Origin of the sequence: Ruminococcus sp. (assembly GCF_019423705.1) — a bacterium.
In the GTDB taxonomy this organism is placed as follows: domain Bacteria; phylum Bacillota; class Clostridia; order Oscillospirales; family Ruminococcaceae; genus Hominimerdicola.
Map to the genome: position 1 here is coordinate 1 of NZ_JAHZAX010000005.1, position 115,343 is coordinate 115,343.

General features: G+C 45.3%; 94 protein-coding genes (1 of these 94 running past the window's edge). 58 read left to right on the forward strand and 36 right to left on the reverse strand.

Going from position 1 to position 115,343, the window contains the following annotated elements:
* Window positions 1–153: 153 nt before the first annotated feature.
* Window positions 154–756 carry a TetR/AcrR family transcriptional regulator gene (locus QZ371_RS05160; RefSeq protein WP_295210342.1) on the reverse strand — a complete coding sequence of 201 codons (603 nt, stop codon included), beginning with the start codon at window positions 754–756 and terminating at the stop codon, window positions 154–156.
* Window positions 757–1,051: 295 nt separating this feature from the next.
* Here QZ371_RS05160 and QZ371_RS05165 point away from each other — a divergent pair, with 295 nt between their 5' ends.
* From QZ371_RS05165 to QZ371_RS05180, 4 genes are all read left to right on the forward strand, one after another.
* Complete coding sequence (locus QZ371_RS05165) at window positions 1,052–3,025, forward strand: diguanylate cyclase (RefSeq protein ID WP_366558700.1); 1,974 nt, start codon at window positions 1,052–1,054, stop codon at window positions 3,023–3,025.
* Between the two features lie 279 nt (window positions 3,026–3,304).
* Complete coding sequence (locus QZ371_RS05170) at window positions 3,305–4,633, forward strand: sensor histidine kinase (RefSeq protein ID WP_295210344.1); 1,329 nt, start codon at window positions 3,305–3,307, stop codon at window positions 4,631–4,633.
* Between the two features lie 317 nt (window positions 4,634–4,950).
* A complete protein-coding gene (locus tag QZ371_RS05175; RefSeq protein ID WP_295210346.1) occupies window positions 4,951–6,006 on the forward strand; it encodes a serine hydrolase in 1,056 nt (351 codons plus the stop codon).
* Window positions 6,007–6,041: 35 nt separating this feature from the next.
* The gene (locus QZ371_RS05180) at window positions 6,042–7,478 is read left to right on the forward strand and encodes a hypothetical protein (protein WP_295210348.1); all 1,437 of its coding nucleotides are present in this window, start codon (window positions 6,042–6,044) and stop codon (window positions 7,476–7,478) included.
* 68 nt (window positions 7,479–7,546) lie between these two features.
* Here QZ371_RS05180 and QZ371_RS05185 read toward each other — a convergent pair whose 3' ends face one another.
* The 5 genes from QZ371_RS05185 to bsh all read right to left on the reverse strand — a co-directional run bounded on the left by QZ371_RS05185 (window position 7,547) and on the right by bsh (window position 13,620).
* Window positions 7,547–9,142: an FAD-dependent protein gene (locus QZ371_RS05185; RefSeq protein WP_295210349.1), complete on the reverse strand. Its 1,596-nt coding sequence runs from the start codon at window positions 9,140–9,142 to the stop codon at window positions 7,547–7,549.
* A gap of 63 nt (window positions 9,143–9,205) precedes the next feature.
* A complete protein-coding gene (locus QZ371_RS05190; protein WP_295210351.1) occupies window positions 9,206–10,480 on the reverse strand; it encodes a CdaR family protein in 1,275 nt (424 codons plus the stop codon).
* Window positions 10,468–11,349: a diadenylate cyclase CdaA gene (gene cdaA / locus QZ371_RS05195; protein ID WP_295210353.1), complete on the reverse strand. Its 882-nt coding sequence runs from the start codon at window positions 11,347–11,349 to the stop codon at window positions 10,468–10,470. The genes QZ371_RS05190 and cdaA overlap by 13 nt, the downstream gene beginning before the upstream one ends.
* Window positions 11,350–11,714: 365 nt before the next feature.
* A complete protein-coding gene (locus QZ371_RS05200) occupies window positions 11,715–12,473 on the reverse strand; it encodes an SDR family oxidoreductase (protein ID WP_295210355.1) in 759 nt (252 codons plus the stop codon).
* A 172-nt stretch (window positions 12,474–12,645) separates the two neighbouring features.
* A complete protein-coding gene (gene bsh, locus QZ371_RS05205; RefSeq protein ID WP_295210357.1) occupies window positions 12,646–13,620 on the reverse strand; it encodes a choloylglycine hydrolase in 975 nt (324 codons plus the stop codon).
* Between the two features lie 302 nt (window positions 13,621–13,922).
* Here bsh and cls point away from each other — a divergent pair, with 302 nt between their 5' ends.
* The 7 genes from cls (at window position 13,923) to QZ371_RS05240 (ending at window position 21,592) form a co-directional block, all read left to right on the forward strand.
* Window positions 13,923–15,458, forward strand: coding sequence for a cardiolipin synthase (gene cls, locus QZ371_RS05210; protein WP_295210359.1), 1,536 nt, complete (start codon window positions 13,923–13,925; stop codon window positions 15,456–15,458).
* Between the two features lie 204 nt (window positions 15,459–15,662).
* Entirely contained in the window at window positions 15,663–16,340 is a 678-nt protein-coding gene (locus QZ371_RS05215; RefSeq protein ID WP_295210361.1) for a TetR/AcrR family transcriptional regulator, read from the forward strand.
* A 76-nt stretch (window positions 16,341–16,416) separates the two neighbouring features.
* Window positions 16,417–17,118: an ABC transporter ATP-binding protein gene (locus QZ371_RS05220; RefSeq protein WP_295210363.1), complete on the forward strand. Its 702-nt coding sequence runs from the start codon at window positions 16,417–16,419 to the stop codon at window positions 17,116–17,118.
* Window positions 17,118–19,844 carry an FtsX-like permease family protein gene (locus QZ371_RS05225; RefSeq protein ID WP_295210365.1) on the forward strand — a complete coding sequence of 909 codons (2,727 nt, stop codon included), beginning with the start codon at window positions 17,118–17,120 and terminating at the stop codon, window positions 19,842–19,844. The genes QZ371_RS05220 and QZ371_RS05225 overlap by 1 nt, the downstream gene beginning before the upstream one ends.
* Before the next feature lie 204 nt (window positions 19,845–20,048).
* Window positions 20,049–20,192: a cyclic lactone autoinducer peptide gene (locus tag QZ371_RS05230; RefSeq protein ID WP_295210367.1), complete on the forward strand. Its 144-nt coding sequence runs from the start codon at window positions 20,049–20,051 to the stop codon at window positions 20,190–20,192.
* Window positions 20,192–20,773 carry an accessory gene regulator ArgB-like protein gene (locus QZ371_RS05235; protein WP_295210369.1) on the forward strand — a complete coding sequence of 194 codons (582 nt, stop codon included), beginning with the start codon at window positions 20,192–20,194 and terminating at the stop codon, window positions 20,771–20,773. Before QZ371_RS05230 ends, QZ371_RS05235 begins: the two co-directional genes overlap by 1 nt.
* Window positions 20,774–21,148: 375 nt before the next feature.
* On the forward strand, window positions 21,149–21,592 hold the full coding sequence (locus tag QZ371_RS05240) for an N-acetyltransferase (protein ID WP_295210370.1): 444 nt from the start codon (window positions 21,149–21,151) through the stop codon (window positions 21,590–21,592).
* Window position 21,593: 1 nt separating this feature from the next.
* Here the strand turns inward: QZ371_RS05240 and QZ371_RS05245 are convergent, their stop codons facing one another.
* From QZ371_RS05245 to QZ371_RS05260, 4 genes are all read right to left on the reverse strand, one after another.
* Window positions 21,594–22,667, reverse strand: coding sequence for an ATPase (locus tag QZ371_RS05245; protein ID WP_295210372.1), 1,074 nt, complete (start codon window positions 22,665–22,667; stop codon window positions 21,594–21,596).
* A 354-nt stretch (window positions 22,668–23,021) separates the two neighbouring features.
* Window positions 23,022–23,855 (reverse strand): alpha/beta hydrolase, encoded by an 834-nt coding sequence (locus QZ371_RS05250; protein WP_295210374.1) that lies wholly within the window; start codon window positions 23,853–23,855, stop codon window positions 23,022–23,024.
* A gap of 121 nt (window positions 23,856–23,976) precedes the next feature.
* A complete protein-coding gene (locus QZ371_RS05255; RefSeq protein ID WP_295210376.1) occupies window positions 23,977–25,002 on the reverse strand; it encodes a D-alanyl-D-alanine carboxypeptidase family protein in 1,026 nt (341 codons plus the stop codon).
* A 205-nt stretch (window positions 25,003–25,207) separates the two neighbouring features.
* On the reverse strand, window positions 25,208–27,922 hold the full coding sequence (locus QZ371_RS05260) for a beta-glucuronidase (protein ID WP_295210378.1): 2,715 nt from the start codon (window positions 27,920–27,922) through the stop codon (window positions 25,208–25,210).
* A gap of 190 nt (window positions 27,923–28,112) precedes the next feature.
* On the opposite strand from QZ371_RS05260, the gene dprA reads away from it, so the two are divergent.
* Window positions 28,113–28,991: a DNA-processing protein DprA gene (gene dprA, locus QZ371_RS05265; RefSeq protein WP_295210380.1), complete on the forward strand. Its 879-nt coding sequence runs from the start codon at window positions 28,113–28,115 to the stop codon at window positions 28,989–28,991.
* Between the two features lie 56 nt (window positions 28,992–29,047).
* Here dprA and QZ371_RS05270 read toward each other — a convergent pair whose 3' ends face one another.
* Window positions 29,048–30,340 (reverse strand): adenylosuccinate synthase, encoded by a 1,293-nt coding sequence (locus QZ371_RS05270; protein WP_295210382.1) that lies wholly within the window; start codon window positions 30,338–30,340, stop codon window positions 29,048–29,050.
* A gap of 811 nt (window positions 30,341–31,151) precedes the next feature.
* Here QZ371_RS05270 and QZ371_RS05275 point away from each other — a divergent pair.
* From QZ371_RS05275 to QZ371_RS05345, 14 genes are all read left to right on the forward strand, one after another.
* Window positions 31,152–32,270, forward strand: a complete 1,119-nt coding sequence (locus tag QZ371_RS05275; RefSeq protein ID WP_295210384.1) for a hypothetical protein — start codon at window positions 31,152–31,154, stop codon at window positions 32,268–32,270.
* Window positions 32,271–32,606: 336 nt separating this feature from the next.
* The gene (locus QZ371_RS05280; RefSeq protein WP_295210673.1) at window positions 32,607–33,266 is read left to right on the forward strand and encodes an ATP-dependent Clp protease proteolytic subunit; all 660 of its coding nucleotides are present in this window, start codon (window positions 32,607–32,609) and stop codon (window positions 33,264–33,266) included.
* Window positions 33,247–33,384 (forward strand): hypothetical protein, encoded by a 138-nt coding sequence (locus QZ371_RS05285; protein WP_295210386.1) that lies wholly within the window; start codon window positions 33,247–33,249, stop codon window positions 33,382–33,384. Before QZ371_RS05280 ends, QZ371_RS05285 begins: the two co-directional genes overlap by 20 nt.
* Window positions 33,385–33,405: 21 nt before the next feature.
* Complete coding sequence (locus tag QZ371_RS05290) at window positions 33,406–34,272, forward strand: undecaprenyl-diphosphate phosphatase (RefSeq protein ID WP_295210388.1); 867 nt, start codon at window positions 33,406–33,408, stop codon at window positions 34,270–34,272.
* Between the two features lie 325 nt (window positions 34,273–34,597).
* Complete coding sequence (locus QZ371_RS05295) at window positions 34,598–37,204, forward strand: DNA translocase FtsK (protein ID WP_295210389.1); 2,607 nt, start codon at window positions 34,598–34,600, stop codon at window positions 37,202–37,204.
* Window positions 37,205–37,212: 8 nt separating this feature from the next.
* On the forward strand, window positions 37,213–38,166 hold the full coding sequence (locus QZ371_RS05300) for a ComEC/Rec2 family competence protein (RefSeq protein ID WP_295210390.1): 954 nt from the start codon (window positions 37,213–37,215) through the stop codon (window positions 38,164–38,166).
* 4 nt (window positions 38,167–38,170) lie between these two features.
* Window positions 38,171–38,386 carry a DUF3006 domain-containing protein gene (locus tag QZ371_RS05305; RefSeq protein WP_295210392.1) on the forward strand — a complete coding sequence of 72 codons (216 nt, stop codon included), beginning with the start codon at window positions 38,171–38,173 and terminating at the stop codon, window positions 38,384–38,386.
* A 94-nt stretch (window positions 38,387–38,480) separates the two neighbouring features.
* Window positions 38,481–39,353 (forward strand): MurR/RpiR family transcriptional regulator, encoded by an 873-nt coding sequence (locus QZ371_RS05310; RefSeq protein ID WP_295210394.1) that lies wholly within the window; start codon window positions 38,481–38,483, stop codon window positions 39,351–39,353.
* A complete protein-coding gene (locus QZ371_RS05315; protein WP_295210396.1) occupies window positions 39,350–40,585 on the forward strand; it encodes an NAD(P)/FAD-dependent oxidoreductase in 1,236 nt (411 codons plus the stop codon). Before QZ371_RS05310 ends, QZ371_RS05315 begins: the two co-directional genes overlap by 4 nt.
* Before the next feature lie 12 nt (window positions 40,586–40,597).
* Window positions 40,598–41,929, forward strand: a complete 1,332-nt coding sequence (cmk, locus tag QZ371_RS11565; RefSeq protein WP_366558701.1) for a (d)CMP kinase — start codon at window positions 40,598–40,600, stop codon at window positions 41,927–41,929.
* Window positions 41,930–43,888, forward strand: a complete 1,959-nt coding sequence (locus tag QZ371_RS05330; RefSeq protein ID WP_295210397.1) for a bifunctional 4-hydroxy-3-methylbut-2-enyl diphosphate reductase/30S ribosomal protein S1 — start codon at window positions 41,930–41,932, stop codon at window positions 43,886–43,888.
* Between the two features lie 237 nt (window positions 43,889–44,125).
* Window positions 44,126–46,348: a transglycosylase domain-containing protein gene (locus QZ371_RS05335; RefSeq protein ID WP_295210399.1), complete on the forward strand. Its 2,223-nt coding sequence runs from the start codon at window positions 44,126–44,128 to the stop codon at window positions 46,346–46,348.
* A 53-nt stretch (window positions 46,349–46,401) separates the two neighbouring features.
* Entirely contained in the window at window positions 46,402–47,520 is a 1,119-nt protein-coding gene (locus tag QZ371_RS05340) for a class I SAM-dependent RNA methyltransferase (RefSeq protein ID WP_295210401.1), read from the forward strand.
* 9 nt (window positions 47,521–47,529) lie between these two features.
* Window positions 47,530–48,201 carry an HAD family phosphatase gene (locus QZ371_RS05345; protein ID WP_295210403.1) on the forward strand — a complete coding sequence of 224 codons (672 nt, stop codon included), beginning with the start codon at window positions 47,530–47,532 and terminating at the stop codon, window positions 48,199–48,201.
* A 213-nt stretch (window positions 48,202–48,414) separates the two neighbouring features.
* Here the strand turns inward: QZ371_RS05345 and tsf are convergent, their stop codons facing one another.
* The 11 genes from tsf to QZ371_RS05400 all read right to left on the reverse strand — a co-directional run bounded on the left by tsf (window position 48,415) and on the right by QZ371_RS05400 (window position 55,853).
* Window positions 48,415–49,335, reverse strand: coding sequence for a translation elongation factor Ts (tsf, locus tag QZ371_RS05350; RefSeq protein WP_295210404.1), 921 nt, complete (start codon window positions 49,333–49,335; stop codon window positions 48,415–48,417).
* Between the two features lie 81 nt (window positions 49,336–49,416).
* Complete coding sequence (gene rpsB / locus QZ371_RS05355) at window positions 49,417–50,160, reverse strand: 30S ribosomal protein S2 (RefSeq protein WP_295210406.1); 744 nt, start codon at window positions 50,158–50,160, stop codon at window positions 49,417–49,419.
* A gap of 174 nt (window positions 50,161–50,334) precedes the next feature.
* Entirely contained in the window at window positions 50,335–50,625 is a 291-nt protein-coding gene (locus QZ371_RS05360) for a YlmC/YmxH family sporulation protein (RefSeq protein ID WP_295210408.1), read from the reverse strand.
* 85 nt (window positions 50,626–50,710) lie between these two features.
* Entirely contained in the window at window positions 50,711–50,848 is a 138-nt protein-coding gene (locus tag QZ371_RS05365) for a hypothetical protein (protein ID WP_295210410.1), read from the reverse strand.
* Window positions 50,832–51,278 (reverse strand): hypothetical protein, encoded by a 447-nt coding sequence (locus QZ371_RS05370; RefSeq protein WP_295210412.1) that lies wholly within the window; start codon window positions 51,276–51,278, stop codon window positions 50,832–50,834. The genes QZ371_RS05365 and QZ371_RS05370 overlap by 17 nt, the downstream gene beginning before the upstream one ends.
* Window positions 51,279–51,407 (reverse strand): hypothetical protein, encoded by a 129-nt coding sequence (locus tag QZ371_RS05375; RefSeq protein ID WP_295210413.1) that lies wholly within the window; start codon window positions 51,405–51,407, stop codon window positions 51,279–51,281.
* A gap of 249 nt (window positions 51,408–51,656) precedes the next feature.
* Window positions 51,657–52,298, reverse strand: a complete 642-nt coding sequence (locus tag QZ371_RS05380; protein WP_295210415.1) for a sporulation initiation factor Spo0A C-terminal domain-containing protein — start codon at window positions 52,296–52,298, stop codon at window positions 51,657–51,659.
* A 196-nt stretch (window positions 52,299–52,494) separates the two neighbouring features.
* Window positions 52,495–53,265 carry an RNA polymerase sporulation sigma factor SigG gene (gene sigG, locus QZ371_RS05385; protein ID WP_295210417.1) on the reverse strand — a complete coding sequence of 257 codons (771 nt, stop codon included), beginning with the start codon at window positions 53,263–53,265 and terminating at the stop codon, window positions 52,495–52,497.
* Between the two features lie 153 nt (window positions 53,266–53,418).
* On the reverse strand, window positions 53,419–53,652 hold the full coding sequence (locus QZ371_RS05390) for a hypothetical protein (RefSeq protein WP_295210419.1): 234 nt from the start codon (window positions 53,650–53,652) through the stop codon (window positions 53,419–53,421).
* A 3-nt stretch (window positions 53,653–53,655) separates the two neighbouring features.
* Window positions 53,656–54,807, reverse strand: a complete 1,152-nt coding sequence (locus QZ371_RS05395) for a phosphodiester glycosidase family protein (protein WP_295210420.1) — start codon at window positions 54,805–54,807, stop codon at window positions 53,656–53,658.
* Window positions 54,807–55,853, reverse strand: a complete 1,047-nt coding sequence (locus QZ371_RS05400) for a bifunctional glycosyltransferase family 2/GtrA family protein (protein ID WP_295210422.1) — start codon at window positions 55,851–55,853, stop codon at window positions 54,807–54,809. The genes QZ371_RS05395 and QZ371_RS05400 overlap by 1 nt, the downstream gene beginning before the upstream one ends.
* A gap of 238 nt (window positions 55,854–56,091) precedes the next feature.
* On the opposite strand from QZ371_RS05400, the gene QZ371_RS05405 reads away from it, so the two are divergent.
* Together QZ371_RS05405 and QZ371_RS05410 are read left to right on the forward strand one after the other, a co-directional pair.
* Window positions 56,092–58,266 carry a transglutaminase-like domain-containing protein gene (locus QZ371_RS05405; protein ID WP_295210424.1) on the forward strand — a complete coding sequence of 725 codons (2,175 nt, stop codon included), beginning with the start codon at window positions 56,092–56,094 and terminating at the stop codon, window positions 58,264–58,266.
* A 279-nt stretch (window positions 58,267–58,545) separates the two neighbouring features.
* Entirely contained in the window at window positions 58,546–59,355 is an 810-nt protein-coding gene (locus QZ371_RS05410) for a LytTR family DNA-binding domain-containing protein (protein ID WP_295210426.1), read from the forward strand.
* Between the two features lie 2 nt (window positions 59,356–59,357).
* Here the strand turns inward: QZ371_RS05410 and sigE are convergent, their stop codons facing one another.
* From sigE to QZ371_RS05455, 9 genes are all read right to left on the reverse strand, one after another.
* Window positions 59,358–60,095 (reverse strand): RNA polymerase sporulation sigma factor SigE, encoded by a 738-nt coding sequence (gene sigE, locus QZ371_RS05415; RefSeq protein WP_295210428.1) that lies wholly within the window; start codon window positions 60,093–60,095, stop codon window positions 59,358–59,360.
* A 44-nt stretch (window positions 60,096–60,139) separates the two neighbouring features.
* Entirely contained in the window at window positions 60,140–60,970 is an 831-nt protein-coding gene (locus tag QZ371_RS05420; RefSeq protein ID WP_295210430.1) for a sigma-E processing peptidase SpoIIGA, read from the reverse strand.
* A gap of 160 nt (window positions 60,971–61,130) precedes the next feature.
* Window positions 61,131–62,543 carry an aminopeptidase gene (locus QZ371_RS05425; protein WP_295210432.1) on the reverse strand — a complete coding sequence of 471 codons (1,413 nt, stop codon included), beginning with the start codon at window positions 62,541–62,543 and terminating at the stop codon, window positions 61,131–61,133.
* A 158-nt stretch (window positions 62,544–62,701) separates the two neighbouring features.
* The gene (locus tag QZ371_RS05430; protein WP_295210434.1) at window positions 62,702–63,361 is read right to left on the reverse strand and encodes a lytic transglycosylase domain-containing protein; all 660 of its coding nucleotides are present in this window, start codon (window positions 63,359–63,361) and stop codon (window positions 62,702–62,704) included.
* Window positions 63,351–63,956, reverse strand: a complete 606-nt coding sequence (gene coaE / locus QZ371_RS05435; RefSeq protein ID WP_295210436.1) for a dephospho-CoA kinase — start codon at window positions 63,954–63,956, stop codon at window positions 63,351–63,353. The genes QZ371_RS05430 and coaE overlap by 11 nt, the downstream gene beginning before the upstream one ends.
* Window positions 63,956–64,972, reverse strand: a complete 1,017-nt coding sequence (locus tag QZ371_RS05440) for an L-threonylcarbamoyladenylate synthase (protein WP_295210438.1) — start codon at window positions 64,970–64,972, stop codon at window positions 63,956–63,958. The genes coaE and QZ371_RS05440 overlap by 1 nt, the downstream gene beginning before the upstream one ends.
* Window positions 64,973–64,975: 3 nt before the next feature.
* Window positions 64,976–66,055 (reverse strand): peptide chain release factor 1, encoded by a 1,080-nt coding sequence (gene prfA, locus QZ371_RS05445; RefSeq protein ID WP_295210440.1) that lies wholly within the window; start codon window positions 66,053–66,055, stop codon window positions 64,976–64,978.
* 68 nt (window positions 66,056–66,123) lie between these two features.
* The gene (locus tag QZ371_RS05450; protein WP_295210442.1) at window positions 66,124–66,312 is read right to left on the reverse strand and encodes a DUF951 domain-containing protein; all 189 of its coding nucleotides are present in this window, start codon (window positions 66,310–66,312) and stop codon (window positions 66,124–66,126) included.
* A gap of 168 nt (window positions 66,313–66,480) precedes the next feature.
* Window positions 66,481–67,707 carry an LCP family protein gene (locus QZ371_RS05455; RefSeq protein WP_295210444.1) on the reverse strand — a complete coding sequence of 409 codons (1,227 nt, stop codon included), beginning with the start codon at window positions 67,705–67,707 and terminating at the stop codon, window positions 66,481–66,483.
* Window positions 67,708–68,075: 368 nt separating this feature from the next.
* On the opposite strand from QZ371_RS05455, the gene QZ371_RS05460 reads away from it, so the two are divergent.
* The 24 genes from QZ371_RS05460 (at window position 68,076) to QZ371_RS05580 (ending at window position 102,394) form a co-directional block, all read left to right on the forward strand.
* The gene (locus tag QZ371_RS05460; RefSeq protein WP_295210446.1) at window positions 68,076–69,350 is read left to right on the forward strand and encodes a diaminopimelate decarboxylase; all 1,275 of its coding nucleotides are present in this window, start codon (window positions 68,076–68,078) and stop codon (window positions 69,348–69,350) included.
* Window positions 69,351–69,536: 186 nt separating this feature from the next.
* On the forward strand, window positions 69,537–69,815 hold the full coding sequence (gatC, locus tag QZ371_RS05465) for an Asp-tRNA(Asn)/Glu-tRNA(Gln) amidotransferase subunit GatC (protein WP_295210448.1): 279 nt from the start codon (window positions 69,537–69,539) through the stop codon (window positions 69,813–69,815).
* Between the two features lie 25 nt (window positions 69,816–69,840).
* A complete protein-coding gene (gatA, locus tag QZ371_RS05470; protein WP_366558702.1) occupies window positions 69,841–71,289 on the forward strand; it encodes an Asp-tRNA(Asn)/Glu-tRNA(Gln) amidotransferase subunit GatA in 1,449 nt (482 codons plus the stop codon).
* A 14-nt stretch (window positions 71,290–71,303) separates the two neighbouring features.
* On the forward strand, window positions 71,304–74,177 hold the full coding sequence (gene gatB, locus QZ371_RS11570; RefSeq protein WP_366558703.1) for an Asp-tRNA(Asn)/Glu-tRNA(Gln) amidotransferase subunit GatB: 2,874 nt from the start codon (window positions 71,304–71,306) through the stop codon (window positions 74,175–74,177).
* Window positions 74,178–74,335: 158 nt separating this feature from the next.
* Complete coding sequence (locus tag QZ371_RS05485) at window positions 74,336–75,583, forward strand: family 10 glycosylhydrolase (RefSeq protein ID WP_295210450.1); 1,248 nt, start codon at window positions 74,336–74,338, stop codon at window positions 75,581–75,583.
* A 217-nt stretch (window positions 75,584–75,800) separates the two neighbouring features.
* A complete protein-coding gene (locus QZ371_RS05490) occupies window positions 75,801–76,634 on the forward strand; it encodes a sulfide/dihydroorotate dehydrogenase-like FAD/NAD-binding protein (protein ID WP_295210452.1) in 834 nt (277 codons plus the stop codon).
* Window positions 76,634–78,019 (forward strand): NADPH-dependent glutamate synthase, encoded by a 1,386-nt coding sequence (gene gltA, locus QZ371_RS05495; RefSeq protein ID WP_295210454.1) that lies wholly within the window; start codon window positions 76,634–76,636, stop codon window positions 78,017–78,019. The genes QZ371_RS05490 and gltA overlap by 1 nt, the downstream gene beginning before the upstream one ends.
* 94 nt (window positions 78,020–78,113) lie before the next feature.
* Complete coding sequence (yajC, locus tag QZ371_RS05500; RefSeq protein ID WP_295210456.1) at window positions 78,114–78,446, forward strand: preprotein translocase subunit YajC; 333 nt, start codon at window positions 78,114–78,116, stop codon at window positions 78,444–78,446.
* 116 nt (window positions 78,447–78,562) lie between these two features.
* Window positions 78,563–78,967 carry a TIGR04086 family membrane protein gene (locus QZ371_RS05505; RefSeq protein WP_295210458.1) on the forward strand — a complete coding sequence of 135 codons (405 nt, stop codon included), beginning with the start codon at window positions 78,563–78,565 and terminating at the stop codon, window positions 78,965–78,967.
* 99 nt (window positions 78,968–79,066) lie between these two features.
* A complete protein-coding gene (scfA, locus tag QZ371_RS05510) occupies window positions 79,067–79,210 on the forward strand; it encodes a six-cysteine ranthipeptide SCIFF (protein ID WP_013498654.1) in 144 nt (47 codons plus the stop codon).
* A gap of 130 nt (window positions 79,211–79,340) precedes the next feature.
* Window positions 79,341–80,714 (forward strand): thioether cross-link-forming SCIFF peptide maturase, encoded by a 1,374-nt coding sequence (gene scfB, locus QZ371_RS05515; protein WP_295210460.1) that lies wholly within the window; start codon window positions 79,341–79,343, stop codon window positions 80,712–80,714.
* A 447-nt stretch (window positions 80,715–81,161) separates the two neighbouring features.
* A complete protein-coding gene (locus QZ371_RS05520; protein ID WP_295210462.1) occupies window positions 81,162–82,220 on the forward strand; it encodes a hypothetical protein in 1,059 nt (352 codons plus the stop codon).
* Window positions 82,221–82,385: 165 nt separating this feature from the next.
* The gene (locus QZ371_RS05525) at window positions 82,386–83,132 is read left to right on the forward strand and encodes an EAL domain-containing protein (protein WP_295210464.1); all 747 of its coding nucleotides are present in this window, start codon (window positions 82,386–82,388) and stop codon (window positions 83,130–83,132) included.
* A 37-nt stretch (window positions 83,133–83,169) separates the two neighbouring features.
* On the forward strand, window positions 83,170–83,904 hold the full coding sequence (locus QZ371_RS05530; protein WP_295210466.1) for a hypothetical protein: 735 nt from the start codon (window positions 83,170–83,172) through the stop codon (window positions 83,902–83,904).
* 54 nt (window positions 83,905–83,958) lie between these two features.
* Window positions 83,959–84,621, forward strand: coding sequence for a signal peptidase I (locus QZ371_RS05535; protein ID WP_295210468.1), 663 nt, complete (start codon window positions 83,959–83,961; stop codon window positions 84,619–84,621).
* A 30-nt stretch (window positions 84,622–84,651) separates the two neighbouring features.
* Window positions 84,652–86,223: a hypothetical protein gene (locus tag QZ371_RS05540; protein WP_295210469.1), complete on the forward strand. Its 1,572-nt coding sequence runs from the start codon at window positions 84,652–84,654 to the stop codon at window positions 86,221–86,223.
* Between the two features lie 61 nt (window positions 86,224–86,284).
* The gene (locus QZ371_RS05545) at window positions 86,285–88,417 is read left to right on the forward strand and encodes a DUF2357 domain-containing protein (RefSeq protein WP_295210471.1); all 2,133 of its coding nucleotides are present in this window, start codon (window positions 86,285–86,287) and stop codon (window positions 88,415–88,417) included.
* 8 nt (window positions 88,418–88,425) lie between these two features.
* Complete coding sequence (locus QZ371_RS05550; RefSeq protein ID WP_295210473.1) at window positions 88,426–89,112, forward strand: signal peptidase I; 687 nt, start codon at window positions 88,426–88,428, stop codon at window positions 89,110–89,112.
* The gene (locus tag QZ371_RS05555) at window positions 89,109–89,561 is read left to right on the forward strand and encodes a hypothetical protein (protein ID WP_295210475.1); all 453 of its coding nucleotides are present in this window, start codon (window positions 89,109–89,111) and stop codon (window positions 89,559–89,561) included. Before QZ371_RS05550 ends, QZ371_RS05555 begins: the two co-directional genes overlap by 4 nt.
* Before the next feature lie 19 nt (window positions 89,562–89,580).
* Window positions 89,581–89,808 (forward strand): hypothetical protein, encoded by a 228-nt coding sequence (locus QZ371_RS05560; RefSeq protein ID WP_295210477.1) that lies wholly within the window; start codon window positions 89,581–89,583, stop codon window positions 89,806–89,808.
* Window positions 89,809–89,825: 17 nt separating this feature from the next.
* Window positions 89,826–90,821: a hypothetical protein gene (locus QZ371_RS05565; protein WP_295210478.1), complete on the forward strand. Its 996-nt coding sequence runs from the start codon at window positions 89,826–89,828 to the stop codon at window positions 90,819–90,821.
* Window positions 90,822–90,845: 24 nt separating this feature from the next.
* Window positions 90,846–100,649, forward strand: coding sequence for a hypothetical protein (locus QZ371_RS05570; protein ID WP_295210480.1), 9,804 nt, complete (start codon window positions 90,846–90,848; stop codon window positions 100,647–100,649).
* Window positions 100,650–100,680: 31 nt separating this feature from the next.
* The gene (locus QZ371_RS05575) at window positions 100,681–101,391 is read left to right on the forward strand and encodes a hypothetical protein (protein WP_295210482.1); all 711 of its coding nucleotides are present in this window, start codon (window positions 100,681–100,683) and stop codon (window positions 101,389–101,391) included.
* Window positions 101,392–101,416: 25 nt separating this feature from the next.
* Complete coding sequence (locus QZ371_RS05580) at window positions 101,417–102,394, forward strand: hypothetical protein (RefSeq protein WP_295210484.1); 978 nt, start codon at window positions 101,417–101,419, stop codon at window positions 102,392–102,394.
* A gap of 96 nt (window positions 102,395–102,490) precedes the next feature.
* Here QZ371_RS05580 and QZ371_RS05585 read toward each other — a convergent pair whose 3' ends face one another.
* The 5 genes from QZ371_RS05585 to QZ371_RS05605 form a co-directional block, all read right to left on the reverse strand.
* Complete coding sequence (locus QZ371_RS05585) at window positions 102,491–102,736, reverse strand: TIGR03905 family TSCPD domain-containing protein (RefSeq protein WP_295210485.1); 246 nt, start codon at window positions 102,734–102,736, stop codon at window positions 102,491–102,493.
* Window positions 102,737–102,748: 12 nt separating this feature from the next.
* The gene (locus tag QZ371_RS05590; RefSeq protein ID WP_295210487.1) at window positions 102,749–103,921 is read right to left on the reverse strand and encodes a malic enzyme-like NAD(P)-binding protein; all 1,173 of its coding nucleotides are present in this window, start codon (window positions 103,919–103,921) and stop codon (window positions 102,749–102,751) included.
* 246 nt (window positions 103,922–104,167) lie between these two features.
* Entirely contained in the window at window positions 104,168–105,040 is an 873-nt protein-coding gene (locus QZ371_RS05595; protein ID WP_295210489.1) for a PHP domain-containing protein, read from the reverse strand.
* A 196-nt stretch (window positions 105,041–105,236) separates the two neighbouring features.
* A complete protein-coding gene (locus tag QZ371_RS05600; RefSeq protein WP_295210491.1) occupies window positions 105,237–106,208 on the reverse strand; it encodes an RluA family pseudouridine synthase in 972 nt (323 codons plus the stop codon).
* An 11-nt stretch (window positions 106,209–106,219) separates the two neighbouring features.
* Entirely contained in the window at window positions 106,220–106,636 is a 417-nt protein-coding gene (locus QZ371_RS05605; RefSeq protein ID WP_295210492.1) for a hypothetical protein, read from the reverse strand.
* A 205-nt stretch (window positions 106,637–106,841) separates the two neighbouring features.
* Between QZ371_RS05605 and uvrB the strand changes: the two genes are divergently transcribed.
* From uvrB to QZ371_RS05635, 6 genes are all read left to right on the forward strand, one after another.
* On the forward strand, window positions 106,842–108,812 hold the full coding sequence (gene uvrB, locus QZ371_RS05610; RefSeq protein WP_295210493.1) for an excinuclease ABC subunit UvrB: 1,971 nt from the start codon (window positions 106,842–106,844) through the stop codon (window positions 108,810–108,812).
* The gene (locus QZ371_RS05615) at window positions 108,809–109,276 is read left to right on the forward strand and encodes a pyridoxamine 5'-phosphate oxidase family protein (RefSeq protein WP_295210495.1); all 468 of its coding nucleotides are present in this window, start codon (window positions 108,809–108,811) and stop codon (window positions 109,274–109,276) included. Before uvrB ends, QZ371_RS05615 begins: the two co-directional genes overlap by 4 nt.
* Before the next feature lie 9 nt (window positions 109,277–109,285).
* Entirely contained in the window at window positions 109,286–112,108 is a 2,823-nt protein-coding gene (gene uvrA / locus QZ371_RS05620) for an excinuclease ABC subunit UvrA (protein WP_295210497.1), read from the forward strand.
* Window positions 112,109–112,166: 58 nt separating this feature from the next.
* The gene (locus tag QZ371_RS05625; RefSeq protein ID WP_295210499.1) at window positions 112,167–112,730 is read left to right on the forward strand and encodes a site-2 protease family protein; all 564 of its coding nucleotides are present in this window, start codon (window positions 112,167–112,169) and stop codon (window positions 112,728–112,730) included.
* A 78-nt stretch (window positions 112,731–112,808) separates the two neighbouring features.
* On the forward strand, window positions 112,809–114,668 hold the full coding sequence (locus QZ371_RS05630; RefSeq protein ID WP_295210501.1) for a TIGR03960 family B12-binding radical SAM protein: 1,860 nt from the start codon (window positions 112,809–112,811) through the stop codon (window positions 114,666–114,668).
* Window positions 114,652–115,343, forward strand: the 5' portion of a protein-coding gene (locus tag QZ371_RS05635) for a TIGR03936 family radical SAM-associated protein (RefSeq protein ID WP_295210503.1). It continues 13 nt past the right edge of the window; only the first 692 of its 705 coding nucleotides appear in the window; it begins with the start codon at window positions 114,652–114,654; its stop codon lies off the right edge, out of view. The genes QZ371_RS05630 and QZ371_RS05635 overlap by 17 nt, the downstream gene beginning before the upstream one ends.

The following is a 115,343-nucleotide window of genomic DNA, read 5'->3' on the forward strand; positions in this document are numbered from 1 at the left end:
TGCTACGGCAGGGAGCATATGTATCTTGCATTGCAGCAGAGAAAGGCTGCCGGGAAAACTGACATTGACATTCCCTGTGAAGCTGTATGTGTCAAGTTTTATTATACAGGATTACTTCTTACTTTAAATTTTCAATTTGCAGTTTGCGATTTGCTATTTGCGCCGGATATCTTCCTGCCCTGTAATGTAAAGCATTAGGTGGCGCAGCAAAAACGTTATGTTGTCCTCCAGCGCCTCTTCGCAGAAAAGCTTTCGGTTCTCGATCATCAAATTAATGGTCTTGACCGTGTTCGCAACGTAACCAAGGTCAACATCGCTGCGGACGTTCTCGATAAATCCCAGCACAAACGCCGTTTCCTTTTTTGCGTGATCGCTTTCAAAGAAAACTTTTGTGTGCTCGTCATTTTTCAGCCAAGCGATATCATCGCCGCTGATGTGGCAGAAAAACGAGTTTTCAGGCGTGAAAAGACTGCTGTAAGTCTTGTAAAACTCCTCAGCAGGAACTTTCTTTTTGTCGCCCATTTCAGTGTATATCCGATCGTAAGCTTTCTGATCGTAATCGCTTATTATCGCATACGCCAATGCGCCTTTCGAGTCGAAAAAGCTGTAAAACGTGCCCTTTGCAATGCCAACGCTTTCCGCAAGCTCCGCAACCGTGGTGTTTTTTATGCCCTTTTCCTCGAACAATTTCATCGCCGCCGATTTTATTTCACCCTCGATCTCTTTTCGCCGATCACTTGAAAAAATCACAGGCATTTTCTCACCTCCAAGCCGCTAAATGACCAAACACTAAATCGGTCATTTATATATTAGCACTTCCTAACCAACTTGTCAAAGGGGGTTCGTAATTTTTTGTTGTGATGATATTATTTCACTGTAAGCAACAAATTAAAAATTCTATAAACTTTGAGTAAATTATATAACACTTAGCTCAAAAATTCATAGTATGTTATTTTTATCCTGTTGGAAATCCTATATAAATGGTGTATAATGAAAATGTAATATAATGCGTGAATAACTCGATCTCTGTCATAGAAAGTGGGGCAGCGTTGTGGAAGTAATAAGTGCGTTAAAGACTGATAAAGATGCAGGCACTCAAATGTCCAAAGAACAGGTCAAACAAGATATGAACGACCTTGGCAAGTTATTTGACTATGTCCGTCTGCTGAAAGCGGACGAGGTGGGCGGTGTTGCAAAAAAAACGCCTGTTGACGACAGGCTGAGACCCTGCAAGTGCTATGATTTTTGGAATAAGGAATCCCAATGCGAAAATTGCATTTCTATGAAAGCTCTCTATGAGAAAAGGCAGCGCACAAAACTTGAGATTATGGGCTCTGACGTGTTTCAGGTTTTCGCACGATATGTTGTCGTTGATGGCGAACCTTGCGTGATCGAGTATATAAAACGCCTCGATGAGGACTCTCTCGTAGGTTTTGATAATAATGAAAATCTGAAAAATAAGCTCTCGAAGTATCAGAAAGAGCTTTATCGTGACGCTTTGACAGGTGCTTATAATCGTCGCTATTTTGAGGATAAGATCAAAAATTCCCGTATGAGCGCAGGTGTTGTTATGATCGACGTTGACGACTTTAAGCTTTATAACGATACCTGCGGCCACGACGTCGGCGACCTTGTGCTTGATACGATCGTCAAAGTTATCCGAAAGTGCATAAGAAAATCTGATATCTTGGTGCGTTATGGCGGTGATGAATTTCTCCTCGTTATGCCCGAGATCAATGAAGAAGATTTCCCAATAAAGCTCAAACAGATCCAGCGCAGGATAAATAATTGCGACATTCCTGGCTATTCAAAAATACACGTTTCTGTAAGTATCGGCGGCGTGTTGGCCGATGATGAACCCCTTGAGGACGCTGCTACTCGTGCTGATAAGCTTATGTATCAAGCTAAGACGCAAAAAAATATCGTTGTAACCGAAAATACTGAGCTTAAACTCAAAACTGACAGTAAGAAAGAAAAAGTGCTGATCGTTGACGATTCCGAGATGAACCGTGAGATACTGTCGGAAATGCTCAGCAACGAATATGATATTTTGGAAGCTGCTGATGGCAAAGAGTGTCTGCAGCTGCTCAGTGACCTCGGTTCTGAGATATCCGTGGTTCTGCTGGATATAGTTATGTCGGGAATGGACGGCTTTGAGGTGCTGAATGTGATGAACGATCACCGCTGGCTAGATGATATCCCTGTTATAATGATATCAAGTGAGGACTCTGTTGACTCTATCCGCCGTGCATACGGCCTTGGCGTGTCTGATTATATAAGCCGACCGTTTGACGCAAAAGTCGTCTATCAGCGTGTGGACAATACCATAAAGCTTTATGCAAAGCAGCGTAAGCTTCTTTCTCTCGTAACAGATCAGATGCGTGAAAAAGAGAAAAACAACGAAATGATGATCGCAATTCTCAGCCATATCGTTGAGTTCAGAAACGGCGAGGGCGGCAAGCACGTTTTGCATATCAAATGTCTGACGGAAATGCTCCTCGACAGGCTGCTCCAAAAGACTGATAAATATATGATGAACTCATTTGAACGCTACCTTATCTCGCTGGCAGCTTCGCTTCACGATATCGGCAAGATAGGCATTGATGAGAATATACTCAACAAGCCTGCAAAGCTCACAAAAGAAGAGTTTGAGGAGATGAAAAAGCATACCGTTATTGGCGAGTCAATGCTTAAAGGGTTGGACTTTTACGCCGACGAGCCGCTTATACGGGTGGCGTTGCAGATATGCCGCTGGCACCATGAGCGTTATGACGGATGTGGCTATCCCGACGGCTTGAAGGGCGACGAGATACCGATATCGGCGCAGATAGTTTCCCTTGCGGACGTTTATGACGCATTGGTGAGCGAGCGTGTTTATAAAAAGGCATACAGCCACGAAAAAGCTATCAGTATGATACTTGGCGGCGAGTGCGGTACGTTCAATCCGCTGCTGCTTGAATGTCTTGCTGATATACAGGACAAGCTGAAAGTCGTGTTTGCCGATAATGATAGTAATGAAGAATAATGATTTTTACAGAGATAGACCAATATGGAGATATTGTGATATTCGTATTAATGTGTAAGACAATTCAGGAGTGAACAGAATGACGATAAAAGAGTGTTATGCGAAAATGGGTGCATACCCTCAGGGCGTGTGACTTGATCTCGGCTTTGACGATCTCTATGCGCCTAGTGCGTAGCTTACAGAAAAACTGAGAGGCAGAAAGCTTGAAGGTTATGAATCGCTGCACGGCACGGTCTGTGCAGCTTTTTTGTTTATACTGATTTGAAAGGGGCGGTGGCATTGCTGCTTAATGATGATTTTGTCTATAAAATAGTTTATTGTATCGCCTATGCCTTCAACGGCTTTATCGTTTATACATTTATGTCCACCTTTTTCGACACGGAATCTCTCCGTGTCCGCAAGGGTACAAGAGACCTTTGTTATATTGCATATGTTGTTATAACGAGCGCAGTTTATCTTATCTGGAATATAGCTATAGTGAATCTTGTCGCCAATGTGGCAGGGCTTATCGGGCTTACGCTGCTTTATTCCTCATCAAAGCAGGAGAGGATAACGGCGGCATTTTATACATACTTTTTCCTATTCGCCTCCGAGATCGTGGTGTATTTGCTGACGGGCTACAATATGATACCCGTCTTTGAACAGGGCTATTACCGTGATATCTTCGGCGCAATAATCTGCCGAGTGCTGTCATTCATCTGTGCCCTGCTGCTGAAAAACTTCAAAGCGCTGAAAAATAAGCAGAACGTGCCTGCTGTGCTGTGGTTCGCTTCGGTTTTCGTGCCGCTGTCAACGCTGATAATACAGACTATCATAATCTACTTTGTGGCAAACAGGTATGTGCTCATAATCTCAGTTTGTATGGTGGTGCTGCTCAATATCGTGTCTTTCACCCTTTATGATGGTCTTAATAAAATGTACACCGATAAAATGGAGAGCGCCCTTATCGAGCAGGAAAGAGAGCTTTATTATAACCAATGCCTTATAATGCAGTCCTCCGCCGATGGCTTGAAAAAGTTTCGCCACGATATAAGCAACCACCTTTCGGCAATTTACGAAATGCTGGAAAACAAAAGCTATGAGGACGCTGAAAGCTATGTCGGTTCGCTTATAAATATCAACAAAGCCAGCGTGGTGTATTCTCAGTCGGGCAATGTCATAATCGACAGCATTTTGAACTTCAAGCTCCAACAGCTTTCCGATATGGGCACGGACATAAGCTCTGAGATAACTATTCCGAAAGACCTGTCCCTTAATGCAGCCGATATGACCACCATACTTTCTAATATGATCGACAACGCAAGGGAAGCCCTTGAAAAGACCGACAATAAGACCTATTCTATCAGCATTGTTTATACCAAAGGCAGACTGATGATTCGTCAGCAAAATTCTTTCAGCGGTGATGTAAAGGTCGAAAACGGCAGGCTTGCCACCATTAAAAAGAACGCCGCTGACCACGGCTACGGCCTTGAAAATATCCGTGATACCGCAGAAAAATACGGCGGCTTTTTCAAGACCGATCATAGCGGCGACCTATTCACAACGGACGTGCTTCTGTATATAAAGCTGACAGATGATAACAAGGACAAGAATATGAAAACTGCGTGATAAGGCGATAAATGCCTTGACTTTATGCGCAAAATGTGGTAATATGTTTATTGATAACTATGTGCGAAAATTCTTTCGGCTTTGCGGGAGTTTTAGCTGAAAGTAATTCCGTAAGTATCAAAAGTATTAAAGGCAAAAGACCCGACATTGGCAGCGAAAAAAATGAGATATCAGGATTTAGATATGCTGCCTTAAAGTCGTAACGAATAGGGAGCAGATAAAGTTTGTTCACCCGGGTCAGAAAGAGAAAGAAGCTGACCTTGTTTTCAAAGTCTTTTTAGCAAGGCTTAAAAAAGACTTGTATAAAGAGGTTCGTTATGAAAAAGATAATTTTGGCGCTGTGTTTGTGCGTCGTAGCTGCGGCAGTTGGCTGCGGCAAAAGTGTAAGCTCTTCCAGCTCTGCGGATATAAAGGGAAGTTCTTCGGCAGTAATGGCCGAGGCTGATATCACCGATGATAGCGGAGTGGACAAGAGTGACAAAGATGATAAAAAACAAAAGCTTGAGAAATATGTAAATGAGCAAGTCGAAGAGGCTGTCGAGGATAATAAGCCCGAAAGCTTTAACGTTGACGGTGATTATAACTTCTATTACGATGGCTTTGACAAGGTTTATTCTAATGACAAGCTGAAAAAGTGCTTTGACAAGCTTGAAAAGATATGCGATGAGGCTGATTTTGATCTGTCTTTTTCGTATCAAAGTATGACCAGCAATGTAATCGTTTCCCACAACACTTATACGAGATATCTGACTTGCAGTACCATTAAAGCGCCTTATGTAAAGTCGCTTTTGCAGCAGGGTATCGACCTCGATACCGAGATAACTAGATATGATTGCTGGGACGGCGATGATGGCATGATAGCTCTCGAGCCATATGGCACAAAGCACACCGCAAAGGAGCTTATTGAGTATGCCATACAGGAATCGGACAACACCGCATATTACCTGCTGTGGAGGACTTTCGGCTATTATCAGTTCAACCAAAACCTGTATTCTCTAGGTGCGAATTGTACCCTTGGCGATAGCTGGATATTTACATATTGTACCGTAACGGATATGGCAAAGTGCTATAAGGATATTTACGATTTTGCTGAGGAAAACGAGCAGGGCAAGTGGCTTATAAGCCTTATGGAGGATACCGACCTTGAAACGCAGATAACTGCGGCGCTAGGCGGAAAGTATGATGTCGCCCACAAGTATGGCTCTGAGTTCAATGAATCGAATTTCCACGATTGCGCTATTGTCTATGCCGATTCGCCTTTCGTGCTTTGTATTTTCACGAATCAAATGCCCGAAACGGAAGAAAGCTGTAAAGTGTTTAAGGATCTTGCAAAGGTCTTTGACGATATAAACAATCTTATTGCAGAAAATTAGACGGGGGAACTTGTCTTAAAATGGGAGGAAAATTTATGAGCGAATACAAAATCTATTCTTTGCATATGGGCAAAGCAAAGTGCGCTGTCGATCTTGGCGACGGCTCTGAGAGAGGCGAGTATGTAAATCAGGATTACATTCTCAACAAAATGGGCAGACCGCATAGAAGCATTAGCCTTATGTACTGCTACTATCCGCTGGATAAGGAGTTCCCCGGAAGAATTTCCGAGGTTATGAAGGACGCTGATATCTCATTTGCTTGGGATTATCCATATGACGACTATTTCACATACAAGGGCGGCCTTGAGGGCAACACCGAGGGCGAGCCATTCACATTTATGAGAGACGTAAGACGTCACGGACAGGACGTTACTCTCACACTCACTATCGATCCACACGTTTCCGACGAGCAGCTTATCGCTATCGCCAACGATCTGAGACCATTCGGCAGACTGCTTCTTAGAATCAATCACGAAGCAACAGGCAACTGGTTCTCATTCAACAAGAGATGTACATATCAAGAAGTTGCAGATTTCTATTGCCGCTTCAACAAGATACTCAAGGAGCACGCTCCGAACGTTTCCACCATCCTTTGTATCGGCGGCGTTGAAGACCCTAACAAGAATGAGATCGAAAAGGAAGCTGAGTTCTCACAGGCTGTCAAGAAAACTGACATCTGGTCTGTTGACAAGTATATGGCGCTCCATTGGGGTTGGCCTTATGACGTTGCCGAAAGAGGCGGCACAAGCCATAAGAGAGACACAGTTAAGGCAACATACGATATGACAAAGCGTTCTTTCGAGAGATTCAAAGAGATCAACGGCGGTGTTGCAAAGCCAATGGTAATGAGCGAATTTAATGCCGACGGCGACGTTACAGGTCCATACGATCAGGCAGCAATGGTAAAGGAATTCTGCGATATGCTCAAAGCCGACGGTGAAAACTGGTTCTCTGGCTTTACATTCTATCAGTTCAGAGACAGAGGCCGTCTCGGACTTGAAATTCAAGACCCGAACTATGCAGATTGCGGTATCGAGCAGCCTGTTATGAAAACCTATAAGGAAATTATTCACGACGATTTCTTCAAGCCTTCAATGACAAGGGGCGAAGAGGTAACGCTCCCTTGCAAACTCCGCTGGGGCGGCTCAGAGGACGCAGAGGGTCTCGAGATCCCACTCCACTTTGAGAAGAACCCACACTTCTGCGAAGTTACATTTGATGATGATTCCAACATTATGATGGAGATCAACGGCAAATGGTTCTATAAGTCACCTGAGGCAAAGACTATCGACCTTATGGCAGCGTTCTTTGAGAAGCCGCTGGAGGGCGAAGCTGACCTCACTCTGAGACTGTTCGCACCTCCTGCAAGCGGCGAGAACGACCTCTCCATTGAGGACGGACTTATGAACAGCTATACAGAGATCAAGAAGCTCCCTGATATCCGTATCAGATTTGAACCTGTTGAGCTTTAATAAGCTAGTGAAAATCAAATAGCGAAAAATAAAAGGACGGCTTTGACCGTCCTTTTTTGCGTTATAAATTATTTATTATCACAAGGCGCTTGCCTTGCCATAATCTTCATAGCCGCCTTTAGCCCGTCAACAGCGGCGGACATTATTCCTCCAGCATATCCAGCACCCTCGCCGCAGGGATAAAGATTATCAGCGCTCAGCGATACCATATCAGCGTTTCGTGTAATGCGCACAGGGGAGCTAGTTCTCGTCTCAGGGGCGGTGAGCATTGCGCCGCCGTCGCCAAAGCACGCCATTTTTCCAGCGAAGTTTTTCAGTCCGCTCTCGAGCATATCCGTCACGAATTTCGGGAAAACTTCACGAAGCTCCACCGCCTCGCAGCCAAGACTGTAACTCTGTCTGACTGTTCCCTCAAGGCTTGGCAAACCGCTGAGAAAACCCGAAACTGTCGTGCCTGCGCCCTTGTATGAGCCCGTCAGCTTGTAAGCCTTGCGCTCAATGCTCCTCGCAAATTCCACGCCGTCAAGGGGCTTGTCGCCGAAATCTCTCGGCGTCACCGCAACCACCACCGCTGCGTTTGCGTTCTCGCCGTCACGGGCAAATTCGCTCATTCCGTTGGTGACAGTTCCGCCCATCTCCGAAGCCGACGGCACCACAGTTCCACCAGGACACATACAAAATGTGTAAACGCCACGTCCGTTCTTGTCACGCCAAGAAAGCTGATATTCACCCTTCGGCAGCAGGGGATTGCCGGCGTGCTCGCCGTAAAGGCTCTTGTCAACGTCCGCTTGCTTGTGCTCAATTCTCGCACCAACGGAAAACGGCTTTGCCTCCATAAAAATATTCTTGCGGTGCAAAAGCTCGAAAGTGTCTCTCGCCGAATGTCCTATTGCCAGTATCACCGCAGAGACTTTCTCCTCCTTGCCACCGGCGCAAATGCTGGCTATCCTGTCATTATCAAGCTTCAAATCGGTAAGTGCGCAGTCGAACCGCACCTCGCCGCCAAAATCGATAATGCGCTTTCTAATGGCAGTCACGATGTTGCGCAGATTGTCCGTGCCGATGTGTGGTTTTGCCTTTGTGAGGATCTCGCTGGGCGCACCGAAATCAACGAACCGCTCAAGAACATATCGGCAAAGTGGGTCTTTTATTCGTGTGGTAAGCTTGCCATCGGAAAAAGTTCCAGCGCCGCCCTCTCCGAACTGAACATTGCATTGCGGGTCAAGCTCACCCGTCAGCCAGAATTTCTGCACCGCCGCCGTCCGCTTGTCCATTGCGCTGCCACGCTCCAAAACTATCGGCTTGTAACCCTGCTCCGCCAACGCAAGCCCTGCGAACATTCCCGCAGGCCCGAACCCTGCGATAACAACACGCCCTTCAGCTTTTTTGGACGATATAACAGGCGCAAAGCCGCTTGGCTCAACATAGGTCAGCGACTGATTTTTTGCGCAAAGCTTCTTCTCAAGTTCGGCGCTGTCAAGTTCCGCAAACACCGAATGAACAAAGTGAATGTCGCTGCGCTTGCGTGCGTCAAGGGAAGTCTTGTGTATCTGACTGTTTTTGACGTGCCCAGCCCCAGAGCCAAGCTTTTTCATCGCCGCCGAGATTATCTCCTGCCCCTGCGCCCCAAGGGTCGATCTTATCTGATTTACTATAATTGGCATAAAGTCCTCCTGTGTTTTTACCGAAAAATAGGGACGAAAACTCGTCCCTATTTGTATGCGTTTTTATGAATCTGCCACAACGACCTGAATTTCATTGTTGCCATAGCCCCAAACGTTGTTGTAAGTCGGCGAATAGATTATTGCCTGCCTTGCATATGAGCCGGAATCGATAATGTCACTAAGGTCGATCTGAGCGTAAAGATCATCGTCCGAAAGCTTGTTTATAATGTCCTCAGGGCCGTAAACACGAACATTTGAAAGCTTCTTGGTCTCAACGGTGGTCTTTTTGCCGCTGGGCTTGCCCTTGACCACGATGTGATCTGAGGTGATAGAAAATTCCTTGTATGTGTAACCCGTCGGGTCAAATGTCACCTTCACCTGCTCATCGCCGTTCATATTGATCTCACCGGCGTTCAGCGGTATCTTGAAGCTGAAACTCTTGTCAAGGTCAATGTCGCTGAGGTCGATCGTTCCAACGTGGAGGACTTCCTTGTCCGAATCGTCAAGGTTCGGCGAAACAACGGATATCTCCGTCTCCGAAAGCTTCATCGGCAGGGAACTAACGTCAAAGCTGTCAAGGCAGTTTGTGATATCAACTTTAAGCTCCGCCGTCTTTTTCTTAAACACAACGAAGTTCACGTCAACGGACTTTGCGTCCTTTATCTCGAGCTTTGAGCTGTCCACAACGTTGTCGTCATCGTCATAGAATACGATATCCTGCGTGTTTATGGTGGTGTCTTCCGTGATCTTCTTTGACTTTGATATCTGCGCCACAGCCTTGCTGATGCTGTCAAGCTCGTTTTTCGGACCTTCAACAGTTATCTCGCTAGGCGTAACGTTTGTGTCCTTGAGGATATAGCCTTCCTCTGCGCTTATGAGCGGCGCTTCTGCGGAAAGCGGAACAGTCTTTGTTGTAAGCCTGTCAAAATCCACCGATACCGTGTCAGGGGTAACAGAAACCACAGTCACTTTGTCGGTCGAATGTGTGGACTTGACCTCAATGTCAAGATCGTAAGTGCCTTCTTTTGTAACGCCGTCAAGATTGACGCTCGCCACAAGGTCGGAAGCCGTGTATCCGCCTATCTCATAGTTCATACCCTTGATCTCAACGTCAACGGAAATATCCTTGTAATTGAGCGCCGAAAGCCCCTTGTCCTGAGCGGCCGTTCCGTCAAGAGAGAACACAACGGGCACGTTTGTGATAGTCTTGTTTATTGTAGGATACTGAGTGATCGAAAGTGCGAACCAGATTATCACGGCAATGATTATCGAAAGTATCCTAAGTCCGAAATCTGCGCCGTGCTTTCTTTCTTTTTTTGTCTTCTTTACTTTTTCCATTTTGAAATCACCCTTCCTGCAAAAGAATTTTCTCTAATGGAATTAGCGTCCTTCTCTGGGAGAAGTCTGTTGTCAAGAAGCTTTTTGAGAGAGTCCTTTGAATAACCTCTCGTAAGCTCGCCGTTCTCAGCCACGGAAATGTTGCCCGTCTCTTCCGATACAACAACAACGATAGCGTCCGAGTTCTCACTCATACCGATAGCCGCACGGTGTCTTGAGCCAAGCTGCTTGTTGATAAGTTCGTCCTTCTGCGGCCTCGGCAGAAAACAGCCAGCCGCAAGGATAATGCCGTCTCTTATGATAACAGCGCCGTCGTGAAGGGGCGTGTTCGGGAAAAAGATGTTGCCAAAAATAGCAGGGGAGGGGATACAGTTGAGCACCGTTCCCGTTGCGATCTGTTCGCCAAGCTTTGTCTTTCTCTCGCAGATTATAAGCGCACCTGTCTTTGTGGAAGAAAGGTTTGAAGTAGCGTCGCATATAGCGTCGATAGCCTTGCGCCAATGCTCCGTGTTATCGTCCGAGTCGCCTGAGCTGAAAAAGCTGAAGCCCCCAAGACTTGTTCGGCCAACCTTTTCAAGCACACGCCTAAGCTCAGGCTGGAAAAGAATGATAAGAGCGATGAAGCCCCATTGGAAACAGGTCTTGAGCAAAAATCTGATAGTTTGCAGATTGAAAAAGACAGCCAGCAAATAGCAGCCGATGAGGATAAGTATACCCTTTGTGAGCTGCTGCGCCCTTGTCTCACGAATAAGCTTTATACCGTGGAATATGAGAAAGGAGAGGATAGCTATATCGACAATGTCATTAATGCCAATTGATTTAAAAACGCCCCATACAGCGTTCAAAACGTAAGCGATACCGTCCAGCATATTTCACACCCTTTGCAATTTATTAGTAAATGCGCCGTCAAAGCGCAAGAATATTCACTTATAAATAGTATATCATATTTTATTAAAAAGTACAAGGGCAATAGCGAATTTTTTTTACATTTTTATTTGCCTTGCACAGCATTTTCAGAACAACAAAAAAGGACAGACCCGAAAGTCTGCCCTTAAAAATTGCTATTTTGCTTTTGCACAGTCGTATGTCAACGGGCGAACGCTGTTCGCCCCTACATATAAACAGCGTATTTACGCCAATTGTAGGGGACGGCGTCCTCGACGTCCCACTTTTGTCGGACTTTTTCAACAAGCTGAAGGACAGACCCGAAAGTCTGCCCTTAAAATTCTGTTTATTACAGCGTGCTGCCAAAGTCGGAAATGATTATCTGTCCCGTGATAGCCCTTGATTCGTCGCTTGCCAAAAACAGCAAAATGTTCGCAACGTCCTCAGGCATACAAGGCTGAGCCTTGAGATCATTGTGTGTCATCATTGCGCCGAACATATCCTTGTCAAGATTAGCAGCGTTCATTCCTGCAACCATCGGCGTAACGATAGTGCCCGGGCAAACAGCGTTGAAGCGTATGTAATCCTTTTGGAATCTAAGCGCAGCGTGCTTTGTAACGCCAATTATAGCCGCCTTTGATGAAACATAAGCCGCACCGCCGCAGCCCATTGCGCCTGCAACGGAAGCCACGTTCACGACGGAAGAGCCTGCCTTCATTCTCTTTGTGGCAGCCCTCATAACCTTCATCGTGCCTTTTTGATTTGTCTCAACGATCCTGTCAAGATCCTCGTCAGTAAACCTGTCGATGGGCTTTAACCCCTCTTCAAGAATACCAGCATTGTTTATGAGAACATCTATCTTGCCGAACTTTTCCATTACGGTCTCCATAAGCTTCTCAGGATCTTCGCCCTTGGAGATATCTGTCGGTACAGCAAGAACAGTTCCGCCGGCAGCGGTTATCTCACCTGCAACATTGTCAAGCGCTTCTTTTCTTCTCGCCGTGATAACAACAGTTGCGCCCTCTGCCGCAAAAAGCTTAGCAGTTGCAGCGCCAACGCCCGAATTTCCGCCTGTGATAACGGCAACTTTACCTTTTAAACGATTCATATAAAAAAGTCCTCCTTGTCTAACTTTTATATAAGTTTTCAACTCATACAATGCAAATTATACAATATAAACATCAGTTTGTCAAGAGCAACTTTCTGATAGTGTCAACGCTCTTGTAGGGGCGACCTGTGGTCGCCCGCCCTCGATACGTCTGTGATATGAGAAATTCGTGTCAATTCTGATAATCTATCTTCTCCACCGTGAGCATAGGATACCTGTAAAGCTCGCCGCTGTCAAGTCCGACCCTGTGCATATCCACCGCCGATATCTGATGACCGTCATAAGTGGTGTAGTAATAAATGCCCTTGTCAGCGTTGCAGCAGCTTGTGTATATCGTTATCTCAAACTTGCCCTCAGCCACCTCGCAGCAGCCCCTCTGCTGATCTACCGAGCCAAGAATGTGGAAAAACTGGCTCACGCTCTCTTCCTCAGAGCTTCCCGAGCGTGAATTCATCTTCACATAAGCCGCCCTAACAAATCTCGATTGTGACGAAAGATCGCCCGGCAGACCCATTGCGCCCATTCCACGGCTGTAAGCCGTAAGTTCCAGACCCTCGCCAAAAGTGTTTGCAGGCTGCTTGGGAGAAAGCCCCATAAAGTCTTTGAGCCTGAACATCTGCATATCAAATGGCGGATTGTTTGTGAGCACCCCAACAGGGTCGTCATAAACCTTGATGCCCTCTTTCACCGATTCCACCACGATACATTCGTCCCTGTCCGCAATTATCCAATGAAGCTGCCCAGCAGGCATTTGCGGACTGAACGTCGTCTTTGTAATGTTGATATTCCCGATAAGCGCCCTCGCTTCTTTCACATTTGCACACTTGCTCAGTATCCAAGGAATAAACTCAAACTGCGCCACATTGTCCTTGCCCTCGATATCGTCACGATAATAAGCATTGCCCACAAAGTTTAGCCCTGCCATGCAAAGCCCTTTCTCGTTTGCAGCGTCATAAAACAGGGGATACCCGCCGGCAACGTGTGCAACGCCTATCACCGCATAATGATCTGCGACCCTGCCCATATTAATAAAGTCCAAAGGGAACTCCCTCGGCATAATAACTATCTCCTCGCCGTAGGAGCTTTCGTAATCGAGGGTTCGTCCAAAGTAAAAATCATCAGTCTTGTATGTTGCCGCCGTGCACATTTATATCAGCCTCCGTTTATTTCTTGTAACAGAATGTCAAAAAGCAGCAAAATAATTGGCGACCACAGGTCGCCCCTACATAAAAATTGCTTATTTAAGCACATTGTAGGGGACGGCGTCCTCGACGTCCCATTTGTTTGACGCTTTTTTAACAAGCTCTACTTTTATCTTTAATAATAATATACCACTATTTCAGTATAAAATCAATACATATCTGAAAATATGTTGACTTATGTCAAAAATATTGCTATAATATTTTAAAACAACAAAATGTGGCAAGCTCCAAGAAAGGAGGAACACCTTTGACCTGTTCCAATGTGAAGAAGATTTTTTTCAGAGTTATCGCCGTTATCGTTCCCGTTGCGGTGCAGTTTCTTTGGTATCTGTTGATACTCAAATGGCTCAGCAAAGCCGCAGGCCTGCTCACCATCGTGCTGACAGTTCTTGCATTTATTTTTGTGCTGTATATAAATACCAAGCGTGAGGAAAGCAGCTATAAGACCCTTTGGCTTATCGTTATCCTGACCCTGCCTATGCTGGGCGCAGTAATGTATATAATTTTCGGCAATAATAACACCGCCAAAAAGCTTGAAAGGAGCATTATCAAAGCCAAACTTCATATGCTCCACTATGACCTGCCCGACGGTGATAAATGCCTTGAACACCTACGCCGAGAGGACAAGCGCTTTGCTCAGTCCGTGGCAAGAATAAGCAAAGCCACAGGCTTTCCAATGGTGAAGCTTGGCAGCGCAGAGTATTTCCCCATTGGCGAGGATATGTTCGCCGATATGTGCAAAGAGCTTGAAAAGGCTGAAAAATACATCTTCGCCGAGTATTTTATCCTGCAAAACGGCAAATTCCTCAATACAGTCGTCGATATTATGGCAAGAAAAGCCGCCCAAGGCGTTGACGTCAGAATTATGTATGACGACCTCGGCAGCATTGCAACATACTCACTTGCCGACGCCTTAAAGCTTGGCGAAAAGGGCATAAAGTGCGTGCCCTTCAACCCGTTCCTGTTTATAAAATCCCAGCTCAACAACCGTGACCATAGAAAAATAATGGTAATAGACGGCAAAGTAGCATACAGCGGCGGAATAAATCTCTCCGATGAATATATAAACATCGGCTCAAAGTACGGCCATTGGAAGGACATCGGCTTTAAGATAACAGGCGACGGCGTAAAAAGCTATACCTATATGTTCATCGAATTTTGGAACGCTTTTTCAAACGATATTATTCCAATGGAACTTGTGAGCGACACATTTGAATCAGAATACAGCGGCAAGACCGACGGCTACGTCCTGCCATATTATGATTCACCAATGGTCAGCGACAATGTCAGCAATACCTTTTTCTCTGAGATACTCTATGCCGCCACAGACTATGTGTGGTTCTATACCCCATATCTTATGTTAGGCGACAGCCTTTTTGACGCCTTTATCAGAGCCGCCCAGCGTGGCGTTGACGTGCGTATCATAATGCCTGGAATAGCTGACAAAAAGGTAGTTTTCCGCCTGTCAAGAAGCTATTACCGCCAGCTTATCGAAGCAGGCGTAAAGATTTACGAATACACTCCCGGCTTTGTCCACGCAAAGGGCTGCATATGCGATGATAAGCTTGCCGTCCTCGGCTCGGTCAATCTTGATTACAGAAGCCTTTTCCTGCATTTTGAGTGCAGTTCTATCTTCTATGACTCGTCGATCATCGACACCTTCAAGGCCGATATCCTCGACACCCAAAGCAAGTGCCGTCAGCGCACCCTAGAGGATACAAAGTCCAACCTCTTTAACCGCCTTATCGACGGAATTTTGAGGATATTCGCACCGTTGTTGTAAGACTAAACACCAAAGCTGCAATTTTCGCTTATGAAAAGTTGCAGCTTTTTTTTGTACACCCCGCCCAACCCAAAACATCTCAACGCCCACTATCTTATGCACATTGCAGAAATCCCCGCACCCCCATTGACAACCGCATAAAAGTATGGTAACATAACATTGTTATCAAAGATAACAGCGTTATGCAGAAGGAGGGTCAGAGAAGTGAAAGCAGATAAGGAAACAAAGGAAAAGCTCCTTGAAAGCGCAAAGAAAGAGTTCCTCGAAAAAGGCTATAATAAAGCCTCCCTGAGAAAGATCTGCGCCGACGCCGATTGCACAACAGGCGCTTTGTATTTCTTCTTTGAGGATAAGGAAGACCTCTTTGACTCTATCGTCCGCAAGCCTTTTGAAGAGCTTTCCGCAATAGTCGATAAGCACGTCGAGGACGATATCGAACTTCTTGGCAAGCCAAACGCCTATGAGCAGGAGGACGGCGACCACGACGACCTTGTGAAAAATCTCGTCCACCACCTCTATGCAAATCGTGACGCTTTTATGCTGCTGATAAATAAGTCCAACGGCACGTCATATGAAAACTGCGTTGACGGACTTGTTGAGGAAATGGAGCAGGGCTACCGTGCAATGGCGGAAAGTATGATAAAAAATATCCCCGGCGCAAAAATAAACGATTATATGGTGCATTGGCTCACCCATTTGTCTATCGAGTCGTTCACCCATTTGCTGGATCACGAGACCGACGAGGCCAACGCTATAATCTATATGAACAGCATAATGGATAATCTGGTCAAAAGCTGGTTCGAGCTTATCCTCACCCCAACAGCCGATGATTTGGCGAAAATGCAGGCTGAAAATTCTGATAATAAAACACAAAACAAGTAAACAAAAGCCGTCTGCGATACGGCTTTTTACATAACGCTGACATAACACTGTTATGCTGCAATAGGAGGTAAAGACAATGTATTTGGAGATCAAAGATGTAAAGAAAAGCTATGGTAAGGACGCAAGCTTTATGCAGGTGCTAAAGGGCGTAACAACAGGCGTCGAGAAAGGGCAGATGTGCGTTATTCAGGGCACGTCAGGTTCTGGTAAATCAACTCTGCTTAACTGTATCGGCGGACTTGATACAATGGATTCAGGATCAGTAAAAGTCGACGGCAAAGAAATTTTCGGGCTTAATCCCAACGACCTTTCCGATTACCGCCGTGATAATCTGGGCTTTATATTCCAGTTCTATAACCTCGTGCCGAATCTCACAGTCCGTGAAAATATTCAGGTCTGCCAGTATCTATCCGACAAGCCCCTCGATATGGACGAACTTCTCGACACTTTAGGTCTGACGGAACATCAGAATAAATTCCCCTCGCAGCTTTCAGGCGGCCAGCAGCAGCGCTGCGCTATCGCAAGAGCGCTTATCAAGAACCCAAAGCTCCTTCTCTGTGATGAGCCAACAGGCGCTCTCGATTCAAAAACTTCACGGGATATCCTTATCCTGCTTGAAGAGATAAACGCAAAATACGGCACAACAATGCTTATCGTCACCCACAATAATTCTATCAAGAATATGGTTCATAAGGTCATAATAATCAAGGACGGCCTTATCAAAAAGGACTATGAGAACGAAGTAAGAATACCTGCCGCAGAGCTGGAGGACTTGTAATGGGAAAAGTATTGAGAAAACGCCTGCTCCGTGATCTAAAGAGCAATTTTATGCGCTACGCTGCTCTCGTGCTGCTTATCGTAATGGGAATGTATATCGTTGTAAGCGTTTGCGGCGCAGCGGAAACTATCATAACAGGCACAGAAAATAAATGCGTCGATAACAATTGCGAGGACGGCCAGTTCACAGTTTTCGTCCCCCTTACAGACGACCAGCTTTCACAGCTTGAGGACAAAGGCGTTATCCTCGAAAAAATGTTTTCTTTGGATATCGAGGTTAGCGGCAACAAAGTCCTCCGTGTTATGCACACCCGTGAAAAGATAAACCTTATCGACCTTGACGAGGGCAGCCTTGCAAAGTCAAATGGCGAAGTCGTTTTGGAAAAACGCTATGCAGAGGAGAATAAAATCTCCCTCGGCGATACTGTCGAAATAGCAGGGGAGAGCTTTAAGGTAACAGGCATTGGCAGCGTGCCCGATTACGACCTGCCTGTAAAAAAGCTTTCCGATACCAGCGCTTCAAGCTCCGATTTCGGCCTTGCTTTCGTGACTGACCAGCAGTATGACGATATCCTCTCGGGAACTCAACAGAAAGCCGAAGAGTATACATATGCCTATACCCTCGGCAAGAAAATGACCGATGAAAAGCTCAAGCAGGCGATAAAAGACCTCAAGTTCGATTACACAGAAGTTGACGATAAATACTTCCAAGAAACTATCAAGGACACAGTCGGCAAAAAGGACGACCTTGTAAATGGCATTGCCGAGCTTAAAGACGGCTCAAAAGAGCTTTCCGACGGTCTTTCAGAACTTGGCGGACATAACTATGAGCTTCGCAAAGGCGCAGAAGAGATATTCAAATACTATCTCCTCCAAGCCAATACCACAGTAGATAATTTCGGCGTAACAAAGGTTCTTAAAGCCGATAACTATGCCGATATCTTAGACGAAGCTATCAAAAGCGCCGATGATGAAACATCAAAAGAAGCCCTCACCACCATAAAGTCCACCCTCGATGAGCTCAAAGCATATTCCGACGGCGTTTCAGATTATACCGACGGCGTAAGAACAGCCGCCGACGGCTCTGATGAGCTTTATGACGGCATAAGCGAACTCAAAAGCGAAACAGATAAATTCATCGACGAAGCTTTCGATATCGACATCGCAAATCTCACCTCATTCGTAACAGCCGCCGATAACCCGAGAATACTCGGCGCAAAGGGCGACCTCGTCCTCAATAAGCAGGTGAGCCTTGTGGCAGGCGTTATCGTGATGATACTCTTTACATACGTTATCTCCGTTTTCGTTATCCACCAAATACAGCGTGAATCAAGCGTTATAGGCGCACTTTATGCCCTCGGCGTAAAGAAAAAAGACCTTGTGAAGCACTATATGACCATGCCGACAATAGTTTCGTTCATCGGCGGCGTCATCGGCGTAATCATCGCATTCACTCCGATAGGCATTTCATACCAAATGGAAGATACCTACGCATACTCCTCTATCCCCGAATTCACCCCCTCAATGCCAGCGTATCTTATAGTTTACAGCCTTATAATGCCGCCTGTCGTTTCCGTGATCGTGAACCTGCTCGTCATCAATAAAAAGCTTTCACGCACAGCTCTTTCCCTTATCAAAAACGAGCAGAAGATAAGCACAGGAAAGAATATCGATCTGCGAGGCAAAAGCTTTGTAACAGCTTTCAGAATACGTCAAATGCTCCGTGAAGCAAGAACAGGCCTCACAGTTGTGTTCGGTATGCTCATCTCAATGCTTATCCTTATGATCGCCGTTGACTGCTACGTCCTCTGCGATAACGTGGAAAAAGAAACAAATTCCGATACGAAATATCAGTATATGTATTCTCTCAAATATCCCGAAAAGCAAGTTCCAAAAGGCGGCACAGCGGTCTATACCGAAAGCCTTTCAAAGACCTATCTCGGCTATACCCTTGACGTGTCCGTAATGGGTATCGAGGAGGGCAATAAGTATTTCAATTGCACCCCCGTCAAGGGCAAATCAAAGGTGGTGATAAGCCGTTCCGTTCAGCAGAAATACGGCATTTCCGAGGGCGATAAGCTTATCCTCACAGATAACGCCAACGAAATGGATTATGCTTTCACAGTCAGCGGCATAGCAGACTATTCAGCAGGCCTTGCAGTCTTTATGGATATCGACAGTATGCGTGAGCTTTTCGGCCAGTCTGAGGATTATTACAACACAGTCCTCTCCGATAAAGCCCTTGATATCGATGAGGGCAGGCTCTACGCCGTCACCACAAAGCAGAATATCGAGCGTTCATCAAGAGTGTTCGCTGACCTTATGATGCCAATGGTGGTAATGCTCACCATCGTCTCTGCAATAATCTTCTTTACCGTAATGTATCTTATGCTCAACGTGATGATAGACCGTGCCTCATTCGGAATCTCCCTTATCAAGATATTCGGCTTCCGCACCAAAGAGATAAAGAAGCTCTATCTTAACGGCAATTTCTATATCATCACCATAGGCGCACTTATCTGCGTGCCGCTCTCAAAGGCGATCTCCGACGCTATGTACCCCTACCTCATCTCAAACGCAAGCTGCGGAATGAACCTCGCCTTCCCTTGGTATCTCTATGTGATGATCTTTGGAGGCGTCCTACTGCTTTACTTTATCATCAATAGCCTTCTCGTAAGAAAGCTCGGCAAAGTCACCCCCGCTGAGGTACTCAAAAACAGAGAATAACACCATAATTTTAAGTTGAAACAAGCCCCCATCGCCGCACCATAATATGCGAAAAACGTCGCAACTAAGCGCTTTTTGCAGTATGGTGCGGCGTTTGTCTTGTAATACTATGGATAATGACGGCTTGAAGTTTAATTGTTACAAATATGCGCAGAATGGGTGTAATTATGTTATGCTTGTTACAACCTAAAGGAGGTAATGGATATGACAAACATCATCAAGAAGTACAGCACATTTATCGCAGCATTCGCAGTAACAGTCACAGCAATGGTCGCAAATTCAGCTTGCTGTTTCTGTATTAATCAGCCAAAAATGCCTGAGGGTTCAAAGAAACTCCGTAAGTTCTGATGTTCTCAAAACTTGCAGATAAGGTCGCAGATATCGTTGTGGAAAGCGGCAAGGCGGATAAAGAGTCAAGGGATATCTATTCCTATGGCATAAACCAGGCTCTCACAGTCGTCCTTGATCTCGTCACCACACTAATTATCGGTATCTGCTTCCATATGCTGTGGCAGATACTTCTGTTCGTCGGCGCATATGTGCCGCTGAGAAGTTTCTGCGGAGGCGTCCACGCAAAAACGCCACTGCGGTGTTATGCGTCCTCCGTCGTGTTGCTCATAGCTGTGGAACTTGCGGTGAAAAACTATATGCCAAGCGGCTATATCTTTATAGCGGCATATGTGATCTCAGCCCTGCTGATATTGACCCTTTCACCTGTTGAGGATCTTAACAAACCCCTTGATGACATTGAGCAAAAGGTTTATAAAAGAAGATCGCTTGTGATATGGCTTGTGGGATCGGTTCTGATCCTTGTGCTGTATCTGCTGAAATTCAAAACGGCCTCCCTGTGTATATTGCTTTCGCAAGCCGTGCTTGCAGTAATGCTGATACTGGGCGTCATCAAGAACCGTGTTATAAGTGCGAGGTGACAATAGCGTTTGCAGCCCCGATCGACCCACATCTACAAATTCAGATTCAGCAAAAATACATATAAAGCTGAGCGGGAGAAGCTAAAGAAAGTTCTGACAACACATAATATAAGGATAATAGATCAAAAAACCGGCGACGATCTCTGCTGTTGTATTATCCTCGCAGGAAGTGAGAGAGATTTTCAGCGTGTGGAGAAGGTCTTCCGATCATTTGAAGATTTCCATATCCTCAAATGATGAAATAACCAATGCTAAGTAATAATCCCCATATGGGCAAGTATCGCTTTGACCAAACCAGAGCGGTGCTTGCTTTTTTGTTGACTATACTCAAATTTTGTGCTATGATATTCATATCACATAAAGGAGAAAACAAAAATGATAAAAAAATTCACCCCAGCAGACAAAGCCGACTATATCCGCTTTGCCACAGAGTTTTACAATTCCGAAGCCGTTGATAAGCCCGTCCCTCAGTCACATTTTGAGGAAGGTTTTGACGAAATTATGCGCTCCGATATCTATGTACAGGGCTATATGCTGGTTTTTGATGACAAAAACGTTGGCTATTGCATAACAATGAAAACCTATTCTATCGAAGCAGGCGGCATAACCATTTGGATAGACGAGCTTTTCGTCCTGCCCGAATACCGCTCCAAAGGCCTTGGCAGAGAGCTTTTCAAGTTCATCGAGACCAATGGCGATAAAAAGCTCCGCCGTATCCGCCTCGAAGTGGAGGAAGAAAACAGCAGAGCCGTTTCGCTTTATAAGAAAATGGGCTTTGTACCAGCCCCATATGACGGAATGTGGAAAACTCTGCCTTAAATTATGGCTGGATAGTCCTCTCGTGTATCTCACGGGATATCATATCGCACACTTTGTCAAGAGCCTTGAAATCCATTGCCGAAATGTAGTGATCTTCAATTTCGTCGTGGATCTTCTTGGCTTTCTTTATTGTTGCGTAAACCTCTTCCGCAAGATCGACCGCCGTCACCCTGTTGAGCCTGAGCCTTGCTTTCAGCGCCGATATCTTGCCCTTGTCGTAAAATCTCGACATATTGATACATCTGTCAAAGCAATCAAGCTTGCTGATCGGCGTGTTCGCAACCAGCGCAATGCCGGCCTCGGGGATAAGCAAATGCTCATATACCGTGTTGTTGAATATCACCGCAGGGCAGATGATAACGTCATACCCACGCTTCATCGCCTCTTCCGACATAAGCTTCACCAGCATATGTGAAGCCGCATAGTATTCATCGTTCATCGCATAAACGTCAAGATAGCTCTCAAGGGTTTCCTTCTGGGTCATACAGCCGTATTCCGTCAAACAGGTGAGCTGCCTCATATCCGACTTGCCCTCGCCCGTGCCCTTGTTTCGGAATATCCTCTTTGCAAACCTATGTGCAAAGCCCTTTAGCTTCTCCACAAGCAAGCACCCCTCAGCGCAATTGTATGTGTCAAAGCAAACATTTGAAAGCGCCGTCGAAAATCTCTTCGACCTCGCTAATATCGATTTGTTTTTGTCCGTCACGTCGATTATCTCGTCCTTGAAGTCCGCAAGCTTTTTCTCATCCCAGTATTGCCCAAGGTTCACGATTTTCTGACAAACGCCGGGGTAATCACATTCCATAACGTGTGGCGCAGTTCCGTCGCAGATTATAGCCTTTGACCCGTGAAGCACCACAGCGTCCAATGAAGCAGGGTCGGAGGAGCAGTAAAACCTCGTGACGTGCTCCGTCGTCTCAAATTCGTTTGCGATCTTTTTCATAATGGACGATTTGCCCGTGCCTGCGCCCCCTTTAAGTATAAAGGTGAAAAAGCTTTTGTCCGCCATAATGCTGCGAAACTGCGTTGAAAAGCCCTGTGCGGTCATTGCGCCTAAAAAATATTTTTCTGACATAAATTTCCCTCCTGATCCGAAACGCATAAATTATTGACCAAAGCGTTTCTGTTTTCAGTTTTATAATATGTCAGAAAATCCCCATTTGTTCAAAAAAATCTTGAAGCCATATAACACACAATGACCGTGCAATACCATTCAAAACGTTGTGATCTAACGGGCGAACGTAAATTGTTGAGAGCTTTGTCGAACAACAATTTGCGCCCCTGCCTATGAATATTGTGTTATGAAATTGTAGGGGACGGCGTCCTCGACGTCCCATTTGTTTTCCACGTTTGCTTTTTTATTCACAAGTCATTGATTTAACTGTACAAAAAACGGACAAGCCGTCAAGCCTGTCCGCAAAATATCATATCAAAGTCTCTTTACCCAGTCGATAGCCGCCTGCGCCCAATGTGCCGCAACAGGCTGATTGTGACCGTCCCAAGTCGCCGTGGTCTCGTCACAAAGCGCAAGACCGTGTCCGCCGTATTCGTAAATGTGGCTCTCAAATGGAATGTGATACTTTGAAAGACTGCACATATACCAAAGAGTGTTCTCAACTCTAACGCATCCGTCATCAGCGCAATGCCAAATAAATGTTGGCGGCGTGTTCTCCGAAACTCTCTTCTCAAGTGACACAAGTTCTCTCAGCTCCGCCGATTGCTCCTCGCCGATAAGATTGAGTATAGAACCTTCGTGAGTGTACTCAGGGTCGGAAGTGATAACAGGATATCCAAGTATAGAACCGTTCACCTTGATGTCCTCAGCCGTGCAGCCAAGTGGCTTTGTAAGCAGCTCGCTGCTCCAGAAGTTCGCCATAGTCGCCGCAAGATGTCCCCCTGCCGAGAAACCGCAAACTATTATCTTGTCAGGGTCAATGTCAAACTTCTCCGCATTGTCTCTAACGTATTTCACCGCCCAAGCACATTCAAGTGCGTCCGTCGGGAACTTTTTCTTGCAGCAGGAATATCTCAGCACAAATGCGCAAATGCCTGCGCCCAAAAATCTGAATGCGATAGGCTCAGCCTCACGCTCAGAGCACCAGTCGTAACCGCCGCCGGGGCAAACGATAACAGCCTTGTGCTTCCTCCTGCCCATTTCCTCCGTGACCGTGTTGTAATAACAGTCCAGCACAGGCGCACAGCCCTCGCCCGAAAGCCCAGCCTTTTCGTAATCGACCTTTATCTCGATAGTCTCTTTGATCATTTTTCTTTCCTCCGATTTTCTATTGTTGAGCCATTGTGCAGAGCATCACTATGCGAAGCAAAATGGCTCTAATAAGGCAACACCCAAAGCCCAGCCCTGCGGTGTTGTCTGTATTTACAAATTATTCAGTCGCCACGCTCTCGTCTGTCGAAGCGCTGTTTGCAGCCTCGTCAGACATATTCACGCAAACGATATATCCGTCAACATTGTTGCCCGAAATGGTATAAGGCCTCTCGATATCACCACTCGTCAAAGGTATCGGCACATTTGTCGTGCTGCCCTTGTCAGCCTCAACGAAGTAAACCGAGTATACCGTGTCGTCAAATGCCGTGAAGCTCAAAGGCTTCTCAAAGGTGTAATCTTTGACAAAATCAATGTATTCCTCCAGCGTGAGCTGATTTGCCGTCATTATCTCAGCGTGTGGGATACCAACATATCTGAAATGATATGGCAGGGAAGCCACTCCCGTGATATCGCTCTTGTCCGCAGGATATCTCAGCACAAGGCCGTATTTCCAGCAGTTGTCCGTTATCCAGCTGTAATCGCCCTCCCCCGTGAATGACGAAAATGTTCCCGTGCTCGATTCATAAAGGTGCAGATCGAATGCAAGTCCCGTGTCGTGCTCATAGCAAACCGTGTCCTGCTGATCGTCGCCGCCCTCGCTGTCGTCCGAAGCCGTCGGCATAGCGGTGGATATCATAAGGGTCGAAAGCTTCTTTTCGCTGTAAAAATCGCAGCCCATCTTGTTGAATGCCTCAAAAGTCTTTTTGCAGGCCGCAAGCTCCGTGCTGCTCGTTGACATTATCTGACTGCCGTTCTTGTCAAACAGATAAGAATAGACCGTGTCCGTGTCCTCAGCCGTTCCCGTGAACGAGTGTGCAGAGTTCACAAGCACAAGGTCGCCGTTGACCATTGCTTCCTTGTTTTTGACAGTCTCGTATTTGTAATTTCCCGTAAGCTTTGGCGCAGCTGATGAACTGCTCTCAGCCTTTGATACCGACGATGAGCTTGAAGAGCTGTCAACTTTCTTGACAGTCTTTGCGCCGCCGTCCGAGCTGCAAGCTGTTGATATCGCAAGAATAGTTATAAGCAATATCGCTAAAGCTGCCGCAATATTTTTATATTTGTAACGCTTTACCTTTGGCATATCGTATCACCTTCCTGTATAACATACACCTAGATTATAACACATTTTCCCCCGTATGTGAACAGAATCACGTCCATTTATGTGTACTTTTGTTACAACAGCCAAATAGCAATAAACCGATTTATGCAACAAGCACAAATATTTTTCACCCAAAAAACAAAGGCTGCGCCGATCTCTCAGCACAGCCTTTGCTGTCATTAAATTATCAGTTTTTTACATAGTCCATAACAGACTTTATAAACGCACGACCCTCAGCCGACTGCACAAGCTTGTCAAAGTCGCAAGCGCAAACAACAACCTTTCCGCCGTCCTTTTCGTATTCATAAAGCAGCGAAAGATCGTGGTTTCGGTCAAAGTTGTCGATAGTCCTAACGATAACGTTCTTCTCACCCTCAAAGTCGTCAAGTATCACAGCCCTTGAGTTCTGAACGATCTCCCACCATTGCGGCGTGGAGTATTTCTCGCTTGCAAAGCCCTTGAGCGCAGGGTGTTCCTTGTCGATAACAAGACCCATAGTTCCCACAGGGTCAGGCTTGTTCATCATATGTGAAATAAGGCTGAACATATGATAGCACCAGAAGTCCTGACAGTAAAAACCCTCGATAGAGTTCTCCAGCTTGTCAAGCTGCGGCACGATAAGCACAGTATTGCCCTCGCCGAGAAGCTTCTGCGCCTCGCCGTTCACCTCGTCGAAAATATACGCACCCTCAAGATCGACCTTCTCAACTGTCGGTATCACCCAAAGCTCGTAGTGATTTCTCACGTCCGTGCCCTCTATCTCAATGCTGAGCACAGCCTTTGTGTTGCGCTGAACTTTTGGCAGCTTCACCTCAATATCGCAAATGTCAGCGTAATTTCCGCCCTTGGTGTCAAATCCGCTCTCGCCCTTTGCAATAACACCGCCGCAGTCAAATGCCCACTTCACCTTGCCGTCAGTCAGCCCCGGCCTGTAATCGCAAAGCTCGATGTGCGCCTTGAATTCGCCCTCAGCTTCCAGCACATAGCTGTCAAATCTCGCCATAAGCACAGCGTCATTGCAGAACTCTCTCCATTCGCTGTCGGAAATAAGCCCCTTGCTGTCCATAAATGCGTCCAAAACGCCTACCAGCGCCGTGCCTTGTCCGCTGAAATCCTGTATGTCAAGTATCTGGAAACCGCCAAGCAAACGTGATCTGAACACCGCTTCCATTTCCTCTTTATAGCATTGTACCGCCAGCTTGCCCGAACAGTCAAAATAATCTTCCGCCAGTCCGCCAAGCCCCTTTCCTTCAAGTCTCTCTCTGAAAATCTCGAAATTGCGTGCTTTCAGCGAACCCGTGTACTTCTCGATCTCCTTGAAATTCGGGTAAGTCTCATACTGTCCTATCTCGTGTGTAACGATCGGCACTTCTGGAATGAAGTCAGCGTCCGCCTCGCTCGCCTTGACTGTTTTCATCGTCGTGCCGTACTGTATCTGAACAGTTCCGTCCTCAGAAACTTCCGTTGCGCTTGCCTGCTTTTTCGGCCTTATAATGTTGTCATAATCGTGGTCAGCACTAGGCTTGTCCGTCTGAATATGTCCCAGCGGAGCGTCACACATCGCATAAGAACCTCTTATGAGCCTGTCGTTAGCAAGTCGCACTCCAACAAAGAAATCGTCGTTTTCGATAACGTTCGGGAACCATTGGAAATTATTTGAACCCTGCGTGTAAAGGTGTCTGTTGTCAAAAGCCTTGTAACCGCCGATAATATCATTGAGTATCTTCTTTGAACCCCAAAGTTCATTGCCCATCGACATCATACAGTACGAAGGGTGGTTGCCGAAAGCTTTCAGCATATTGAAGCCCTCTTCAACGAGAAAATCCTGCTCTTCTTGGTTGTGGTTCTCCTCGCCCTCTTCGGTGATCGTGCCCCAAAACGGAAGCTGCGGCTCCATATAAATTCCCAGCATATCCGCCGCAATAAACGCAGCCTCGGGCGGACAGCAGGTGTGATAGCGGTAATGGTTCATTCCGTATGACTTTGATATCTTCATCACACGCAGCCATTCCTCAACATCTGTCGGCGCAAAAGCAGTTTTCGGGAAGATCATTCCGTCGTGCTTTCCTCTGAGGAAAGTCTTTTCACCGTTTATGGTGAATTTTCCGCCATCGGTCTTGAATTCTCTCATACCGATGATGTGCTCGCTGATATCTCCGTCAATGTCGATCTTCAGCTTGTAAAGGGCAGGATTATGCTCGCTCCAAAGCAGGCAGTCCTTGCCCATTTGGTAAACCGCTTCAAGCTTGCCGCCCGTATATTCAAATCTCTGCTCAGCAGGTGAGTGACTTTTCTCGCTGTTGAAACTCGCAGCGCTTATAACAGCCACGCCGTCGCCGCCGTTCACGATATCCGCCGTGACCCTAACAGTCTTTGCGGCGATATCGCACCAAAGCATAACATTTTCCGCATAAGCCTTTTTGTATCCGATAAGCTCAATGCGTCCTGTAATTCCGTTCCAGTTGGTTTGTGTGTCGGGCGAGGTCAAATGACCGCCCTTGGTCTTGTAACCAACATTTGAAACACAAATAGTCACCTGGTGAACACCGCTGCCGATATACTTTGTCAAGTCATAAATGTGCGGCGTGCAAAGGCTTTCACGTCTGCCGATCTTACCACCATCAATGTAAAGTTCCGTTATCCTCGTCCGCTCAAGGAAGAGTTTCAGATTTTCACATTCCACCGCCGAGAAATCAACGTCTTTTCTGAACCAAGCAAAGCCCTCAAATTTATATGTGTCTGTGAGGAAGCCCGTCTCTCTTTCATCGTTGTATTCGCCTTTTTTGGCGTTGGAAGTGGTGTTTGGCAAGTTTATAACATCGTCGAATACAAGCCCTTCGCCCTTGCAGTCTTTGTCAAGGCAGAGCTTCCATTCTCCGCTGAGATCAAGTTTGTTTATCATTTAAGCGCACCCTTTCAAGTTCAAATTTTCAATATTATTATAACATATGCCTAAAAGCATTGCAACCAAAATCGGCGCTTTTTACTATATTACTATAAATTTTTGTTGTTTTTAACAAAAGAATATGATACAATAAGACTAAAAGAACTTGACCGCTATAAAAATCACGCACAAGGGGGAATATCAAAAAATGAAACTTGACTTTACCGACAGAAAAAAGCTTTGGCTGTGGCTCACAATGGCCTTTGGCTATGCAAACCCGAGAATGTGGGAGCTTCTCGAAAAATACGACAGCCTAGAAACTTTCTGCGACGATCTCGCAAATAAGCGCTGCGGCTTTGTCAACCAAGCAGAAGCCGAGCGTGCAGCGTACAGCTCATTTGCCCAAGCCTGCGCAGTCGCCGACCATTGCCGCAGGAAAAATATACATATCTTAACCTATGACGACGATCTTTACCCCGAACGCTTGCGACAGATAAACTGTCCCCCAGCCGTGCTTTTCGTCATCGGCGATGTCACAAGCCTAAGCGCAGACAACACCCTCTCGATGATCGGCACACGCACCCCAAGCGACTATTCCTCCGCCATAGCAAGAGAATTTTCGTCATATTTCACAAGTGAGGGCTTCACAATAATAAGCGGTTTCGCAATTGGCGTTGACAGTATCTCCCACCACGGCGCATTAGATGCAGGGGGCAGAACTATCGCTGTCCTAGGCAGCGGTATCGAGTACGATTATCCCCGCAACACAATGGATTTCAAGCGGCAGATAGCCGCCAATGGAGCAGTCGTCTCAGAATTTTTCCCACAAGCGAAACCTCTCCCAGAAAATTTCAAAGTCCGCAATCGTATCGTCGCCGCCCTGTCAAAAGCCGTCCTCGTGGTGGAAGCCGGCATAAAAAGCGGCACCCTCAATACAGTCAACCACGCCCTTGAACAGGGCAGAGACGTTTTCGTAATTCCGCCCCACGATATCTTTTCCGACAAATACGCAGGCCAATGCGCCTTGCTGAAAGACGGCGCCGAAGCCGTTTACTCGCCAAAAGATCTGTTAGAAATGATAAAATAAACACACAAAAAAAGGCTGTCCGCACAAAGCAGACAGCCTTAAAATTTCGTATAAAATTACTTGTTGAGAGGGCTTTCTCTGTAAATGATATCCTCTCTCTTTGGTCCGTTTGAAACCATTGTGATAGGGAAGCCGATCTGCTGCTCAACGAAGTCGATGTACTTCTTGCAGTTCTCAGGAAGATCTTCGTAATTCTTGATACCTCTGATATCAGTCTTCCAGCCGTCAAGTACCTTGAGTACAGGCTTTGCCCTTTCGAGCTTCTGAGTTGTAGGGAAGTCAGTCGTAACTTCGCCGTCGATCTCATAGCCAACACATACAGGTATCTTGTCAAGATATCCCAGTACGTCAACAACTGTAAACGCAACGTCAGTTGTGCCCTGGATACGGCAGCCGTACTTAGTTGCAACGCAGTCGAACCAGCCCATTCTTCTTGGTCTGCCTGTTGTTGCGCCGAACTCACCGCCGTCGCCGCCTCTCTTTCTCAGCTCGTCAGCCTCGTCACCGAATATCTCGGAAACGAATGCACCTGCGCCAACTGCGGAAGAATAAGCCTTTACAACAGTAACGATAGTCTTGATCTCATATGGTGGGATACCTGCGCCGATAGCGCCGTAGGCTGCCAGAGTTGAAGAAGAAGTTACCATTGGATAAATGCCGTGGTCAGGGTCTTTAAGAGAACCGAGCTGACCTTCGAGAAGAACGTTCTTGCCTTCCTTGATAGCGTTCCAAAGATAAGCGGAAACATCGCAAACATAAGGTGCTACCATTTCCTTGTATTCCATAAGCGTATTGAAAAGCTCGTCAGCGTCGATAGCAGGCTTGTGATAAAGGTGCTCGAGAAGAATGTTCTTAGTCTCGAGAACTCTCTTGATCTTCACCTTGAGGTTTTCCTCGTCAAACAACTCCTGCACCTGGAAGCCGATCTTAGCGTATTTATCAGAATAGAAAGGAGCAATACCCGACTTAGTTGAACCGAAACTAGCCTTTCCAAGTCTTTCCTCTTCGTACTGATCGAAAAGAACGTGATAAGGCATAACCATCTGAGCTCTGTCAGAAATAAGTATCTTAGGCATAGGAACGCCCTCAGAAGTTACCTTTTTCAGTTCGTTGAAGAATACAGGTATATTAAGTGCAACACCGTTACCGATAATATTAGTTGTATGGTCATAGAAAACGCCTGACGGAAGAGTATGCAAAGCGAACTTACCATAGTGATTTACAATAGTATGACCAGCATTAGCGCCGCCCTGGAATCTTACAACGATATCTGATTTCTCAGCCAACATATCAGTAAGCTTACCCTTACCTTCATCGCCCCAGTTTGCACCAACAATCGCTCTAACCATTAATTTTTTCCTCCTTGCCATAAAACAGCAAAATAATTGGCAGCAAGAAATATGTAACGCTCTGAAAAAACAGGAAGCAATACTGCCACTAGGATATTATAGCACAAAACTATTTCCGTGTAAACACCCTTTTAAACATTTAACAATTTACTCATATTTTAAAGGGGGGCGACAAATCAAATTTGCATACTTTTACATCGTGCGTTACTAACGGGCGAACGATAAATTGTTGTGAGCGTAGTCGAACCACAATTTTCCCCCCTACCATCTGTTGTGCATTATCACCAATTTCGATAGCGCCAATTTGTGCAAACAAATGATTTATAATTTAATTTGATAACATCCCTGCAATTGTTGCATTTTTAATGCAACTTATCACCAATTTTTCGGGATAAGTAGAAAGACATTTGTAGAGTGGCGAGGGAAACTTGTTGGACTGAGGTCTTAGGAAACCCGAAGGGAGGTTTTGTCCGGCGCATCTAAGGACTTGCACCCAAATGTTGAGACGAAATCATAAACCTGCGTGTGCGCACAATTTTAAAGCGCAGCTTTACGACGTAATCTCCGCCCAGCAACTTGAAAATTGAATATTGACCAGTAGGGGCGCACAGCGTGCGCACGTGGTTTGTCGCTTTATTTTGACAGACTGTCAATTGCGATAAATCGCCAAACGCATAGCGTATCACAATATTTGTTATAAAAATCGCAAAAGGGTGTTGCATAATTGATTGATTTGTATTATAATAGTATAAATATTTGATTTAAATTCTAACAAAACGAAATAAAAACGCAAAGAACGGAGACAAAAGCTATGAAAAGGATAAAAAAGGTCGTGGCTGTGACGGCTGCATTTCTGATAGCGCTTTCGGCAACTGCCTGCGAAAAGGACAGCGCCACAGCGCAGTCATCAGCTGTCTCTCAGATAAAAAACAGCAGCAACGCCGCCCCAACTAATACAAAGGTGGCAAGCTATTCTTTCCCCGAGTTTTTAGGGGGTATCAAGACCCTCGATGAGCTTTCCGTGCCGCTGTATCAAAGCTTTGACCCTGCACAGTATACAAAAGACGTTGACGAACAGCCCTTTGAGGACTATACCTGCGAATCGCAGCTTGTGGATATGTTCTATACATTCCGTTCGGGAAAGTTTGTCGGCCTGCTTGATAAAAACGGCGATGTGCTTATCGAAGCCGATGAGTATACCGAAATAACCGTGGTGACAAAGGGGCTTTTGCAGCTTTCTTATGATAAGGAAAGAAACGCTCCAATGCAGTATTATTCCTATTCCGATGACGGCAAGATCGAAAAGACTGAGCACGAAAAGTTCTCCACCGATAAGCTGGACGTTTTTATGTCGGATATCGACGAAGAGGGCAATACATATCAACAGCTTATCCTGCCCGACGGTTCGGCAGTCGTTGACGCAAAGGGCGACGGCAACTGGCATAATATCAAGGACGTTTCAATGTCGGATATCGCCACATCAAAGGCTTTCAAGGGCTATTATGTGCTGAAAAGAGGTTCGGCTGTATATTACGCCTGCTTTGATGATTTTTACAATTATACCATTTATGAGGCGGCTTATGCCCTCGTGAAGATCAAGGTGGATGGAACTTACGGCGAGTGTTACATAATGAATTATGACGATTATGCAGAGCTTGAAAAAATGATCGACAGCTTCGGCTATTCATCATATCGCACAGCGCCCTCAAAAGACCCGGGACTTGATTTTATCCAAATAACTTTCGGACTGAAAGATAAGTCGCAAACTGATATAACCATATCCTCAGACGGCTATTGCCTGACGGAAACTCAGTCAGATGATACCCAACAGGTGAATAAATATTTCTCTTATCTCGATAAGGAAGATTTCGCCGATCTGATATTGTGGACTGACGATGTTCTCAGCGGCGAATATCAATCGAAAAAATGATCTTATTTGTATCAGTCTTGCAATGACAAGTAAAATGTTTGTAAACAAAATGCAGGAATGTACGGATCTCCTGCATTTTCTCCTTTCAAGGGGCTTTTTTTCTTGTTGACAATATGAGTTAATTGTGCTATCATTAATAAGGTTCGTTTTTGCGGCGAAATAAACGGCGGTTTTCCTGCATAATTTCATAAAGGCTGCAAATGCTAATGCTATCTGTTAAGGCGAGACGTTTCGGTGTTGCCTTATATTTTTGGAGGTGGCATTATGGAAGAACAGCAGGAGAATTTAAAGGACGGGGAGAATGAGTTTAAAGCCCAGTCTGATGAGATAAAGGAAATGGGCGATGTTCGGCTGCCAAATGCAAAGCACGTCATTCATTGCCTTAATATAATCGGACAGGTGGAAGGGCATTATATCCTGCCGGCGCAAAACAAGACCACAAAGTATGAGCATATCATACCCGCACTTGTGGCGATCGAGCAGGACCGCAGTATCGAGGGGCTTGTGATAATCCTAAATACTGTCGGCGGCGATGTTGAAGCAGGCCTTGCTATCGCAGAGCTTATCGCAAGTATGAAAACGCCTACCGTTTCGATGGTGGTGGGCGGAGGTCATTCTATCGGTGTGCCGCTGGCAGTCTGCGCAAAGCGTTCGTTCATCGTGCCGAGTGCGACTATGACCATTCACCCTGTTAGAATGAACGGACTTGTGCTGGGCGTTCCGCAAACGCTGTCTTATTTTGACAAAATGCAGGAGCGTATCGTGCGGTTCGTGTGCGATAATTCAGCCATTAAAGCGGAGCGTTTTCGTGAGCTTATGATGGCAACGGGCGAGCTTGTTATGGACGTGGGTTCAGTTATCGACGGCGAACAGGCAGTAAAAGAAGGGCTTATCGACCAGCTGGGAGGGCTTTCCGAGGCGATAGAGTGCCTTTATGATATGATAGAAAACAGTTCTGAAAAGGAGCGTGCTGAGAATGTTTCAGACAATTCTTGACCCGTATGACGTTTTCAGAAATGACATAAACATCGAAGATGAAGAAAATTACAGCGGGGAGGATATGATAGAGACCGACCCACGCTGCTATCTCAGCAGAGACGGATTTTATCTCTGACGGACGATTTGGAGGACAGCAATGAGTATCATCAATGCAATTTTTCAGGCAATAATTCAGGGCTTGACGGAATTTCTTCCTGTTTCAAGCTCGGGACATCTTTCCCTTTATCAGCACTTTACAGGCAACAGCGGCGAGGGTGCGCTGTTTTTCACGGCGGTGCTCCATTTAGGCACGCTGGTGGCGGTTTTCGTGGCTTTTCGACAGACCATATGGTCTATGATAAAAGAGCTGTTTGTGATGATAAAGGATATTTTCACAGGCAAGTTCACACTTAAAAATATGAATCCCGACCGCAGAATGATCGTGATGATGATAATTTCCTGCTTCTGCCTTGTGCCGTTCCTGCCGTTCAAGAGCTGGTTCGAGGGCATTGCAGAGGACTCAAGCATTTTCGCCGAGGGACTTTGTTTCCTTTATACTGCGGCTATCCTTTATATGTCAGACCGCTGCACAAAGGGCAAAAAGACTCCTGCAAACATCACAGGCAAGGACGCTGTTACAGTTGGACTTTTCCAAGGCGTTGCCCTTTTGCCGGGCGTTTCAAGATCCGGCTCGACTATCTGCGCAGGTCTTTTCTCGGGAATGACAAGAGAGACTGCTGTAAAGTATTCCTTCATTTTGGGAATACCTGTTATACTTCTCAGCTGCCTCAGCCAAGTAAAGGACGCTGTTTCGACTGGTACTGATATCCAAGTAGGCGCTTGTCTTGTGGGAATGGTCGTTTCAGCTATCGTCGGACTTGCAGCTATCAAGCTTGTAAACTGGCTGGTAAAGACAGACAAGTTCAAGGTGTTCGCTTACTATACTTTTGTGCTGGGTATAATCGTGCTGATAATTTCGTTCATCGAGATGTATCTCGGCCATCCTATCACATTCACAAAGTAAAAAGTAATTTTGCAGACAAAATATAAATATTGAATAAAAAGGCAGCTCCGCCGATATTTGTGATATATGTGCGGTGCTGCTTATATCCATTTTTATGAAAAAGCTTGAAAATCTCTTTTCAGGCTTTTTTGTGGGTTATTGAGGTATATTCAAAAACGAGGATTTTTGACATTATTCGTTAAAATGGCGAAATTTTATCATAAAATAGTAGGGGCGAAAATTGTTGTTCGACAAGGCTCACAACAATTTGCGTCCTCGACGTCCCACTCATTGCAAGAATACAAAAATAAAAAACAAGATATCCGAAAGGACTGATAAAATACAAATGGCAGCCAAGAAAAACGGTGCAAAGTCTGCACAGAACTTCACGAAAAAAACGCAGAGCCAAAGCGCACCGAAAAAGAAAACGGCTTCAAAGCCTGCCGCAAAACAGAATACAAAGCAGCAGAGCAAGCCTGTGCAGTCGGGTTCGATGAAGGCTGTCAAGGAGAAAGAAAACAGGCGCTTTTGGTCGTACATACTGTTCTTTTTCGGCATACTTGAGCTGCTTATAACCTTCGTGCAGGGTGACGGCCTTTGGCGCTGGCTGCACAATTTCAACAGAGGAATGTTCGGCATATCGGTGTTTCTTTTTGCGCCGATGATAATTTATGTTGCGCTTATGATCGCTTCTGATTTCAACCACAACAAGGTCATCGCAAAGGTGGTCGAGGGCAGCGTGCTTATGCTGCTTATCAGCGGAATGGCGCAGATTTTGCAGGTGGGTTCTGTTGACGGAAGCTCCATTTGGCTAAAGCTGGTGGGACTTTATAACGACGGCGTAAATCTCCGTGGGGGCGGACTTGCAAGCGCAGTTTTAGGCTGGCCGCTGCTGGCGCTTTTCAAGCGTGTCGGTGCGGCGATAATAATTTTGCTGGTGGCGTTCACTTTCATTATGCTGCTGACAAATGTCACATTGCCTCAGCTTTTGAAAGCTATCACAAAGCCATTTGTGAAGAGCTATGAAGCGGTGAATGAGGATCGCTTTGAGAGAGCCGCTCAGCCGCCGAGAGAGCCGAGGGAAAAGAAAGAACCTAAGCGCAACGGCAGGATAGATATTGCGAAATATTATCCCGACGATCTGCCCGACCCAGCACCCGAGGTGCTTGTGCCTGTGGGAGATACTGAGGACGAGGAAGAACTTATCGAGGACGTAAATGCGGCGAAGCTCGATATGCCTGTTCACCCTGTAAAGGCTCCGCTTATAACGCAGGAGAAGCTTGAAGAGACGGCAAAGACCACCGATAACGAAGAGCTCAAGAAGATAATCGAGAACGCTATCGGAGACAGCAGGGGCGAGGCTAAGGCTGAGGACAGTCAGAGCAAGCCTGCGGTGGTGAATGTTGACAAGAACGGGCAGACCACATTTTTTGAGAAAGACAACAAGATATCGGCGTACGTTTATCCGCCTGTCGATATACTGAAATATGCAAAGAACATAACAGCTGCGGAGGTCGTTCAGCAGGAGATTCAGGAGAAGTCCACAAAGCTTGTTGAGACGCTGGAGACTTACGGCGCAAAGACGAGGATAGTGGGTATCCATAGAGGTCCGTCCGTTACAAGATACGAGCTTCAGCCTGCGGCAGGCGTGCGAGTATCAAAAATAACGGGACTTTCGGACGATATCGCTTTGAGCCTTGCGGCGATGAGCGTGCGTATCGAAGCGCCTGTACCGGGCAAGGCCTGCATAGGTATCGAAGTGCCGAACGATCATCGTGACACGGTTTCGCTGAGAGAGCTTATCGACAGCGACGAATATCGAAACGCAAAGGGCAAGCTTACATTTGCTGTGGGCAAGGATATCGAGGGCAACATCGTTATCGGCGATATTGCGAAAATGCCACATATGCTGGTGGCAGGTACTACCGGTTCTGGTAAATCTGTATTTACGAACTCGATAATTTTGTCCATACTTTACCACGCTTCGCCGGATGAAGTTAAGCTTATCCTTATCGACCCGAAAAAGGTCGAATTTCCGATATACAACAAGATACCGCACTTGCTTATCCCTGTTGTTACTGAGCCGTTGAAGGCGGCAGGTGCGCTGGGCTGGGCTGTTAATGAAATGAACAAGCGTTATTTGCTTTTTGAGGCAAACAATGTTAAAAATCTGCAAGAGTTCAACGAAATGGTGCTCGAGGAGAGAAACAAGCCTGAGGAAGAGCAGGACGAGGTAAGGGCGAAAATGGACTTGCTGCCGCAGATAGTTATTGTGGTGGACGAGTTTGCCGACCTTATGATGGCGGCGAGAAGCGAAGTCGAGGATTCAGTTTTGAGGCTGGCGCAGCTTGCCCGTGCGGCAGGTATTCATATGATAATCGCAACGCAGTCGCCGAGAGCGGACGTGCTGACGGGTCTTATCAAGTCGAATATCCCGTCGAGAGTTTCGCTGAGCGTATCGAGCAATGTGGATTCACGAGTTATCCTTGATGAGAGCGGCGCTGAGAAGCTTCTCGGAAACGGCGACCTGCTTTACAAGCCTGTGGGCGTTAAGAAGCCTATCAGAATGCAGAGCGGATATGCGGCCACGGCTGAGATCAGGGCGGTGGTCAACTTTCTAAAGAACGAGCACTCCGCTGAATACAGCGACGAAGTTATCCACGAAGTCGAGCAGAACACGCCGCAGCCGAAGGACAAGGAAAGCGGCGGAGCGGACAATGTTTCAGTTAATCCAGACGACGATCTTGTTAATCAGGCGATATCCATTATCGTGCAGACAAACAACGCTTCAACGGCGTTTTTACAGAGAAAGCTGAAACTCGGTTTCCCGAGGGCGGCAAGGATCATGGACGAGATAGAAGAAATGGGCATTATCGGGCCGCAGGAAGGCTCGAAGCCGAGAAAGATAAATATTTCCAAGGAAGAATGGGAAGAAATGCAGGCTAGGAGATAGGCAGGATTATGGCAGGCAGGAAGAAAAAGAAAAAAGGCTCGGGCGGGCTGGCGGTAGGTCAGCTCAGAAAGGCTGTTGGACTTATAGCAGGCTTTGTGATACTGCTTTTCTGGCTGCTGGATATGACGGGGATAATATCTTTTGACAGTTTGCTTATCAAAGCAGGCGTTGAGGACAAGCCTGCGGAGCACGCTCAGACGGAGGTGCATTTTGTTGACGTTGGGCAGGGGGACAGCACTCTTGTGATATCCCAGGGGGAGGCTATGCTCATCGACAGCGGCGACAAGGACGATAACAACACTATTGAGAAGTATCTTGAAAAGCAGGGCGTGACGGAGATAAAATATCTTATTGCGACGCACCCGCACGCCGACCATATCGGCGAGATGAGCGAGATCATCGACCAATTCGATGTGGACAAGTTTATTATGCCGAAAGTGCCAAAAGAGCAGACGCCGACAACGGCGGTATATGAGAAAATGCTCAAGAGCGCAAAGAAAAAGGGGCTCAAGATCACTCCGGCAAAGGCGATGGAATTTGAGCTTGGAAGCTGCAAGGTTGAGCTTTTCACCCCTAGCGGAACTTATGATAATCTCAACGATTATTCAACACTTGTGAAGATAACGGACGGGGACAACAGTTTTCTTATTACTGGTGACTGCGAGACCCCAGAGGAAAAGGACATTTTGAAGCAGGGTTATGACATATCGGCGAAAGTTTTGAAGGCAGGACATCACGGAAGTTCAACTTCATCTAGTGCGGATTTTCTTAATGTTGTTATGCCGAGATATGCGGTGATATCCTGCGCAAAAGAGAATAAATACGGTCACCCACACGAGGAGACTGTCACACGGCTGAAAAAGTATGCTTCACACCTTTACATCACCGCCGACAACGGCACGGTGGTGTTCCGATCGGACGGCGAGGGGCTGAGCGTTTCAGTCGAAAAGGGGGAGAAATAAATTGATGAAAGAAAAGCTTGTTATCGACAGGATAGAGGGGGGCTTTGCCGTTTGTCTTGACGACGAGGGGGAGAGCTTTGACATTGCGCTGGCGGACATCGACAGGCCGCAGGAGGGCTTTGTTATAAGGCTTAGGAGCGGCAAGTATTTCATCGATGAGGAAGAGACGGAGAAGAGAAGAAAAGAGATAAACGCTTTGCAGGACGATCTGTGGGAATGACGATATTGTACAAATATTTGTACAGATAGATATGATAATTAAGGCGTGGTCGCCTTTAATATATTTGCCTTCGGGCATAGAAGAGGTATAGATTATGGAAAAGGATCTATTTACATTAATAAACGAAAAGCTTTCGGGTCTTTCAAAGGGTCACAAGCTTATCGCAAATTACATTTTATCCCACTATGACAAGGCGGCGTTTATGACGGCGCAGAAGCTTGGAAAGACTGTGGGAGTAAGCGAATCGACTGTTGTTAGATTTGCGTCAGAGCTTGGTTATGACGGATATCCTGCGCTGCAAAAGGGTTTGCAGGAGCTTATGCGAAACAAGCTCACCGCTGTTCAGCGTATCGAGGTCACTTCCGATCTTATGAGCGGCGACGATGTGCTTGAAAGGGTGCTTGATCTCGATATCGACAAGATAAGGCGGACGCTGGAGGAGACTTCGAGGGAGGACTTCAACAGGGCTGTGGACAAGATAGTTTCCTGCAACACCATTTACATAATGGGCACGAGAAGTGCGGCTTCTATCGCTTCGTTTTTAAGCTATTATCTTGGACTTATTTTCCCACACGTCAAGCTTGTGCAAAGCACCACAACTTCGGAGCTTTTTGAAAGGATCATGCGTATCGACAGCAAGGACGTTATGATAGGAATTTCGTTCCCGAGATATTCAAAGCAGACTGTCAAGGCTCTGAAATACGCAAAGAGTAATGGTGCCAACGTTATCGCTATCACCGATTCAAAGACTTCGCCTATCGCCAAATATGCGGACAGCTTGCTGCTTGCAAGGAGCGATATGGCTTCATTCGTTGATTCGCTGGTGGCTCCGCTGAGCCTTATAAATGCGCTTATCGTGGCGGTTTCTATTAGGAATATCGACAGGGTATCGCAGACCTTTGAGAAGCTTGAGCAGGTTTGGGAAGAGTATGACGTTTATGCAAAGAGCGAGGAAGACACTCAATGAGAGAATTTGACGTTGTTATCGCCGGCGGCGGTGCGGCAGGGCTTTTCTGCGCTGTTCAGCTTGGCTGGCTGGGCAAGGGCGTGGGAGTTATCGAGCATAGCGGCGACCTTGGACGGAAGCTGCGCATTACGGGCAAGGGCAGATGCAATGTGACGAACAACTGCTCCGCCGATCAGGTGATGAAAAATATACCTAGGAACGGAAAGTTTATGTATTCTGCGCTGAGCAGATTTGCGCCAGAGGATGTTATGAGCTTTTTTGAATGCCTTGGGGTGGAGCTTAAAACAGAGCGTGGCAACAGGGTATTTCCTGTCAGCGACAATGCGCAGGATATCGTTAAGGCGCTTGTCAAGGCGGCAAAGGACTGCGGCGTGCAGTTTATTGACGACGATGTGAAAGAGATCATCGTCAAGGACGGCAGGGCTGTGGGGCTTAAATGCGAGAACGGCGAATACTTTGGAGAAAGCGTTGTTATCGCAACTGGCGGAAAGTCTTATCCTCGGACGGGTTCGACGGGGGACGGATACAGGCTTGCAAAGTCCGTTGGACACAAGGTGACAGCGATAACGCCTTCGCTTTGTCCAGTGGTGACTTATGAGCGTGAGGAATGTGCTTCGTCTATGGGGCTATCTCTTAAAAACTGCACGCTTACTCTCAGAAAAGAGGGGGAGAGCAAGGCGGTCTTTGAAGAGCTTGGCGAAATGCTGTTTACGCATTTTGGTTTGAGCGGGCCGCTGGTGCTGTCGGCTTCGGCGCATTTGGGCGATCTTAACAAAGAGCGCTGGGCAATGGACATCGACTTGAAGCCGGGGCTTAGTTTTGAACAGCTCGATAACAGGATACTGAGAGATTTTAATGATTTCCCTAACAGGGATTTTCAAAATTCGCTTAATAAGCTTTTGCCTTCAAAGATAATACCACTTGTGATAAAGCGCAGCGGTATACAGGGGGACAAGAAGGTCAATCAGATAACCAAGGAGGAGCGTGAGCGCCTTGAGGGAGTTATCAAGAAGCTGACATTTACTGTTAAATGTATGCGACCGATAGACGAGGCCATTATCACACGGGGCGGTGTGGACGTGACGGAGATAAGCCCGAAAACAATGGAATCGAAGCTTTGCAAGGGGCTTTATTTCATCGGCGAGGTCCTTGACGTTGACGCTTACACGGGCGGATTTAATTTGCAGATAGCATTTTCCACGGCTTACAGCTGTGCAAACAATATCGGATAAGGAGTTTTTAAAATGGGAATTAACGTTGCGCTTGACGGACCTTCCGGAGCAGGAAAGTCTACCATTGCGAAAGCGGTGGCAAAGAAGCTTGAGTATGTTTATGTTGACACGGGGGCGATGTATCGCTCTATCGCTTATTACTGTTTGAGCAATGGGGCTGACCTTGCAGAGGCTGAGCAGGTGAAGCCTTTGCTGGGTGAGATATCCATAAAGCTTTGCTATACGGAGGCAGGGCAGAGGGTTATGCTCAACGATGAGGACGTTTCGGACAAGATAAGGACGCCCGAGATATCAATGGGGGCTTCTAAGGTATCGGCTATACCGGAAGTGAGAGAGTTTCTGCTTGATCTGCAAAAGGGCATTGCGGCGGAAAACAACATCATTATGGACGGTCGTGACATCGGCACGGTGGTGCTGCCAAATGCGCAGGTAAAGATATTCCTTACGGCTTCACCAGAGGCGAGGGCTGAGAGACGCTTCAAGGAATTGCAGGAAAAGGGCGACAAGTCTACATACGATGAAGTTTTGCAGGATATCATACAGCGTGATTATAATGACACCCACAGGGAGATCGCTCCGCTGAAAAAGGCTGATGACGCTGTTGAAGTTGACACCACGAGCTTGAACCTTGAGGAGAGCGTTGAGGCCATTTACAAGGTCATTACGGAAAAGACTAAAAAAAAAGAGCGCAGGCTTAAAGAGATCGCTCCGCTGAGACCTGTTTCAAAGAGCCATAGGCTGGGACATTTCCATATGTTTTGGTACACGGTGCTGAGATACATCGTTATCGGTATTTATCATATTTATTACAACATCACGTTTGAAGGCACGGAGAATATACCGAAGGACGGCGGAAATATTTTCGCTTCAAACCACAGGAGCTATCAAGACCCTGTTTTCATTGCGCTGCCCACGAGAGTGCCCCTTTCTTATATGGCGAAAGAGGAGCTGTTTCATCAGAACGTGTTCTTTACGCTGCTTATAAAGGCTTTCGGCGCTTTCCCTGTTACGAGAGGAAAGGGCGACACGCAGGTCATCGATACGTCTATCGAGAAGCTTGAAAAGGGCAGGAACCTTGTTATTTTCCCAGAGGGTACACGTTCAAAGGACGGCAAGGTCGGCAAGGGCAAGACGGGGGTTGCGCTTATTGCGGCAATGGCTCAGGTGCCTGTTGTGCCTGTTGGTATCAACTTCGAGGGCAAGCTCAAGTTCAGAAAGAGAGTTATCGTGAGATTCGGCAAGCCTATCATTCCTTCGGAAGTGGGCGTAAATTCAACTGATCCTCACGCTCTCAAGACGATGAAGAATGAAATTATGAAAAATATCACGGAGCTGGTACATTAAATGTTAACAAAGTGTAAAATTTGCGTTGCAAAGACCGCAGGTTTCTGTTTTGGTGTAGACAGAGCCGTAAAAATAGTGTATAATGAATTAGATAACCGAAATAATGTTGTAACGTTAGGCCCAATTATTCACAATCCAAACGTAGTTTCGGACTTGCAGGCGAAAGGGGTTTACCCTGTGGAGCTTGAGCAGGTCAAGAAAGACCAGACAGTAGTCATTCGGTCTCACGGCGTTGGGCGTGATGTATACAGGCGGCTGGAGGAGATAGGCGCTGAAATTGTTGACGCCACTTGTCCTTTCGTTGCCAGGATACACAAGATCGCTGCCGAGAAGTCGGAAGAGGGTTATGTGATTCTCATTGCGGGAGACGCTTCTCACCCAGAGATTATGGGGATAAGAGGTCATTGCCGTGGAGAGAGTTATGTGTTCAACTCTTGTGACGATTTTGAAAATTTGGTGAAAGAGAAGGATTTTTCATCAAAAAAGGTTGCAATTTTGGCGCAGACGACGTATAATAAGAATATGTGGAAAAAGTGCGAAGAGCTATTTGTGAAGTATCTGCCTCGTGCTGTGGTGTACAACACCATTTGCAGCGCAACTTCTGAAAGACAGAAGGAGGCGGCAGAGCTTGCGAAGGCTGCCGACATTATGATGATCGTCGGAGGACTGCACAGCTCCAATACTCACAAGCTGAAAGCTATTTGCGATGAATACTGCAAATGCTTCCTTGTAGAGGACGCCGATGGACTAAAAGCTTGTAATATTGACTTATCAGGTGCAAAATTTATCGGGATTTCTGCCGGGGCATCGACGCCGGCTTATATAATCAAGGAGGTACAACAGACCATGAGTGAAATGTTGAACAATGTTGACGAAGAATTTAATTTTGAGGAGGAACTTGAAAAGACTCTGAAAAAAATACATACGGGAATGAAGGTTGAGGGCATTGTCACCGATATCAATAACGGTGAGGTTGCCGTAGATATCGGAACAAAGCACACAGGCTATATTCCTGCATCTGAGCTTTCCGATGATCCTACAAAGAAGCCTGAGGATATCGTTAGCGTAGGCGACAAGATCGACCTTATCGTTCTCAAGACAAACGATCAGGAAGGCATCGTTACACTTTCTAAGAAGAAGGTTGACGCAGTTCTCGGTTTCCAGAAGATCGTTGAGGCTAAGGAAGCTGACGCTACACTTACAGGCACAGTTACAAACGTTGTTAAGGGCGGCGTGCTCGTTTCTTCTAACGGCGTTAAGGTATTTATCCCTGCTTCACAGGCTGCTCCTAGAAGAGACTTTGATCTCAACGAGCTCCTCAAGCAGACAGTAAACTTCAAGATCCTTGAAGTAAACGAGGCTAAGCAGAGAGCAGTTGGTTCTATCCGTGCAGTAGCAAGAGAAGAGAGAGCAGCAGCTCAGGCTAAGTTCTTTGAGACAGCTCAGATCGGTTCTGAGGTCGAGGGTACAGTTAAGTCTATCACAGATTACGGCGTATTCGTTGATCTCGGCGGTGTTGACGGTCTTATCAGAAGAATGGATCTTTCTTGGAACAGGATCAAGCACCCATCAGACGTTGTTTCTGTTGGCGACAAGATCACAGTAACTATCAAGGATATCGACGATGAGACCAAGAAGGTATCTCTCATCTACAAGAAGGCTTCTGAGAATCCTTGGGAGATCTTCAAGGCTAACTATGAAGTTGGTCAGGTCGTTAAGGCTACTATCGTTTCCATCACAAGCTTTGGCGCATTTGCTCAGATCATTGACGGCATTGACGGTCTTATCCACATTTCTCAGATCGCTAATCAGAGAGTCAACAACGTTGCCGACATTCTTACTGTTGGTCAGGTAGTTGACTGCCAGATCACAGAGATCGACCTGGATAAGAAGAGGATCAGCTTGTCTATGAGAGCTTTGCTTCCTGCTGAAGACGAGGCTGAAGAGGACGCTGAATAAGCAATAAAATTCAAGGGGGCGAGAAATCGCCCTCGTTTTTTATTTTGTGAGAAATGACAGTTTAAGGGGCAAACTCTGCCTTTTTTATTGTCGTATTTAGCAAAATCCTTAGCAAAAACTAAAGATTTTTGGAAAACACTTAACTTTTTTATTCGTATGTGGTATAATAATATCAAGAAAAATAAAGGCGGTGCTGCATAGTTTTGCGGTGCGGCTTAAATACGAAAGGTTAAATTTATGGATGAAATAAAAAACACGGCAGCTAAAAAGCGGAAAAAGAAAAAGACCACTAATCCGGCTGTGAGGGTGCTTAAAATAATAGGAACGGCGCTTTTGTCGATTTTTCTTATCGTTATAATCACCTGCTCGATATTTGCCACGGTTTTGACTATCTATGTGCTGAATTTTGCGGACACCACCACGACTATCAGCCTTGACAAGACCCAGACCAGCAATATTTCGAGGTTCCTTTCCGTCAATCCCGATTACGACGAGAGCGACGAGGATTCGCAGGAATATGATCTTTACTATGCGCTGAAAAATACGAACAAGCACGTTGTTTGGGCTGATCTTGAGCAGATACCGCAATATGTGCAGGACGCTTTCGTTTACACTGAGGACGAGAGATTCTATTCTCACGACGGCGTTGACTTTAAGCGTACTTTTGCTTCGTTTATCAACGTATTTATCCCGATATACGGCGACAGAAAGGTCGGCGGTTCGACGATAACTCAGCAGACTATCAAGAACATCACGGGCGATGATTCGAGAGATTCTATCGAGGGTATCGAGCGTAAGATTCGAGAGATATTCCGTTCTATAAATGTGGAAAAGACTTACACAAAGGAAGATATCCTGCAAAGCTATCTTAATCTTGTGCCGCTGACTACTCAGCAGTATGATATCATCGGCGTGCAGGCTGCGGCTAACTTCTATTTCGGCAAGGACGTTTCGGAGCTTAATCTTGCGGAAGCAGCTTCTCTTGCAGGTATGACAAGTGCCCCTGCGGCTAACAACCCTTATGACAGCATTGAAAATAACAAGATAAGACAGAAGTACACTCTTGACCATATGCTGGAAAATGGTGCTATTTCCGAGCAGGAATATAACGACGCTTTGCATTATGAGCTTGAGATCACGGGTGATATCGAGTATTCAAGTGTGACGATCTATGAGGACGAGACTAAGGATCAGGGTCCTACATCTTACTTTATGGACGCTGCTATAAACGAGACTATTCAGACTATTGCTGATTATTATGGCATTTCGACTTCTGAGGCTTCTCAGAGACTTTATGACGGCGGATTTACTGTTTACACTACTGTTGACAGAGATATGCAGACGAAGGTCGAGAAGGAAATGCAGAAGCAGAGCAACTTTACGACTTATCAGATGAGCGAAGAGGACGACACGCTTTGGTCGGGCTTTATCGCTATGGACTATCAAGGCAATGTAAAGGCTGTTGTGGGCAGCAGAGACAAAAAGACTGAGTCGAGAGTTTACAACATTGCGACGGACGCAACACGTTCGCCGGGTTCTTGTATCAAGCCTATCGCTTCTTATGCGCCAGCGCTGGATCAAGACCTTATGACTTGGTCAACGCTGTTCAAGGACGAGCCTATCACTATCAAGGTCAAGGGTAAGGACACGAAATGGCCTGTAAACTACTCTGAGACGGGCGATAGTGAGAACTGGTCGGGTCAGTATCTTGCGACTTGGGAAATGCTGACGAGATCGCTCAACACACTTCCTGCTCAGCTTATTCAGAAGATGAAGCCAGAGTATTCTTACAACTTCCTCAAGGAAAAGCTTGATATATCGACGCTGACGGACAAGGACGCTGACTATTCGCCTGTTACTGTCGGTGGTCTTACAAACGGTACAAGGCTTGAAGAGCTTGTGGGCGCTTATATGATCTTCGGCAACGGCGGCAAGAAGTATGACGTTTCTTACGTTTCTAAGATCGAGGACGCTGACGGCAATGCGATCTACGAGAAGAGCGACGGATACAAGCAGGCTATAAGCGAATCTACGGCTTATGTTATGAACAGAATGATGCAGAACGTTATCAATAATCAGCAGGGTACAGGTCGTTACGCTAAGCTCAACAATACTGATCTTGTGGGCAAGACGGGTACTTCATCTGACTGGTATGACCTTACGTTCGTGGGCTGTTCGCCGGACTATGTTTCGGGCATTTGGATAGGTTACGAAAATCCGCAGACTATCCCGACTAATGAATATCAGAATATCGGCGCTATTTGGAAGAATGTGTTTGGTGATGTTGTGGAAAATGAAAAACACAAGTCATTCGACAAGACTTTCAAGATGCCTGACTCGGTTGAAAAGCTGACATACTGCACTAAGACGGGCAAGCTTGCATCAAACACTTGCTACAGCACGGCTACGGGTTATTACAAGAAATCCAACGAGCCTGAGTATTGCAGCGGAAATCATTAAAGTATAAAAGCCTCCATTAAGTTATGGAGGCTTTTTCTGAAAGGAAATAATTTATGGAGAAAAATTTGCGCTTGTGCGTTCCTTGCCATTTTGGGCTTGAGGGCGTGCTGGCTTACGAGATAAAAAAGATCGGCGGCGAGAACCTTAACACCACGGACGGAAAGATCAGCTTTGACGGCGATATGGTCACGATGGCAAAGGCGAATATGTGGATAGCCACAGGCGAGAGGGTGCTTATCGAGCTGGGAAGCTTTAGGGCGGAGAGCTTTGAGCAGCTTTTTGACGGCGTTATGAAGCTGCCGCTGGAGGACTTTATCGGCAGGGAGGATGCTTTTCCTGTTAAGGGGCACTCGCTGAATTCAAAGCTGCATTCTATCCCGGATTGTCAGAGGATAATCAAAAAGGCCTGCGTAAAGCGCCTTGAGAGGGCTTATGGCATAAGCTATTTTGAGGAGATCAAGGCCAAGCATCAGATACAGTTCGCCATTCACAAGGACATTGCGACGATATATCTTGACACCACGGGGGTGGGTCTGCACAAGCGTGGTTACAGGAGAAATTCCAACGACGCACCTATCAAGGAGACTTTGGCGGCAGGAATCGTTGACCTTGCTAGGGTGAGGGCTAATTCTATCGTTGTTGACCCGATGTGCGGTTCGGGAACGTTTCTTATCGAATCGGCTTACAAGGCTTTGAACGTTGCGCCTGGTTTGAGGAGAAATTTTGCGGCTCAGAGCTGGGAGCAGATACCACAGGAGATATGGCAGGACGTGCGCACGGAGGCTATGGCCGCTATTGACAGGCAGGGAAGTTTCAAAGCATTTGGCTTTGATGTGGACGATATGGCGGTGGAGCTGACGAGGAACAATGCGAAAAAGGCCGGCGTTGGTTCAAAGCTGGAGGTCAAGCAGCAGGATATTGCAAAGTACAAGCAGATCGACGGGGCGATAACAATTGTCAATCCGCCCTATGGTGAGAGAATGTTGGTGCTTCGTGAGGCGGAGGAGCTTTACAAGAAAATGGGTCAGCGTTTGGCGCCCTCGAGAGAGAACCCTTGCTATATCATTTCGCCACACGAGGAGTTTGAGAGCTTTTTCGGCAAGAGGGCGGACAAGAAGCGCAAGCTTTACAACGGAATGATAAAGTGCAATTTATATATGTATTTCAAATAGAGGTGTAAAATGGCAGAAAAGTGGAATTTAGGCAACATTGACGGCGTGGTTTTCGATATGGACGGGGTCATTTTTGACAGCGAAAAGGTGGGGCTTGCAAGCTGGGAGAAACTTGGGGAGAAGTACGGCCTTGTGAACGTTCGTGAAAATGCTTTGAAGTGCATTGGCAGGAGCACCGTTGACACTATGGCCATTCTTGAGGAGGCCTACGGCGACAAGGTGTCAATTGAGAGCCTTTACAAGGAGGCGAAGGAGGTCTTTTCGGAGATCATTTCCGAGGGCGGTTTGCCTTTGAAGCCCGGTGCTGTGGAGCTGCTCAGCTTTTTGAAGGAGTGTGGGGTCAAGGTAGGGCTGGCTTCGTCGACGTCTTATAATGGCGTTATAGCCAACCTCAAGGGGGCTGGATTGCTGCGGTATTTTGAGGTCATCATCGGCGGCGATATGATAAAGCATTCAAAGCCGCAGCCTGAGATATATTTGCTGGCTTGTGAGAAGCTGGGGGTTCGTCCGCAATATACTGTGGCGATCGAGGATTCTTACAACGGCATAAAGGCGGCGCACAATGCTGGTATGATACCCATAATGGTGCCCGATCTTATTGCGCCGACGGAGGAGATACTTTCAATGGTGTACAAAAAGGTGGACAGTTTGAATGATGTTATTGAATATTTCAAAAGCTGATAGATAGCGTAAAACGGGCGTGTGATGATCGCCCGTTTTTTTGTGTGTGATGTGATTTATTTTGTCAAAAAGCGGGCGAACGATGTTCGCCCCTACTGGTGATTGGAATAAGATGGAGAAATTCATATTACAAGTTCGGTAATCTTATGTTTGAGCAATAAAAAAACTCCCCTCGGAAATTCCAAGGGGAGTTTTCTTTATATTGGCTTTTGATTACTTGATCATTGAAGCAACTTCGTCAGCGAAATTGTCTTCCTTCTTCTCAACGCCTTCGCCTCTCTCGAAACGAACGAACTCTACAACGTCGATCTTGCCGCCGAGGTTCTTAGCAACTGACTCAACGTACTTGCCAACAGATACCTTATCGTCCTTAACGAATGCCTGCTCGAGGAGGCAGTTCTCAGAATAGTACTTGCCGATCTTGCCGTCGATGATCTTGTGCTTAACCTGCTCTGGCTTGCTTGCCATCTTAGGATCTTCAGCCATCTGTGCGAGCATAATCTCTCTTTCCTTATCAAGAGCGTCAGCTGGAACAGAAGCTCTGTTAAGGTATGGAGGGTTCATAGCTGCGACCTGAAGTGCGCAGTCCTTGCCTGCTGCGAGGAGCTCTGCGTTGTCTGCTGCGATATCAGAGTCAAGCTTAACCATAACGCCGATGCTGCCAGCGCCGTGAACGTAAGGAACGAGGATTCCTTCCATTCTCTTGAATCTTCTGATTACCATATTCTCTCTGATCTTGATAAAGAGATCCTGGAGAGTTTCCTCAACTGTCTTGTCGCCGCCGCTGATCTTTGTAGCCTTGAGAGCCTCAACGTCAGCTGGGTTTGCTTCGATAATTGTGTCGGCAACTGCTGCAACGAATGACTTGAACTCTTCGTTGTTTGCAGCAAAGTCTGTCTCGATATTAACTTCGAGAACGCAGCCTACGTTGCCCTTTACTACTGCTGTACAGATACCCTCAGCAGCAACTCTTCCGCTCTTCTTAGCCTGTGTTGCAAGACCCTTTTCACGGAGAAGTGTAACAGCCTTGTCCATATCGCCGTCAGCTTCAACAAGTGCTTTCTTACAGTCCATCATACCTACGCCTGTGGCTGTCATAAGTTCTTTGATCTCAGATACTGATACCTTTCCCATTTTTATTCCTCCTAAAAGTGATTTATACCGAAATAAGGCAGACAAATATCATAATAAATGCCTGCCTGAAATTTCATACTATTATTCAGCAGCCTCGTCAGCTTCTTCAACCTTCTCTGCTTCTTCAGCAGAGTCAGCGTCCTCGCCCTGTCTGCCTTCGATGATAGCGTTAGCCATACAGCCAGCAATAAGCTTAACTGCTCTGATAGCGTCGTCGTTACCAGGGATAACGTAGTCAACATCGTCAGGATCACAGTTTGTGTCAACGATAGCTACAACAGGGATACCGAGCTTCTTAGCTTCTGCAACGGCGATCTTTTCCTTTCTTGGGTCAACAACGAAAAGTGCGCCTGGGAGCTTCTTCATATTCTTGATACCGCCCATAAACTTTTCAAGCTTTTCGATCTCGAGCTTCAGCTTAACAACTTCCTTCTTAGGGAGAAGGTCGAATGTGCCGTCTGTCTCCATTGTGTGGAGCTGCTCAAGTCTCTTGATCCTCTGCTGGATAGTCTTGAAGTTTGTCATCATACCGCCAAGCCATCTAGCGTTTACATAGTGTGCGTTAGCTCTGAGAGCCTCTTCCTTGATGGAATCGCCAGCCTGCTTCTTAGTACCTACGAAAAGTACCTCTTCGCCGTTAGCTGAGATATCACGGATAAACATATAAGCTTCTTCAAGCTTCTTTACGGTCTTCTGAAGATCGATGATGTAAATTCCGTTTCTTTCTGTGAAAATGTATGGAGCCATTTTAGGGTTCCATCTTCTTGTCTGGTGACCAAAGTGTACGCCAGCTTCAAGAAGCTGCTTCATTGATACTACTCCCATTGTAGTAACCTCCTGTTTGGTTTTAAATTTCTGCAAAAGCAGATGTCTTATCCTCCGGACGGTTTTGACCGCCTTCACCTAGCTTATGCCAGGACCAACAGCGATAACCTATCCGTGCGAATTGCTTTAATATTATATCACATTCCCGTGCTTTTTTCAAGTACCTATGAACAATTATTTCAACAAATTTTCGACTTTATAAGTTCGACTCTTTGTACATACTGCACTATCATCAAAGCGAACGAGTATAGTATCCTCGCCGATAAGCTCGATATCGGAGCATTTTATGACGATATCCTCGTCACGACCCATAATCCCGAAGGCTCGTGGCTTGCCATAGACGATAAGGGAGACGATATTCGCCCCTGCAGTATCCATTTCGATATCGTCCACATAGCCGATCTTTAGCCCTGTTTTCATATTGACGACTTCCTTATTTCTGAGACTTGAAAAACTGCATATCATATTCGACCCTCCATAAAAAATGTGCATAGAACTTTGTTAGATTCTATGCACATTATGGGTTGTCTGATGAATGGGATAGTTAAAATTATGCTATTTCTTTTTTGCCCTTTTCGGGGTCGCCGTTTTCGTCAGTATCAAACATATCCTGTATCATCTTGGCGATCTCACTTCTTGTTTTCGGCTTATCGTCGATATTTTTTATTTTCTTATTTTGATCTCGCATATTCGATACCTCCTTTATTGCATTTCTTTAAAAATCTTCTTACAAATTCTTTGTTGTCGATCTCTTCATCTTCGGGAAAAGTCTCAAAAACGTCTCTTACTAGTTCTCTTGCCTTAGTATATTCATATCCCTGCACTTTATTCAGCACATAAACTTCGCCTTGATTTGTAACGACTGTCATAATTTTTATTGCGCCCTCGCAAATGAAAGTATCTATATCTGCAACGGAAAAATTATTTGTGCTTGGGTGATTGTGCATATACACAAGAGATTGACGTTGTGCGTTTCGGACAACCGACACAGCAAAGGAATTTTCTGCTGGTATAACAGAAAATTCATCGCCCATTATTTTTACTTCGCTTTTAAAACTAAGATCATCAATAAAGAGAACTTCATCGCTGTTATTATCTTCTTTAGATAATTTAAGCAATTATTTATGCTTATGCTGCATTGAATGTGACTGCGCTTCAGAAAAATCTGACAACTTCACTTCTTCAACTTTTTCTATTGCAGTATCCGTAATAAAAATCTTATGATCTCGCTTTTTAGCCTGTTCCAAAGCTTCACTTCCTCTGTTTACATTATACCATATTTTCGTAATTTGTCAACAGCGGAGTGTAAAATATAAAAAGGATACAGGCTTTTATTTGTCTGTATCCCTTGTTGAATAATATTTGTCAAACGCATCGGCGAACTGTTCTAGGACTATATCTGCTATGCCTGTGATAAATTCTGTATTGGACGGCTTTTTATCTATTGCGGCATTGTCGGGGAAATAGCGCTGTTTATCTGCTGGGGTGGCTCTTTTCTAGCCTGAACCTATGGATATTCGCACGCTGCGCTCTATGCTCTGCCTTGTTTTATTGAACTTATCAAGGGGCATATTATAGCGGCGGGCTGCCATATCGTAAAGCTGATAGGTGCGCAGAATTCTGTTTCTATCGGTAAAGAGCAGCACGCCCACCATATACCTTATATAATCATAGCCAACGCTCCTCGGGGTAATGCCCAGCGATATGAGCAGTTCTGACACACTTTTATGTGCTTGCTCTTTGAACTTGACCACGTTTATGGGTATGGCGTTAAGTCTTGCTATCATATCCTCACAGACGGCTTCGGCGCTGTATGGGGCGCTGATATTCACAAAGCTTGCGTCGTCAAGGAGCACACGAATAGTTTCGTTATCCTCATAGGTGTAGATGTTATAGAATATCGGTTCGATATCGGCTTCTCTGAGCTTTTTTGCAAAGGCAAGGGTCTCCTCCCAGCCGCACATACAGCAATCGGCCACGATTATGGAGGGAGAATATTTAACTGCGCCTATTTCTATCGAGATCTTGCTGCGGTCGCACAGCCGGACTTTTGCGCCACGCTCTTCAAGGCATTTTGCAAGGCTGCGGTGCTGTCCGTCAAAGGTCTCGGCAATAAGAACTGTTCTGTTTGCAAACATTGCCCGATACTCCTTAATTTTGTCACGAATAAACTCATTTAAATGAACTCGTTCATATGCTAATTATAGCAAACGGGCGTTAGTTGGGCAATGAAATGCGAAGATATTCAGATTGAGTTAACTGAAATGTTACGATTAAACATTAATTTATATGATTATTATTCAAAAATGTCGAAATTTCTGAATAGGGCTAACTTTACAGGTGGCTTTTTATACGCTCCAAAGCGCCTTTTTCGAGCCTTGACACTTGGGCTTGGGATATGCCGATACTTTTTGCCACTTCCACTTGGGTCTGACCCTTGAAAAAGCGCAGGAAGAGGATATTTTTCTCACGGGGGAGCAGGCTGCTCATTGCGTCTTTGAGGGAGAGCTCTTCCAGCCAGCTTTTGTCATCATAATTATCGCTGACTTGGTCGACCACATAGAGGGCGTCGCCGTTATCGGAATATACGGGCTCATAGAGGGAGACGGGGTCGGTGATGGCTGCAAGGGCGATCACAACGCTGCTGGGCTTTTCGGTTATGCTTTCGGCGATCTGCTCCACGGTGGGCTCTTTTTGATTTTCGCAGATGAACTGCTCCTTGGCCTGCATTGCTTTATAGGCAAGGTCACGGAGGGAGCGTGAGACCCTCATCGGCTGATCGTCACGGAGAAAGCGGCGCAGCTCGCCTGCTATCATCGGCACGGCATAGGTGGAAAAGCGCACGTCAAGGCTGGTATCGAAATTGTCGATAGCTTTGATAAGTCCCACGACGCCGACTTGGAAGAGGTCGTCGGGGGAGTCGCAGCGGCTGACGAACTTTTGCAAAACGCTCAGCACCAGTCTGAGATTGCCGTTTATAAGCTCCTCTCTTGCTTTTTTGTCACCTGCGTGGGCTTTTTTCAGCAGTTCAAGCTTTTCTGACTCCTTTAATGTCTTTAAATCATTTGTATTTACTCCGCTGATCTCGACTTTATTATACTGCATAGCGTACTCCTGAACTTTGATAATATAATTATTCCCAAAGTGTGTGGTACTATGCAGGGGATTTTTATGGTGAGATATGTGGGGCGATCGTGCGGATAAAAAGTCGAGTGCAAAAAAAGTGGGCGACCAAAGGTCGCCCGTGTGATGTTCGTATTATTGTTTTTCGATTTTGTCGGAATTTTCAATGCGTTCGTTTTTGCGCTGGTTATACACCGCAAGGATAGCAGTAACGATCGCCGAGATACAGAAGATAAGCAAAAGCTTATTCGATATCTTTCGGTTGATGAAATTCATTGTGGGGTTGAGGATATCTAGTATCCAAAACACGATGAACATTCCTGCAAGGATTATTGTGAGGTGCGGAAGCAGTTTTGACAGTCGTTTCATTTTTTAGCCTCCTATATAGATAATGTCGCTGAGGTCACGTCCGCCGCCGTCGGGCTGGTTTATTATGCTGCCGTCAAAGTACATAAGTGCGGACTTTCCGCCGTCAAGGTTAAATGCGCTCTGACAGCCTTCGTCGCACATAATTGCGGCAAGCTCGCTGAGGGTCGCACCTCTTGAATAGCCTTCCATTCTGCCGTCAACGGTGACGAAAACGTAATGGCCTGCGGACACGCTGCCTATGGCTGAACGTGGGTTTTGGCTGTTGAGATATGATGTGGTATTGAATGTGCTGAGGACGTTGCCGCTGCCGTCAAGGAGGGCTGGGCCGAAGTTCCAAGCCTGCCAAGCGCCTTGTGCGATGATCTCATCGCTGTTGTATTCGGACGGGGAATAGGTCTTTAGGGTGCCGTCGGTGAAGAGCACGCAGACGTCGGCGTCGTTATTGTCGTCACGATATTTTACGCCGTTTCTTATTACGATACTGCGCTCGGAATTGCCGTAAAAGTCGCCGTTTATTGCGAAGATAGCGTTGTTTTCCGTCGCCATATTGTAAACGCTGTCTTTGATGTTCTTGCCGAAAGTGCCCTCCGCAAAGGCGGTCTTTATAACGCTGGCGTCGGTGACGTAGACGTCGGCAACGTAATAGGTTATCTTATCTGAGCCTTCGCCGATAGATTTTTTATAGACCGTCACTTGTGCGTTGTCTGTGGTGGACTCGCCAAGCTTTTCGCTTTGGATAGCGGCGTTAGTTATGCTGCTGACAGCGTTTTGGTCGGAGAGGTAATCGGCGGTATCTTGATTGCCCCAGTTTTTATGGTCACGCTGCTCGGTGCGGAGGGTGGTGGTTGCGGTCTCCGTTTGAGGTGCTGTGGTGGTGACCGGGGTGCTGTTTGTATCTGTTTGCGATTGCGATGAGCTGTCGTCAGAGGTCTCTGAGGAGGTGCTTGTATCGGCGTTTGGCAGTGTGAATTTTGTCTGCGCTCCGCTATCGGCGGTGGCTATCACCTCGCCTTTTACGCCTGAGCTCTGGGGCAATACATAGTCAAAGAGCATAAACACGCCGATCGCTGCGGCGGTCAGCAGGGTGTCGGTCAATATCATTGCCCACACGGGCATTTGCTTTACTTTTGCTTTTTGGGTCTTTTTTTCAGACATCAGTCTGCTATCTCCTTTCTTTTCTTTTTGAAAACAAAGCTTTTTTGTACCGCCCAGCTTATAAAGAAGAGCAGCACTTCAACTATTATTTTACAGATATACTGATTGTGGATAACATACTTTACCAGCAGTTTGAGCAAGACTGTATTTGCGGCGAGGATAAATGCCGCAAGGAGGAAATACTTCGCCGCTGTTTTTGCAATGCCTTCCTTATTTTTAAAGACGAATTTTTTGTTCATTCCGAAATTGAAGGCGGAGCTTATGACTCTTGCGCAGATATTTGAAGCCACAATGCTTTTTGTTATCAGCGAGAAGAGGGTGAAGCAGATGTAATCCACGCAGAAGCTCAGCAGGGAAGAGCCTGAGAATTTCAGTATGTCTTTATAAATGCGGAATGAGTCTTTGATAGGGTCGAAATGAGAGGACTCGTTTTTGCCCAGGTATACTGTTTCGATTGGCACTTCAAAGAAGCCGATGTTCTCACGGGCACATTCAAGGAGCATATTCATCTCGAACTCGTATCTATCGCCGCTTATCGATAGCATAAAGGGGATAAGCTCTGAAGAGAAGCCACGCAGTCCTGTTTGAGTGTCGCTGACCTTTACCCCTGCGGCGAAGGAGAACACGAACTTTGTGACGTTATTGCCGAACTTGCTGCGCAGGGGAATTTTGCCTGTGAACTTGCGGCAGCCCATAATAAGATTATCGGGGTTGGTTTTGAGAGCTTGGGCTATGCGGATAATGTCTTTAATCTTATGCTGGCCGTCGGCGTCGGCAATGACGATGCCTGCCTCGCCTTGGGTATTTTTTTCTATGTATTCAAGGGCGGTCTTGATGCCCCTGCCTTTGCCCATATTCACTTTATGGGTGAGGACGGTGGCTTTCTTTTGGGCTTGGGCGAAAATTTCAGCCTTATCGGGGCTGCTGCCATCGTTTATGACGATGATATCAAAATCTGTCCGCTGTGAGATATCGTCGATAACGCCGAGCATTTTCTCGTCGGGTTCATAGGCGGGAATGACCGCAAATATCTTTTCTATTGCCATTTTTGTCTCCCTTCCAGCCGACTATTTCGGCTTTGGTATCTTGACGTTATTAAGTATAACACAAGACCCTTAAAAATACAATAAATATTTTTTATTTTATAATGCAGCTTTTTTCTGCTTCACTTTTCATTTTCATTTTTTTGCTATATTTTTCTTGACAATGTGACGATTTTGTGATAAAGTTATTGTATAAGCTGTTTTTACAGTCGGGAAAATTATAGCGGAAAGGAAAAAGAATATGAAGTTATTTAAGCGGACGCTTACGGCGGCTGTGGCGGTATGCCTTGCGCTTCAAAGTGCGGTGGTATGCTTCGGCGCAGAGGCGGAGGAGCAGATCCCTGTCGGCGGAGAGGACGTCAGCCTTTACACATCGGAGGACGGCGAGCTTATCCAACTTACGGAGGATATGTATCAGACTTGGTATGACGGTGACCAGACTTATGACGGCACGGCAAAGGAGCTTTATGGTTACTATCTTATGGATAGCGACAATTATTATTGGCTCAATGAGGACGAGGATTATGTTGTCACTTATGAAAACAACATAAACGCAGGCACGGCGACGGCTACTTTCACGGGTATCGGCCGTTACACGGGAAGCTTTACGAAAAATTTCAACATTACCCCTGCGAACATTTACTGGACAGATATCGAATGTGAATACGAACAGAGCTACTGCGGCGGAAAGCCTGTTCAGCCAAAGCCGACTGTTACATACAACGGTGTTGTGCTGACTGAGGGCGTTGACTATGAGATCAAATATGAGGACGACTGCGGCGAGCTTGGCTGGCATTACCTTGAGATATGGAGTAAGGGCAATTTTGAAGGCAGCACAAGCTTTGAGTATTATGTTGTAGAGGCTGAGATATCAAGCGAGAACATTTCAGTCGGCAGCTGCACTTACACTGGCTATTCCCAGACTCCTGCGCCTGTTGTTACAGTTGGCGGCGAGGTGCTGAGACGTGGCATTGATTATAATGTATCATACACAAACAATGTGAACGCCGGCACGGGTTATATGACCGTTATTGGTATGAACGGTTACACGGGATATGTTACTGTGCCTTTCACTATCAGTCCGAAAGCTGTTTCAAAGGTTGAGATATCAAAGATCGCTGACGCCGATTACACGGGCAGCGCTGTTAAGCCGAGCCTTGTTGTCAAGGCGGACGGAAAGGTGCTCAATAGCTCTGATTATACTGTAACATATTACAATAACACGAATATGGGCACGGCAAACGCTGTTGTTACTCTTGGAAGCAACTACACGGGCAGCCGTTCTGCTTCAGCTTCTTTCAAGATCGTGCTTGGAAAGGCAAAGGGTCTGAAGGCTACTGCGGATTCTACAACTTCTGTAAAGCTCAGCTGGAGCAAGGTGGGCAAGTGCAAATACAAAGTCTACCGCTATGATTCAAAGAAAAAGTCTTACAAGCTTCTGACAACTACAAGCTCCACAAGCTATACTGACAAGAAGCTTTCTGAGGCAACGGGTTACACTTATGCTGTCAAGCTTGAATACAACTCAAAGCTTGGACCTTACACGACTGTAAAGGGCAACACGAAGATATCCACGCCAAAGATGACTGTTAAGGCTTACAATAAGAAAGTTACAATAAGCTGGAACAAGAACACAAAGGCTGAGGGATATCAGATATACTGGTGCAAGGGCGATGAATGGACTATCCCGCACAACAATTATTACAGTATGCCGACAGACTGTTATAATGATTATGTTCAGCTCAAGAAGATAACAAAGAACAGCACGACTTCTTACACCAAGTCAGACCTTTCGGGTTCAAAGAATTATCACTTCAAGATGAGGTCTTACAAGACAATAAACGGCAAGGTGGTTTACAGCGGTTGGACGGGCATACAATGCAAGATAAACACCATATCGAGACTTAATGCGGCAACAAAGAAGAGCCACAGCACTTACAAGATATACAACGTTCAGGGCAAGACCACAAAGACTTCAAAGCACACTTTGACGGCGGAAGAGAAGAAGATACTCAAGAACTTTGCTTCAAAGCACTTCAAGAGCGGCTGGTCGGCGGCAAAGAAAGTTGAATATACTGCGGACTGGATAAGAAAGAATATGAAGTACGGCAGGATTCCGACGGCTTCGCATAGCAAGAACATCTTTGTTTACAAAGAGGGTCAATGCTCAGATTACAACGGTGCGCTGGTTGAAATGATGGTTTATCTCGGCTATGACGCAAACCTTGTTATGGGCAACCGCAGAGGCGGCGGACAGCACTTCTGGGGCGAGATAAAGATCGACGGCGTGACTTATCTGCTTGAAGTCGGCGAAAAGGTATACGACAGCCCACAATGGAATTACAAGTGGCAGTTTATGTGCCTTAAATATTCCGAGGCTGACGGCGGTTACAAGAAGAACGGAAAGCTTTACTAAACTAATTAAACAATAAAGAAAAAGCTCTGCGGAGGGAGAAATTCCGCAGAGCTTTTTTTTTTTGCAAATCAATTGCAAAAATAACTTGTGTTACAAACAAAGCCCCCGTGGATCGCTTGGGAGTTTGCTTGTGATAATGGGGATATTTTATATTGTCTAGGACAATATTGCATATGTATATTATATTGACTTTTTCGTTATTTTGCAATATAATATATAAAAATAACTTATATTTTATAAAAAATAACTTGTTAGAGATGACATAATGGGGGAACAAAAATGAAAATACAGGAAATAAGCGAGTTATCGGAATCTGTGCTCACGAGATATTATGACAACGACATAAAGCCTTTTCTTGACGCTTGTCATAGGGACGTTATGTGGATAGGGCCGGCGGAAAATCAGATCATAAGGACGAGGGAAGCCCTTGTGGCGGCTTTCGGTGCAGAGCAGCACCAGCTTAAATTCGTGCTCAATAATCTTACTGTTGTGCCGCTGGCAATGGGAAGCAGCACGGTGTTTGAGATCGTGATGATGTTCTTGGTGGACACCATTTGGCCGGACAGCAGTATGAACCGTGTCAAGCAGCGGATACATCTTACTTGGGTGGTGGAGAACGGCGTGCCATACATTCGGCTTTGTCACATTTCAAACGCCATTCGCTATGATGAGCGTGACAACATTTACCCTGTGCATTATGAGGACTCTTATTCCGAAATGGTGCTGGCGGGTATGGAGCGTTCAAAGCGTGTTATCATAAACAGCACGGACAAGTCGCTGGTGTATCTCAACTGGTCGTGGGTGATGTATGCGGAGACAAAGGGCACACACGCCGTTGTACACACCATTGACGGCAGCTTTGAGTCTGTGCAGAGTTTGCGGCTCATCGAAAAGCGGTACAGCGATCTTTTTGTGCGTTGTCACGAAAGCTATCTTGTGAACCCCGATTACGTCGCAAGGATAAGCAGGCTTCGCATTGAGTTGACGAATGGCAAGATACTGCCTGTGCCAGAAAAGAAGTACACCGCCGTCAAGGCGATCTTGACGGAGCGTGAGCGTGGCAGGATACAAAATCTGCGTAAGGAATAGGGTTAGCATATCTTTTCGAGATTTTTTCTTATGGACTTTATAATGCGCTTTTCAAGCCGTGAGATATAGGACTGAGAAATACCAACCTCGTCGGCGACCTGTTTTTGGGTCATTTCCTTTGTACCGGAAAGCCCGAAACGCATTTCCATTATCTGTTTTTCTCTTGGCTCGAGCTTTTCTATTTCTTGGCGGAGAAGCTGTTTTTCGACCTCGCTTTCAATGCCACGATTGACTGTGTCATCGTCTGTGCCGAGGATATCGGAGAGCAGCAGCTCGTTGCCGTCCCAATCCACATTTAGTGGTTCGTCTATGGATATCTCGTTTTTGTACTGCACGGATTTGCGCAGGAACATTAATATCTCATTTTCAATGCAGCGTGAGGCATAGGTGGCGAGCTTGATATTCTTGGCAGGACAGAACGTGTTCACCGCCTTGATAAGGCCTATTGAGCCAATGGAGATAAGGTCCTCAATGCCGATACCTGTTGATTCAAACTTTTTTGCGATATATACCACAAGCCTGAGATTATGCACGATAAGCAATTCTCGGGCTTTTTTTTCGTCCTTTTCGAGAAGCTCGAAAGCTTTGGCTTCTTCCTCTTTGTTAAGGGGCGGCGGAAGAGAGTCGGAGCCGTTGAGATAGTCGATACAATTTTGCTGGTCGTTATCATCGGCAAAAAGCTTTTGGATAAAGCCTTGTATGTTATCGGCGAGTTTCAGATAATTAATTAGTGAAAGCATTTTTTCCTCCTGTATATGTTTATATTTATATTTATGTAAAATATTCAACTGAGCAGAACGGGATTGAAGATCGCTCGTGACTTTTTGCCCTTTGAGGGGACAATGCCAACATAGCATCGCAGGGTGCGGATATTGTCCTTTTCGTCGATTATCTTTACGCTGCCTGCGGCGGTGATGTGGATAAGTCCGCCGCCGTTTACTGTGGAAAAGGGGATAAGTCTAAAGCCGCTTAAGGTCTCGGGGTCGTCACGGTCAAGGTCGTAATGATAGAAAAGCTCATCGCAGTAAAAGACCACCACGGGGGTGCCTGTGAAGCTGTCGCAAAGCCTGTTGCCGCTGTCGCACACCGCAGGGAGCTTTATGACATAGCCGCCGTTTTCATAGACGGCTTCGTACTTTGCAGCCCTGTTGAAGCTTTTGCGTGTTATTATCTCATAGACCGTCAGCAGGCCGTATGCGGCAGCGGTGGAGAGCACGAGGTCTAGCAGGGAGATGTTGAAATACACCGTCAGATTGCGGAAAAATATTACCTTGCTTTTTGAAAGCTGCCATATCGTCACCGCCGCACCTGTGAAGAGGGTGGAGACGGCGAGGTATATGAGAAAATAGCGCAGGCGGCTGTAAAAGCTGCCCAGCCCAAAAGCTGTCAGCAGCGTTGCGGCGACCCCTGTGAGTTTTAGCAGTACGATGAGCAGGGCGGTGAAAAATCCGCCGCTGTTTATTACTATCACAAGGGAGAAGAGCCCGCCAAGGGCGCTGGCGGCGAACATTCGCAGGGGTTTGACCCTTTGATGAACTATCCTGCAAAGGGCGCAGAGCATTATGTATGTCATTATCCCGTTTGTGATAAGCAGGATATCTATGTAAATCTTCATAAGTCTGCGCCTGCCTTTCTTTGTTGTCTTTTACTATTTTACAACTTGTCAGGTGTAAAAATTGTCGCATTAGCAATTGCTTTTATCTGAATTTTGGCGCAAAAAAATCCGCTCTTCCGAAAATGGAAAAGCGGATAATTTGCTTTATGCTGTTATTAGATCAGTCTGCAAAGAAAACAGAGAAAGCCTTGTACGCCATATAGGTGTCGATCTTTGATGTTATCTCGAATGGAGCGTGCATTGAAAGGACTGGCACGCCAACGTCGATAACGTTCATATCAAGGTTTGCGATATACTGTGCGACAGTTCCTCCACCGCCGCCGTCTACCTTGCCAAGCTCGCCTGTCTGCCAAACGATGTTGTGCTCGTCAAAGAGGTTTCTTACTCTGCCCACAAATTCTGCGGAAGCGTCAGATGTGCCTGACTTGCCTCTTGCGCCCGTGAACTTTGTGGCAACGACGCCGTAATTGATCTGCGATGAGTTTCTGATCTCGAATGGCTCTGCAAATGTTGGATCAAAGGCTGCGTTTACATCTGCGGAAAGGCACTCAGAAGCGGAGATAACGTTTCTGCCCTCAAGGCCGTATACCTTTGCAAGGTCGGCGATGAAGTATGGCAGATATGAGCTGTTAAGGCCTGTGTTGCCGTCGCTGCCTGTTTCTTCCTTATCTGTGAGGACTGTCATACAAGTCTTTTTCGGGTCTTTGCACTTGAGGATAGCCTGCAAAGCTGTGTATGCGCAAACTCTGTCGTCCTGTCCGTATGAGCCTACCATACTTCTGTCAAAGCCAACGTCCTGCGCTTTGAAAGCCGGAACAGCTTCAAGCTCTGCGGAGACAAAGTCGTCCTCGACGATACCGTACTTTTCATTGAGGATAGCCATAATATTGAGCTTTACTTTGTTTGACACCTTATCGTCCTTGAAAGGTCTCGAGCCGATGAGCAGGTTGAGCTCTTCGCCCTTGATGAGCTGCGGAGCAGGTCTCTTCATCTGAGCGTCTGCAAGGTGGGGCAGGATATCTGTTACGCAGAAAACAGGGTCGTCCTTGTCCTCACCGATATTTACTGCTACGCTTTCGCCGTCAGCCTTGATGATAACGCCGTGTAGAGACATTGGAACGGTCGTCCATTGATACTTCTTGATACCGCCGTAATAGTGGGTCTTGAAAAGGCAAAGCTCTTTGTCCTCATAAAGCGGGTTCTGCTTGAGATCGAGACGAGGGGAGTCGATATGAGCTGCCGCAAGTCTGATACCCTTTTCAAGGCTGTCCTTGCCCATAACTGTGAGGATAACTGCCTTGCCCCTGTTTACGAAATAGAACTTATCGCCTGCGGAATACTTCTTGCCCTTTTCATATGGCTTGAAGCCTGATTCCTCAGCCTGTGCGACTGTTTCGATAACGGCTTCACGCTCGGTCTTGGCCTTGTTCAGAAAGCTTTTATAACCCTCGCAGAACTTATCGGCCTTTTTGATCTTGTCATCGCTAAGGCGAAGTCCGCCGTTTTTCTTATCCGAAAGAAGCTTTTCTGCAAGCTTTTCGCCCTCGGATTTTTCTTTTTTCTTGTTATCCATTGTAAATTCCTCCTTACTTAGATAAACTTTATGTTATTGATATATTTGTAAAAAGCAAGTTCACAAACGGGCGAACACTGTTCGCCCCTACATAAAAGCATTGTAGGGGACGGCGTCCTCGACGTCCCATTTGTTCGGATTTGCTAATACTCTCGGTTTTAATTTGCTTCCGTTATATCGCCGTCATTTGCAAGGATATCCTTGTAATTATCATAGGCACGGCGTATTTTTCTGACGTAATTCTGGGTCTGGTCGTTTTCGTTTGGGATATCGTTCTCGTTGAAGTTGTCGGGATCGACTGTGCCGTCCTCTATCCAACTGTCAACAAGGCTCATTCCGCAATGATATGCCGCCGCTGTCAGCTCTATGGAGCCGTCATATTTATCCATAAGGTAGCTGAGATAATATGTGCCATACTGGATATTGAGCTCTGGGTCGAACATATCGTCATAGCTGTTGTCACGCTGATCGTCAAGGCGATATTTTATCCAGTCGTATGCGTCCTCCATAAGCTGCATAAGACCTCTTGCGCCCACGGACGACACGGCGTCCTTATCAAAGCCGCTTTCGACTTTTATAACCGAGAACACCAGCACGGGGTCGCAGTCATATTTCTTTGAATACTTTATGACATACTCTTCATAGTCGGTGGGATATGAAAAGGAATTTGGGATATCCTTTGCTTTTTTTATTATCTGCTCGTGATAAAGTGAGACTATAAAGCCTATGCCGCTCAAAAGCAGAATGACCGCTATTATAACAGGGCCTTTTTTCAGCCGCCGTTTCTTTTTACGTCTGGTTTTTGCATTAGCCGCCATTTTTATCGTATCTTTCCTTTATATTATTTATGACCCTGCGTGTTTTATCCGCAGTTTCATCAAATCTGCCGTTATTTTCGATAACATACTCGCAGCGCTCTTTGAAAAATTCCGTTGTGTGTTGTGAAGCAAAACGCTTCTGCGCAAGCTCTTTGGGGATATTGTCCCTTTCCACAATTCGTGCAAGCCTTGTGTTATGATCCGCAACAACGCTCACGATCGTATCGCAAAGCTTATCGGCGCCAGCTTCAAAAAGGGTGGGTGCGTCAAGAAGTATAAAACTGCTTTTTGAAGCGGCAATGCGCTCTTTGATACTTTGATTTATGAAAGGGTAGATATTGCTGTTGAGCATATCGAGCTTTTGCTTGTCGGAAAAGACTGTTTCAGCCATTTTTCGTCTGTCAAGGGTGAGATTTTCGTCAAAGCAATGTGGGAAAAGCTTTGCAAGCTGCTTGCAGCAATCGCTGCCCGACAGGGTGACTTCACGGGCGATGATATCGCAGTTTATGATGTCAAAGCCCTGCTGCTCAAAGGCTTTTGAGACTGTGGTCTTGCCTGCGCCGCTTTGTCCTGTCAAACCAACGATAACTTTCATCAGAGCTTCACCACCTGAAAGCCTGCGGCTCTCAGCAGTCGGTTATAGACTGCAAGGCCTACGCCGTCCTTATTTGGGCAGCGTGCGAATACTTTCTTTGCGCCGATATCGTCAAGCTCTCTGAGCACATCAAAAAGCTCTTTCGCCTGCTCTTCGTCAGTTGCGCCATAGCAAAGGTGGGGTATATCCAGCCCGTCGCAATCGCTGTCGGCAAAGACCATAAGGGTGGTGTCTTTATCGGCATTTTCTTTGACAAAGCTTCTGAAAGCCTCAAGGCTGCTGTCGATTATGGTGACGTCAGCTTTCGGGGCATAGTGCTTATATTTCATTCCGGGGGAGCGGACTTTCACATTCTCGCCCAGCTTTTCAAGCACGCCTTTGTCAATAAGCACGTTGGGCGTTATCTCCATAAGATCTTCGGCGGAGATAAAGCCCGGTCGCAGAAGCCTTATGCTGTCGCCCTCAAAGCTTATAACAGTTGATTCAACGCCCACGCCGCAAGCACCGCCGTCGATTATAGCAGGTATCCTGCCCTGCATATCGTTAAGGACGTGCTGAGCCGTTGTTGGCGATGGGCTGCCCGAAAGGTTTGCCGACGGGGCGGCGATAGGGAAGCCGCAGGCGGAGATAAGGGCTCTTGCCACCTTATGTGACGGCATTCTTATGCCCACAGTATCAAGTCCGCCGCTTGTGACCATTGGTATTGTATCTGACTTGGGCATTATCATTGTGAGTGGACCCGGCCAGAATTTTTCTGCGCATTTTACTGCAAGCTTTGGCACTTCATTTACAAGCTCTTCTATCTGAACGATATCAGAGATATGCACGATGAGCGGGTTATCGGCAGGTCTGCCCTTGGCGGCGAATATCTTGCGCACCGCAGCTTCGTCAAAAGCATTTGCGGCAAGACCGTAAACAGTCTCCGTCGGCATACCGACAACTTCGCCGTCGGCGAGAAGCTTTGCGGCGGCCTTTATGCTTTCATCATCTGTGCCGAGTATTTTTGTATCAAACATTTTTTATTCTTCTTCCTGGCTTGCAAGCTTGGCAGCCTGATCGGCTGTTGCAAGTGCGTCGATTATTTCGTCAAGTGCGCCGTTGAGCACCTGTTCAAGTCTGTAAATAGTAAGACCTATTCTGTGGTCGGAGATTCTGCCCTCGGGGTAGTTATAAGTTCTAATTCTCTCGGAGCGGTCGCCTGTGCCCACCTGTGAACGTCTGTTGTCGGCGATCTCCTTATTCTGAGCCTGTACTTTCTGATCGAGCAGTCTTGAGCGTAGGACTTTAAGAGCCTTTTCCTTGTTTTTGAACTGCGAACGCTCGTCCTGACACTCAACTACCATACCAGTCGGCAGGTGAGTGATCCTGATAGCGGAGGAAGTCTTGTTGATATGCTGTCCGCCTGCGCCCGATGAACGGAAAACGTCGATCTTGAGGTCTTTCTCTTCGTTAAGGTCAAGCTCGACTTCGTCAGCTTCTGGGAGAACTGCGACTGTAACAGTAGAAGTGTGAACTCTGCCCTGTGATTCGGTTTCCGGCACACGCTGAACTCTGTGGACGCCGCTTTCGTACTTAAATCTTGAATATGCGCCCTCGCCCGAAACGCTGAAAGTGATTTCCTTATAGCCTCCAAGCTCGGTCTCATTCTCGTTCATAACTTCGATGTTCCAGCCCTTTGAAGCGGCATACATAGAATACATTCTGTAAAGTGAGCCTGCGAAAAGGGCAGCCTCTTCGCCGCCTGCGCCGCCTCTGATCTCGATGATAACGTTACGCTCATCGTTAGGGTCTTTCGGCAGGAGCAGGAGCTTGAGCTCTTCCTCAAGTCTTGCCATATCTTCCTTGGATTCTTCAAGCTGCATTTGCACCATTTCCTTGAAGTCCTTATCCATTCCGCCTGCGTCAAGAAGCTCCAGCGCTTCGTCATTGGCGGCCTTGGCTTTTTTGTATTCGCCGAATTTTTCAACTATCGGCGTAAGTGTCTTATATTCCTTCATAAGGCTTGTGTAGAGCTGATTGTTGTTTACAGTATCAGGCTGCATAAGCTTTTCGTTTATCTCATTGAACTTGTCTTCAAGCGCTTTTATTCTTTCAAACATTTTAAATTTCTCCTGTCATTTTAAGGTTTTGGCATTGTTATTTCATATAAGTCACAAAGCAGGAGCAGCTATGACTCTGCCTCACGAATAACTGTTTTGACGTTCTTTTCAGCTTTTCCACGAACGATCATAAACTCTCTGCCGCAGCCTTCGCAGCGCAGCTTGAAATCCATACCCGAACGCAGGACTAACATTCTGTTGCTGCCGCAGGGGTGGCTTTTTTTCATAACGAGGATATCGCCCTTGATTATATCCATCTGCACCACATTCCTTTCCAAATTTAATTCATACACAGATATTATAGCACAAAATCTTTTGTATGGCAATAGCGATTTATCAATTAAGTCAAGAGGGGAGCGAACGATCGGGCAAATGCTGTCGCAAAAATAAACGGGCTGCCTATCAAAAGCCGCCCGTTTGTGATATTATTTGCCGTAGATATTTTTCTTGATATAGTCGATATTCTTATCGAAATCAACTCCAAGAACGCTCATTCCTCTAATTGTGAGGTACTGCCAAGTGCCCTCCGCAGGAACTCTGCATTGCTCACGGTCATAGCCGAGATATGAAGCTGAGTTGAGGATAAGTGAGAAGATCTCGTCCTTTTGGAGGTTGGTCGTGATATTCGGCAGAAGTGCGTCAAGAAGATCGCTCATTTCGCCAATGCTCAGATCGGACATTTTCTCAAGTATCTTTTCGAGCACGGCACGCTGTCTGTCAGTTCTTGCAAAGTCTGTGCCGATGTATCTTATTCTTGAATATGCAAGAGCCTGTGCGCCGTCAAGGGTGTATGTTCCGCCCTTTGAGAGCTTGCCCTCGTCTGCGGCTCTGCCCTCGAGAGAGTTTATCTCGTTGAGGTATGCGTTCACATACTGTACTTCATCGTCAGTGACATTTATCTCAACGCCGCCGACAGCGTCAACGACTGTTGTGAAGGAGAAGAAATTCACCTGTGCGTATTTGTTTATCTCGATCTTGAAGTTCTGCTCGATAGTGTCGATAAGCAGATCAGCGCCGCCGTATGCATAGGCGTGGTTAAGCCTTGTGGATTCAACGCCCGGGATAGCAAGGTAGATATCACGGAGAAAAGATGTCATAACGATCTTTTCAGTTTTCTTGTTTATGGAAACAAGTATCATACTGTCGGAACGGCCTCTGTCAGACTTGTCTCTTGCGTCTGTGCCGATAAGGAGCACGTTGAGGACGTCCTTATCTTTCATAATATCGATGGCGTTGTTTTCCATATTCTTTCTGATAGCATCGTCAGCGGCATCGATATCTTCCTGCGGGGAGTCGGGCTCTGAAGTGATGTCGTCGTCGGGCTCGATAGAGTCAAGTATCTCATAGCTGTCCGCAACAGGGACGATATTTATTTTATCCACATAGTGATTTACTATCGCAACGGCAACGCCCATACCGATAAGCAGCAGGGCAACGATCACCACGGCGATTATCAAAATGACTTTTTTCTTCTTGCTCTTTTTCTTTGGCTTCTTTTTGGTGTTTGAGTTTTTATGCTGTACGGGTGCAGGCTTTTTGCTCTGCTCAGGGGCAGGAGCGGTCTCAGCCTGCGGTGCAGAAGCTTGCTGGTGCTTCTTTTCCATTGTTTCGGCAATTATCTCTTCGATAGACTTGTCGTTATTCTCGTTCATAGGTCTCTCCTCCATAATATGAATATATGAAAATGCTTAAAGGCATTAGTTTTATCAACTGCAAACAAGCGGGACGTCGGGGGCGCCGTCCCCTACATCACGTTATTTCAATGTAATTGTTTTCCTTATTATATAACATTTCTGCCAATAAATCAATATTTTCTGCAAGGGTTTGTACTTTTTGACCTTATTATAATAATTGCGGCGGCAAAAGTGTGTTGAAAATGCCAATAAATCTCGCTAAAAAGTGAAAAAAGGCGATTTGCACTTGACTAATCCGTATTAAAATGGTATGATAATTGTGTATTTTTGTGCTTATTTGCGCTTAATTTAATTTTGTATATTTTTTATAGAAGGATTGAGATATAATGAAAACACCATTTATTACAAAGGAAAAGGCTGAGGAGATCATCAAGCAGTTCCCAACGCCATTCCACATCTACGACGAAAAGGGCATAAGACAGAGAGCAAGAGACATCAACAAGGCTTTCAGCTGGAACAAGGGCTTCAAGGAGTATTTCGCTGTTAAGGCTACGCCAAATCCTTTTATTCTCAAGATATTGAAGGAAGAGGGCTGCGGCGTTGACTGTTCATCGCTGACAGAGCTTATGATGAGCGAGTGCTGCGGTTTCAGCGGAAGCGACATTATGTTTTCTTCAAACGTAACGCCAAAGGCCGATTTTCTCAAGGCAAGAGAGCTTGGAGCTTACATCAATCTTGACGACTTCACACACATCGACTATCTTGACGACCTTTGCGGCATTCCGGAGACTATCTGCTGCCGTTTCAATCCGGGCGGACATTTCGAGATAGAGACCCAGATAATGGACAACCCCGGCGAGGCTAAGTACGGCTTCACGAAGGAGCAGATCATCGAGGGCTTCAAGGTACTTCAGAAGAAGGGCGCAAAGCACTTCGGTATCCACGCTTTCCTTGCTTCAAACACGGTTTCAAACGCTTATTATCCAAAGCTTGCTAGGATCCTTTTCGAGCTGGCTGTTGAGCTTCACGAAAAGACAGGCGCTGATATCAAGTTCGTAAACCTTTCTGGCGGTATCGGTGTGGCTTACGAGCCTGACAAGCCGCAGAACGATATCTTCGCTATCGGCGAGGGCGTTCGCAAGGCATTTGAGGACATTATGGTGCCTGCCGGACTTGGCGACGTTGCTATCTTCACAGAGCTTGGCAGATTTATGCTTGCTCCGTTCGGTCATCTTGTTGCAACTTGCACACACCACAAGCACACATACAAGGAGTATGTTGGTCTTGACGCTTGTGCCTGCAACCTTATGAGGCCTGCAATGTACGGCGCTTATCACCACATCACAGTTCTTGGCAAGGAAAATGCCCTTTGCGACCACAAGTATGACGTTACAGGCGGCCTTTGCGAGAACAACGACAAGTTCGCTGTTGACAGAATGCTCCCTGAGATCGACACAGGCGATATCCTTGTTATCCACGACACAGGCGCTCACGGCTTCTCAATGGGTTACAACTACAACGGCAAGCTGCGTTCAGCAGAGATACTTCTCCACGAGGACGGCACTTTCGATATGATAAGACGTGCTGAGACACCTGCTGATTATTTCGCAACATTTGATTTTACTGATATTTTCGATAAATATACAAAGAATAATAAGTAATGACGCTTAAAGATCCACAGGGGAATTCTCTGTGGGTCTTGCTGTTTTTCTATGGACGGGCGGCAATTATTAAAAAAATCGGAATTTATGCAATTTCTGCTTGCAAAATAGTATGAAATGTAGTATAATATTAAATTGAATTGGTGTATTTTTATGCCTAATATTAAGAAAGGTCAGGGATTATATATGGATTTGGATATGGTTAAATACCTAGCCGAGCTCAGTAAGCTTGAATATTCCGAGAAAGAGCTTGCGGCGACGGCAGATCAGATGACTGATATTATCGATCTTATGGATACAGTTAAGGAGATCAACATTACCTATGACGACCTCAAGGATAATCACGATGTTTATCTTAACGACCTGAGAAAGGACGAGGTATACGAGTCTATGCCTACTTCAAAGGTTCTTTCAAACGCAGTCAATACTAATAACTGCTTTGTTGTTCCAAAGGTAGTGGAATAAATTAAAAGGGAAGGTAGTGTGTAATTTGGACGTTTCTTCAATGAAGATCCGTGATATGCGTAAGGCTCTTGACAGCAAAGAGATATCTGCTAAAGAGCTTGCACAGACATATCTTGATAAGATAAAGAAATACGACGATAAGATACAGAGCTTTATCACAATTACAGAGGAAAAGGCTCTGGAACAGGCTGAAAAGGCGCAGGCTGTTATCGATAAGGGCGAAGCAAAGGCTCTCACAGGAATACCTGTGGCAGTAAAGGACAATATCTGCACAGAGGGCGTAAAGACCACCTGTGCGTCAAAAATGCTTGAAAACTTCGTTCCGCCTTATAATGCGACCGTTATGGAAAAGCTTGACGCTGAAAATATCGTAATGCTCGGCAAGACTTCTATGGACGAGTTCGCAATGGGCGGTTCAACTCAGACATCGGCTTTCGCTAAGACTAAGAACCCTTACGATCTTGGCTGCGTGCCGGGCGGTTCTTCCGGCGGATCGGCTGCGGCTGTTGCAGCAGGCTTCGCTCCTGTTGCTCTTGGTACTGATACGGGCGGATCTATCAGACAGCCTGCCGCTTTCTGCGGCGTTACAGGTATCAAGCCGACTTACAGCAGAGTTTCAAGATTCGGTCTTGTGGCTTTCGCTTCATCGCTCGATCAGATCGGTTCTATCGGTCTTGACGCTCACGACTGCGCTATTCTCCTTAACGAGATAAGCGGCTTCGATCATCACGACGGCACAAGCTCAAAGCTTGAAGTGCCAGACTTCACAGCAAAGATCGGCGAATCCCTCAAGGGTATGAAGATCGCTCTGCCAAAGGAATTTTATGCCGACGGTATCGACGACGAGGTAAAGGCTGCTGTTCTCAAGGCTGCTGACGAATACAAGGCAATGGGCGCTGAGCTCGTTGAGTGTTCAATGCCTTCGCTCAAGTACGCTGTACCTTGTTATTATCTGCTTGCCTGCGCTGAGGCTGCTTCAAACCTGTCAAGATATGACGGTATCAAGTACGGCCACAGAACAGCTTCCGCTGACAGCTATGAACAGCTTATCATCAAGTCACGTTCAGAGGGCTTCGGCGAAGAGGTAAAGAGAAGGATACTTCTCGGAAACTACTGCCTCTCAAGCGGTTATTATGACGCTTATTACAGAAAGGCAATGGCTCTCAGACAGCTCATTAGAAAAGAATACAACGATATATTCGAGAAGTGCGACGTTATCCTTACGCCGACAACTCCTGCCGTTGCATACAGCCCTGAAAAGACTTCTGACCCTGTTCAGATGTATCAGGCTGATATCTGCACGGTAACAGTAAACATTGCGGGTCTTCCTGCGATATCAACTCCTTGCGGCTATGACAGCAAGGGTATGCCTATCGGAATGTCTGTAATAGGCAGAAAGTTCGACGAGGCAACTATCATCAAGACAGCCGACGCATATGAAAAGGGCTTCACCCCTGTTGCGCCGAAGCTTTAAGGAGGACGAGACAAATGGAAAAATGGAGAACTGTCATCGGCCTTGAGATACACGCCGAGCTGCTTACTAAAACAAAGATCTTCTGTAACTGTTCCGCTGAATTCGGCGGAGCGCCAAATACAAGGTGCTGTCCAGTTTGTACAGGTATGCCCGGTACGCTGCCGATAATCAATCAGCAGGCTGTCGAGTATGCCGTAAAGGCCGGTTATGCGCTTAACTGCGGTATCAACAAGTTTTCTGTATTCGACAGAAAAAACTACTTCTATCCCGACCTGCCAAAGGCATATCAGATATCACAGCTTTACAGACCTATCGTAGGCTCCGGTTATGTGCCTATCGAAGTAAACGGTCAGAAGAAGAACATCAGGATCAACCATATCCACCTTGAAGAGGACGCAGGTAAGCTCGTTCACGATGATTTCAACGGCGTTTCAATGGCGGACTATAACAGATGTGGTATCCCGCTTATCGAGATCGTTACTGAGCCTGATATCGCTTCCGCAGAAGAGGCTATGGCTTTCGTTGAGCAGATATCACTTCTCTTGCAGTATGCAGGGGTTTGCGACTGTAAAATGGAGCAGGGTTCATTGAGATGTGACGTTAATATCTCTCTTATGAGACCTGATGCTACTGAATTTGGTACCCGTGCCGAGATCAAGAACATCAACTCTATCAAGTCTGTTGGCAGAGCTATCAAGTACGAGGAAAAGAGACAGGCGCTTCTCCTTGAGGCAGGCAAGAAGGTCGTACAGGAGACAAGACGTTACAATGCTAACAGAGACAAGACGACTTCGATGCGTACAAAGGAAAATGCTAACGACTATCGTTATTTCCCAGAGCCGGATATCCTTCAGGTAAATCTTACAGACGCCCAGCTTGACGAGATCAGAGCAAAGCTCCCTGAAATGCCAAGCAGCAGATTCAAGAGATATACTGAGGAATACGGTATCTCAGAAGTTGACGCAAAGATACTCATCCAGTCCAAGATAATCTCCGATTTCTTTGAGGCTGCCGTTAAGAGATACAATAATCCTAAGAGCGTTGCTGTATTCATTCTCGGCGAGTTTATGAGAAGAGTAAATCTCGGAGAGATCGACATAAACAACATCAGTTTCAGCGCAGACGAGTTCGCAGAGCTTGTTGAGATGGCTGACACAGAAAAGGTTTCAAAGAACGATGCCAAGGCCGTGTTCAGAGCAATGGTAGAAGAGGGCGGAAAGCCTATGGACATTGCCAAGAGCAAGGGTATGCTCATCACAGTCGATACTGCAAAGGTAGAGGCTGGTGTCGACGAGATACTTGCTGCAAATGCCGCACAGGTAGAGCAGTACAAGAACGGCGAAACAAAGGTATTCGGCTTTATTATGGGTCAATGTACAAAGGCGCTCAAGGGCGTTGCTACACCTAAGATTATAAAGGAAGTCCTCGAGGCAAAGCTCAAGGCGGCTGCCGCCGATGCTGACAATGAGGGCGACAAGAAGGAAGAAGTCAAGGAGAATGTCATCGACACTTCAAAGCTTACTCCTTACGAGAATGCCGACAAGTATCAGCCGACATCTGACGGCGATATGCTTATGATCGCAACGGACGACCTCAAGCAGGAATTTATGCTTGCTGACGCTCAGGCAAATATGGGCAAGGAAGTTGAGTTCTCGGGCTGCGTTCACAAGATAAAGAATATGGGAAGCATTGCATTCGTTGTTGTAAGAACATCGAGAAATGTGTTCCAGACTGTTTATTCAGCAGATAAGTGCAAGGATTCTATCGAGGGTCTGAGAGAGGGCTATTATGTAAACGTAAAGGGTATCGTCAAGGAGAATGGCAGAGATGTCAACGGCCTTGAGATCGAGCTTACTTCTATCAAGCTTATCTCCACTTCCGCAGCAGAGCTTCCGCTGAAAATTTCACAGGGCAAGCTCAACTGCACCATCGAAGTAAATCTTGACAACCGTGCGGTATCCCTCAGAAACCCTTATGAGAGAGCTATATTCAAGCTTCAAGAGGGTCTTGTACAGGGTATGCACAGATTTATGCAGGCAAACAACTTCACAGAGATTCACTCGCCGAAGATAGTTGCACAGGGCGCAGAGGGCGGCGCTAATATCTTCCGCCTTGACTATTTCGGAAAGTCAGCTTTCCTTAATCAGTCGCCGCAGTTCTATAAGCAGATGGCTGTCGCTTACTTTGACAGAGTTTACGAGATCGCACCTGTATACAGAGCTGAGAAGCACGCAACTTCACGTCACATCAACGAGTATATCGGCCTTGACTTTGAAATGGGCTATATCGACAGTATGTATGACGTTATGAAAATGGAGATCGCAATGCTGAAATCTATTTTCGAGTATATCAAGGAAAATTATCAGAACGAGATAAAGATACTTGACGCTGACGTGCCAGATATCAAGGAAGTTCCTTCTATCAAGTTTGCTGACGCTATCAAGCTGCTGAGAGGCGGCGAGGGCAGCGGCAAGAAGTTCGACCTTGACCCAGAGGACGAGGTGAACCTTGGCAAGTATGCAAAAGAAAAGTACGATTCAGACTTTATCTTTGTTACACACTTCCCATCATCAAAGCCGCCGTTCTATGCGATGAATTCTAAGGAAGACCCAAGAGAGGCTTACAAGTTCGACCTGTTGTTCAGAGGACTTGAGATCACATCGGGCGGTCAGAGAATCCACGATTATAACGAGCAGGTAGCGAAGATGAAGGCGCAGGGGCTTGATCCGGACGACTTCAAGAATTACCTTGAGGCTCACAAGTACGGTCTGCCACCTCACGGCGGTCTTGGTATCGGTCTTGAGAGACTTCTTATGAAGCTTCTTAACAAGAACAATATCAGAGAGACTTCTCTCTTCCCAAGAGATATCAACAGACTTATGCCATAGTAGGTCATAGGCTGGAAATAAGTTTTTACAAGAACGGACGGAATTTTCTGTCCGTTCTTTTTTTGCCTGTATATAAGCCGCATATTTGCCCAATAAGAATAGTATACATTAGTCAGCACGTCTGAGTAGTGCAGCGTTTTTATTGGAGGAATGATGATTTGAAAAAGATATTGGCTTTGGCGATGTGCGCAGTTATGCTTTGCTCCTGCGGCATTGGCGGGGATAGTTCTGACAGTCAGAGGGACAGGCTTGTGACCCTTGAAAGGGCTTCGGTGATACCTGTTGAGGTGATGGGTGAGGATAGTTCAAAGGCGGAGAAGGTGAATTATAAAGAACAGAAAGCTCTTTGGATATCGTACATCGACCTTGCGCCAATGCTGACGGGGAAGAGTGAGGAAGAGTTTCGCTCCAACTTTTCGGCAGCTTGTGAAAATGCGGCGGAGCTTGGCTGCAACACACTTTACGTTCACGTCAGACCATTTGGTGATGCAATTTATTTTTCAAAGCTTTATCCGCCCTCACGATATATCACGGGGCAGGCAGGGAAGCGTGGTGGATTTGATCCGCTGGAAATTATGATCGAGACAGCACACGAAAATGGGCTATCTTTTCACGCTTGGATAAATCCATTGCGGTGCGAAAATGAGGAAGCTTATTCGGCTTATGATAACTGCTATCCGCTGAAACAATGGTATGATATGGATAACGGCTATCTCCAGCGAGTGGAGGGGGACAGCCATTTGTGGCTCGACCCTGCCTATGACGAGGTGCGAAAGCTTATTGCGGACGGAGCGGCGGAGCTTGCGGAAAATTACGATATCGACGGCATACATTACGATGATTATTTTTATCCCACCACGGTGGAGAGCTTTGATGTTGAGTGCTTTTCGGCGCAAAGCGAATTTGACGATCTGTCGCTTTGGCGGCTGGATAATATAAACAAAATGGCGGCGGAGATATATAATGCAGTGAAGTCGGTGGACGATGATATCGTGGTGGGGGTATCGCCCCAGGGAAATATTGAGAACAACTATGAATATATGTACGCCGATGTTAAGAAATGGTGTTCAGAGGAGGGGTATATAGACTATATTTGTCCGCAGATATATTTCGGATATGACAACAGCGTCAAGCCCTATTTGCAGACTTTGGCGGACTGGAAGAGCCTTTGCACGGGAAATGTTGATCTGATCGCAGGGCTGGGGGTGTATAAGATCGGTGCGGAAGATGAGTTCGCTGACGATATCGGCATTATCGGCAGGCAGATTTCTGACGCTGTCGAAGAGGGCGGTTTTGACGGTGCGGCGCTTTATGCTTACAATAATATCTTCACGCCGACAGATGATATGATAGTTAGAACTAACCAAGAGCTGGAATTTATAAGGGCGGCTCTTGAAGATTTTTAACATATAGAAAATTATATGTGCTATGCTAAATTTGCATAAAATGTATGAATAATTTGTGAGATATTATGATGAAATTTATGGAGATAAACAAAAAGCTATTGAAATTTATGATATTATATAGTATAATATTAGATGTTGTAGGGTGATAATGCAGATTTTTTGTGTTATTTGCCTAAAACTTATTGCATTTTTGCTAAATATTTAGGGAGGGATTTTAGTGTACAAAATCGTAACAAGAAAACAGCTCAATGATTCTGTTGTTCTTATGGAAATTGACGCTCCTTACATTGCCGCTAAGGCTGAGGCTGGTCAGTTCATCATTTACAGAGTCGATGAGAAGGGCGAGCGTGTTCCGCTCACTATTGCTGATTATGACAGAGAAAAGGGCACTATCACAATTATTTTCCAGGTAGTAGGCGCTTCTACTACTGAGCTTTCAAGACTTAATGAAGGCGATTATATCCACGACGTTGTTGGCCCTCTGGGCGTTGCAACTGAGTATGACGAAGGCGTTAAGAGAGTTGCTGTTGTCGGCGGCGGCGTTGGCTGTGCTATCGCTTACCCACAGGCTAAGAAGCTTCACTCAATGGGCGTTGAAGTTGACCTTATCGCAGGTTTCAGAAGCAAGGATATCGTTATCCTTGAGGAAGAGATGGGCAAGGCTTCTTCACATCTTCACATCTGTACTGACGATGGCTCATACGGCTATCACGGATTTGTTACAAACAAGCTTCAGGAACTTATCGACGGCGGAGCTAAGTTTGACGAAGTTATAGCTATCGGCCCTGTTCCAATGATGAAGTTCGTTTGCAAGGTAACAAAGCCTTACGATATCAAGACCCTCGTTTCACTTAACCCTATTATGATCGACGGCACAGGAATGTGCGGCGGATGTCGTGTTACTGTTGACGGCAAGATCAAGTATGCTTGCGTTGACGGCCCTGACTTTGACGGTCAGAAGGTAGATTTTGACGAGCTTATGAGAAGAAACTCGACTTATAAGGAGCAGGAAAAGGCTCACTTGTGCAGACTTACAGGAGGTGTAAGATAATGGCTAATATGAGTTTGACAAAGACTCCTATCGCTGAGCAGGAGCCAAAGGTCAGAGCAAGAAACTTCAAGGAAGTTACTCTCGGTTATACACCTGAGCAGGCAATGGAAGAGGCTACAAGATGTCTTAACTGTAAGCATAAGCCTTGTATGACAGGATGTCCTGTAAGCGTTAGAATTCCGGAATTCGTTGCAAAGGTAGCAGAGGGCAAGTTCGAGGAAGCTTATGCTATCATCAAGACAACGAACGCTCTTCCGGCAGTTTGCGGACGTGTATGTCCACAGGAGCATCAATGTGAAGGCAAGTGCGTAAGAGGTATCAAGGGCGAGCCTGTCGCTATCGGCAGACTTGAGAGATTCTGCGCTGACTATATGATGGACAAGAAGGTTGAAGTTGAGAAGGCAGAGCCAAACGGCCATAAGGTAGCTGTTGTCGGCGGCGGCCCTTCAAGCCTTACAGTTGCAGGCGACCTTGCTAAGCTCGGTTACGATGTAACTATCTACGAGGCATTCCACACAGCAGGCGGCGTTCTAATGTATGGTATCCCTGAGTTCAGACTTCCAAAGGCTATCGTTCAGCACGAGATCGACAACCTTACTAATATGGGCGTACATATTATGACAAATATGGTAATCGGCAGAGTTCTTTCTATCGACGAGCTTATGGGTATGGGCTATGAGGCTGTATTCGTTGGTTCAGGCGCTGGTCTGCCAAGATTTATGGGTATCGAGGGCGAAGGCCTTGTAGGCGTTTACTCCGCTAACGAGTATCTTACAAGAATCAACCTTATGAAGGCTTATAAGGACGATTATGACACTCCGATCATGAAGTCAAAGAATGTTGCTGTTGTGGGCGGCGGTAACGTTGCAATGGACGCTGCACGTTCTGCAATGAGACTTGGCGCTGAGCACGTTTATATCGTATACAGACGTTCAATGGACGAGCTTCCTGCAAGAAAGGAAGAGGTCCATCACGCTCAGGAAGAGGGCATTGAGTTCCTGGTTCTGAACAACCCTGTTAAGATCGTTGGCGATGAGAACGGCCACGTTACCGGTATGGAATGTATCAAGATGGAACTTGGCGAGCCTGACGCAAGCGGCAGAAGACGTCCTATCCCTGTTGAGGGTTCAAACTTTGTGCTTGACGTTGACACAGCTATTATGTCTATCGGTACTTCACCAAACCCACTTATCAGAAGCACAACACCTGGCCTTGAGACAAACGATCACGGCTGCCTTATCGTTGACGAGAACGAGTCAACAACTAAGGAAGGCGTTTACGCCGGCGGTGACGCTGTTACAGGCGCTGCTACTGTTATCCTCGCAATGGGCGCAGGCAAGAAGGCTGCCGCAGCTATCGACGAGTATATCAAGAACAAGAAATAATTTCATTTAAGTTGAAAATAAATTGTGAAAAGGGTTGAATTATCATATCAAATCTGCTATACTTAAGGGGTATTACAAATTTGGAGGTAATTAAATGAATTATTCAGCACTTGCAGCAGTTCTGTCGGCTGAGCAGGGCTCTACGGCTTCGCTCGCTATGACATTTATTCCACTTGTTCTTATTATCGTTGTGTTCTATTTCCTTATTATCCGTCCTCAGAAGAAGCAGGATAAGAAGGACGCTGAGATGAGAGACAATCTTGAGATCGGCGACGAGGTAGTTACAAACGGCGGTATCGTTGGAATTGTGTTCTCTATTAAGGACGACACAGTTGTTATCGAGACAGGCGGAGACAGAAGCAAGATCCGTGTTAAGAAGTGGGCTATCGCTAAGAACGAGACGATCCACGACGGTGACGCTAAGTAAATTTAGCTTATAATGGATATTGACGGACGGGAAGGTTATCCCGTCCGTTTTTTGTTCTTATTTTCCTGACGTGGGAATATAATTCTTATGAGTTATACTGAGCGGAGGGAAGGCTTATGAAAAGAGTTAGAATGTTTGAGGGACGAAAGCTTTCGGCCATTACGACGCCTGTGATATCGGCGCTGTTGGGGCTGGGGGCGGTGTTCTTGGTGATACTGCTGTTTGCGTTTGCCATCACAAAGATCGACGCAACGGATTTTATGCTTTCGGTGATGTCAACGGTGGCGCTTTGCGTGGGGGCATACGTCGGGGGATATGTAAGCGGAAAAAGGCAGCGGCGCAGCGGTCTGCTTTCCGGGGTGCTTTGCGGAGTGTTCATTTTTCTTGCGATAGTGGTGCTCAGCGCTTTGTTTTCTAAGGCGGTGGAGAGCTTTTCCGTCACCACAAAGCTTGTTTTGACCCTTGTGTGCGCAGGAGTTGGCGGCATTGTGGGGGTGAATACGAAAAACAGCAGATATTAGCCTTGGTATAAATATTTATACTGCATTAATCGTGTGTTCATATTCATAGGGGCATAATGTGGTATAATTAATTTAAAATAATTATTGGAGGAATATCTGATGAAACATATCAAGACGATCAATAAGGCTAATCTTAAAAAGACTGCTGCTAAGGGCGGCTGCGGTAAGTGCCAGGCTTCTTGCCAGTCTGCTTGCAAGACTTCCTGCACAGTTGCTAACCAGAAGTGCGAGAGAGAAGCTTAATCTTCGGATCTTCTTCGGTGGTGCCGCTTGAACAGCTTCGGTATCACCTCTTTTAAAGGGGCATTTTTATGTCCCTTTATTTTTTATGTTACTATTGTTGATGTATTATCTGTGTGAAAGGTTGATTTGAATGATACACAAGTTTAAGCTTGCAGGATTTAATGTGCTGCTGGACGTGAACAGCGGCGGAGTGCATATCGTTGACGATCTGACTTACGATCTGCTGGACAATGTTGAGCCGCCGTTTGCGGAGAAGTGTCCTGAGAACGTGATGAAGAAGCTCACAAAGGCTTATCCTGCGGAGGATATCGAGGAGTGCTATGAGGAGATCGTATCGCTTTACAATGACAAGATACTGTTCAGCGAGGACGATTACGAGAAGTTCGCCCTTTCGGCTGTGGCTTCTCCTATCAAGGCGATGTGTCTGCACATTGCACACGACTGCAATCTGAGATGTAAATACTGCTTCGCTTCCACGGGCGATTTCGGACAGGGCAGAATGCTTATGGATTTCGAGACTGGCAAGCGTGCCATCGATTTCCTGCTGGAAAGATCGGGCGACAGAAAGTTTTTGGAGGTCGACTTCTTCGGCGGCGAGCCTAGCCTTAACTTCGGCGTTGTTAAGCAGGTGGTGGAGTATGCTCGCTCAAAGGAAGAGGAATTTAACAAGAAGTTCAGATTTACTATCACCACAAACGGCGTACACCTTACTGACGATATGATCGACTTCATCAACAAGGAAATGTACAATGTGGTTCTGTCTATCGACGGCAGAAAGGAAGTCAACGACAGAATGAGAGTTCGTGTTGACGGAACGGGAAGCTATGACAAAATCATCCCGAACTTCAAGCGCCTTGTGGACAAGCGTGACAAGAACAAGGACTGGTATGTAAGAGGTACATACACAAAGTATAATCTTGACTTCTCAAATGATGTAATGCACCTTTATGATCTGGGATTCGATCAGATATCTGTTGAGCCTGTTATGGCTGACCCTAGCGAGCCTTACGCTATCACGGAGGCTGATCTGCCTAAGATATTCAAGGAATATGAAGTGCTTTCCGAGAAGATCAAGAAGATCAGAGACGAGGGCAAGTTCATAAACTTCTTCCATTTTATGATCGACCTTGACCAAGGCCCTTGCGCTATCAAGAGGCTGAGAGGCTGCGGAAGCGGCAACGAGTACGTTTCCGTTACACCGGACGGCGATATTTATCCTTGCCACCAGTTCGTTGGTATCACCGAGTTCAAAATGGGCAATCTTTACGATGGCACATTCAACGAGGAAATGAAAGATATGTTCGCACACGCACACGTTTACAACAAGCCTGAGTGCAAGAAGTGCTGGGCGAAATTCTATTGCAGCGGCGGTTGCAATGCAAATAATTACATTTATGCCGGAGATATCCACAACGCTCACAAACTTTCCTGTCAGATTCAGAAGAAGAGACTTGAATGTGCGATACTTATGAGGGCTGTAAAAATGCTGGAGACGGCTGAATAAGTTAATATTCCGTAAATTTTATGACCGTCGAAAATTTGTAAACAAGTTAAATGATTTTCACATAAACCGTTTTCGGAAAAATGCTGTGCAAATAGTGTGATAAAAGCAATAGCATAAAATGGGACAAGTTCCTGTTTTATGCTATTTTTATTGGTGAAAATCTGCCCAAAAAGCGAAAATATTACAGAAATTTTCCGAAAATTGTGGCATTTTAAACTAAGTGTTGCACTAATGTGAATATGTATAATGTTAAATTTTATGAAAAGAGTGGAAAAAATCGCCTTGACTTTTCGGAGTGATTTTATTATAATTAATACAATAAAGACGTAAATAAGCGGCGAAAAACGACATCGGCGGTGCTTTATTTGCGGGCGCTATTTTGCGCTGATAAAGGGATAATTTGTATGGGCGGCGTGCCCGAAAATATTATGAAAAGGATGAAAAAATATGAGAACGAATGATAAGAAAAATACTTCCGCAAAGAAAAAACTTATACCGGCGGTAGCAATGCTCACAACATCGGCTATTATGCTTTCTACGGCTACTTATGCTTGGTTTACGCTCAATAAAACTGTTGAGGTTGACGGACTACAGATGACTGCTACAACTGCGGATGCTCTTGAAATTTCTCTTGGTGGTGTAACAAAGACTGAAAATGGCACAACTCGTGATGGCGGTGCTATTGCAAGTAATTTGGTTGCTCGCCCAAGTGATACAGATGATGTAAGCTGGACTAACATAATAAATGTTGGAGAGTATTACGAAAAGGTTAAATTTATTAAACCTTCTTCTTCTGTCGATGGTGTTAATTTCTGGGAAGCTACAGACGCTACCAATGGTGGTAAAACTGCGACAAAATTTGTAGAGTCAACTCAAAGTGATACGGCACTTACAGCAAGAAAGAATCTCGAAATTTCTGGTAATCTTTCAAATGTTGATAAGACAGACACCGCTACAAGCAGTGATAATTATGTCAAGTTCCCAGTTCATCTGAGAACATCTAAGTTAGCGTCAACAGGTAATTCAACTGCTACAGTTTATTGTACTATGAGCATAACAGATCCAGATGACAGTGAGAAAAATACGCCAGATGGAGAACTCTATAAAGCTGTAAGAGTTGCGTTTGTTCCAATTACATATGCAGGAAGTGGCAATAATGTTGCTTCAGAGGCTGCAAAGGCGAGCATTATAATGGGCGCAGATACAAATTATTATACTACAGGTCAAGCAGTTAATTCACAAAATAGTCGTGGAGCTGTTTCAGTACAAAAAACAGTTGGCGATGATGATTCATTGGCAAAATTCGATACTAAAGTGCCTATCAGTCTTCCAACAAAATCTGGAGAGTATGGTCATTCCGATTTTATGGTCTATGTATGGCTTGAGGGTGAGAGTACGTCATGTTTTGACGCAAATTCAGCTCAGAATTGGAATATTGATTTTGCTTTTTCATTGGAGAAGGGTAGCCTTCCTACAGCATTACCAACAACTTCTACAGGCAACTAATCAATAAACAATAAAACAAAAAAGACGCCGAAGAAATTCGGCGTTTTTTAGTAGATGAGAGTATTTCAAAAAATGTGCCGCAAAGGTGGGAAAAAGGTCGATTTTCCTTTACTTTTGTGCGGTTTTATGGTATAATAAAGTGATGACGATTGGAGGGCGATGTGTATGGATAACGGTTCAACTGTTGACGGGGTGCGTGCTGTTGAGCTGTTTTATCGTCCTGTGAAAAATACTGACAGCGATCGAACGGTCTTTCTGCAATCGCAGACAAGGCTAAACGGCCCGAACCTCGGCACGCTTATGCCTGCGGATTATCTGCCTGTGGCGGAGCTTTCCGACCTCTCTGTGAATATCTTCAAGCTGAGCCTTGTTCAGCTTTTGCAGGCGGTGGAAAAATTTAACGTAAGAGAGATAAACTTCGGCTGGATATCCCTTTACACCCCCGTGCGCTTTCTGCGTGACACCAACGCTCCGCAGATCGCCGCTGAGTATTGCGACAAGTTCGGCGTGAAGTATGAGAACGTCTGCTTTGAGCTTTCCCCGAGGATACTTGCCGAGGAGGATAAGTCGGCGGCGGATAATATCGCAATTATGCGGCGGCAGGGCTTTCACTTTATGCTGACGGGCTTCGCCGCAGAGGGCTTCTCTCTGCTGAAAACAGCCGAGTTCAAGGTCGATCTTATTATGCTCGACGGCTCGATGACGGAGGCTTTGAGCAAGGGCGACCGCTATGAGACTTGCGTGAATTCTCTGCTGGGCTTTGTTTTTGATCTTAATGCGGAAGCTATCGCCGCAGATGTCAAGAACGAGGCGGAGATGAAAAAGCTGGAAAGTATGCAATGCCTTTATTATGTCGGCGAAAAGGCTGGAAAATATATCGCCGAAAGATATGTGAGAAAGAGAAACGAATAAAATTTTCTGATAATTCTGATAAACGGGAGATACAGTTTTGGACGGTAAAAAACAGGATAATAACACAAGGGTGGTCGATACCCTTGCCCTCCGCAGAACTGCTAAAGAAGCTAAGCGCTATGCAGTAGTTATGCGAATGCTGAAAATACTTGCCATTATTCTTGTGGCTATCGTTGCCGCCGCTTATGCGGTATCTTACTTTTATGACAAGTACGGAAGCTTTACGGTCAAGATCAATAAATATGATATGATAAATCAGGGCCTGACGCTTTCTGAGACACCCGACTATGATAAGTCAAATTCACGGCTGGGTGCTGATATAGTCTACGATATGACGAACATAAGCGGCGAGGACTTGCCCAATAATATCGACAAGGTCAATGGAAGCCACAATGGCGAAAGCTATATCGCTTATACTTTCTATCTTATCAATTCGGGTAAGGATACACTAAGCTATGACAGCGAGCTGACTATCGAAAACGTGACGAATCACGTTGATGAAGCGATCAGAGTAGCGGTGTATATGAATGGTGAAAAGACGGTTTACGGCAAAACAAAGTCTGACGGAAGCGGAAAGGAAAGCGACTGCGATAAGGAGTTTGCCTCCTCAACAGACGTCCTCAAGGACAGACGTGAAAAGCTTAAACCCGGCGAGAAAGACAAGTACACCGTCGTTATATGGCTCGAGGGCAACGACCCCGACTGCACAGACGACATAATCGGCGGAACAATGAAACTCGGAATGAACTTCAAGATCGTCGAGACAACGTAAGGCAAAAAATAATATGGAGGGAGGAAGCCTCGGGCTTTCCGAGGTTTTGACTTTATGAAAAAAGCAATCAAGATCGTATTTGACGTGATCGCCTGGATAGTGCTTATATTCGCACTTATCATCACAATACTGGTGTTCTCTTCCGATAAGAACAACGGCACAGCAAGCCTCTTCGGCTACATTCCGCTGACCGTTGAGTCCGACTCGATGAAGCCCACATTCAAGAAAGACGACCTCATCATCTCAAAGGAGATCGACGACGTCAAGAGCCTTAAAAAGGGCGATGTTATCACTTTTTGGACTATCATCGACGGACAGAAAGTAAAAAATACCCACCGTATCGAGCAGGTGCTTGACGAAAACGGCTCGATAGGCTTTATAACTCGAGGCGACGCTAACGATTCGGACGATAGCTATACAGTTTATGCAGGCGATATCGTCGGCGAGTGGACGAACGTTAAGATCGGCGGCTTCGGCAAGGTAATGGACTATCTGAGAACAAAGACGGGCTTCTTTGTCTGCATACTTTTGCCAATAGCCCTGTTCTTCCTGTTTGAAGTCTACAAGCTCATTGCCACAATCGTCGAGATCAAAAAGCCTGCGATCACAGAATCCGACGAGGAAGAAATTAAGAGACGTGCCGTTGAAGAATATTTGGCACATCAGAAGAAAGAGGAAGAAGAAAAAGCTCAGCAGGAGACTGAAAAGAAAGAATAGTCTCTGCGCTTTGTATTCAGGAGAAATGCTATGAATGGATTTCTGAAATGGTTTTTTGTGTTTATATCGGCAATGCTTTCGGGCTTTGCGCAGATCTTCAAAGGTTTGTGGAACGGTATAAAGCAGATATTCAACATAAAAGAATACATAAAAATATTCAAGACCTATTCCACAGACTTTGGCGTTCTGGGCTGGGTCTTGTCGGTGCTTGCGGTGGTGATCATTGCGGCGATATTCCTGCTCATCATATTTATGATCGTCCTTGCGGTGAGAAAATATGTCAGATTCAGACACTCGATCGTCAGCAATGAAGACCTTATCGAGGAGATATCAGACCTCCAGCGACAGGTTGTCAAGATGACCAAAGAGAAGGACGAGATCATGGCGATGAAGGTCGCACAGCTTGGCGTTTATGACAATACCGCACTTGCTGAGGGCGAGGCTAAGCTTGCCGAGGGTGAAGCTGCCGTGCCTGCACAGGCGGAAGTTCAGACCACAGTTGACGGCGTTGTGCAGACCACCGATTACAGATTTTCAAAGCTTATCGAGGTGGACAATTTCTACAAGGATTACACTCCGCCTGCTTATGACAATGACATAACGCTCAGCGGCATATGCGAGGCTTACAGAAATTTCGCCTGCTCGAGAATGCACCTTTACTATGACATAAAAACTATCAGACTGTTCATTGCAGGTATGGCTTCCACAAAGCTTATTATCCTTCAAGGTATTTCCGGTACAGGTAAAACTTCGCTGCCATACTCTTTCGGAAAGTTCCTGCAGATAGACACAACTATCGCTTCGGTGCAGCCTTCTTGGCGTGATCGTACCGAGCTTTTCGGTTACTTCAATGAATTTACTAAGAACTTCAACGAAACAGAAGTGCTCAAGAGAATTTACTCTTCGGGATATAACGACGACGTAAACTTCGTGCTCCTCGATGAGATGAACATTGCGAGAGTTGAGTATTACTTTGCAGAAATGCTTTCCATTTTGGAAATGCCTGACCCTGCCGAGTGGGAGCTTGACCTTGTGCCGAATGTTTGGAGCACCGACCCTGTTATGCTTGATAATGGCAAACTGCGTATTTCACAGAACATTTGGTATATCGGTACGGCCAACAACGATGACTCCACGTTCACAATTTCCGATAAGGTCTACGACCGTGCGCAGCCTATCAACCTTGATTCTAAGGGCGTTGCTTTTGACGCACCTGACACGCCGCCGATGAATTTGAGTTTTAGCCATTTGGACGCTCTGTTCAACGAGGCATTCAAGGCTTATCCTGTTTCGCAGGACAGTTTGAAGAAGATACAGCAGCTTGACCTTTGGGTCATCGAAAAGCTGCGTGTGGCTTTCGGTAACCGTATTCTCAAGCAGATGAACCTGTTCGTCCCTGTTTACGTTGCTTGCGGCGGCGAGGAGCTTGACGGTATCGACTATGTGCTTGCCACAAAGATATTCAGAAAGTTCGAGTCTCTGAACCTTGCAATGCTCAGAGAAGAACTCAAGGAGCTTTGCACTTATATGCAGAAGCTTTTCGGAAGAAATTCTATGAAAGAGTCTATCGCATATCTTGAAAGATTGCAGAAGCTTTATTAATAGACTATTTTAGCTTTTTACAGAATTAATATAGATAAAATTTAACAGAGGAGGGAAGAGATTGAGCGACTATAAGGATCAGCGCAGAACTTTTATGAATGCTATTAATGAGTTCAGCGGCGATGAGCAGTTTATGGCGGCACAGTCTCTTCTGCTTTCGGGAAGCAAGACCGTCTCTATGAACCGCAAGGTCATTGAAAAAAATATTGACACTTCTTGGCTCACGGAGATAGAAAAAGCGCTTCCGCATATTGACAATGTCATAAGAAACCCGAGAAACACGATCAAGGAAGTTGAAGAGGTCGTGCCTATCGCAATGTCAAAGAAGATCACGGTGGAGTCTATCAAGCATTTGGGACAGCACACTGACTTCATTCAGGACGTTGACAAAAAAACGGGCAGGATAACGCCTTCAAAGATACTAAATATCCACAAAGAGGAAACTTATGACACTTATGAAAACAGGTTCGTGAACACACTCATCGACCGACTTTTTATTTTTATAAGCATTAGATATCAGAAGTTGGTGCAGACCGCCGAGGCGCAGGAAGCCTACACCCTGTCATACGACACAGCTTCCGACAGCGGTGACGGACGAAAGGTCAACATCAGCTTTAAGATAGAAACTATCGACAGCCTCAGCGAGGGCGGCTCGAAAGATACTGACGTCTGGAAGCGGCTTGAAAAGGTCAAGACGGCTATCGACGGCTACAAGGGTTCGGTGCTTTGCACAACGCTTGGCAATCTTTTTATCAGACCGCCTGTTATGAGGACGAACGCTATCACCAAAAACGTTGATCTTAATGCTTGTTTGACACTTTGGCAGTTTATTGAAAGCTATGACAAGGCTGGATATGAGGTCAATGTTTCCGATACGGCGCAGAAGCCCGATCAGAATTACATTGAGGATATGCAGCAGTTGACGGCTTTCAACTATATGCTGTTTCGCTCATATACTCACAGCGGCGTTGACCCTGTTGAGTTGAAAACGCAAAAGAGCAAGACCCTTGCGCCGAAAGTCGTTAAGCGGTTCGAGAAGCAGACTTCCAATAAGTACGACGTGCTCGTTGGCGATGGCGAAGCTGCTAAGAAGAGCAATGCCCCCGAAATACTCATTACGCCGAAAGAGGCTGGGTCGATCGCTGCGGAACTTAATAAGATAATCGACATTGAAAAGCAGTTCCTTGCCGACGAGGAGCAGCGCAAGATCGAAGCCGAACAGGCTGCCGCCGAAGCGGAGAAAAAGCGTATCGAGCAGGAAAAGATCGAGCGTGCAAGACGTGAAGAGGAAGAGCGTATCCGCCTTGAAAAAGAAGAGGAGGAGCGCAGGCAGCAGGCTATCCTTGAAAGACAGCGTGCAGATGAAGAGGCTCGCAAAAAGGCAGAGGAAGAAGAGCGTGAGCGCCGTGAGAAAGAAGAGCAGATCAAGCTTGAAGCAAGGCGCAAACGTCAAAAGGAAGAACGCCTTCGCCGAGAGGAAGAGGAGCGTGTCCGTGCCGAGCGTGCAAGGATCAGAGAAGAGAAGCGGCTTGTCCGCAGCAGCCTTGGTTCTGCAATGGGCGAGGATATCGACTTTGACGATACGGAAGATATCGCCGACAACAGATTTGTTGAGTATGAGTCTCCCGAAGTTGCAGCAAGAAAGGCAAAGGAAGCCCAGCAGCAGCGTGAGCTTGAGCGAAAGGAACGTGACCGTGCCGAAAGGCTCAAGGCGGAACGTGCAAGGCTTGAGCAGAAAGACGTCAAGGAAATTTTCCGAGAGTATTCAAAAAATCCGTACTATATTGCAAAACGTGGCATAAGAAATGTGCTTGCCAATGTATTCGGCGTTATACCAGAGGGTACGGACAATCCGGACTATATAAAAAAGCTGGCTGATAAAAAGGCCAAGGAGCAGGAAGAGCTTGAAAAGAAGCAGGTCGAGCGGGAAATGGAAGTGCTTTACGAGAAGTACGCCCCCGACTTCAAGTACGATGTGAAGAGACGTATCAACAATGCGAAATTCAAGCGTAAGAAGCGGCTTGCGAAGAAAAATCAGCCGCCTAGACCGTACACTCCGCCGCAGAGAACTGAGGAGGAGCAAAAGGCTATCGACGCAGAGATGAAGCGTTTGTACAGGGAATATCACGTTTCGGCTGTTGAGAAGCTAAAGCGGTTCGTTAAAGAGAGAAAAGAACGTTATAAGATGAAATAAGGGAGGTCGTGGCAATTATCAGCAGAGTATTCGCAGGGGTAAAGAAAGCTTTGAGAATATTTGGCGTGGCTGTTTTTGCTGTATTGCTGGCGCTGGTGGTCTACATAATGGTTTGCGGCTGCAATGGAAAGGCGGCAAGCGTTTTTGGAACGACTGTAATAAAGATCATAAGCGGGAGTATGGAGCCTTCTATCCACGAGGGCGATTACATTTCGGTTAAGGCGATAAGCACGGACGAGCTGAAAGTCGGCGACATTATTTCATTTTATTCAGATGATAAAGACATTGAGGGCAGGATAAACACCCACAGGATAGTAAAGAAAAATGCCAACAACACATTTGTCACTAGGGGCGACGCAAACAAGTCGGAGGACAGCGTTTTAGTCAGCGGCGACAAGGTCATAGGCATTTACACGGGCAAGCTGAGATTTTTCCGCTGGCTCAACTCATTCGCTTCCGTGAAAAAGCTGCTTATGCTGCTTGTCGTGATCCCGACGCTGCTTGCGGCGATCTACGAGGTCAAGACCATTGCGGCGATCAAAGTTGACGGCAAAATGGCGGAGGCTCAGAAGCAGGCAGAGCAGGAAAAAGAAAAGCTTTTGCGTGAGGCTATCGACAAAGAGATCGAGAGGTTGCGCAAAGAAGATGAAGATAAAGAAAAAAATAAAGAAGAAAGCCGAGGTGAACAGTCTTGAACCAGGAAAAAATAATGAAAGCCAAAATGATAACGGCGATAGTCATTTGCATTGCGGCGCTGGCTGGACTGTTTGTTTTCGTGGGACTGTATATGGACAAGTCGCAGGAGGTGCAAAAGACCTACAAGGCGAAGTATATCGAGAGCCTTGGGGCGGCTTCCGAAGAGCTGGGGACGTATCTTGAAAGTGGGAAAGATTACGACATCAGGTATAATATGGTGCTGTCTGACTTAGGTTCGGCGAGGACGCTGGTGTTTATTATCGACGGGTATACTGACGAGCAAAAGGCGATAAACGAGCTGCATTACTGCTTTGTGAAATATCCCGAGCAGATGAAGGGCAAGTTTGAGGACGTCAAAAAGGCGATAGACCATATAACAGAAAATCTTGACAAAGGCTATGACGAAGTAAACGAGATAGTTGATTCGTTGGATAAAATGGGCAACTAAAGTGAGGAGCTGGTAAGAGATGAATGACAAGAGAAAGTTAAAGCGTGAGATAAAGAAATGCAGGCTGACCATCGAAGAGATCGAGAGAAAGAGATCACGTTCGCAGTCGGCGCTGGTGCAGGCTATTCTTTTGCAGGAAGAGCCGAATGAAATGGACGTTGAGTGGTTCAACAAATACACAGGCGAGATCACAGCTTGCCGTAATCATATGATCGAGCTGCAAAAAAAGCTTGATTCAATGGCATAATTCGGAGGTAGGGTTAGGTGTCTGAGCGTATTAAAGGCGGAAATGAAAAAGAGCTGAGCGAGGAAGAGAAGAAGAACAGAAAAAAGGCGCTCATTCTCAAAATAGTTCCTGTTGCTGTGCTGGCGTTTATACTGATAGCGGTCAGTTTGGCTTGGTTCACGCTGGATAAAGCACTTGACCTTGACTCGTTTGGCATGACAAGCGTTGATTCTCCATTTGAATTGATGACTGAGGGAAGTCAAGATGGCTTACAAGATAAAATACTTGACAGCAAAGAATACAGCAATTCGACGGTTAACGAAGACTCAAATGTGACTTCTGAAAAGTACAGCAAGATATACTGGCTGATGAATGACGAAAGCAATATGAAAAATCAGTCGGCTGATTCGGCAGGTATCAACCCCGGCACAAGCGGAAAGCTGACATTTTATGTTGTTCCAAAGCAGTCTGGTAAGCTTGATATAAAGTTTAAGCTGAATATTACGGGGTATACAGAAAGCGGCACAGGCGATAATACGACTTATGCGCCTGTCAAAGATGAAGATATAAACAACTATGTCAACGGACATATAATGTTCTTTGAGAATTATTATGAGACTAAAAAGACTTATTCTAAGTTTCTGCATAATGAAACATTTGAAAGGACTTTTGATGATTGTAAAGTTGATGAGCCTATCGCAGTTGATATCTATTGGGTATGGCCTAATACGCTGGGACAGATACTTCTTAAAAGTTCGGACAGTAATTTAAGTGAAAACAATGTGCTGTTTGATGATAATAGTGATAAGAGAACTGATTTTGCTAAATATATCATAGACAATGCTAGTAAATTCTTTAAATCAGATGACCATATTAGCGAGGATAATAAAACCGCTATTAGAAATATGCTGACAGGCAAAAGCTATAACGCTTCACAGCTTGCGGCTTTAAGTTCTTTGTATAACAATGCAGATGAGGCGATCGGCACAAGCGTTAATGATCTGCTTGTGGAGCTTACAGCGCAGTCAGAATAACACCCTGCACGGAGGCAGTCTAAAGTGAAAACTATAAGAAATTGTAAAATAAACAGAATATGTTATAAGCTTTACAGCAAGTATCGTAAGAATGTTATTTCTTTAGTGACCGCTGCGGTGCTGCTGTTTACAAGTATGCCATTGTCAGAGGCTTCAAGCGTTGTGGCTAAAATGGTTTCAAAGCTTTCTAATGCTATTACGGCTATGGCGGAGGATTCGGGGGCAAGTGCGGCTACTACAAAAGTGGAAAGTCAAATTATTAATGGGCAATACACTATAAATAGTACTGAAGACTTGCAAATGCTTTTTAAGGCAGATCCTAGTGTATACCAAAAAGTTACTATCCTTTTTGCAAAAACAGATGGCGATTTTAATGCAAGTGATTTTAATGGTATCACCAAAGGTTTGGGAAATAAGTCTGATCCATTTAGCGGAAAGTTTGAAGCAACTGATGGTTCTTCTGTTGATCTTCCAATTGACTTTGCGTTATTTGATTATCTTGACGATTCGGCAGAACTTTGCGATATCACTCTTAAACGTCCCAATGATAAGCAAAACACGGCTCTGCTTGCCGAACACGTTACACATTCGGATGCTACAACATCGGCTAAAGGCTGGAAAATCACAAAAAACACGACTAACGATGACGATGGCAAACCCGTCAATTACTCATTCACCTCAGTTATCGGTGAAATGGCTGAAGGCAGTATAGTTGGTCTTACTATCAATTGCGGTGAGGATACTGTTGTCGCTAATGCTTCCGGCAACGCTGGTCTTGCCTGCGGAACGATGGATAATGGCGCTCAGTTGACTGTAAACACTACGGCTTCTGGTTTTAGTGTTACAGCAGCAAGCGGTAATGCTGGTTCGCTTGTCGGCGAAATGGGCAGCGGAGCTAAGTTGATAATTGACAAGGCCTATAGCTTTACAGGCAAAGTCACGGGCAAAAACGCTGGCGGAATGGTTGGCAGTTCTACTGACGGAGAAGTTAGTATTTCTGATGGTGGGTCGGTTTCGATAAAAGGAACGTTTGCGACGAATAGTACTGTAACGTCAGGTGATAAGACAGGTGGCGTAGGCGGAGTATATGGTGAGTATAACAATAATAATGATCATTCATTTGATTTTGATAAGTATACTCTAGAAGCTAAATTCGATAATAGCAGTATTGCAACTAATTTTCATGTTGGCGGTGCTTTTGGTAAAATAAACAATTATAGTGGAAAAATCGATATCAATGATAGTACTAATAGTGATGATAAAAAAATCAACGTTAATCTAACATCTAAGAATACATTGAATGTAGGCGGTGTTATTGGTGCTTATTACCCTCAGAATAAAGAAAATACTGAATTATTTATTCACGATATCAAGACAAATTTAGAGATAGAGACGAATTGTAATAGAATTGCAATATTGGGTGGATTGATTGGCAATGCCACAAATGATTATAATTATAACGCTTATATAAATGTAAAAGACGTTGAGGTTACATTAACTCAACAAAAAGCAACATGTAGCGGCGGTCTGTTTGGTGCGGTCAAGTCTGCTTTCGTTGATATTGGTGGTTCGGTTAAGGTAAATAGCAGCAGTGTTACTCATCAAAAGGGTATACCAAGCGTATCTGCTAGTGGTTCACTTATTGGCATTTGTGAAACCAAAAATAATAATGCTGGTGTTGTTCGTTTGTATGGTAGTACTGACATTTCGCGCTACAAAGTCACAAATTATCCAAGTAAAGAGAGAACTTGTAATCAGCTTATAGGCAATCGTGGAGATTTTCTTGTATACGCTGTTGACTGGACACTAAAGAGAAATTCTAAAATTACATATGATGTCGATGATATGGACTGGGGCGAAGTTCTGCGACTTGACGGAACAAATCTTACTGAAAGTACGGACGAAACTCAAAGCAAAGATACTGATGTTTTGTATTTTGATAGTAGTGCACATACAGTAACTATCAAAAGCTTTGCTGATAAAACTAATGTTGTAATTTCAAATAAAGCTGATTTTGCAAGGGCAGCTTTGATAATGCAGCAGTCATCAAATATTTTTGTAAAATATAGTACAAGCGTTGATAGAAATGCTATGCTCTCGGCTACTATAAATATAAAAGAAAATATAAAATTGTCAGGCACAGGCATTACGGGATTTATGCGTGATAACGGTGCGGGATATGCTTTTTCTGGAACTCTTAATGGCGATAGTAAAACTATAACTTTGGCTGTCGGCGAAGCGTATGGTGATAATCAGTCTAATAGTAAATCCAATGGTCAGATAGTAAAGCATACATATAATGGACTTTTTGCAAAAACAAAAGGTGCAAATATCAACAATTTAACGGTACAAGGTGATCTCAAAGTACTTGGAGCGGATAGCACCAATACTGGCGAAACAGATTATGATAAGATCTGCAAGATAGGTGGTGTTGTTGCGCAAAGTGAAGGTACATTATCATTGAATAACGTAACATCAGAGATCACTTGGTCAACAAAAACATCAGAGATCACTTGGTCAACAAATAAGAATAATACTATTTATGCAGGCGGAATTGTTGGTTATGTCTCTAATGACGCTAACAATGTGTCATTTGATACTTGTATTGCGAAACCCGATTTTGATTATACCGGTACAGACGAGAGCGTTTGTGTTGGTGGCGTTATTGGCGCAGTTGGATATGCCAGCGCTGAGAGAAAGATCAGTTTTAATAATGTGAGTGTCAGCGGCACTATTAAACAGAGCAATAAATCTGTAACAAATGCCCGTGTCGGCGGACTTATCGCTGAGATAAGGGCAGAGGACGCTGCAAGTGGTACATATAATAATGTAGCTATCACAGATGTCAAGATCAATGCCTTGACTATTGAGACAAAAGCTACAAGCACCAGCGGCGGTTTCTTTGGTCATAACTGGTACAGGACGAATGTAACTCTTGATAGTGCGACAGTTTCAAACTCTACTTTGAAAACAGCGTGCACGGAGTTCGGCGGATTGGTGACGGCTACTACGGGGTATTGGAAAATCGGCACGATTTCACTTGATAGTAATAACATAGAAGGAAGTAATGCAACGTATTTTGGCTTGCTTATCGACTCAACATTCGGAAGAGACGCCGATCCATATTCAAGCTTGAAAAATTATAATTGTACATTGGACGGATCATATATTGAATTTATAAAGGCTGGAGGCTACAAAGTTACAGAATGTACTATAACTTTGCCAAATAAGTTGGAGAGGTACGACGAGATCGTAGCCTTTAGTACAAATGATAATGGTGCTGGTTCAAACGGACAATCTGTTGTTTCCATTCCTGCGGTTAATGGAGACCTCAGAACTGTTATAATGGACGGCAAAAGCTGTAACACTTATCAGAATCAGACTAAGAAGGACGTTAATACCGATTGGACACCGAATATCAGTACAAGATATTACTACAACATGGATACGATCAGGTCGAATACTAGCAAAACTGATACAGATGATTTGATGTTGTGGAGCGTTTATACTTACGCTGCTGGCAATATAAAACAGTATTTTGCGGACGGAAGCAACTTTTCTTTTGATGGTGCTAAGAATTACGATCTCAAAGGTTACTCATATTATCCTATTGACGTTACCGGAGCTTATGTTGGTGGAACATTTACGTTCTATAATAAGGAGATCGAAACAGCAGAGGCTTTGACCAATGGTGACACTTTAATAAGAAATACAACCGGCTCAGACGGCAGCCACACCCAGCATTATATGATGCACCATGGACTGTTCAGAAATGTTACGAATCTGACAGTAAGCGCTAAGCTTGATCTCAATGGAAGCATTGGTAAAACTGATAATGGTTCGGGTGCGCTGGTGTGCGGAAAGGTATCGGACGGCGGAAACAGCAAGAATAAGTTGTCTGTTACGGGTAGTATCGTGCTGGATAAAATTTATGTTAATACTGATATAAAAACTGATAACTATGCCCCATTGCTTATCAATAAGATCGGAAATATGACTGATATTACTATAAGCAATATTTCAGAAAGTGCTGATAGGAGTAATTATGATATGGCCAACCAGCCATATGCCGCAACAAGCCTTATTGGTGATGTTGGTAGTGCGACAGGTACAAACATAGCTTTGACTTTTTCAAATATCAAGCTTTCTGCACATACCGGCAATTCTATTTTCAAAAATGCTACATTGCTTGAAAGCTTCCAGCATAACGACGGCGAGGGTTCGACAGCTTCTTATAATTATACTTGGAATGAGGACTGGGGAACCGGCAATCGTAATGTTACATATGGTAGAGAGGTCTCAGATACACATAAAAATGAGAGCAAACAGAATAAATATTATGGTGATTGGCAGAGAGATAGATATACATCGCCTGATAGTGGTACACAATCGAGTCAGTATTCGTTTACTGGCTATCTGCCATATGTGGCAAAAACATCAGTAACAGGAACTACTGATTTGACTTATGATGAGATCGACGTAAATATCGAAAGGCCATACTTGAATGAGGGCTGTGGAACTTATTCTGATCCGTATATCGTTGATGGTTCAAAATTGCAGGAAGTTGCTAGGATCATTAATGGTGCACCTTCTAAAAACTGGGAAGTGAACTATAATAAAGATGTTGTAAATAAAAATTCGGATTCTTCTAAATACTATACAAAATATACTGATTCATCAATTTGTAACGGCGGTAATAATCACAAAACTTACGTTTATGATGGAACTGCCTTTAAATATAAAGGTATTGAATCAAATGTGGAAGATGTTAGTAAAGATGCTATGTTAAGCTATCTATGCGAAGCATATTACAAGATCAATGATGATATCATTCTTGGTTCTGATTTTATCGGTTTGGGAGGCTCCACAGTAGGAACAGCTTTCCGTGGTGTTATTGTTGGTGATAGTGTCAAGCCACCGACAATAACAAATAATAGTGGTAATCCGCTTATAAGAAACAGCAATGGCAGTGTCGTAAAAGATATCCAAATTAAACAGGATACAAAGATAGATCTGTCTGAAAGTAAAAATAGTTCGTTTTCTTATACAACCCAAACAAGTGAATACTATGGTGCTGTTTTTGGCATTGTTCACGGCGGTGACAATATTATCGATAATGTAAAGGTTACTGCCTATCCTACAATCACTTTTGATAATAATGGTACTTATAACAATTTGATACCGGTTGGCGGATATATTGGCGTTATTATAAATGGCGGTGTATATTTCCGTAATATGAGTGGTGCACAGGGTATTACAACTGCTAAGCTGGAGGGTGTTGGATCCAACAGTAGCTATCTATATAGAAACCCTTACATAGGCAGGGTACTCAATGGTTTTGCTATTGAAGAGGGTGATTCTTTTAATGGATCGGAGAATCTTGAAAATTCCGGTAAAAACTATATTATAACTGAGGTCAATAAAGATTCTACTCAAAAGATAAAAGGAACAGGAAGTAAGGTTGAGATTCCAGATGCACAATCATTGTTCATTTTTTCTTTGATCGGTTCAAGTGGTGCAGGCTATTGTCGTACCAAGATATACGATTCTACTTGCGGATATGAAGATTATTATATGATCAGAAACGCTGAGTATTCGAATGTTGGAAAGAGTGGATTGACTTCAATTGATACCGATTATTCAAAAGTAATAGTCAATGGTCATAATGGTGATTTATCAATAGATGGAATTGATACAAAACAAGGTATCAAAACGCCTCACATCATAATGGCCTATACACAGGAAGTTGAATTTTATGAGCTAAAGTGGTTGTGTTTGCACCAAAATGAGATCACACTCACAGGTACAGGAGACTATGATCTATCCGGCACAGGTTTTAGAGGAATTAGCGCAATTTACAGCCAGGGAAATACTAACGTTGTTCCTATAGCTTCTTTTGATGGAAAATCTAAAGCAATTACCGAACAAATAAAGATAAGATGTTATGATAACGACAATTATCCTGTGGATTCAAAGAATACATATGGTGTCGGATTTGTTAATTATTTGTCTAGCAATAATTCGTCAACAATAAAAGATGCCACTTTCAAGGGCAGTGTTTCATTTGCTTCAATTTCTAATGACAAAGAGATTTATACTTATGGAAGTTCTGTTGGTGGTGTTGTCGGCAGGGTGATAAATGCTGCTAATTTCACAAATATAACTTTGGATGGATTGAGTGTTAATGGCGTAAAGGTATCTGGAGGTTTGATAGGCACATCAGTCAATGCCGTAACGATAAGTGGTGTTAAAACAACAGATAACGGTATTACTGTAACAGGTGATAGTCAAGTTGGAGGCTTGGTCGGATACAGCACTGGCAGTCTGACAATTGGTAGTGACGGCAGCACCTTTGATGTTATCGTAAATAACATTAGCTCTGCTAGGACACAAGAAAAAGAAAATACTACTGATGCCACAATGCATTCGTATGGAGTAGGTGGTATCGTCGGATTTGCAGCAGGTGATTTATCAATAGTAGGCGCTCAAGTTAAGGGCAAGGATACAAATAGTTACATCGGAACTGTTAGTAATGGTGCAAAAAAGGCAACTGTTTCGGAAAATGTTGGTGGAATAGTTGGCTCAGTTGGCGATAATACTGCTATTACCTCTAAGATAGAACAAGCTACAGTTGATATCGATTTGTATGGATGGTTAGTTGGCGGCATTGTTGGTATAAACTACAAGTCAAATATGACATTGGAATCTTGTGCCTATAATGGCGATGAAAACAAAATCAATATAAATGCTATTACATATGCTGGCGGCTTAATTGGTAAATCTAATAGTGATTTAAGCATAAGCGATTCTGTTGTAAAAAGTGCAGATATTAATGCATTATATGATAGTACTTCAAGTTATTACAACAACTCGCACGATGTCCACGTTGGCGGTTCAGTTGGCGTAATAAGTGGCGGTAACGTTACGGTCAAAAACTTAGAGATTTCTAATGCAGCGTTATCATTTAATGGCAATGTGTGGTGGAGCATCAATCTTGGCGGTATGATCGGGTCAATTGGCGATAGTTACAATCAAGGGATCAATGGTTACAATATTATGATGAACAGTGTTAGCTATAAAAGTACCGGTACACAAAAAACAATACAGAAAGCTAATATTATCGGTTATAATCCAGAGAAAAATAAAACTATAAAAAAAATCAAACTTGTAGGCGTTACACAAATCAATAATACTGAATATTTGCCTGATTATTACAGCACGTATGGCGCAGATTCTTTCACAGCGATCCACACCGATTACAACGGCTCGTGCACAGCAGATAATAAAGTAACTGAATTCAGCCAAAATGCTAATGAAGCGTCAACTGTCGCCGCAAATTCCCCATACGTCAACGTAAATCCGGCAAAAACATACGCTGGACTAGACTTGACAGGCGACTTTGCCGCAGAAAATATGGGAGCGATAATAGCTGCCGCAAAGACCGGCAGCGAATCTTCAAATAAGTATCAGAACACAGGTGTTAATGCTCGAGCAGATAATATTGATCAAACCAAGCTCAAAACATTCAGCGAGGTTGCAGATCAGAAAATTGATGCTACGAATAATATGCCTATCCTGCTGATCGACGACAACAGCTCAGCGAATATAACAAAAATGCTGTCAGATTATGTATCTGTTCTCACGAATCACGAGACTGATCTGAATACTGATTTGTCAGATTTGCTGTCAGTAAGTACGCAGAGTTATACATATAGTAATAATGCTTGGACTGCCGCAGGCAATAAAAGCTTGACTTATGACGAATCCAAACATCGTTTCAAAACTGTAAATGGCGTGTACGATAACGACGGCTCGGCAAGGTTTACGCTGATAACTCTTGACTATGCGGACCCGACAACGACAAACGGCAACACAGCGCTGAGAATACACATTCCGGTCTTCGTAAAGAAAGTGCTCGATTTCAGCTTCACATCTCGTGTGCTGACTGGTACTGATTACAACCACTTAGATTATACAGACAAGAAGTTCGCTTTTGAAAGCTTTGGTTCGCCGATAACGACCTACTTCACTTACACCTATTATAGAACTGCACAGGAGTGGCAGGATGCAATAAACAATGGCGACGATCTCCTTTGGAATTTTGACAAAAAGTTGGAACTCAAGGGCGAAGGTGGTGGTAAAGCAAGCGGCTTTTTGCCTGCTGAAACAAAGCTAACGCTGATCGATGTAAACCAAAGCGACAAGGCTTATCAAAAAACGGCAAATGAAGTTGGTTTTAGTGACGGCGTACTTGATCTATCAAAGTTTGGCGATGATCTGATAACGCTGAATGGCCTGTTGATGAATTATGCAACAGTAATTGCTAAAGAGGATATTGCGAATGGTACACTTGTTGTGACTGAAGATAAAACAAAAGCCACAGCAATGGCTATGCTTGGTGATAAGCTGACTTATTTCAAATTGGCTGATGATACTGATAGCGATTCGACTAAATATTCTGTATCTGTTGTGAATAAATATGAAAACAATGTTGATTCAGAGAAAAGAATAATGCTCAGCGAGAATTATTATCTTACTATTCAGACGCCGGCTGCTGATGATACAGCTGCAAAAAGCTTGATAAAGAATTTTGTAGGATATTATTCTAAAGTCAATAGTAAGCTCGATTGTCCGGAGAACAAGTCTCTGCCGACTTATGAGCTAAATAGTGATAAATCAACTTATATCATTGCGAATTTCTTAACGCAGGAAGTTACTGTACAGGCGAAAAATTCTGCAGAGATAAATACAGCTAACGATTTGATCAATGTGACTATGACTTCTAAGATCACACTTAATAAGGATTTAGCAAATACTTTCAGAAATTATGTTTTGGGTAATGACTTTAAAATGCATCAAGGCTTCAATATATCTTTGACGAAATTTGAAAATGGTGAAAATGGTACTGCTACGCAAATTGTCGGAGGAAGTACGGTCGAAGGAGAGTTCTCAATCGGTGAAACTAAAAGTCCGATAAACGGCTTTACTCTGACTGAAGCAAAAGATAATTGGTTCCTGCAATATCCAAAATCAATTTGGGATAACTTAAAAGACACAGGCAACAACGAAGTCAAAATAACGGCCGATGTCAAGATCACCTATTCAACATCAGGGATGATCGAACAGTTCCCGGAGCGCAAGGACGGCGACACTAAAACTGGTATCGCTGTAAACGCAAGTTCAAATATCGCATATAGCGAGGACAGCGTTGAGCACAGTCAGGTCTATAAATCTGTAAGTACAGGTTCATATTACTATCGCTATGCAATGTCCGCTGCAGATCTTAGCTATGATGTTGTTGAGTCAACAGTCATTGATGTTAAGGATTCGCCTTATTCACAGCTCGGCGTAAACCCTAACGATATGAGCTCTGAGCAAATGCTGATAACCGCAAAGGGACATTATGATCTGACCGAACTTACTGAGAACATAAGAAGTCAGGGCGAGCAGATCAAGTTTACAATGACTTTGTATCAGAAAAATGTTGATGATACTTATGAACAGGTCGGTAATATCGACAACTATCTCTGTGACATATCAATGACGTATAAAAATGATGTTGTAGTTCCATCGCCTAATGACAATAATAGTTATACTTTCATTGTTTCGGGCTATGAAGGTGATGAAACTTACGATGTAACAACAAAGTTCAATGTCATCACAGGCGAGGCTTTTGAGGGCAGAAAACAGCTTTACGCAAATTATAAAGTCCAGCTAACGGCAGAGTTGCTGGATAAAAAGGACGATCCCATAGCAGGAACCACCGTCAGCGACTATATAATCTACACCAACGCAAGGATAAACACAAGCTTTATCAACGCTAGTTAGCGCAAAATACAAGGCATAATGGGAGAATAAAATGGCAAAAAGAATTCTTGAAAGGTTCAAAAAATTGAATAAGAAAAAGAAAATTCAGCTTGTCGCTGCAACAGCGCTGACTGCGGCGCTGCTTGTGGCTCTCCCTCTGTATGCTTGGTTTACGCACACAAGGTCTATCGCAATGAAGACCAAGATCAACGCTCCGACCCAGCTTTACATAACGGCTGGAAATAAGGAATCAGTTGCAAATCTTGAAATGGGCAATATAGACGTTGAGTCTGAAACCGGGTACAAAGATTTTGTATTCGGTATCAGTGGAAAATATGTATCAAAATATCAGATACAGCTTGCCCACACCACAAATATCCCGTTTACTTATAAGATCTATCGTGCAAGTTCGGTTGAAAATGCTGGCGCTGATACTGTTGAATATGTTTCCGAAGATAGTAGTAAACACTATTATCAAAAGGGTGAAGAAGTCCAAGGTGATTATATTAATCAAGATTCGACAACGAAGATAGCCAACGATTCTTTACACGACAAATCATATGATGAATACAGTAAAGAAAACGTTCAACAACACGCAGAAGCGCTTTATTGGCAATCAACTAAATTAGATGTTGAGAATAAATCGAAGGACAGCAATGACTTTGTAGATTATTTTATAATAAGAGTAAGCTGGGACGACAAAGTTGAAAACGACAAAGAGACCGATATGGTCTATTTGACCGTTCAGCGTGTGACACAATAAAAATGATAGAATGGAGGCAGCAGCTGTGAAAAACAAGTTTATAAAAAGGCTAAAAAAATCTTGGCTTACCATATGGATAGTCGCAGCTGTGGCCGCTCTCAGCACTATCGGCGGTATGGCAGCTTATACCAGCATTTCCAGTGTCAAGCGTGTGGTATCCACTCAGAAAGGCGTTGGCAATCTGTTCTCGTCCAACTATCTTGAGGAGGGCAGTAGTTTCCCACTAAAGAATGTAACTTTTAGCAGCGACAAAATCGCACCGACCGTAACAGTAAATGTCTGCAATTTTCCGCAGACAAAGATCAAGCACAGCGATGCGGATATAACCTATACGCTTACGATCACTCTTGTGGATAGTGGTGGAAAAGAAGTTGGCGACATAGAGAATATCGGTAATTATTCGGTTTCGTATAATAATACCCCAATTGCTTTCTCGTCTGAGAAAAAAGAGATCAGGTATGAAAATCAAACGCTTTCTGCCTCTGACTTTTCATATAACGACTTCACACTAACATTTGATAGTTCCCAGCTCACAACACAAAACGTTTTTATGAAGCTTGAGGCAAAACCAAGTTCATCAAGCGGCCTGCCAACGCTTTCAGCAATGATCGGCGTTTCATATGTCAAGCCATATTCCGCAAGCTGGTCGGGACAATTCACCGACAGCGCAGACAAACCATCTGATCTCGACGGCTTCAATTACCGTCTGTCTGGCAGCGGTTCTGGCACAATAACATTGAGTTGGAACACAAAGTACATCGAAATAAGCAAGTGGTTTTTGAAGGAGAATAATTTAGACGATCCAGCCGCAGATAGTAACGGCATAAAGACGATAACGCTAACAGTTGATTCTTCAAAACAAAACCAATATGATATACAATTTTATCGTGTGAATGGCATTTCAGCTAATGAAAGCTGGACGACAAATAATGAAAGTATATCTATCGGAGATATTACAGCAATCACTACTTGTGAATTTAAAGCAGATGAAGCCACCGAATAAAATAAAGGCTGTCACTCATATGAGCGGCAGCCTTTTAATATCGTAGGGGCGAACATCGTTCGCCCGTTTATATTCGTACAATGTAAATTCTTGATCTTAAAGCACCTTTTTAAGCGCCTCAGCAAGCTGTGCAGGACAGGAAGTTCCACGTCCGTTGCAGTCAATGCCCTCAAGTCTGTCGATAACGTCCTGAATCTTCATACCCTCAACAAGCTTTGATACGCCCTGAGTGTTGCCGTTGCAGCCGCCTGTGAAGTGAACCTTCTTCACAATTCCGTCCTCGACCTCGATATCTATCTTTCTTGAACATACTCCCTTTGGAGTGTAGCTTATATTTGCCATAATATTTTCCTCCTAGATCCTTGCTACGCCTGTGTCTCTTGCCGCCTGAGCAACTGCCTCTGCGACTGCTGTCGGAACAGCTCTGTCAAATGAGTTCGGCAGAATGAAATCTGCGCTGAGCTTGTCCTCTGGAACGCAGTTTGCAATAGCCTTTGCTGCCGCCATTTTCATTTCTTCGTTTATGTCGGAAGCCCTTACAGCCAGCGCACCCTTGAAAATTCCCGGGAACGCAACAACGTTGTTTATCTGGTTAGGGAAGTCCGAACGTCCCGTGCCAACGATGAATGCGCCTGCCGCCTTTGCCTCGTCCGGCATAATCTCAGGCGTTGGGTTAGCCATTGCGAAAAGTATCGCCTTGTCGTTCATCGACTTGACCATTTCAGCAGTAACAAGTCCCGGCTTCGATACGCCAACAAATGCGTCCGCACCCTTGAGTGCGTCAGCAAGCGAGCCGTGCAGCTTGTTCTTGTTCGTTACCTTAGCCATTTCAGCGTGAGCCTCGTTAAGATAACTGTCGCCCTCGCAAATAATACCCTCTCTGTCAACAAGAATAAGGTTGCCGATTCCAAGGGAGAGCAGCAGCTTGCCGATTGCGCAGCCAGCTGCACCGGCGCCGTTTATAACAAGCGTGATATCCTCGATTTTCTTGTTTGCCACCTTGCAAGCGTTCATAAGCGCCGCACCAACAACGATAGCCGTTCCGTGCTGGTCATCGTGGAAAACAGGGATATCAACCTTTTCTTTAAGCTTAGCCTCGATCTCAAAACATCTCGGTGCAGAAATATCCTCAAGATTTATTCCGCCAAAGCTGTCTGATATCATCGCAATAGTGTTGACTATCTCGTCAACGTCGTTAGACTTAATGCAAAGCGGAAAAGCGTCAACGTCTGCAAATTCCTTGAAAAGCGCACACTTGCCCTCCATAACAGGCATACCTGCCAGTCCGCCGATGTTGCCAAGACCCAGCACAGCCGAGCCGTCGGTTATAACAGCCACAAGGTTCGCACGTCTTGTCAGCTCATATGAAAGATCCGGGTCTTTCTGTATCTCAAGGCAAGGCTGCGCAACGCCTGGGGTGTACGCCAAAGTCAAGTCCTTGGCATTGTTTACCTTTGCCCTTGAACAGACCTCGATCTTGCCTTTCCATTCTCTGTGCTTCTGAAGAGATTCTTCCATTACGTTCATTTTTAACATTCCTCTCTATAATAGGCTTTGCCGAATGAAGCTAAAGTTCATCGCTAAATGTGCAGTACAACGGGCGACCACAGGTCGCCCCTACATTAATCATCTATCAAACATTAAAGTAGGGGACGGCGTCCTCGACGTCCCATTCGTTCATTCTTTTAACGATATAAGCCATTGCAGATCAAAGCATTTTTTACGCATTAAAGGAACACTATCCGAGAATAGTGTTCCTTTGATTATATCATACTATTTGTCACTTTTCACAACGGCTTTGTTAGCTTTTTGTGAATTTATATGAATAAGCTTAAAGAGCTTATCAAGATTTTCCTGATCTGTGGTCATACTGCCGATGTGTGTCATCGTCTCGTTGTAAAGTCCGTGGAAATCCGAACCGCCTGTCACGATAAGATCGTGTTCCTTTGCGATCTCAACAAGCTTTTTCTGCTGTGTTGGCGTTGCGGAATGATGATAAGCCTCAATGCCGTCAAGCTTGCCTGCCTCGATAAGCTCAAGCAACAGCTCAGTATTATTGAACATTACAGGGTGCGCCATAACCGCAACGCCCTTTGACGAATGTATCAGATCGAGCACAAAGTTCACGTCGGGATATTCACGGGTAACAAGACATTCGCCGTTTGGATAAGAAAACAGCTTGTCGTTAACCGAGCCGTAAAGCTCTGTTGCATAGCCGTAATTTACCAGCGCACGCATAATATGCTGCTTGAAAATGCTCTTTGAGCCCTTTGTGTAATGCAGCACAGCGTCCTTCGGGATAGGATACATCGCCGTTACCTTTTCAATCATATCCTTTGCGCAGTCTTTTCTGATCTGACAGGATTTAAGGCAAAGGCCTTCAAGTCTGTCAGGCTTCTGCGGAGCGTAACACAAGATATGTACCTTTGAATTGCGCTTCTTGTCCCAAGCGGAAAGCTCTACCGCAGGGATAACTTTTACGCCGTATCTGTCGCCCAATATCTGCGCACGGCTCGAAGATGAAAGGGTGTCGTGATCGGTTATTGCAAGAAAATCGAGACCCATTCTCTTCGCCTGCATGATAACTTCCTCGATACCAAGTGAACCGTCTGAAAGGGTTGTGTGACAATGTAGATCTCCGATCATATCTGTGTTCCTCCAAATCTATAAAATATCAGCAGTCGTAATTTCATACAAAATTTTGACTAAATAATTATAACATATTTTATATACATTTGCAAGCACTTTTGAACAATTTACACAAATTTTGCTCGGATAATATATTTATTTGTCGTAATCCACAAATAAAAAGTCGAAAAATAGTGCAATTCCACCACGATTTTTATGGCTTGTAGCCAAAATACTTGTCGCAGAACCAAATATCATCGGCCTTAAAAGACTTTCCGTTCAGATATTCCAGTATTCCTGCGTCTGTGGTGAACTTGAATGTAAGCTTGTACGAATAAAGCGCCTGTGTTTTAACATTGTATGCACGGTTCACTTTATTTATGCCGTACTTGCCGTCACCCAGCAGGGGATAGCCGATGTGTGCCATATGCGCCCTTATCTGATGTGTCCTGCCCGTGATAAGGTCAACTTCCACAAGTGCAAGGTTTTCAGCCTTGTTTTCTGCAACCACACGATACTTCGTTATCATCGTGCGGCAGCCCTCAAACTTCCTGTCGGAAACGTAAACAGTTTTGCTGCTCTCGTCCTTTTTGTGATAAGCCACAAGCTCCGCCTTTTTCTGCTGCGGAATTCCAACAGTCACGCAAAGATAAAGCTTTTCAAGCTCTCTGTCCTTGATCTTTTGATTGAGTATACGCAGGCTTTCAGCGTTCTTTGCGCAAATGACGATACCGCCCGTGTTGCGGTCTATCCTGTTGCAAAGTGCTGGAGCAAAGGAAAGTTCGTCCTGCGGGCGATATTCGCACTTGTCATAAAGATAGTGCTGTATCCTGTTTATAAGCGTGTCCGCCGAACCGCTTTCGTCCTCGTGAACAACAAGTCCGCTTTTCTTGTCGCAGAGGATAATATTTTCGTCCTCGTAAATAATATTAAGTGATGTGGGTGCGCTCAAAAAAGCAGGGCGGTGGTCGCTTTCGGCTTCAAAAAATTCGTCGTTGATGTAAAGCTGCATAACGTCTCCCTGCGCAAGCCTTGTGGATATCTCGCAACGCTTGCCGTTGACCTTTATGCGCTTCAATCGGATATATTTGTAAAGCAGATTTTTCGGCAGCTTTGGAACAGCCTTGGTGAGAAACTTGTCAACACGCTGTCCTGCGTCGTTTTGATTGATGATAAATTCTTTCATTTTCGCTCCGATCAGAACTTCACACGAGCCGCAAAACCGCCGTCGATAAGCTCGTCAAAGTCAGCGCTGTCAGCACCTTTGCTGCGCAAAAGCTTGAGTATCTCCGTCATATCGTAAGCCTTGCCCTTGCGGCGTGATAACTCTTCCTCGCACTTGATAGCGTATTCAAGCGGCTTCTTGTCCGCAGGGAGATTAACGTCCGAACCTTGGTCGATAAGCCATTCAATAAACTTAACGCTGCGCTCATCTGGCACAAATGCGCCGTCCTTCTCGATAAAATCCGCCGATTCGATAGCCGTCAGCAGGAAAGTCAGCCCGTTGCTGTCCGTTTCGTTGTAATCAACATCATCAGAAATAAAAATAAACTTAAGCTCTTCAAGCTCACGCCTTGAAAGGGTGTAATTATATTCGTCATACAGTCTGTTCATATGCGTTCCTCCTATTTTAGTAGTCATAGTGTTATTATAACCTAATCGCCGATTTTTTGCAAGTCCGACAGCAAATAAAATACAGGACAAAGGGGCTGTTTTTCGGCATTTGTTCTAAATTCAGAAAATATTGAGAAAAAGGTCTTTACAATTAAAAATATTTGTAGTATAATAAAAAACAACTGTTCGATTAATGGAGGCGTTTATGGATAAATTTCAGTTAGTATCGGATTATAAACTCTCGGGCGACCAGCCGGAAGCTGTTGACGCCCTTGTAAAAGGAATAGAAAGCGGAATGCGTGAGCAAACGCTCCTCGGCGTAACAGGTTCGGGCAAGACCTTTACAATGGCAAACGTTATCGCAAGGATAAACCGTCCGACCCTTGTGCTTGCCCACAATAAGATACTTGCGGCGCAGCTCTGCTCAGAGTTCAAGGAATTTTTCCCGAACAACGCCGTTGAATATTTCGTGTCCTATTATGACTATTACCAGCCTGAGGCTTATGTGCCAAGCAAGGACGTTTACATCGAAAAGGACAGCTCCGTCAATGACGAGATAGACAAGCTCCGCCACTCCGCCACCTCTGCTATCGCTGAGCGCCGTGACGTTATAATCGTCGCCAGCGTTTCCTGCATTTACTCTCTCGGCGACCCAGAAGAGTATAAATCTATGGTGGTGTCTATCCGCCGTGGAATGGAAAAATCCCGTGACAGGCTCATCGCCGACCTTGTGGGCATACAGTATGAGCGCAACGACATAAACTTTGTGAGAAACAAGTTCCGTGTCCGTGGAGACGTTGTTGAGATATTCCCTGCAAATTCCACAGACACAGCCATAAGAGTTGAATTTTTCGGCGATGAGATCGACCGTATCACAGAGATAAACGTTGTTACGGGCGAGGTGCTTTGCTCACTTGCACACGCCGCAATTTTCCCTGCTTCGCATTATATCGTAAGCCGTGACAAAATGCACGACGCTATCGAGGAGATAAAACAGGAGCTTGATGAGCGTATTAAGTATTTCAAGGACAACGATATGCTTATCGAAGCCCAGCGTATCGCCCAGCGAACAAATTACGATATCGAAATGTTGGAAGAGATAGGCTTTTGCAGCGGAATTGAAAACTATTCAAGAGTTCTTGCAAGGCGCCCAGCAGGCTCAACGCCGTTTACGCTGCTGGACTTTTTGCCCGATGATTTTGTGCTGTTCGTGGACGAATCACACGTTTCTCTGCCGCAGGTAAGAGGAATGTATGCTGGAGACAGAGCGAGAAAGCAGACCCTTGTTGACTATGGCTTCCGCCTGCCCTCAGCGCTGGATAACAGACCGCTGACCTTTGATGAGTTCTATTCCCACATAAATCAAGCTGTGTTCGTGTCCGCCACCCCAGGCCCTATCGAGCAGGAAAAATCGCAGCAGATAGTGGAGCAGGTAATAAGACCAACAGGACTTCTTGACCCAGAGATAACAGTCAAGCCCACAGAGGGTCAGATCGAGGATCTGCTCAGCGAGATCAATATGCGCACCGCAAAAAATCAGCGTGTGCTGGTCACGACCCTCACAAAGAAAATGGCGGAGGATCTCACAAACTATCTAAAGAGCTTTGACGTCAAGGTGCGGTATATGCACCACGATATCGACACTATCGAGCGTATGGAGATAATCCGTGACCTGCGTCTCGGCGAGTTCGACGTGCTTGTTGGTATCAACCTGCTGAGAGAGGGTCTTGACCTGCCTGAGGTAACACTTGTGGCAATACTTGACGCCGATAAAGAGGGCTTCCTGCGATCTGAAAGCGCACTTATACAGACCATAGGCAGAGCCGCACGAAACGCCGAGGGCAAGGTAATAATGTATGCCGACACAGTCACACGCTCAATGGAAAAGGCCATCACCGAAACGGAGCGCCGTCGTGCGATACAGATGAAATTCAACGAAGAACACGGCATAGTTCCGAAAACTATCGTCAAGGATATAAGAGATGTTATCGAGATATCCACCAAGGAAGAAGTGGAATACGAGGCACGTCAGAAAACCAAGCTTTCAAAGCAGGAAACTGCAAAGCTTGTAGAAAAGCTCACAAAGGAAATGAAAGAAGCGGCAAAGCTGCTTGAATTTGAGCACGCCGCATTTTTGCGTGATAAAATTGCGGAGTTAAAGGGTGAGAAGAAATGACAGAAATATTTGAAGTTAAGCTCCGTGAGTTTTTTGACAGATTGGGCGAAAGCAGGATAATGGTGCTTGCCACAGGCGACGGCAGCAGGATATCTGCACGTTCAATGAGCGTAGTTATATATGACAATAAGTTCTGTTTTCAGACTGACCGCACTTTCATGAAATACAGACAGCTTATGATGAATAAAAATGCCGCTCTGTGCTGTGAGAACATTTCTGTTGAGGGTACGGCTGAAGAAATCGGCAGACCTGTGGAAAATGAGAAATTCCGCCGCCTTTACAAAAAGCATTTTGAAGGCTCATATAAAGCTTATTCAGAGTTAAAAAATGAGGTGGTCTTTGAGGTCACCCCAAAACTCATAAAGCTGTGGATATATGAAAACGGTCTGCCTTACACTGAAATATACGATATTGAAAACAAAGAGTATAAAAAGATAAGACAGGAAATACAAAAAGGAGAGTAAAGAATACCAATGCCAATTAACGAGATAGTTATAAAAGGTGCAAGAGAGCATAATCTGAAAAATGTTGATGTTACCATACCGAGAGATAAGCTTGTTGTTATGACGGGTCTTTCGGGTTCGGGAAAATCTTCTCTTGCCTTTGATACCATATATGCTGACGGACAAAGACGTTATGTTGAGTCGCTGTCATCTTATGCGAGAATGTTTTTGGGTCAAATGGATAAGCCTGATGTTGACAGCATAGAGGGGCTTTCGCCTGCAATATCCATAGATCAGAAAACGACTTCCAAAAACCCACGTTCGACTGTGGGAACAGTCACCGAGATATACGATTACCTCAGACTTCTTTACGCCCGTATCGGCGTGCCACATTGCCCCGTCTGCGGAAGAGAAATACGCCAGCAGACTGTCGATCAGATCGTGGATAAGATTATGGAGCTTGAAGAGGGCACAAAGATACAGCTCTTAGCGCCTATCGTCAGAGGCCGTAAGGGCGAGCATACTAAAGAGCTTGACCGTGCAAGAAAATCGGGCTATGTAAGAGTTCGTATCGACGGCATAACATATGACCTTTCGGAAGAAATAAAAATTGAAAAGAATAAAAAGCACACTATCGAAATAGTCGTGGATAGACTTGTTATCAAAGAGGGCATAAAGTCCCGTCTCACCGACAGTATCGAGACAGTTTCAACGCTGACAGGCGGACTTCTCACAGTTGACGTTATCGGCGGCGAAGAAATGATGTTCTCGCAGAATTATGCCTGCCCCGAGCACGGCGTTTCTATTGACGAGCTGACACCGAGAATGTTCTCTTTCAACAATCCATTTGGTGCTTGCGAAAAGTGTACTGGTCTGGGCGTGTTCAAGAAGATCGACCCGTCGCTTATTATCCCCAATAAGGACTTGTCCATAAGACAGGGTGCTATCAAAGCCAGCGGCTGGAACAGCCTTGATGAAGGCTCTATCGCAATGATGTACTTCAACGCCATTTCCGAGACCTACGGCATATCCCTTGACGAGCCTGTAAAAAACCTCGATAAGGACGCACTTGACATTTTCCTCTACGGCACACAGGGTCAGAAGCTCCACTTAAAGCGTGGCAATAAGTTTTATAAGGCTGATTATCAAGCCGAGTTCGAGGGCGTTATCCCTAACCTTGAAAGGCGCTATAAAGAATCAACGAGCGATTGGGCGAAGGCGGATATCGAAGCTTATATGAGCGATGAAAAGTGCCCAGCCTGCCACGGCGAAAGACTTAAAAAGGAAAGTTTGAGCGTTACAGTCGGTGGACTTAATATCGCAGAGCTTTGCCATAAATCAGTTGCAAAGGCGCTGGACTTTTTCGACAACCTTGAAATAAGCGATCGTGACAAGCTTATCGGCGAACAGATAATAAAGGAGATAAAGTCACGTCTCGGCTTCCTTAAAAGCGTTGGCCTTGAATATCTCACCCTTTCACGTTCCGCAGGCACACTTTCAGGCGGCGAGAGCCAGCGTATAAGGCTTGCAACGCAGATAGGTTCGTCGCTGGTCGGCGTGCTGTATATCCTTGACGAGCCGTCTATTGGACTTCACCAGCGTGATAACGACAAGCTTATCGCAACGCTGAAAAGGCTTCGTGACCTTGGCAATACGCTTATAGTAGTCGAGCATGATGAGGACACGATGAGAGCGGCGGACTTTGTTGTTGACGTTGGCCCCGGAGCAGGCATACACGGCGGCGAGATAGTCTGCGCTGGCACAGTTGACGATATTATGAAGTGCAAGCGCTCGATAACAGGTCAGTACCTCAGCGGCGAAAAGAAGATACCCGTTCCAGAAACACGCCGACAGGGCAATGGCAAATTCCTCAAAGTTATCGGCGCAAAGCAGAACAATCTGAAAAATATCGACGTTGAGATACCTCTCGGCACGTTCACCTGCGTGACAGGCGTTTCGGGTTCGGGCAAGTCCTCGCTGGTCAATGAGATAATCTATAAGGAGCTTGCAGGCAGACTTAACCGTGCAAGGATACGTTCGGGGGATTTCAAGGAAATGCAGGGCGTTGAGTTCCTAGACAAGGTCATTGATATCGACCAGTCGCCGATAGGCAGGACACCGAGATCCAACCCTGCCACATATACAGGCGTTTTCACGGATATCAGAGAGCTGTTCTCTCAGACCGCTGACGCAAAGATGAAAGGCTATAACGCAGGACGTTTTTCGTTCAATGTCAAGGGCGGAAGATGTGAAGCCTGCGAGGGCGACGGCATAATCAAGATAGAAATGCACTTCCTGCCGGACGTTTACGTTCCTTGCGAGGTCTGCGGTGGAATGAGATATAATCGTGAAACGCTGGAAGTCAGATACAAGGGCAAGAATATCTATGACGTTCTTGAAATGACCGTTGAAGAGGGCGTTGAGTTCTTCAACGCTATCCCGAAGATAAGCCGCAAGCTTGAGACCCTTTATGAAGTTGGTCTCGGCTATGTTAAGATCGGACAGGCGGCGACCACGCTTTCGGGCGGCGAAGCTCAGCGTGTAAAGCTTGCCACAGAGCTTTCTAAGAGAGCCACAGGCAAGACTATCTATATCCTTGATGAGCCAACAACAGGACTTCATACAGCCGATGTTCACAAGCTTATCGAAGTTCTTCAAAAGCTTGCCGACGCAGGCAACACAGTTTTGGTTATCGAGCACAACCTTGACGTTATCAAGACTGCGGACTATATAATCGACCTTGGCCCCGAGGGTGGTGACGGCGGCGGAACTACCGTCTGCACAGGCACCCCCGAAGATATTGCCGCCTGTGATAAGTCATACACAGGTCAGTATCTCAAAAAAATGCTGTAAAATATCAACAAAAGTAATTATCATCATCGCTTTGGAATATACTTGAGCGGTGATGATTTTGTTTAAGATAAGGATAAAAAATACATTTTACGGCATATCGTTCAGCTTTTTCCTAGTGATAGCGCTGACAATGTTATGCACGGCGGCGCAGACGGACAAGATACTTGTGACCCTTGTGTGCTGCGCATTCCACGAAATGGGGCACTTGCTTATGATGACAATATTCGGCACATCGCCGAAAGAAATCGTAGTCTATGGCGGCGGCATAAGGATAACCCCCGACAGCAGGCTTCTTGACCGAAACCGTGAGCTTGCTGTGCTGCTTGCAGGGGCGGCGGTGAATTTCATTCTCGGCACAGTTGCATATCTTGCACAGGGCTGCACATTTTTCAGCCAAGTGAATTTTATGCTTGGCATAATGAATATGCTGCCATTTCGATATTTTGACGGCGGAAGAGTTCTCACTCTGCTGCTAAAAGAGGGAAGAGCCTGCGACCTGCTCAGAGCCCTGTTCATCTTCCTGTCAGCTATCGCAATGATACAGATGATTCTAAACGGCTCTGTTAGCATATCCTTTGCCGCAACGTTTTGCTTTATCGTCCTTTCGGAGATCATATATTAACAGTTTGCTTATTGCAATTGCACATAAACTCTGATATAATTAATAAAGGTAAACCTTTTGATATCGGAGGAAAATAGATTGGAAGAATTAAAAAAGAAGATAGAAAAGCTGCTTTTGAAAACTCAGAAGCCTGCAAGATATATCGGCGGAGAGATCGGCAGCGTCGTCAAGGATAAGGACAAGGTGGACGTGCGCTTTGCCTTCTGCTTTCCCGATACCTATGACGTTGGAATGTCACATCTTGGAATGAAGATACTTTACGGCTTGAAAAACGCCCGTGAAAACTGGTGGTGCGAGCGTGTCTTTATGCCCGAGGAAGATTATAACAAGCTTATGCGTGAGAACGATATTCCACTTTACGCTCTCGAGAGCCTTGACCCTATCAAGGATTTTGACTTTATCGGCTTTACGCTGATGTATGAGCTTTCTTATAACAACGTCCTTGAAATGCTTGACTTGGCAGGCGTGCCTGTTCTTGCGAAGGACAGAAAAGAGCTTACACCTCTGGTTATCGCCGGAGGTCCTTGCGCCTGCAACCCCGAGCCGATGTCGGCTTTCTTTGACCTGTTCATTCTCGGCGAGGGCGAAGAAGTCAACGTTGAGCTGCTGGAGCTTTACGAGCGTATGAAGCCCTCAAACCCCACAAAAGAGCAGTTTCTCCGTGAGGCTGCAAAGCTTGAGGGCGTTTATGTGCCATCGTTTTATGATGTTGAATACAACGAGGACGGCACGGTGAAATCTATCGCCACGAACGTTCCCGAAGCCCCTGCAAGGGTGAGAAAGCGTGTTATCAAGGACTTTGACAAGGTCTATTATCCCGACAGCTTTGTCGTGCCGTTCACGCAGATAGTCCACGACAGAGCCGTTGTTGAAGTGCTCCGTGGCTGTATAAGAGGCTGTCGATTCTGTCAAGCGGGATTTATTTATCGCCCGTTCAGAGAGAAGAGCATAGACACGATCAAGCAGGAAACAAAGTGCCTTTGCGAGCAGACAGGCTATGAGGAAGTTTCACTTTCGTCGCTTTCAACAAGCGACTATACCAAGATTAACAAGCTTCTTGAAAGCCTTGTGGAATATACCGATAAGGAGCAGGTGAACCTTGCTCTGCCGTCGTTGCGAATAGATAATTTCAGCGAGGAGCTTCTTGAAAAGATAAAGTCCGTCAGAAAGAGCGGACTGACCTTTGCCCCCGAAGCAGGCACACAAAAGCTCCGTGACGTTATCAACAAGAACATAACCGAAGAGGAGATTATGCGCACCTGCCGCACGGCATTTGAGGGCGGTTACACAACGGTCAAGCTGTACTTTATGCTTGGCCTGCCGGAGGAAACTCTCGACGACGTTGCAGGCATTGCAAGGCTTGCGCAGAAGGTCGTAGACCTTTATTATGAGACGCCAAAGGAGCTTAGAGGCAGAGGCGGCGTGCAGGTATCTGTCTCAACGGCAACATTCGTGCCGAAGCCTTTCACTCCATTCGAGTTCGAGCCGCAGGCCACACCTGAGGAGATAAAGGAAAAGCAGGAGCACCTGTTCAAGAGCCTTACAAGCAGAAAAATTAGGCTCAGCACCCACCAGTCAAATACGTCCATACTGGAAGCCGTGCTTGCAAAGGGCGACAGACGTATCTGCGACGTTATCTATACAGCTTGGAAAAAAGGCTGCTATCTTGACGGCTGGGACGAGCATTTCAAATTCGACAAGTGGATGGAAGCCTTTGACGAGTGCGGACTTGATACGAAATTCTATGCCAACCGCCGCCGTCCATATGACGAAGTTGCCCCTTGGTCACATATCGACTATCTTGTGTCCCACGAATTTTTCGTAAGAGAGAACAAGAAAGCCCATATGGCGCAGACCACAAGAAACTGCAAAGAGGGCTGCTCGGGCTGCGGAATAAAGTGCGAATACGGAGGTGTTTACTGTGGCAAGAAGTCCTGAACCGAAAAATGTCAATCTGATAATAGAGCGTTTTGAATATCGTGCGGTGTTTTCAAAGACGGGAAGAGCCAAGTATATTTCTCACCTCGATCTTATGAGAGCCTTTCAGCGTGCTTTCAAAAGAGCTCATCTGCCGATCTGGTATACACAAGGCTTCAATCCTCACGTTTATATAATGTTCCCTTTGGCGCTGCCGCTGGGAACGGACAGCAGAGTTGAGATAATGGACTTTGCGCTGACGGAAGATCTTGACTGCGAAGAGGTCAAAAAGCGTCTCGGCGAGCAGACCCCTGTGGGGCTGGATATAATCAGCATTGCACGCCCTGTTCATAAGCATACGGCGATAACGGCGGCTGAATATTTTGTCCGCCTTAAAACTGACAAGACAGCGGAAGAGACCGCCAAGCTTTTTGACGAGTTCATATCGAGAGACAAGATCGAGATCGAAAAGCGCACAAAGAAAAAGACTATCAATCTTGTGGATATAAAGCCGCATATCAACGCCTTGAGCTGTGAAGCAAAGGACGGGGAGACGGAGTTCAAGTTTATTCTGCCCTGCGGAAGTTCTTTCAATCTTAATATAAATGTGGTGATAGATACATTCTGCGATATGTACGGACTTGAAATCGTGGATATTTATACAGAACGCACAAAAATACTTATGGAAAGCGGCGA

Excerpts from the sequence above, each read along its gene's own strand:
- QZ371_RS05160 (WP_295210342.1), bottom strand. The coding sequence starts at position 756 with ATGCCTGTGATTTTTTCAAGTGATCGGCGAAAAGAGATCGAGGGTGAA.
- QZ371_RS05175 (WP_295210346.1), top strand. The coding sequence starts at position 4,951 with ATGAAAAAGATAATTTTGGCGCTGTGTTTGTGCGTCGTAGCTGCGGCA.
- QZ371_RS05180 (WP_295210348.1), top strand. The coding sequence starts at position 6,042 with ATGAGCGAATACAAAATCTATTCTTTGCATATGGGCAAAGCAAAGTGC.
- QZ371_RS05185 (WP_295210349.1), bottom strand. The coding sequence starts at position 9,142 with ATGCCAATTATAGTAAATCAGATAAGATCGACCCTTGGGGCGCAGGGG.
- QZ371_RS05190 (WP_295210351.1), bottom strand. The coding sequence starts at position 10,480 with ATGGAAAAAGTAAAGAAGACAAAAAAAGAAAGAAAGCACGGCGCAGAT.
- cdaA (WP_295210353.1), bottom strand. The coding sequence starts at position 11,349 with ATGCTGGACGGTATCGCTTACGTTTTGAACGCTGTATGGGGCGTTTTT.
- QZ371_RS05200 (WP_295210355.1), bottom strand. The coding sequence starts at position 12,473 with ATGAATCGTTTAAAAGGTAAAGTTGCCGTTATCACAGGCGGAAATTCG.
- bsh (WP_295210357.1), bottom strand. The coding sequence starts at position 13,620 with ATGTGCACGGCGGCAACATACAAGACTGATGATTTTTACTTTGGACGA.
- QZ371_RS05220 (WP_295210363.1), top strand. The coding sequence starts at position 16,417 with ATGTATTTGGAGATCAAAGATGTAAAGAAAAGCTATGGTAAGGACGCA.
- QZ371_RS05225 (WP_295210365.1), top strand. The coding sequence starts at position 17,118 with ATGGGAAAAGTATTGAGAAAACGCCTGCTCCGTGATCTAAAGAGCAAT.
- QZ371_RS05230 (WP_295210367.1), top strand. The coding sequence starts at position 20,049 with ATGACAAACATCATCAAGAAGTACAGCACATTTATCGCAGCATTCGCA.
- QZ371_RS05235 (WP_295210369.1), top strand. The coding sequence starts at position 20,192 with ATGTTCTCAAAACTTGCAGATAAGGTCGCAGATATCGTTGTGGAAAGC.
- QZ371_RS05240 (WP_295210370.1), top strand. The coding sequence starts at position 21,149 with ATGATAAAAAAATTCACCCCAGCAGACAAAGCCGACTATATCCGCTTT.
- QZ371_RS05245 (WP_295210372.1), bottom strand. The coding sequence starts at position 22,667 with ATGTCAGAAAAATATTTTTTAGGCGCAATGACCGCACAGGGCTTTTCA.
- QZ371_RS05250 (WP_295210374.1), bottom strand. The coding sequence starts at position 23,855 with ATGATCAAAGAGACTATCGAGATAAAGGTCGATTACGAAAAGGCTGGG.
- QZ371_RS05255 (WP_295210376.1), bottom strand. The coding sequence starts at position 25,002 with ATGCCAAAGGTAAAGCGTTACAAATATAAAAATATTGCGGCAGCTTTA.
- QZ371_RS05260 (WP_295210378.1), bottom strand. The coding sequence starts at position 27,922 with ATGATAAACAAACTTGATCTCAGCGGAGAATGGAAGCTCTGCCTTGAC.
- dprA (WP_295210380.1), top strand. The coding sequence starts at position 28,113 with ATGAAACTTGACTTTACCGACAGAAAAAAGCTTTGGCTGTGGCTCACA.
- QZ371_RS05270 (WP_295210382.1), bottom strand. The coding sequence starts at position 30,340 with ATGGTTAGAGCGATTGTTGGTGCAAACTGGGGCGATGAAGGTAAGGGT.
- QZ371_RS05275 (WP_295210384.1), top strand. The coding sequence starts at position 31,152 with ATGAAAAGGATAAAAAAGGTCGTGGCTGTGACGGCTGCATTTCTGATA.
- QZ371_RS05280 (WP_295210673.1), top strand. The coding sequence starts at position 32,607 with ATGGGCGATGTTCGGCTGCCAAATGCAAAGCACGTCATTCATTGCCTT.
- QZ371_RS05285 (WP_295210386.1), top strand. The coding sequence starts at position 33,247 with ATGTTTCAGACAATTCTTGACCCGTATGACGTTTTCAGAAATGACATA.
- QZ371_RS05290 (WP_295210388.1), top strand. The coding sequence starts at position 33,406 with ATGAGTATCATCAATGCAATTTTTCAGGCAATAATTCAGGGCTTGACG.
- QZ371_RS05295 (WP_295210389.1), top strand. The coding sequence starts at position 34,598 with ATGGCAGCCAAGAAAAACGGTGCAAAGTCTGCACAGAACTTCACGAAA.
- QZ371_RS05300 (WP_295210390.1), top strand. The coding sequence starts at position 37,213 with ATGGCAGGCAGGAAGAAAAAGAAAAAAGGCTCGGGCGGGCTGGCGGTA.
- QZ371_RS05305 (WP_295210392.1), top strand. The coding sequence starts at position 38,171 with ATGAAAGAAAAGCTTGTTATCGACAGGATAGAGGGGGGCTTTGCCGTT.
- QZ371_RS05310 (WP_295210394.1), top strand. The coding sequence starts at position 38,481 with ATGGAAAAGGATCTATTTACATTAATAAACGAAAAGCTTTCGGGTCTT.
- QZ371_RS05315 (WP_295210396.1), top strand. The coding sequence starts at position 39,350 with ATGAGAGAATTTGACGTTGTTATCGCCGGCGGCGGTGCGGCAGGGCTT.
- cmk (WP_366558701.1), top strand. The coding sequence starts at position 40,598 with ATGGGAATTAACGTTGCGCTTGACGGACCTTCCGGAGCAGGAAAGTCT.
- QZ371_RS05330 (WP_295210397.1), top strand. The coding sequence starts at position 41,930 with ATGTTAACAAAGTGTAAAATTTGCGTTGCAAAGACCGCAGGTTTCTGT.
- QZ371_RS05335 (WP_295210399.1), top strand. The coding sequence starts at position 44,126 with ATGGATGAAATAAAAAACACGGCAGCTAAAAAGCGGAAAAAGAAAAAG.
- QZ371_RS05340 (WP_295210401.1), top strand. The coding sequence starts at position 46,402 with ATGGAGAAAAATTTGCGCTTGTGCGTTCCTTGCCATTTTGGGCTTGAG.
- QZ371_RS05345 (WP_295210403.1), top strand. The coding sequence starts at position 47,530 with ATGGCAGAAAAGTGGAATTTAGGCAACATTGACGGCGTGGTTTTCGAT.
- tsf (WP_295210404.1), bottom strand. The coding sequence starts at position 49,335 with ATGGGAAAGGTATCAGTATCTGAGATCAAAGAACTTATGACAGCCACA.
- rpsB (WP_295210406.1), bottom strand. The coding sequence starts at position 50,160 with ATGGGAGTAGTATCAATGAAGCAGCTTCTTGAAGCTGGCGTACACTTT.
- QZ371_RS05360 (WP_295210408.1), bottom strand. The coding sequence starts at position 50,625 with ATGATATGCAGTTTTTCAAGTCTCAGAAATAAGGAAGTCGTCAATATG.
- QZ371_RS05365 (WP_295210410.1), bottom strand. The coding sequence starts at position 50,848 with ATGCGAGATCAAAATAAGAAAATAAAAAATATCGACGATAAGCCGAAA.
- QZ371_RS05380 (WP_295210415.1), bottom strand. The coding sequence starts at position 52,298 with ATGTTTGCAAACAGAACAGTTCTTATTGCCGAGACCTTTGACGGACAG.
- sigG (WP_295210417.1), bottom strand. The coding sequence starts at position 53,265 with ATGCAGTATAATAAAGTCGAGATCAGCGGAGTAAATACAAATGATTTA.
- QZ371_RS05390 (WP_295210419.1), bottom strand. The coding sequence starts at position 53,652 with ATGAAACGACTGTCAAAACTGCTTCCGCACCTCACAATAATCCTTGCA.
- QZ371_RS05395 (WP_295210420.1), bottom strand. The coding sequence starts at position 54,807 with ATGTCTGAAAAAAAGACCCAAAAAGCAAAAGTAAAGCAAATGCCCGTG.
- QZ371_RS05400 (WP_295210422.1), bottom strand. The coding sequence starts at position 55,853 with ATGGCAATAGAAAAGATATTTGCGGTCATTCCCGCCTATGAACCCGAC.
- QZ371_RS05405 (WP_295210424.1), top strand. The coding sequence starts at position 56,092 with ATGAAGTTATTTAAGCGGACGCTTACGGCGGCTGTGGCGGTATGCCTT.
- QZ371_RS05410 (WP_295210426.1), top strand. The coding sequence starts at position 58,546 with ATGAAAATACAGGAAATAAGCGAGTTATCGGAATCTGTGCTCACGAGA.
- sigE (WP_295210428.1), bottom strand. The coding sequence starts at position 60,095 with ATGCTTTCACTAATTAATTATCTGAAACTCGCCGATAACATACAAGGC.
- QZ371_RS05420 (WP_295210430.1), bottom strand. The coding sequence starts at position 60,970 with ATGAAGATTTACATAGATATCCTGCTTATCACAAACGGGATAATGACA.
- QZ371_RS05425 (WP_295210432.1), bottom strand. The coding sequence starts at position 62,543 with ATGGATAACAAGAAAAAAGAAAAATCCGAGGGCGAAAAGCTTGCAGAA.
- QZ371_RS05430 (WP_295210434.1), bottom strand. The coding sequence starts at position 63,361 with ATGGCGGCTAATGCAAAAACCAGACGTAAAAAGAAACGGCGGCTGAAA.
- coaE (WP_295210436.1), bottom strand. The coding sequence starts at position 63,956 with ATGAAAGTTATCGTTGGTTTGACAGGACAAAGCGGCGCAGGCAAGACC.
- QZ371_RS05440 (WP_295210438.1), bottom strand. The coding sequence starts at position 64,972 with ATGTTTGATACAAAAATACTCGGCACAGATGATGAAAGCATAAAGGCC.
- prfA (WP_295210440.1), bottom strand. The coding sequence starts at position 66,055 with ATGTTTGAAAGAATAAAAGCGCTTGAAGACAAGTTCAATGAGATAAAC.
- QZ371_RS05450 (WP_295210442.1), bottom strand. The coding sequence starts at position 66,312 with ATGGATATAATCAAGGGCGATATCCTCGTTATGAAAAAAAGCCACCCC.
- QZ371_RS05455 (WP_295210444.1), bottom strand. The coding sequence starts at position 67,707 with ATGAACGAGAATAACGACAAGTCTATCGAAGAGATAATTGCCGAAACA.
- QZ371_RS05460 (WP_295210446.1), top strand. The coding sequence starts at position 68,076 with ATGAAAACACCATTTATTACAAAGGAAAAGGCTGAGGAGATCATCAAG.
- gatC (WP_295210448.1), top strand. The coding sequence starts at position 69,537 with ATGGATTTGGATATGGTTAAATACCTAGCCGAGCTCAGTAAGCTTGAA.
- gatB (WP_366558703.1), top strand. The coding sequence starts at position 71,304 with ATGGAAAAATGGAGAACTGTCATCGGCCTTGAGATACACGCCGAGCTG.
- gltA (WP_295210454.1), top strand. The coding sequence starts at position 76,634 with ATGGCTAATATGAGTTTGACAAAGACTCCTATCGCTGAGCAGGAGCCA.
- yajC (WP_295210456.1), top strand. The coding sequence starts at position 78,114 with ATGAATTATTCAGCACTTGCAGCAGTTCTGTCGGCTGAGCAGGGCTCT.
- QZ371_RS05505 (WP_295210458.1), top strand. The coding sequence starts at position 78,563 with ATGAAAAGAGTTAGAATGTTTGAGGGACGAAAGCTTTCGGCCATTACG.
- scfA (WP_013498654.1), top strand. The coding sequence starts at position 79,067 with ATGAAACATATCAAGACGATCAATAAGGCTAATCTTAAAAAGACTGCT.
- scfB (WP_295210460.1), top strand. The coding sequence starts at position 79,341 with ATGATACACAAGTTTAAGCTTGCAGGATTTAATGTGCTGCTGGACGTG.
- QZ371_RS05520 (WP_295210462.1), top strand. The coding sequence starts at position 81,162 with ATGAGAACGAATGATAAGAAAAATACTTCCGCAAAGAAAAAACTTATA.
- QZ371_RS05525 (WP_295210464.1), top strand. The coding sequence starts at position 82,386 with ATGGATAACGGTTCAACTGTTGACGGGGTGCGTGCTGTTGAGCTGTTT.
- QZ371_RS05535 (WP_295210468.1), top strand. The coding sequence starts at position 83,959 with ATGAAAAAAGCAATCAAGATCGTATTTGACGTGATCGCCTGGATAGTG.
- QZ371_RS05540 (WP_295210469.1), top strand. The coding sequence starts at position 84,652 with ATGAATGGATTTCTGAAATGGTTTTTTGTGTTTATATCGGCAATGCTT.
- QZ371_RS05560 (WP_295210477.1), top strand. The coding sequence starts at position 89,581 with ATGAATGACAAGAGAAAGTTAAAGCGTGAGATAAAGAAATGCAGGCTG.
- QZ371_RS05575 (WP_295210482.1), top strand. The coding sequence starts at position 100,681 with ATGGCAAAAAGAATTCTTGAAAGGTTCAAAAAATTGAATAAGAAAAAG.
- QZ371_RS05585 (WP_295210485.1), bottom strand. The coding sequence starts at position 102,736 with ATGGCAAATATAAGCTACACTCCAAAGGGAGTATGTTCAAGAAAGATA.
- QZ371_RS05590 (WP_295210487.1), bottom strand. The coding sequence starts at position 103,921 with ATGAACGTAATGGAAGAATCTCTTCAGAAGCACAGAGAATGGAAAGGC.
- QZ371_RS05595 (WP_295210489.1), bottom strand. The coding sequence starts at position 105,040 with ATGATCGGAGATCTACATTGTCACACAACCCTTTCAGACGGTTCACTT.
- QZ371_RS05600 (WP_295210491.1), bottom strand. The coding sequence starts at position 106,208 with ATGAAAGAATTTATCATCAATCAAAACGACGCAGGACAGCGTGTTGAC.
- QZ371_RS05605 (WP_295210492.1), bottom strand. The coding sequence starts at position 106,636 with ATGAACAGACTGTATGACGAATATAATTACACCCTTTCAAGGCGTGAG.
- uvrB (WP_295210493.1), top strand. The coding sequence starts at position 106,842 with ATGGATAAATTTCAGTTAGTATCGGATTATAAACTCTCGGGCGACCAG.
- QZ371_RS05615 (WP_295210495.1), top strand. The coding sequence starts at position 108,809 with ATGACAGAAATATTTGAAGTTAAGCTCCGTGAGTTTTTTGACAGATTG.
- uvrA (WP_295210497.1), top strand. The coding sequence starts at position 109,286 with ATGCCAATTAACGAGATAGTTATAAAAGGTGCAAGAGAGCATAATCTG.